We start from the raw sequence: 93,678 nt of genomic DNA, 5'->3' as shown, positions 1-93,678 counted from the left end.
GAGATATTCTTTTCCTGTAGTATCCCAAACCCGACAACCTGCACCCCGTTCTAAGGCTATGGGGAAACGGGCATATGTGTCCATGACTGACTCTTTGAAGCGATCGAAGTCATATTCACCAGTTTGTTGCAGATTGGATTCTACGACTAATGTAGGCTGAGAAACAGTGTCTAAGCTCATGGATGATTCCTTAATTGTGGGTGGTAGAATTCTAGGGACGTTATATGTAAGTCTCTATAAAATATTCAATTACCTACTTGTAAAATCTCTTCTAAAATCAACTTTTCAGCAGTAGAGTTACCTACACTCAGCTTTACTTTAGCGCGATCGCAGGCATTTAACTTACCATTCGGCTCGAACTGAAAATCTTGCTCCCGTACAAACCCTTGCGCTTGGAGTTTCTTCAGGGCAAACTGGGTTGCCCACTCTACCAAATCTAGTTCGGGTTCGAGATATTGAGGATGACGTAAAAGCCAGCGACAAGCATCAGGATCGGTATCGGCAAGCTGATAAAGTGCCGTAGCCAAGATCTCCTCGACACATTTAGGGCTAGGTAAAACGGTAAAAAAGTCTTTAAGCGAGCTAATTAGCGTGGGTGTTTGAGTTTTAAACACATCTACGGCTAATTCAACATGTGGCTTACAGGTACTATTAGATATACACATAATGGCTGCCTTCCACTTCACTCACCCATCGGCAGACAAGACAACACAGAGTGGTTGACAGTGCGTTGACAGTTTACCGTTGACCAGCGATCGGCGATCGATCCCCGATTAAGTTGTCTGACTTTAAATTTGAAGTTAAAAGAAAAATGTGAATAATTTGTGAACCGTAGTAGCGCTATTTCTGGCGATCGTATATAAACTTAAGGCGAGGGGCGAGAGAATTCGGAATTCGGAATTCGGAATTCACTGGTCACTGATAACTGCTCCCTCAACTCTCCAATCCCTATCCTTAACAAAACATGAACGAACAGTCCTATTCCTACGAGGCACTCCAAAACCAAAAAAAGTTTTATGATTCTCGGTTTCAAGCAGGTTATATGCAGGACTTTTCAGGATTATTTGAGTCCTGTAGATTTTATGCAATGCAAGATATATTGAAGCAAATAAAATCGAGCGGTTTCAATCCAGCATCGATTTTAGATTATGGTTGTGGCGAAGGACGATATCTCAATTTGTTAAAAGATTTCTTTCCTACATCTGCTCTCCACGGCTGTGATATATCAGACGAAGCATTAACAATTGCTAAAAATCTATATTCATCAGCTCAATATACTCCCATGAGTGATGAAACAGTTAATTTACCTGACAATTCTTTCGATCTCATCATCTCCATAGAAGTTCTAGAACATGTAGGTGATGTTGCTCAGTCTATGAGAGAGATCGGTCGATTACTCAAACCGCAAGGGATGACAATATTATCCACGCCTTGCGCCAATAAATTTTCTTTTGAATGGTGGCAAAATCGCTTGACGGGAGGCTTGCAGCCATCATTTGATGGTTATGGCAGATTTAAAACCGATGAACCAGGGCATCTACGCCGACTTTGCGATCGCCACCTGAAATCTCTATGCTCTGAGGTCGGGATAGATATTTATAAAATCTATCATCGCGCCCATTTATTTGAAACCCTTGCCCCTAAAGGTAGACTATTTAAGCGCATACCTCAAGCTTGCGTTGGTTTTGGCATGTTAGATTGGTATCTATTCAAAAACTTCCCCAACGGTTCAACGATGATTGCTTTAGGAAAGAAAAGATAGCGCTCTTGTTGACAGTTATCAGTGGTCATTGGTCATTGGTCATTGGTTGACGGTTGATTCTTTTCCCCCTCAGCTCCCTCAGCTCCCTCAGCTCCGCGACTCTCTCTTCCCCTCTCAGCTCTCTTCCGCTGCCTGGGGCTGAATTTGACAAACCACTTCATAAAGAGTAGTTGTAGGAGCGCGATCGAATAAAGGAGACATCTTTTTTAGTATGCTCCTGTAGTTTTCCTCATGCTCGTTAGCTTCCATCTCATCTACACTTTCCCAGAAAATCACAGAAACGCCTCGATCTGTCCCTGGTTCTTGCAGAAGATATGCACCTTTAAATCCATGTCTATAAGTTGAAACTGCCTGTTCGTAAATTCTTCTTGCTTCTTCAAACCTGCCCGGTTTGAATTCTCCAACTGTAACTTGAGTATATTGCCGTTTGAGAAAATCCTGAAAATCCATCGTTTATCACCTGAATAATTTATTGGTCATTTATCATTTGTCATTAGTAAGTAGTTTCTAACTTACGACTGATTAATTTGTCTGTTCTATCTTTTCTAATAACTTTTTTGCCATTTCAACTGATACAACGATCAGTTCTTGTTCTTGCTGTCCCTGACCACCTTCATCGCTAACTTTAGGGTAAATATGAGGATTGGCAAGCATCCCGGCTAGAATTTGGGAGGCAACTTGTTTGACTTCTTGTGGATTCACATCCATTTTGAATTTTGATAACTGTAGATTTAATCGTTAAAAATGATTTTATAGTCTTTTGCTCTCACAATTGATTAAAACTATAGATTTTGTTGCGAAACTGTGGCGATCGCAGCTTGGGGCTAGGAATGCAGCAAACGTTACGAGCTGTGTTAGATCCCCGATTACCGCACTCTACCCTCTGCTATTTTGCCATAGCGATTGAACCTAAATCTAAAATCTAAATCAAGCAGTTCTACTAAATTAAACCTTGAGCAACGAATAAAACTGCAAACAGGCTAGATACTAAGGCAAGAAATCTAAACACGGGGGCAACTTCTTCTATATGGCGATTTGGTTTGAGAAAGAAACTTTGTACGAAGCGCGATCGCTGTACTGAAATAGACACGAACAAAACAAACCAAAAGGGTAAACTTAAAGTAGAAACTGATAAATTTAGATAGGAATAATTAGCACAAATTAATAAGAAAATATTCCATAACACAAGCGCTGAAACGATAGCTTGCCAGTAAATAGGACTCCCGTTTCGACGAGGAAATTCCTCAACACGCGCTGCTGGTAAAAAACCAGCTTGTTTAATGTAATCAAAAAAGCTCTGAGTACTTTGAGTCAAAAAAACAATATTGGCAGGATATTCAGCAACGGTGTGTCTAATTCTAACTCCACCCCACGTTTTTTCTAAAGAAACAATTTGCTGCGGGTAAAATTTATAGTTAGCCAACAAAAAAACATTCAGTTTTAGTTGGTTATAATCTGCTGACAAATTCGCTAAAGGTTGAGGCAGTTTCATCTCCCCAACAGAAACACCTCCAATCAAATTTGCTGAATGCGGCATTTGAAATTTATCCTACTAATTGTTCAATTGACATGCGATTTCATGAATCTAGTTGTATTCTTCCCCTTCAAAACAGCAACTATATCAAGAGGTAGGTCAAGATAACACAAAGTTACATAAGCTATTCTTATAAATTGCTTTCATTTTTTAGCTACAGTCACTCTATGAGATCTCATGGCAAAGTCACAAGCCTCATTCTGCCTAGCAAGGGAGCAATCGATGCTCGGTTAAGAAGATGTTCAAATTCCTGCAAGAAATTGCAGCAAACAGAGCATGACGCAGGAATTGCGATTTTAATCGCTCTTATTGCCTGCAACCCTGCTCTATAATCTATGAAGATAGTGTAAAACTTGAATGAGTCTCGTTACAGTCCGCCAACCAAGCTAAATGAAACCGTGCAGCATATACAGACAACTATAACTGGATAACAGATTATTAGAAATAGATCGAGTTAACTTTACAAATTGTACAAATGCGATCGATTGAGCAACCAATAGTGGGCTGCCGTCCATAAAAATTTGGATCGAGAAATTTGGGTCAAAAACTTTCGGTCAACTACAATGTTAGGCAAGTTACTAGAGGGACGTTATCAAGTCATGCAAGTTCTGAGTGCAGGGGGTTTTTGTCAGACCTACCTCGCTCAAGACACCCATATTTCCAATCGCCCTACATGCGTAGTCAAGCATCTCAAACCTGCCAATAGTTCTCCTAATGCCCTACAAACGTTGAGATGGTTGTTTACAGGCGAAGCCCAAGCTTTAGAAAAACTAGGGTGTCACAATCAAATTCCTCGGCTGCTAGACCACTTTGAGGAAAACCAAGAATTTTATCTCATTCAAGAATTCGTACAAGGGCATACCTTAAGTGCAGAACTACAACCAGGTAAGCCTTGGAATGAAAGCCAAGTGTTTTACATGTTGCAAGAAGTACTGCAAATCTTGGAGTTTATTCACTCGCACGGCTTAATTCATCGCGATATCAAGCCGAATAACTTGCTCAGGCGCAAGCACGATCGCCGTCTGGTGCTAATTGATTTTGGCTCGGTCAAACAAGCATGGACGCAGGTTGTGACGCTGCAAGGGCAGAAGATCAATACGTTTTCCATTGGCTTACCAGCAACGATTACAATCGGCACTCCTGGCTACATGCCCACAGAACAAGAACGAGGCAAGCCTCGTCCTAACAGTGATATCTATGCTTTGGGGATGGTGGCAATTCAAGGTTTGACAGGCATTCATCCGACTCAGCTAGATACCGATCCAGATACCTGTGAAATTCTATGGCGACACTATCGTAAAATCAGCCCCGAACTAGCGCAAATTATAGATAACATGGTGCGCTACGGCTTTAAAGATCGCTACCAATCTGCAACAGAAGTCTTAGCAGCCCTAGAACCTCTAGCAAATCGGTATCAACCCGTACTGCATTATGGTTTTCACGAATTACATGGTACTCAGGCTCAGATACCCACAGTAGCGCAAGATTCGCACTCTTTACTGGGTGAAGAAGAGACTGTTTCTTATAGCTGGGGCGATCGCCCACAATTACAAATACCAAATACAACTGGCAAAGCTACAGCTGCGATTTCAGCCAAAAGATCGACTTCCTTACTCGATTTGGGAATTGGCGCGATCGCTTTAGCGACTTTACTCGTAGGTATCTATTTCGCCTCCCACTCTCCCACACCAGCCTTCAAACCAGAAAAGTATCCTGTATCAATTCCCTTAAAAAGTAAATAGCACGCGAAGTTAAAAGTTCGTAGGGGCGGGTTTAGCGAGAATCCCTCATCATGAACAAAGATCGTTTGCCAAAACCCGCCCGTACAAAAGTGAAAAATTCGTAGGGGCGGGTTTGGCGAGAATCCCTCATCATGAACAAAGATCGTTTGCCAAAACCCGCCCGTACAAAAGTGAAAAATTCGTAGGGGCGGGTTTAGCGAGAATCCCTCATCATGAACAAAGATCGTTTGCCAAAACCCGCCCGTACAAAAGTGAAAAATTCGTAGGGGCGAGTTTAGCGAGAATCCCTCATCATGAACGAAGATCGTTTGCCAAAACCCGCCCGTACAAAAGTCAAAAGTGAAAAATTTGGTGCTATGGGCTTTTGACGCTGTGACTGAGTGGTGATTTATTTGTGCTATGCTGCGCTACTCATTTTTCTCTGACAAGGTTAGTAGAAAAGCTAAGTTTTCCTCGGCTGTTAAAGCGTGGGGAGCATTTGCAGGCATGAAGACGAATACTCCTGGTTCTAGAACAATGTCTTGTCTTTCTAGAGTGAGAATTCCCTTGCCATCCAACACGTTGACGGTAGCGTTGCGAGTAGATGTATGTTCGGAAATTTCAGTTCCAGCCGCGAGACAAAACAGAGTGTATTGACAGCAACTATCTTTAACCAGCACTTTACTCAATACCCCAGCTTGGGGATATTCAATATTTGCGCGTAACTGCGTGGATGAAGATCGTAAGGGTAATAGGGTGGTACTCATGGGTTCATCGGTTAAAAGTTAAAAGTCAAAATGCTCAAAGCTATTGTTGATAGGTGTGAGCTTAAGAGCGAACAGCAGACAAAATAATGTAACCTAAGTCCTGGCGATACTTTTGGAAAACTTGGCGCATTGTTAAAACTCGTTGCCGAATTTGCGATCGCGTCAGTATATTCCACAAAATACAGATTGAATTGAAAATACCTTCGTCTGCAAGCATTTGCTGCGGTTTGAGCAATCCCATTTCTCCGGTTTGATGTTGCTGTACTGTTAATCCAGCCGCTTTACAAGCTGCAATCCAACTAGACTCTGATAAAGGGGTAGAATTGACTCGGATCGCTTGTGCTAAAGCGCGGTGAATCTCTGCTTCTCGATTTTGTGCTAACAGTTCGTGAGATAAAAACTTACCACCAGGCTTGAGGCGATCGCGAATTCCTGCTAAGATTTTTGCTTTTCCTGGCGGAGATTGCATGGTCAGGATCGCTTCTGCCAATACATAATCAAACTTTTCTGTCAAGCGATCGAGATGAAAGATATCGCCTTCAATAATTTCAACTCGATCGCTCAAACCTGCTGTGGCAACATTAGCACGAGCGAGAACCACAGAATCGGGATTTTTCTCAATTCCCACAACCCGCACGCCATAGCGCTGAGCAATTGCGATCGCGCTTAAACCAAAACTCGCTGCTAATTCTAAAACCGTTTCCCCAGGTTGAAAATTCGCCCATTGAAATAGTTGCTCTGTCGCCAAACGTCCGCCTGGACGGAGATATTTTTTGCCTGCTGCTGCTAAAACTTCATGTCCTGGGGCAGTTTCGTAGTTAAGGGTAGCGTGGGTCATACATTTGACCTCTAAGTTAATTCTTGGCTACCTTTACTGTGACAAAATAGCCTTGAGTTATCTATGAGCTAGCTCAGTTGTCAGGGAGTAGGGAGTAGCGACTTGCGACTTACCAACTACCAACTACCAATTACCATTCAACAATTAACTTCTTCAACTACTTGACGGAATGCTTCAACTATGGGTGATGCGTCTTCTCGTCGCCATGTAAAAGCATACTCCAATGTTGGTGCATCGTCGCCGATCGCCACAAATACCACTCCTGGATTTTTGACTTGCTGCATACTCGGTGCTAGAAGGCTAATTCCCAATTGTGCTGCTAGCAAGCCGATAAAAGTTTGTCCTGTAGTTCGGTGAACGATTTTGGGGGTAAATCCCGCTCGTTCGCAGCAATGGATAATATAGTCGTACAATACGGGTCCATCCTGTCGCTGGTGTAGTATCAGTGTTTCATCAGCAAGTTCCGACCAAGCGATCGCCTTTTGTAGTGATAGTGGATGTCCGCCTGGTAAGGCAAACATTAAGGATTCTCGATAAATAGGTAGTACTGTCAAAAATGGCGTGCGCAGGGGTGGATGCAGAAATCCTACATCGATTTTGGCAAGTCTTAGGGCTTCTACTTGGTTTTCCGTGCAGGCTTCCAGAATATCGAGTTCGATCTGGGGAAAGCGATCGCGAAATACAGAAAGGACTTTTGGCACAATTGTCTGTAAAGCCATTTCCGTAAATCCTATGCCCAATCTTCCCGATGCTTGGATAGCAGTTTGACGCACGGTACAAATTGCTTGCTCTGTCCGAAGCAAAACTGCTTGCGCTTCTGTTAAAAAGACTTTTCCCGCCGCTGTTAGTTGGACTTGGCGCGTGGTGCGATTGACAAGTTTAACTCCCAGTTCTGTTTCTAGTTGAGCGATCGCCCGCGATAGAGACGGTTGCGCCATGTGTAGCTGTTCGGCAGCGCGTCTGAAATTTAGGGTTTTTGCTAGGACGACAAAGCAACGCAACCATTCTATGTTCATAAAGCTAAGTTCATAACGCTAGGAGTAGCGATCGCTTATCTTTTTGCATCTCATTTACCGATTGATACTAATAGTGAATCAATCTTTAGGAATATTTGTATTAATTTTTACCAATTCTCAGGCTAGCATCAAAAAAAGTTGACGAATTGAGAATTTAAGTAAAATACGTCGATGAAAAGAAAAGTTTGGGCGATCGCTTGTATTATGCTTTTGGCGATCGGATTATTTACCAAAGCCGGAATCGCTCAAGAACGTTCCAATTCCGAGCAAACAACCACCTCAGCATTTACAGGTCAAATTTTTCCTAGCTATTTCCAATTTAAGGGGAGCTATCTTGCCGTGCTATCTGATGCCGATATGGTAGCTTCGGCTTACATAGATAATAGCTTGGGGGCGCGATCGCCTCAGATGAGAGACGAACTATCGCTGATTCCCCTTGCCAATGGTTTACGGGAGTTAAAACCAAGTCGCTTACCCGTATCTAATGCTGTCACGGCTTGGCCTTCAAATTTAGCTATTTCTCAAAATGGGCGCTTTGCCTACGTAACAGAAACCGATCGCTCACCGCCTCTAAGAGCAACACAGAGGACGCAACTACAGCCAGGACAGAATATCAATGCGATCGACCTTTCCAATCCTACCTCGCCTCGGATCGTGCAAACAGTACAAATACGAGGACGGACTCAGGCAGCAACATTATCCCCCGATGGTAGACTACTTGCCGTCAGCGTATCGCGCAACGAAAACGAGCATATTTACATTTATCAGATTCAAAGCAACGGGCAACTAAGTCAACCGTCTATTTTGAAATTTCCAGGTGCGACCGAAGCACCATTGCATATTGAATTTTCGCCCCGTGGCAACTTTTTGGCTGGAACCTTTGCCATGCAGAACGAAGCTCGATTTGCGCGATATCAAGTTACAGGTAACAACGTCAAGCTAGAAGCTTGGGGCGAACCGCTAATCACAGGTAAATTTCCTGCTGTCGGGCATTGGACTCCCGATGGCAGCCACTTCATTGTCACAAATTTGTATTGGTTTGGTGGAACTGCCGATCTCTATGTTGGCGTTGGTAATTCAACACTTGCAGTTATTGATTTTAACGATACAGCAGATCGAGCTGGGAAAGTCGCGCATACAATCGTTTCAACTGCCCCTGTAGGTGCTTCAGCAGAAGAATTTGCTATTAGTCCCGATGGGCGACGAGTTGTATCGCTGAATATGGAAAATTCGTTTTTACCACCTAAAGACCCGCGCTTAACTTACTACTCTTCACTAACGTTACTCGATTTCGATCGCCAAACTGGAATACTCACCCCTAGAGGCTCGTATCCGTTTGAAGGCATTTTACCTGAAGGAATTACCTTTGATGCTTCCGGTCAGTTTCTTGCCGTGGCAAATTTCGCTCACTTCAACCCACAGAGATCTGTAGAACAGACAACAATCGATTTCTGGCGCGTGGTGGACGGTATAGAACCCAAGTTAGTGCAACTAGATGTAAAAATCCCCGTAATGCGGGGCGCTCATGTTGTCAAATTAATTCCCTAAAAATGATAGAGGAGGAATTCCATGTCTATTTCTAAAAAGTGGACTCAACTGGGAATAACTACCGTCATCGTTCTCTTTTCAGCCGCAAGCGTTACTAAAGAAGTAGCAGCCCATCACGGCTTTACAGGAGAATACGATGCCAGCCGTCCGCTGTACGTACAAGGAACCGTGCGGCAAGTGCGCTGGCAATCTCCCCACAGTACTCTCATTGTAGAAATACCTAAAAATCTAGAAGTGCCACCCGAGTTTCGTCAGTTGTCAGCTAGCGAATTAGGGACAGATACTCAAAAACAGTTGACAGTTTCTCCTGAATTGTTAGGAACGCAGCAAAGGGTTGAATTTCCACCCGTAACTTCGATGGTTGCTCCTTTGCAAGACCGTTTGCAAGTGGGAAACTCAGTACAGTTAGTAGTGTTGCGTAATTGCGAGCCGCCAAATCAACTCAGGATACTTTTAGCACGTCTAACTGATGGCACGACAGTTGCACGAGCAAAAACCGCCAATCAAGTCAATGGATGTCGGAGTTGAGCCAGTGAATAGTTTGGAATGGCTGGAGTATTCTGCGATTGGCGAACTCGCACGACAGTTTTATCCTTGGTTGGAGGTGATACACATTCTCGGATTTTCCGTATTAGTTGGCTGTGTCACCATTTTCGATTTGCGATTGTTGGGTTACTATCGTCGCCTTTCTGTTGCTGATGGCGTAATCTACCTACTGCGGTTAGCACGGATGAGTTTTATTGTCGTAGTCGGTTCGGGATTACTACTGTTTGCCGCTCAAGCAACCTTATTGGCTGTAAACCCTGCATTTCGATTTAAGCTGCTACTACTTGCGATCGCTCTACTGAATGCAGCCATATTCCACTGGCAATTTTCTAGATCGCGTCAGATGAAACAATTAATTTTTGTAAAAGCGATCGCCATTATCTCTTTACTCGTTTGGACAGGAATTGTCATTTGCGGGCGCTTTATTGCATATACTTGAGCTTTTCAGGCAATTTAGTCAAACTGTTAATTCTTTTTGCTCAAGTTAAGTACAAATTCATGCTTGAGTAACAGTATTACTTTCCTGTATATTCTAAAAGCTAATCACTATGATGCATTTTCCACATCATAACTGTTTATTATTTATGACTAATTTTGTATAGATATTACTAACCACAAAATTTCTCAATCTATTACTCAGAGGCACAATGGATAAAAAAGCACAACATCAAAAAACTCAACCCGTGACAAATAACGCGATCGCCGATAGCAAAGATTTTAACTTCGATCTTTGGGCGAATGCGGTCAGAAAACAAATGCTTTCTGTACTACAAGAAAAAACACAACATTAACAGTTATCAGTGACCAGTGACCAACGCGGCAGCGGTTAGCAACCTAATCCCGAATTTTGCATTCGCGATTGCCAGTTGTCCGAGATGGGTTGCTGATGTTTTACGCTGGAAGGATGGGCGATGCTTTATATCTAATGCCCTTCTCGCATCGCGAATCATGATATGACACGATTTTTTCAATTTGAAGCTGACTTTGTAGACTCCCTGCGCTGTATTCCCATGCAGGTACGTTACAAGTTAGATACTTGTGGAATTAAACTGAAATTACCTGAATGGAACCAATTCAGTCAGGAAGATCGACAAGCACTAATCGATCGCCCCTGTACTACGCCAGCAGAAATTCAAGCATATCGTCAGTGGTTGCAAGACTTAGTTTTTCAATATACTGGTAAATCAGCTAGCGAACTACCAGTAGAAGACAACCCCGATTGGATGAATGCAGCAACCGTTCCTGCTAGTGTTGGGGAGAAAGCTGACGAATTTGGCGTGGCGCTTAGTTCAGAGCAATGGGCAAATTTACCACCCGTAGAAAGATTTGCGTTAATTAAACTCAGCCGTTCGAGCCACGAAAACCGAAATTTTCTACCCGCACTCAAAGAATTTCACCTGATCGATTAGAGTAAGCTCTGTATTGTTAACTAGTTAATAAAATAGCCGTTAATGGTCATTGGTCATCGATCGCCGATCGGTAGTATTTTCACGCACCACGCACCACGCACCACGCACCATGCACCACTAATAACTGTTAACTGTCTCTACCAGTTGACACGCCTGTACTCTTTCCCGCGAGACGATCTGCAATTCGTGGGGATAGCGGGGGCGCGGATCTTTCTCTAACCAAATGGGGGGAACCATAGTTAGATCGTAAGCCGCGATCGTATCAATTACGCCGGGACGAGACTTCAGTTCGACTACGAGTCCTGGCAAATATTCAAAAGCTTCTTCCCAATCGATTTGTGACACGGTTATAAGTAAAACTGTATTTATTGATACGATTTTACAATGACTTGGCGGATAAATAAATACGTCTGTAGCTAGAAATACATTTTTTTACATTTGTGGAGATGCGATCGCAATATCTCCTAACATAAGTCGCTGTTTTCAGTTACGTAGGGTACACAGTGCGTAGGGGCGCACAGCTAACTGTGCGCCCCTACGAATGTAATGCCAAGTATTTCCCGCAAAGGCGCTAAATCAGCTCTGCATCTTTGCGCCATATTGTCATCCTTTGCCAAACCCTTTACCACGACTGGTAGAAGGCAGACAAATGCAGTTTTGTAGTTGTTGAAGCAAAGCCTCTCGATCTAGATTTTGTCCGATCAGTACCAGTTGATTCTTTTTGGGTTTGCCGTTCCATTCCTCGTCTTCTAGAGTAAAGCGCTTACCGCAGAGGTGAAAAATATGGCGTTTTGGACTTTCCTCAAACCACATAATCCCCTTGGCGCGGAAGATATTTTCAGGAAGTTGGTTGTCTAGAAAATACTGAAACTTTCTAATTGCCAGTGGCTTATCGCTTTGGAAAGATATTGAGGTAAAACCATCGTTCTCTAAGTGATCGGAGTGATGATGGTGATGGTCGTGATGGTCGCAGTCTGAATGGTCGTGATGGTCGTGATGGTCGTGATGGTCGCAGTCTGAATGGTCGTGATGGTCGTGATGGTCGTGACCGGCGGGAGTATCGAAATACTTATCCGACTCGAACAGACCGACGCTAAGAATCAATGGGAGAGGAACTTGCGATCGCGTTGTCCGCAAAATTCTTGCCCCATCTTTAATATCCCGAATCTTGACTTCTAAAAGATCGAGATCTGCTTCCTCAACTAAATCCGCCTTGTTAAGAATGATGACATCTCCATAGGCAATTTGACTGTAAGCTGCTTGAGAGTTAAACAGATCCAAACTGTAATTTGCCGCATCTACGACCGTGACGATCGAATCTAGGCGTGTCATGTCGCGTAACTCCGTGCCTAGAAAAGTCAGCGCCACAGGGAGAGGATCGGCAACTCCTGTTGTTTCTACGACGAGATAATCAACTTTTTCTGGACGTTCCAACACTTTGTAAACGGCTTCCACCAAATCGTTATTAATCGTGCAGCAGATACAACCGTTACTCAACTCCACCATGTCTTCGCCTGTGGTGACGATCAACTCGTTATCAATCCCAATTTCGCCGAATTCATTCACTAAAACGGCTGTTTTGAGACCTTGCTGGTTAGTCAGGATGTGATTGAGCAGAGTTGTTTTACCGCTACCGAGAAAGCCTGTAATGATGGTGACTGGTAGCCCCTGTTTCGGTGCATCCATTGCGGGAGATTGGTCAGAACCTACTGCTGATTGCATAGCGCTGCTGATTTAAATCTTGAAAGTCTTATCTTACAATCTGCTAGGGCAAGAAGTATGACTTACACTCTTGCCCCATCTTTATTCATTATGTCGCGTTCGATGAATTCAGGAGGCGCTTAGCAAAATTCGCGATCGATCCACCGACTCAATCTCCGCTGGAAACCGATCGCCTCGAATGAGCGATCGCTTGAAGTGACGTAGCTGCGATCCAAAAAGGCAAGTCAAGCTTTAAGTTGAATAGTTAAACATCTTGACTATCGTAGTCATTGGCAAAAACAGTCGATTTGGACGATCTGGAAACGGAATAAAGTCATAATGTTCGTAAAAAGAACGAGCCTTTTCATCTTTGGCATCAACCACTACAGCCATTGAAGCGACACTATTTGCATGTGACTGGCTACGGTACAAGGCATCCATCAATAACTCTTCGCCTAATCCCTTGCCTCGGTAATTTTCATCAACTGCTAATCGTCCCAGCAAAGTTGCTGGTAAACTTGGATATCTCGGCAGCTTTTTAACTATCTGGGCTGGTAGTTCTCCTGCAATAATACTCGTTCCGCTCAACGTGTAATACCCAATAACGACATTAGAGGTTTTGTCAAACAAGACGTAAGGAATAGCAACATAATTACGAGCATCTTGTCCTGCCTGCTTCTGAAGATAACGATCTAGTTTTTCAACGCCGCAACAAAAAACCGCTCGGTTATGCTCTGAACCCAGCGGCTCTATTAAATAATCAAAATCCATTGAGCGATTTCACCTACAATTCCATTTTTTGCTTATAACGTCTAGCGGCAGCTCGTAGTTTATTGCTTGGCTCTGGGGGATTAAGCAGTGCTTCAACAAAAACTGCTCGATCGCGCGCGCTTAAAATCATCAGCTCCTGTTCCTGAATCGCCTGTTTTGCTGCCTCAGCTACACTGCTAATCACAAAATCTGTCAGCGATCGCCCTTGGAGATCGGCAGCTCGCTGAAACAACTCTTTTTGCTCTTTAGTAACGCGAGCCTCTAACCGTTCACCCTTAGCACGTTCTCTTATAGGCTTACGGCTTTTATTTGCCGTGTTATGCATAATAATTGTGTCCAAATACTGTCCAAATATGTCTAACTATGTTCAACTATACTAAGTATTGTACGGCAATTGATCGTACCTGTCAAAAAATGAGTTAGTTTGTTCTACGAAGAGATCGCAAGTTTGGGTCGATCTCTTCTCTTGAATGCAAGACCGATTGGTGTTTGTATAACAGGTAAGATGTCGTATCTCTACACTGATAACCGCTCGCTGATAACTGATAACTGACAATGCAATCTTCTGCTACACTGACGCTTTGCGAATCTTCCGAGCCAGCGGGAGCGCGAGAACAACCACGTTATTTTCTCTCTCATAACGAAGAAATTGTCATCGGGCGATCGCCTGATTGTCAAATTGCCCTCGATCCTAAGCGTTACACGACTGTTTCGCGCTATCATGCTAAGCTGCGTCAGCAAAAAAGCTCCGAGCCTGTCTGGGAAGTTTGCAACCTCAGCTCGACTAATGGCACGTATATTAACGGTAAGCAAATTGGCGAAGAATGGCGGAGGTTACAATCGGGCGATCGCATTACCCTCAGTTGGGAAGGTGCAGATTTTTTGTTTGAATGCCAAGCTTTGCCTGCGACTGTACTCGTCAAAGCTCCGACGAGCGCTCAAAAGCCACCAACAGAAGCTAATGCGAATCCAGTTGTTCCTGTAGCAGCAGCAGTTGAGTTTGAACTAATAGTTGCTACACCAGAACCACCGCAACCTGAAGCAGTACAGCCACCTACTCCTGAAATTGAGACAGCGGAGCCAGCACCACAGCTTAAAGTGGTGGAACAACCTGCGGCGATCGCTTCAAACCCCGAACCTGTATCTGCTATCATTTCTGCAAGTTCTGCGATTCCAGCACTACCCGACACTGGGAAAAGCTTATGGGAGCTTGATTTAAGTCCAATCATTCTGAAATTAACCGGACATTCAGATTTGGTACGTACAGTTGCGTTTAGCTCTGATTGTCAGATGCTAGCCAGTGGTAGTGCTGATAAAACAATCAAATTGTGGCAACTCAATACTGGGCAAGTTGTCAATACCTTTAACGGACATAAATCGGCGATTAATGCCGTTGCGTTTAGTCCTGACGGTCAAGTTCTTGCCAGTGGTAGCGCCGATAAGACAATCAAACTCTGGAACCTCAGCACGGCTGAAGAAATCTCTACTTTTGTCGGTCATGGTTCGGCTGTAAATAGCGTTGCGTTTAGCTCTGATTGTCAGATGCTAGTGAGTGGCAGCGCGGATAAAACCGTGAGACTATGGGATCTCGGCACGGGTGCAGAAATCCACAAACTGGAAGGATACAAATTAGGTGTGAATGCGGTTGCTATTAGCCCTGACGGTCAAATTATCGCTAGTGGCGGTGCAGATAAGATTGTTAAACTGTGGCATATCGATACGGGTGAAGAATCTGCTTTGCCAGCTTTGCGGGCTGCGGTCAACGCGATCGCCTTTAGTCCTGATGGTAAACTGCTAGCGATCGCGACTGAAGATAAATTACTCAAACTGTGGGATCTGAGTGTAGTAGAGGAAGTGTACGCTATCTGCGGCTATGCATGGCAAGTTGGGGCGATCGCGATTAGTCCGAACGGGCAATTCCTCGCTAGTGGCGATCGCGACAAGGCGATCGCGCTGTGGCAGTTATAGCAATTCTCGATTGCGTGCGCGATCTTTGTAGGGGGCGCACAGAGAAAGCGCCCCTACTTTATGGTAATTGTACTGCGTAATTAGAACAGTAAATATTTTTAGCAAAGCTTATGATTTCATAATACGTAAATCTGTCATAGTTATGTTTTAGAATTGCTTGTCTGATTGCGGATTATCTTAACCAACCAAATTTTTAACAAAAAGTAAATAAAAAATAGATAAAATCCGAAATCATCTACTTTTCAATTGAATGCATCTTTAACTCGCGAAATATCAAATCAATGCTAGGTCAATTATTAGATGGACGTTATCGAGTCCTGAAAGTCTTGGGTGCAGGCGGATTTAGCCAAACTTACATTGCTGAAGATACCCGTCGTCCTGGTAATCCTTGCTGTGTGGTCAAACATTTGAAGCCAGCAAACAACAATACCAACTTTTTAATCGCAGCTAGACGATTATTTGATAAAGAAGCCAAAATTTTAGAAAAACTAGGAATTCACGACCAAATTCCCAGATTACTAGCATATTTCGAGCAAGACCAAGAATTTTATTTGGTGCAAGAGTTAATCGAAGGACATTTGCTGAGTGCGGAGTTGTTCGGCGGTCGTCGCTGGCATGAAGATCGAGTAATCCAAATGCTCTTAGACGTGTTAGGGATTCTTAACTTCGTGCATCAGCAGGGAGCAATCCATCGCGATGTCAAACCAAATAACATAATTCGTCGCCAACAAGATAATAAATTAGTCCTCGTAGATTTTGGTATTGTTAAAGAGATTAACGTCCAACTGCTGACAGCTCAAAGCCAAGTTAGCGCCTCGATCGCCGTGGGTACTGTCGGATATATGCCACCGGAACAAGCGCGAGGTAGACCGCAATTCAATAGCGATATCTACGCGCTGGGAGTCATTGCAATTCAGGCACTCACCGGACTTACGACGCAAGATTTAAGAGAAAATTTTCAGGGAGAAATTGACTGGCAAGGTCAGGCACAAGTTAGCGATCGCCTCGCAGTAATTATCAATAAAATGGTACGCTACGACTTTAGAGAACGCTATCAGTCGGCATCTGAAGTTATAGAAGCATTGCGATCGCCATCCTCAATCAACGCTGGTTATGCAACTACAGAGTTAGACCAACGTTCTAGATACTCGCAGACGCAACCAGCAAGTCAATATGCCGTCTTACCAGAGACAGCTCCCAGCACTCAATTTTCCGCGCAGTCAATTCCTAGTACTCCAGTTAGCTTCACTCAGCCAGCGACGAACCAAAACGTCACGACAAATTCATCCAGCACTCAACCTAGCAAGCGATCGGGTGGTTTAGCTAATTTTGCTGCTAAACTCAAATCTCCTTTGGGAATGACTATGGGTGCTGCTGCTGTCGTTAGTGTCGCGGCTGCTTTCGGACTGATCGTGATGAATAAAGAAAGCATCAAATCTGGCTTGGCACAAGTTGAAGTGTTGAAAAAAGCAAAACAATACGAAGAATGCATCAAGCATGGCGCAACTATTAACATTCCTAGCAGCAATACCATTGAAGATAAACAAGCACAAACAAATTTAACGAAATCGGTTAATGAGTGTCGCATCGCTCAAGCTAAAGCTTTAGCAGAGGAATTCAAAATTGCTGAGGCGCTAGCGATCGTGTCTACAGTGCCAGCCGAGCAACCTTTGTTTGAAGAAGCTCAACTACTCACTAGTCAGTGGTCTAAGAGAATTTTTCAAGAAGCGAAAGACGCTTATGAAAGAGATGGTGATTTTGAAAAAGCTGTCTTATTAACCAGAGCAATTCCTCCAAAAAGCTCTATTTTTAAAGACGTAAGACAAACAGTCGCCACTTGGGAAAGAGAATCAAAAACGCATCAAGACTACTTAAAACTAGCAGAACAAGCACTCAGTCAAAGTCGATGGCAGGATGCAGTTAACACAGCTAAAAAAATTCCATCCAGCACGCTATTTTGGAATACAAAACGTAACGAAATTGTCGAGCAAGCTAATTCTCGACTGGCGCAAAAACCAAATCCAACAAGTCCATCTCCCGCTGCTGCTAAACCAGCTCAAGTCCTGCCTCAACAGCCACAGCCAGTTGTCAAAGCTGTAAATTCTCCTATACAGCAGAAGATTCCAGTATCTAGTAAAGCTGCTAAATCGACTCCTGAAGCATCAATCCCAGAGTTGAAACAAACTTCTACATTTGTCGAGCCACCTGCTTCAGATCCATGTCCCAACGGCGATCCAGCATTTGGATGCGTGGATGACAATAATAGCGCCGCCGAAGCAGTACCTGACAGTACGATCGAACAAGAACCAAACGGTAACAGCACAAGTGAGGATAATAGTCCAGGTTGGTAGTGTGTTTGTCTATTAGTCATTTGTTATTTGTCATTTGTGAGTGGTTGATTGTTTGTCACTCATAACTGGCAACTGACAACTGATAACTAATCACTTTGTACAGACGTTACATGTAATGTCTCTACACTGAATAACTGTACGGGCGGGTTTAGCAAATAGATTGACAACCAAAGCTCTAAATTTTTGGTCAAAACCCGCCCCTACGATAACTGATAACTGATAACTGATAACTGATAACTGACATCTTATGTCACCTAAACATGAAAAGCTACAAACACGAATTCAGGAAATTCAAAAATTTGTCAGCACTAACTTTGAGCGAGATCGAAAATTTAGAACGGTTTTTCAAGAATTAGAAAAAATTGCCGCTTGTCTCAAAACAGAAAAAATAAAATTACAAATTGTCAGCACTAACTCGATTGCAGCGCGATCGCTTCAAATTTATTTCGAGCGGCATAGGTTATCGCAATTTTATCAGGTTGGAGTCAGCTCTTTACCAAAGCAGATCGAACCCGTGCGATCGGCAGGAAGTGCCACACTAGTATTATCGACATCTAGCAACGAAAAAGTATACCCGCTTTCTACTACTGAAACAACTAGTATCGGACGTAATCCTGATAGCGAAATAGCGATTAATTCAAGTTTGTATAAAAAAGTTTCTTGGAATCACGCTCAAATTAGTCCTTGTGGAAATTTAGCTTGGGAAATTTGCGATCGCAACAGCACTAATGGGACTTATATTAATGGAGTTCGATTACAAGGATGCCAAAAATTACAGACAGGCGATCGCATTACTCTCGCCGCATCAGCAAGTTCGGCTTATCCAGAATTTGTGTTTGAGTACAGTTTAACGACTGAATATCCAGAATCTTTAGTAGAAATACTCGATTGCGATATTCTTTGTTTGGTGTGCGATCTCGCCACACTTAGAAACGCTTGGCAGGGATTAATAACGATCGCTAATACAGTACCGATCGCTAAGCGCGTCGTTATTGGTAGTATCCCGAGTTTAACTCAAGTTGAAGCCTGGCTGCGCACTCAAGATCTAAGTGATGTTTTTGAATTAGTAGTTCTATCTCTCAGTTCGTTCTCTCTCCAAACTCAAACCTCCGAAATTAATTCAGTAGCGCAACAGGAACTAGAAAAATTTTGTCAATCTTTAGAAACATTTATTAAAGGTAAGCCAGAAGATATTTTAGCTCAACGATTGACTGCACGAATTATAAAAGAACTTAGCGTCATCGAGCAAGTTCTCGATCGCGAAGCTGAGGCGATCGCCCAACAACTTCAGCAAGAAGAAGCTCGAATTAAATGTTTAGCAACTGACGATGTAAAAGAGCAGGCGAAGAAAGCTTTACGAAAAGCTAGCGATGACAAAGATAAGTTTTTTAAGCAAGTTAAGCTCGAACTCAATCAATCGAAAGCTGCTTTATTAGATACGTATAGTAAAAAAAGTATTACGTACAAAGTTGAAGAGTTTATCGAGCGACTAAAACCGCAAGTTTTGAAAAAAGGTGGATTTCAATATATTCAACTAAGAACAGAAAATCCAGTCACTGCGAATGGAAACGTCAACGCCGATCTGACATATTTTTGCAGCCATGAATTGAAAAAATGGGCAGATAAAGAATGGCAATTAGTGACTACAACTTATGGTGAAGGTGGATTAAATACCATAGTTGAAACTGTCTATAAAACACTCAATTTTTTACCATCGATAAACCTAGATAAATCTCTATTTTATTCCGATCGACGTATAGATATTCAAAAAAGCTTAATGAATTCGTTCATTGAAGCTCCTTATGAAGGTCGCTATCAGGGGGTTTCTCCATTAACATACGTCCTGAAGCAAATCCGAGCCAACATGATGCAATTTACTTTTCTAGTTGGCTTTGGTGCGATGTTTGTTGGTATAAGAGTCAGTGGTGGTGGCAAGCAAGTTATTTCCAGTATTACCCAACCTCTAAGAGAGAATCCTATCCTATTTGGTATTGTGATATTTTTATTAATTTGTTTGCTGACCTACACTTATCAGAAAGATACCACGCTTCAGCTAGAGGCGATCGCCGATAAGTTAAGAAAAGAATTATCCAATCACTATCAGTCTTTGAGTAAGAATTTAGTCGAGAAATTAGTTCTGGAAATTACGACAGTTTTAGAGACAGAAGAGAAGCGGTTGAAAGATGCTTTAGAAATTGCTAACGATAAATTTAATGCTTATATTATCGATATTGAAAAGAATCAGTTGTTACTTAAAAGTAATTTAGAACAGCAAAAAATCCAACTCAGAAATTTGGACAAAGAAAAAGTCGATCTGCAAAAGCTAAAAAGATTTTAGTCTTAATTCTAACAGGAGTTACGCGCTCGATCCTTCAACAGAGTTGAAAAGAGGTCTTTAGTTTCCCCCTTTGTAAGGGTGCAGGGGCGCACAGCCGTACGCCCCTACAAATGTCACGCACGCAATTGAGAATTGCGATAAATTTGTAGCAAAGCGATCGCCTAACTCTGAAAATAAGTCTTAGGATAGTTGGAACTGTTCTTAAAATCTCTCAAATATAGCTTAGCAACAGTTCAATTCCACAGATAAAAACAAAAGTTGATTGCTATGCCCAGAAAAAAAAGGCTTTTGTTTGCACTTTTATTCAGTACGGCATTACTCGTTAATCTCTGCTTTGGCTGGGGAAACGAGCTAGTCGCTCAACAGCCATATGCAGGTAAAAAGCTGGTGATGGTGACATCAGCCGACTATCCACCCTACGAATTTCGCGACACGACAAAAGGTAAAGGCGAAATCATCGGCTTTGATGTTGATATTGCAAAATACATCGCCAAAGAATTAGGCTTTGAGCTAGAAATTCGCGATACTGATTTTAGCGGTATTATTCCGGCTCTGCAATCTCGACGCGCTGATTTTGCGATGGCGGGAATGACACCCACCCCCGAACGCAGAAAGAATGTTGATTTTTCTGAGATTTATTACGAAGCTAAAAATACAATTATTGCCCAGAAAGGAAGTAATCTTACTAAAGCGGCAGACTTAGCAGGCAAGAAAGTCGGCGTTCAACTCGGTTCTCTGCAAGAAAAAGCAGCAAAGAAATTTAAAGGAGTAAATTTAGTTCCTTTAAACAGAATTGGCGAAATTATCCAAGAAGTCAAATCTGGTAGAATTCAAGCAGCAATTATTGAAGACACGATCGCTAAAGGTTTTGTTGTCAATAATCCAGATTTAGAATTTCATACTCTTGCTAATACAGAAGAAGCTGGATCTGCGATCGCTTTTCCCAAAGGCTCAAATTTAGTTGGCGATTTTAACCGCGTTCTCAAACAATTACAGGACAGCGGTGAAATAAAAAATCTGATTAATAAATGGTTTGGGAATAACGAACAACCAGCTACCAACACAGCAACATCGGGTTCGGGTAATATTTCTGCCAGTATTCCTTTCATTATTGAAGGCGTAGGAACTACACTACTTTTTAGTGCCTTGTCTGTCTTTTTCGGCTTTATTTGGGGAACGATTCTTTCACTGTTAAAAATTTCTACATTTAAGCCGTTGGTATGGCTTGCTAATGCCTATACCTCTATATTTCGTGGTACGCCCTTACTTCTACAAATTGCTCTAGTCTACTATGCTACACCACAACTCACGGGCTTTGATATTCCCGCTTTATTAGCAGGGGTCATCACCTTTACCCTCAACTCAGGAGCGTACATTTCTGAGACAATTCGCGGGGGTATTTTGGCAGTCGATAAGGGACAAAGGGAAGCAGCTTTGTCATTAGGAATTGCCTACCAGCCGATGATGTTAGATATTATTTTGCCTCAAGCAATCAAAAACATTTTACCAGCTTTGGTGAATGAAAGTATTACTTTACTTAAGGATTCGGCATTAGTTTCTACAATAGGCGTAGCCGATCTTTTGCGTCGCGCTCAAATCGTTGGAGCAGAAAAATATATCTATTTTGAACCGCTGCTGTTTGCGGGTTTAATTTACTACTTATTAGTCATGAGTTTGACTTGGGGGGGATATGTACTTGAAAGAAGATTACAGCGTAGTACTTGAGCGAGATGCTGCTGTTCACGTTGAAAATTTAGAGAAATCTTTTGGCAGTCTCAAAGTTTTGCAAGGGATTTCAACCCAAATTAGAAAAGGAGAAGTCGTTGCAGTTATTGGACCTTCTGGTTCGGGAAAATCTACATTCTTGCGATGTATAAACTTACTAGAAGTACCAACTGCGGGTAAAATTTATATTAATGGTACTGATATTACTTCCCGCCACACTGATATTATGAAAATTCGTCAAAATGTCGGTATGGTGTTTCAGCATTTCAATTTATTTCCACACATGACAGTATTAGATAATGTCACCTATGCTCCAATTAAGGTGAAGCAAGTCCCAAAAAATACTGCCCGTGAAGCAGGAATGGAACTGCTGGAGAAAGTTGGTTTGGCAGAAAAGGCAAAGGTATATCCATCAAAGTTATCTGGGGGACAAAAGCAACGAGTGGCGATCGCTCGTGCTTTGGCTATGAAACCAGAAGTTATGTTGTTTGATGAGCCAACTTCAGCCCTCGATCCAGAAATGGTGAAGGAGGTGTTGGAAGTTATGAAAGATCTTGCTAGAACTAAGATTACAATGGCGATCGTCACTCATGAAATGGGATTTGCGCGCGAAGTTGCCGATCGCATTTTGTTTTTAGATGGAGGACGTTTAGCGGAGGATGCGTCGCCTCAGCAGTTTTTTACTAATCCTCAGTGCGATCGCGCTAAGCAATTTTTGGAGAAGATATTGTAGTTGAGGAGACTTAGTTTTTTATCCTCTCTATATAGTTGGAGAAGGATATTTTTTTATGTCGCGCAAAGACGCGAAGACGCAAAGAAGGACACAAAGAGTTTTTAAGCTGTGTTTATGAAACATTATAATATATACTCAGGTAAAAAGTTCTGTCAAAATAGTTGATTTAATGAAAATATCAACGTTAATCTTAGCTGCGCTTGGATTAGGAATTGCTTTTGGGATCTTATTAATTTATGGCTTTCCAGACGCGATCGTATTTCTCGACTACTACCTACTTTCTCCCCTCGGCGAAGCTTTCTTACGTTTAATTCAATTTGTAGTTGTGCCGATCGTTTTCTCTTCGCTGATTCTTGGTTTAACTCGGATTCAAAATGCAACTCAAGTCGGTAGATACACGCTAAAACTAATTTCTAGTTATGCAGTTACCAGCGCGATCGCAGTTGGTTTAGGTATCTTGCTGGCGATTGTCTTGAAACCTGGAGTTGGAGTCACTGGCTTTCAAATTACAGAAACTACACAAATTGTCCAAAAGCAATCTTTGATTGATTGGTTAGTAAGTTTAATTCCGGTTAATCCTTTAGAAGCGTTAAGCACGGGAAATCTGCTACAAACGATTTTTTCTGCTGCTTTAATTGGTGTTGCTATTCAATTAGTCGGAGATAGAGCAACAAGCTTTGTTAGCTTAATAGAAAGTGTTTATTTTATTTTTGAGAAAATTCTATCTTTGATTTTATATACAGCTCCAATTGGAGTTTTTGCTTTAATTAGTTCGGCGATCGCTACGCAAGGATTAGAATTAATTGTTAAGCTCTTGGTGTATGTTATTGGCTTATGTATTGGTTCGATAATTATGATTGGCTTTTATGCTTTCGTTCTCTTCATCCTTAAAGCCAAGCCAGTACATTTTTTTCAAAGTTTTTTCCCAACTTTATCTTTAGCATTCGGTACGGCAAGTTCTAATGCAGCGCTACCAATTGCTTTACAAAATGCCCAAGAAAACTATGGAATGCGCGAAGATATTGCTAGTTTTGCTATTCCTTTAGGTACGGCTTTAAAACGCGATGGTTCGGCAATTTTACAAGGGTTTAACGCTCTATTTATCGCCCAACTCTATCAGATTCCACTGACTCCATCACTAATGCTGGCGATCGCCCTCAGTACTTTTCTGGTTTCATTTAGTACCGCAGGCGTACCAGGCGCGGGAATTATTATGATGACTACCGTACTCTCAGCCGCCGGACTACCAGTGGAAGGCGTAGCCCTCGTTGCAGGTGTCGATCGCTTAACTGACGGCTTGAAAACTGTTTTAAATGTCATTAGCAACACGGTTAACGCTGTCATCCTGAGTCACTGGGAAAGTACCTCTGTGGAACAAGCACCAAGCTTGAGCGAATAGAATTCACCTGCTGCTCATGAAATTCGCAGGAACGCAAGCTCTGAGCCGGAAAAAATCAGCTTAGTACATTTGTTTGCTTTTTTTCACCTTTTACTGTACTTTAGTTGTGTCAGAATAATGTATTGTGCGAATATATCGTACGCTTAATTTATCTTAATCAGGTACGCAAAATGCTTACCCTATAAGATGTATAGCTTTTTAGCATGAAAGGAAAAATGCGATTGCACTAAAGCTATTTGCCAAACGTGTAGTATATGTAATACATGGCGATCTAGCAATCCAATCGAGGTTGAGAAATTTATGCATTGGGAACTGTCATGAGACGAGCATCTCTGTCTCGATGGCAGCTGACAAATGACCGCTTGCGTAGGATATAACCATGTCATCTTACTTTTGACAGATAGGCATAATGTCTGAGTCAAGGGATAGTTGTAGGCTTCTCAATTGGCTCAGGACAAGTGCGATCGCCGAGCAACAGTCAATTACCTGCGACTGATTTTTATGATTTTCTCGATTTCCGATACCTTCATCAAACGCCCCGTCTTTGCGGCGGTGTGTTCGATTATTATTGCCCTGCTGGGAATTGCATTTATCCCCACATTACCAGTCGCGCAGTATCCTGAGATTGCTCCGCCGCAAGTCAGCGTCACTTCAAATTACGTCGGGGCAAATGCCTCAGTTGTTGAATCGACCGTTACCAATGTTTTAGAGCAAGAACTCAACGGTATCCAAGGCTTACGCTACATTAAATCTACCAGCGCTAACGATGGAACCAGTAGCATCAATCTGACATTTGAATTAGGGCGCAACCAAGACTTAGCAGCGGTAGACGTGCAAAATCGGGTATCGACGGTACTATCGCGGTTGCCTGGACCCGTGACGCAGACAGGCGTGCAAGTCACGAAAGCTAACAACAACTTTTTGCTAGCATTTGGAGTTTATTCCGATCGCGACGAAAACAAACAACAAGATATCTATGACGAAACTTATTTAAGCAACTATGCCGATCTCTACATTGCCGATGCGCTTAAACGGATTAAAGGAGTTGGTGGTGTAGAAATCTTTGGCGAACGCAAATATGCGATGCGTTTGTGGCTCGACCCCAATCGCCTCGCCAGCCGTAACTTAACTCCCCAAGATGCGATCGCGGCATTGCAACAGCAAAACCTGCAAGTAGGGGCAGGACAAATCGGACAACCACCGAATAAATCCGATCAACTGTACCAGTATGCCGTTAACGCCCAAGGCAGACTACAGAACGAGGAGGAATTTAACAACCTGGTTATTAGAACTGCTGAAGATGGCACGCTTATCAGACTGAGGGATATTGGTCGAGCGGAGTTGGGTGCAGAAAATTATAGTTCTATATTGCGGTTTACTGCGAGCGATCGCATCACGCACCGAGGTGTAGGCTTAGGCATCAATCAGCAATTTGGCAGTAACGCCCTCGATACAGCGGCGGCTGTGAAGCAGGAAATGGAGCGATTAAAAGAAACATTTCCGCCTGGATTGCACTATGAAATAGCTTTCGATACCACCACGTTTATCGAAGCTGGGACGGAAGAGGTGATCGTTTCATTGCTGCAAGCAGTGGGATTAGTTGTCATCATCGTTTATATCTTTTTGCAAAGTTGGCGATCGGCATTGGTGATTTCAATTGCCATGCCTGTAGCTTTAATCGGGACGTTTATCTTTGTCAAAATCTTCGGTTTCTCAATTAATACCCTAACTCTCTTTGGCTTAACTCTAGCAACTGGTCTAGTTGTAGACGATGCGGTGGTGATTGTCGAAGATATCACGCGCCGAATTCAGGATGATGGACTGCGACCCGTAGAAGCGGCGATCGCCTCGATGAATTCGCTGTTTAGTGCTGTCATTGCCACTTCTCTCGTCTTGATTACCGTATTCGTCCCAGTGGCGTTTTTTCCTGGGACAACCGGACAGTTGTACAGACAGTTTGCACTGACGATCGCCTTTTCGATTACCGTATCGACGTTCAACGCCGTGACGTTTACGCCGATGCTGTCTGCATTGTTACTCAGACGCAGACCACTGCCGAATAACTGGTTTTTTAACGGGATTAACTGGGCGATCGAGAAAACCCGAATAATTTACAGTCGTAGTATTTCTAAGCTCACTAGCGCTAAGGGAATTATTCTTGCCTTATTTGTAGTCGCATTAGGGTTTACTTATTGGCTCTACAATTTTATTCCCGCAGGCTTTATTCCCGATGAAGACCAAGGGGTGTTTATTACCGTCGTCCAAGCACCAGAGGGAGTGTCGCTCAACTACACCGAAAAAGTTTTAGAAAAAGCCGAGGCAATTCTCAAGGAAGTGCCAGAAGTGCAGCAGATCTTTGCTGTCGGTGGTTTTAGCTTCAGCGGTGCGACACCCAACAACGGCTTGATTTTTACCACTCTTAAACCGTGGGCAGAGAGACGAGGCGCAAACCAATCGTTACAAGCGATTATTGGCGGCTTCTTCCCCCAGCCTTCAGGTTTATTCCCGAAAATGTTGGGGATTCAGGAAGCTACTGTGATTCCTTTTAATTTTCCAGCGATCAACGGTGTAGGAAATTTTGGCGGTTTTGAGTTTCACCTACAAGACAGGGCGAATTTAGGGTTTGACGCGATAGGTGCAGCCTTGGGTCAATTTATGGGTCGCGCCAATACTTATCCATCTCCCGAACGACCGCAACTGACTGGCTTGCGTCCTAATTTCAGCGCTAATACACCGCAAATTTCCGTAGAAGTCGATCGCGACAAGGCTAACGCGCTTGGAGTTCCGGTGGAAGATATTTTCGACACCCTGCAAGCCTTTCTCGGTTCTACCTACGTGAATGACTTCAACCAGTTTAATCGAGCGTATCGAGTTTACGTGCAGGCTGATACAGAGTTTCGTTCCAACCCAGAGGATATTAAGAAGTTATACGTGCGTTCGCGTAATGTCCCTGAAGGAGCGCAAACGGGTGAAATGATCTCGCTAGGTAACTTAGTTACCGTGAAAGAAATTATCGCACCCTCAATTATCAACCACTACAATTTATCTCGCTCGGTGGAAATCAACGGTTCCCCTGCCCCAGGCGTGAGTTCGGGACAAGCGATTAAAGCAATGGAAGCAGTGGCAAAAGAAACACTACCAAGAGGATTTGGCTATGAGTGGTCTGGACTTTCTTTAGAAGAAGTCGAGTCTGGCGGACAGGCAATTTTTATCTTTGGTTTGGGCGTGGTCTTTGTGTTTTTAACACTGGCAGCCCAGTACGAAAGCTTTGTCGATCCGTTTATTATTCTGCTGACAGTACCATTAGCAATTCTTGGCGCTTTACTTGCCGTTCTGGTTCGAGGTGCTGCCAACGATATTTACACTCAAGTTGGATTTGTGATGCTAATTGGCATGGCAAGCAAAAACTCAATTCTGATTGTCGAGTTTGCCAACCAACTGCACGATGAGGGATTGAGTATCACCAAGTCAGCAGTTGAGGCGGCGAAAGAACGCTTGCGACCGATTTTGATGACAGCCTTCTCCACGGTTGCGGGTGGTATTCCGTTGATGATTGCTACGGGTCCCGGTGCGGCGGCGCGACAATCCTTGGGAACTGCAACTTTCGGCGGGATGTGCGTTGCGACTGTGTTGAGTCTATTCGTCATCCCCGTGCTATATATCATTATCAAGTCAATTGAAACTCGCTTCTCCAAAAAAGCGCCCGTCGATCGCAGTTTCTAGCTGTTAACTTTTATTAAGATAGTTAATAGACAGTGACCAGTTATCAGTTATCACACGAAAAATTCGTATGTTGTTGGTCACTGGTTACTGTCAAACTAGTCACTGATTTAACCGCGATCGCTATATGTCGTTATCAAATACCCAGCCTCACGCAACTCAAACCGTTACACAATCTCCTGCATGGCAAATTAAGCTGTTGTATGACAGTGAATGTCCCTTGTGTATGCGTGAGGTGAATTTTTTGCGCAAACGAGATGCTAATCGGGGATTAGTCGAGTTTGTAGACATTGCAGACGACAATTACAACCCCGCAGCCAACAGTGGAGTTGACTTTGAAACGGCAATGGGACGCATCCACGCTATTCTTCCTGACGGCACGATTGTCAAAAACGTAGAAGTTTTTCGCCGAGTTTATGAAATCTTGGGCATGGGTTGGGTCTATGCTGCAACTAAGTTACCTATAATTGGCGCGATCGCCAATCGCCTCTACGAAATTTGGGCTGACTGGCGGTTAGCGCTGACGGGACGACCGGATCTGAAAACAATCATTGCCCAACGCCAACAAAAGACTGAGTGCAATACCGAAGGGCGTTGTCAACTTTGACAAAGAGCAGGGAGCAGAGGGACAGAGGAGCGACTACCAACTACCAACTATCAATGACCAATGACCAATGACCAATAAAGCAACTTTTGGAGCCGGATGTTTTTGGGCAGTAGAAGCTGCTTTTCGCACCTGTAAAGGCGTTATTTCAACTTCTGTTGGTTACATGGGCGGACATTTCGAGCATCCAAGCTATTTGGACGTACTCTCTCGGATTACCGGACACGCTGAGGTGTGCCAAGTAGAGTACGATCCTGCGGTAGTCAGCTATGAGACGCTACTTGACTTATTCTGGAGTATCCACGATCCGACAAGTTTAAATCGGCAAGGTGCAGACAGAGGAGAACAATATCGCTCGGTCATTTTCTATCACACACCCGCACAAGAACAGATAGCTAGGCAGTCAAAAGAACAGTTAGAGCGATCGCGCAAGTACGATCGGGCGATCGTGACTCAAATTCAACCTGCTTCAACTTATTGGTTAGCAGAAGAATACCATCAACAATATTTGGAGAAAAAGTTTACTACAAATCACTGCTCTAAATAAGACATTCTATAAATATCTATACAAAATCTGTAATGGCGATCGGAAGGCTTGTAGTTAGTATTTAAGCGATCTGCTAGAAGATTTAATGGTTTTTTTACATCTTTTTCATCTATGCTGTCAAGCAGAAAATTGCAACGAATAAATACCGAAATTATCAGCTGACTTCTGAAGTGTTTTATACTTGTGTCATCTGGGTGGAAAACGACTATGAGTATTGTGTGTAGTAGAGGACACCAAGTTGCAGCAGGAGCAAGATTTTGTTCTCAGTGTGGTGAACTTTTACAAATAGTACAATCCCAGCCAGTAGGTGCAATTTCGCTCACAGAAAATGATGGTGAGCCATTGCAACCTGGAACTTGCCTGCACGAGCGCTACATCATCCAACGACAGCTAGGACAGGGAGGTTTCGGTAGAACCTACTTAGCAGAAGACATGGGGCGGTTTCGAGAAAAATTCGCGATCAAAGAGTTTATGCCTTCGATGAGGAACACTACCGCCCTCAAGAAAGCAGAAGAATTATTTCAACGAGAAGCAGCGATGCTGCACCAGCTCGAACATCCACAAATTCCTCGATTCTGGCAGATATTTCGGCAAGAAGGACGAATTTTTTTAGTATTAGATTATGTTGATGGACCAACATATAAGGATCTTCTTGAGCATCGCTTAGAGCAAGGTCAATGCTTTAGTGAAATAGAAATTTTAGAACTTTTACAAAACCTGCTACCAGTTCTTAGTTATCTTCACCGTCGCGGGGTAGTTCACCGAGATATCGCACCTGACAACATCATCCTTCGTAGAGAAGATAGTCTGCCTGTCTTAATTGATATGGGAGGGGTGAAACAGGTAGCAATTCAAATAGGTACGCAGCTAGAAGCAGAGCAAAATCTTCCTGGTTCTGCGATTACTTGTGTGGGTAAAATCGGTTATTGCCCAGAGGAACAGCTTTATTTTGGCATAGTAGCTCCCCACAGCGATTTGTATGCTCTAGCAATTACAATCCTCGTATTGATGACGGGGAAAAAACCTCAGCAGTTGCTCGATCCAGATACTCTACAGTGGTCTTGGGAGCAGGAGTTAAAGTTAAGTCCACTCCTGGCAAAAACTCTGAATCGAATGTTGGCACAAAAACCTGCCAATCGTTTTCAATCAGCAGATGAGATTTTACAGGTTTTAAACCCCATCTTGCCCGTTGCCTTTCCAAACGAACATTCAAGGCAGCTAGAAATCCCTCAGACTGCTCAGTCTGGATTTCCACAACCATCGAGAATCGCTCCTAAGACTTCCCAATCCCTGAATGGAGATCCGCAGAAACATCGTTTCTTGCAACAAAATTTTCTGAAACAAAACTGGCGAATCATTGCAAGTCCTGCTAAGTTTCTAGTTCCGGCACTTCTAGTCATTGCTGGGGGACTCACCTATTTTTTCTGGAAAAATTACCCGACCTTTCTACCACAGCCAGTACCAGCAGAACTTGCCGATACTTCTGGTTTGCAACTGCGAAATTCAATACAGGAGGTACAAAATGTGCCATCTGGTCTGTTTAACTATGGTGGCGCTCACACCTTTGCGGCGCTGACTGCTAGTGGCATGAACGATGCGATCGCCAAAGCTCACCCAGATTTTCACCTGCGCTACACTGAGCCTTTTAATGGCGAACCTGGTTCTGGTACGGGAATTAAAATGCTGATCGATGGTGAATTGAGCATTGCTCAGAGCGCTCGATCCCTTGAAGAAGGTGACTACAACAAGGCTAAAGTCCGTGGATTGTCTTTGGAACAAATACCAGTGGCTATTGACGGAGTGATCTTCTATACCCCTGTATCTCTACCTGTTACTGGGCTTTCCATAGACCAACTACAAGCAATCTTCAGAGGCAAGGTGACAAACTGGCAACAGGTAGGAGGACCAAACGTGCCAATTGTGCCTGTCGGACTCGATCCCAAAACTACTAGCGTACTTAAGTTACTACTAGGTGGCGAAGGCGAAGATGTCGGTTCTAACGTGCAAATTGTCCGCGATTACACCACAGCAATTCGTAAGGTTGCCGCAACACAGGGTGGAATTTCTTACGGTTCGGCTCCCATCTTTGCTAACCAGAAGTCAATCCGTCCCATTGCTTTAGCCAAAGCCAACACCAAACAATACGTGCAACCTTTGACAGAGAATAGAGAGGTTAATGCACCAGCGTTTATAGACGGCACATATCCAATGACTCGCCGCCTGTTTATCATGATCCGTCGCGATCGCTCAGTCGATGAAAAAGCTGGACTTGCCTATGTCAACATGGTGCTATCTAAAGAAGGTCAGGAGATCGTCAAGCAGGCTGGGTTCGTCCCAATTCGTTAAATTTATCGATCGTTCGTCATTCGTCATTAGTAAGAGAGTGTTGAGTGTCTAGTGACTAGATTCTTTTCTAGCCAGCAGCCACGAATCACTGATAACTGTTAACTGATAACTTTTATGACACAATTTACTTTAGTTATTGGCAATAAGAATTACTCTTCTTGGTCGCTACGTCCTTGGCTAGTTTTAACACAAATTGGTGTAGATTTTAACGAAATCAGAATTCCGCTCGACACACCACAATTTCGTCAAGAAATTTTTCGCTACAGCCCGACTGGAAAAGTGCCAGTATTGCAGCACGGAGATATTAAAATTTGGGAATCTTTAGCAATTTGCGAATATTTAATCGAACAATTTCCCGCTGCTAAATTATTACCAACTCAACTAGCTGCCCGTGCCTTAGCGCGATCGATTAGTGCCGAAATGCACGCCGGGTTTCAAAATTTGCGCCAAAATATGCCGATGAATTGCCGCAGTCATTTTCCTGGTAAAGGGATAAAACCAGGCGTACAAGAAGATATCGATCGCATCACCACAATTTGGCGCGAATGCCGCGAAAAATTTGGCAACAATAACGGCGATCTACTGTTCGGTCACTTTACAATTGCCGATGCCATGTTCGCCCCAGTCGTCTCCAGATTTATTACTTACGGAGTCAAATTAGATCCGATTTGCCAAGACTATGCCGAAGCAATTCGGCATCTTCCTGCCATGCAAGCCTGGATAACTGCGGCACAAGTCGAACCAGAACATTTAGAAAAATACGATAATCAGTGATGAGTAGTGCGTGGTGCGTGACCAATTACCAATTACCAATTACCAATTACCAAATCTATTGTCCAATCGCAGGTTGAATCGATAATTTGTATCTTAACTCTGACTGTGCTTTTCCTTTGTATCCACCTTTGACTGGTGCTGCACTTTGAGGAATGGCACTAGCAGCTACAGCAATGTGACCGTCAGCCACAGCTAATCCGTGTGTAGGGTCGAAACCCCGCCAGCCTGCGCCTGGTAAGAACACCTCAGCCCAAGCGTGGAGATGGCGATCGTTTGCATCGGGATCGCCCTCTTGGTAGCCGCTGACAAAACGTGCTGCTAAACCCACAGCACGACAAACTTCCATAAATAAAATTGCCGAATCGCGACAAGAACCAGATTTTTCTGTCCAAGTAATACTAGGAGGTAAAGGTGCGCCTGTCTCGCGAATAACTTGCTGGCAATTTTGATAAATTCGTTCGTTGAGTGCTGTTAAAAATCCTATCGTTTCCCCATTTTGGGTGTGATGAATTTCTTGTGCCAGTTGAATGGCAATTGGATCTATTCCTGCTGTATTCCAATATCCTTGTAGATATGGTTGGAGTTGCGATCGCAATGAATTTGGATAATCAATTGGTAGTTTATGCGCCCACGGTTCTAACAGAAAATTAAACGGATTGGTGCAGTGAGTTTCTACTTGCGATCGCGTTTGAATTTCTAATAATTCTGTAGTTTGCGAACCAAACCAAACTTTTATTGCCGCATTGCCATCCAAATCGATTATTTGAGACTGACTTACGGGAGTTGGCAATATCTCCAGTTCAAAGTTCTGCAAAGTTTGCCATCCATCCGACCGAGGACGCAAGCGAATTGTGTGCGGCTCTAAAGTTATTGGTTTGCTGTAGGTGTAGATTGTTTTGTGTACGATTTGATATTGCATTAAGGCGGTGAGTCGTGAGTCTTAAATGGGAACATGAGGAGCGATTCTTATCGAAGATTTGAAAGTTGAGCAGGCTCGTCTATCTTTAACAAAGCCTACCGCAAACGCCCCGATCGCAAAATACTAAAAATCAGCCACAATCCCAACAAACTTGCCACTGCAAATAGGACGCTACTGAGCCACGATAGCTGTGCTGTCTGGGCTTTGGAAGAAATAATCGCTGCGCCCATAATTAACGAACCAACTAATACGCTAAACGAGAGGCGGTTAGCAGAGTCATCAAGGGTACGACGTATGCTATCTAATCCCCGCACCGATAAATTCCATTGCAACGTCTCTGAGGTCACGCGGTCTAATAACAGTTCGATCTGGCGGGGGGATTGCAGCGAAAGACTTTTGATATCGAGGGCTGTTCGTAATAAAGATTCTACAGGGCGATTGCCTAATAACTGGCGACGAAACAAGTCTGTTAACAAAGGTTTGACTTCATCGAGAAAATTAATTTCTGGATTAAATTGCCGCGCTAACCCTTCTAAATTGGCAAGGGTTTTTGCATACAAACCCATATTACTCGGCAAGCGGATTTTATTGTTACGAGCAACTTGCAACAATTCGTAAATAATTTGACTGAAATTGATTTGAGACAGATCTAAGTTATAGTACTTCCGTAACATGCGATCGTAATCGTTTTCCAATCGCGATAGAATTACGGGCTGAGCTGAATCTGACAATTGCAACGTCAACTGACTACATCGTTGAGCGTCAATATCGACAATTGCCAACAACATTTCTACTAAAATTTGCTGGGTACGAGGATCTAGCTTGCCTACCATACCGCAATCTAACAGCGCAACACGCCCATCTTTGAGATAGAAAATGTTGCCGGGATGCGGGTCGGCATGGAAGAATCCATCAATATAAAGCTGCTGGAAAAAAGCCCGAAATAGCAAAGTTGTAATTTCTTGTCGTTTGGTTTCTGGAGATACACCATTATTTTCAGCAAAGCTTGCCGCTAATAAAGGGACTCCATCCAACCATTCCATCACCAACAATTTTTCTGTGGTCAAATCCCAGAAAATTTCTGCTATGACTAATTGCTGAGGATCGAACCACCGACTAGCTGACAAATTGCGCCGTAACTGTTCGGCAAAGTGCGCTTCTCTCGTGAAGTCTAGTTCTGCCTCTAATGCAGCTGTGAATTCATTTGCTAAAGATTTGATTTCATAATTCTGACCGAACTCACTCCGCGCCACTAAATCGGCGACTCCTTGAATTAAGGAAATATCTTGAGCAACGATCGCATCAATCCCGGGACGCTGCACTTTGATAGCGACTTCTCGACCATCTGTCAACGTAGCACGATGAATTTGACCGATCGATCCAGCGGCAACAGCTTGAAAGTTAATTTTACTGAAAGTTTCTTCTAAAGGTTTTTTAAGCTGTTTGCGAATCGCAACTTCAATTTCTGCCCAAGGCACGGGTGGAACATCATCCTGTAGGGTTGACAGCTCATCAATATAAGAAGCAGGTAATAGATCGGGGCGGGTAGACATAAGCTGCCCGAATTTAACATAAACGGGTCCCAAATCTACTAAGATTTTGCGTAATACGGCTGGTGTCGGTAACTGAGGCTCGTCTGTTTTACCCCCAGTTAGCAGCCGTCGCATATAGTCCCAGCCGTTACGGAACAGAATTTCGGCAATTTCTCGTTGACGAGAAGTATTTTGAGTTAGGAACACAGTTTAGGTAGTTGGTAATGGGTAATGGGTAATGGGTAACTAGTTGTTGGTTATTGGTGAGTGGCTTGTGGCTGGTGACTAGTGGCTAGATTCTTTTCTAGTCGCTAGCTACTAGTCACTGCTTGTGCGCTCGTGCGCTCCCTCATAACGGTATGCAGCAAGGAATCACAATGCAGCGGAAGCCAGCAGCAGTTTTTTGAGATTTGAGGATTTGACTGGCACGGGAACAAGCCTGAAATCGTTGAATTGAGAATTTTATGGCTGACAATAAACTCCGATTAGTCAGCATATGTTTGACATCACTAGAGCAAGATTGGCTCCCATACAAAATTCTGTGCGGGCAATCGAAGCCTTTACGAGGAGAAATAGATCTCTGATAAAACTCAATCGAGTTTAACGCTACTGTTCTGGCGGCTGCATCCCACTGGCTTGTCAGCATAACTATTCATCTCGCTACCAACAGTCAACTTCTATCCTAAATAGCAACTTAACTCATCTGCCACAAGGAGAGTGGTCAGTTGTTAGGGAGCAGGGACGAGCTGGGAGCAGGGAGCAGAGATCGAAGGAGAGAGTAGCAACCAATGACCAATGACCAATGACTAATGACCTTTTTACAATAAATGACTAAATTTAGGATTATCCTGCAATAATTTCAAAACTTGTTTGATTTCTTGGGTGCGGTCTTTTTTGACGATGAGGGTGACGTTACGATCGCGCACGATGACGACATCTTCTAAGCCAATAGTCACAACTACATCTTCGTCGTTTTCAGCATAAACTAAGCTGCCTGCGGTATCTAGTCCGACATGATGACCGACTTCGACGTTGGGGGTTTCTCCTTGGAGCAAACGGGCGATCGCATTCCAATCGCCTAAATCGTCCCAACCAAAGTCGGCTGGTAGCACGTAGGCAAGTTTGGTTTTCTCCATCAGAGCATAATCGATGCTAATTTTGGGCAACTGGGAGTAAGCCGCTCTGCCTTGCTGTTTGAGGGGGATGAGGATGTCTGGAGCGTGGGTATGCATTTCTTTGAGTACCACCCCGGCTCGAAAGATAAACATGCCGCTATTCCAGCAAAACCGCCCCGTGGAGAGAAATTCTTCGGCTGTATGTAGGTCTGGTTTTTCGGTAAAGCGGTTGACGCGATAGACAGGTAAGTTACCATAAATTCCAGTCCGATCGCCTTGCTCGATATAACCGTAGCCAGTTGCCGGGTAACTAGGTTTGACTCCTAGTGTGGCGATCGCATCTGTGGTGGCAGCTAATTGAGCAGCAGCATGTAGAGTGTGTTGAAACCCTGGCAAATCTCCAATCCAAGGATCGGCAGGGAAAAAACCTACAACAGCATCTTCCCCGTAGCGTTGCGCTATTTCCAGCGTACTCCAAGCCACAGCCGGGGCTGTATCTCGTCCCTCTGGTTCTGCCAAAATGTTTTGGGCTGGCATCTGGGGGAGTTGTGCGGCTACTCCGTCGGCGAGCTGGCTTGATGTCACCACCCAGAGATTTTCCCAACTACCTGCCAGGGGTAAGAGGCGATCGGCTGTCGCTTGCAGTAAACTTTTACCGCTACCATCTAAACTTAAAAACTGCTTGGGGCGATGCCTGCGGCTGAGGGGCCAAAAACGTTCGCCTTTGCCTCCAGCCAAAATCACAGGGATGAGAGAACCATTCATAAGCGTTCGCGTCAAAAATTGTTAAATCTGCTTTCGAGTTTACTTTGCTTTTGCTAAAGGCAATCGTAACTTATTGGATTACTATTTCTGTAGGGTTTGGCTTGGGGGAATAAGTTGTTGTGATTGGTGTACTAAAACGAGTCGATCGGCGGTTGAAACGACAACTGCAAGAAGTGGAGGTGAGGCGATCGCTGTCTGTCACTCGCCAGAATTTCTTGTCTTTTCGCCGTTGGTTGTGGTTTCAGATGACAAGAAACCGTCTCCTATTTTGGATTGGCGTGGCTAATTTGTCGATCTTGCTAGGGGCAATGGTGGCGCTGCTATTACCAATTTGGGGCAGTCGCACTTCTTCTGACTTGCTATCTAGAGACTCTCCGCAACCGCGTAGTACTTTCCTCCGCAATGGCTTGCCCTACAATCTCTCCCGTCCGGTAAATATTCTCATTTTAGGGATCGAACCTCCTCCTAGCACCATCGGGCATCATCCTATCTCTGCGTCGGCAACTGGGACTAGCGATACAATGCTGTTAATCCGCTTCAACCCCGCTCGCCCAGCCATCAGGGTACTTTCAATTCCTAAAGACAGTCAAGTTGTCTTACCCAAGATCGGTCTAGATAAAATTTCTCGCGCTTATGCCTTGGGGGGCGCACCTTTAACAGCGCGGGTTGTCAGCCGCACGTTAAATAATGTCCCGATCGATCGCTATCTCAGCATTAACGCAGATGCTTTGCGGCAATTAGTAGATCGGATGGGAGGGATTGAGGTATTTGTTCCCGAACGCATGGCATACCAAGACCGGACGCAACGGTTGCAGATCGATCTAGAACAAGGCTGGCAAACTTTAAGTGGGGAACAAGCAGAACAGTTTGCTCGTTTCCGCGCCTCAAACCAGGGAGATCTCGATCGCGTCCAGCGCCAGCAGATGTTGATTGCAGCTTTGCGCGATCGCCTCACTAGTCCGGCAATTCTCCCCCAACTGCCGGAAATAACCAAAATTATGCAAACTGCGGTGGAAACCAATCTCAGTCCAGAAGAACTGCGGGCGATCGTGCATTTTAGCGTTCAAATGAAGCCAGAACACTGGCAAATGCTCCTGTTACCAGGAGATCTCAGCCCTTATAGTCAAGACCCCAGCAGCTATTGGCTCTATACTTCAGGTCAAGACCAGATTATGAGTCAGTACTTCGGTACTTCTACGATTGGGGCTGCACCCAAACCCAAACCGCTGACAAGCCTAAAAATTGCCGTGCAAAATGCTTCGGGCAAACCCCAATTGAGTCAAAAAGTCGTCCGCTATCTCAAGCAAAAAGGCTTTACCAACGTCTATGCTGTCTCCGATTGGTCGGATATTCAGCGCCAGACAAATATCATTGCTCAAAAAGGCGATACCGAAGCAGCAACTAAAATTCAGCAAATCTTAGGTGTCGGCAATATTGAAGCCGCCGCGATCGGCGATTTGGATTCTTCGCTCACAATCCGTGTTGGTAAAGACTGGCGGTGAGAAAAATTCAAAAGTCAAAAGTCAGAAGTCAAAATTTGCCTCTCGCCACTTTCGATCTCGCACCACACCGCACCGCAACACACACAACGCAACTACCAACTACCAACTACCAACTACAAATTATTAAATGTCTTACCCATCTCTTGAATTAAATCTGTAACTACGGCAATCAGCGTGTCTGGGTCGATGGGTTTAGGTAAATGACGTTGAAAGCCAGCCGCGATCGCTTGAGTCCGATCCTCAAGTCTGGCAAATCCTGTCATCGCGATCGCCGGAATCTGCCGTTGTGCTGTTGTTTTCGTTCTGAGCTGACGGATCAACGCATATCCATCTTCTCCCGGCATTCCTATGTCACTGACTAGCAAATCTGGCTGGAAAGCTTCTAGGGCTTGCAAAGCTGCTTGTACTGAGCCAGCAGTATACGTCTTTGCACCGCTCGTTTGCAAAATCACTGCAATCACTTCACAGCTATCTGGTTCGTCATCAACGACCAACACGCGCAAGTTGTTAAGTGGTAATGGAGTGAGGGATGAGGGGTGAGGGGAAGAAGAGAGCTGAGGAGGCTGAGGAGGCTGAGGGAGAAACATTGCTTTGGCTTCTTCCTTGTCCGACTTCCGATTCCCCAGTCCGGGCGCACTGCTGTGCGCCCCTACCGATTCCCGACTTTCCATCCCCATCAAAGGCAATAATACTGTAAACGTGGCTCCCTGTCCTTCTCCCAGACTCTCGACAGCTACCGAACCGCCGTGCATTTCCACTAGATAGCGCACGATCGCCAAGCCAAGTCCCAGCCCCTTGTAGTTGCGGGTAGTCGAAGCGTCCGCTTGCCGAAATAACTCGAATACATGGGGTAAAAACTCAGGCTCGATACCTTTACCAGTGTCGCTAACTCTAATTTGAGCATAGGAGTGGTGTGTGGTGTGTGGTAGTTGGTTGTCGCTCCTAGTCTCCTCTGCTTCCTCTGCCCCTCTGCTCCTCTGCTCCTCTGCTCCCTGCTCCCTGCTCCCTTCCAGTGACAAGCGCACTTCAACCCGCCCACCAAATGGGGTGAATTTAATCGCATTTGTGAGTAAATTCCAGACAACTTGTTGTAACCGATTGGGATCGCCATAAACGAATCCTCGATCGCGATCGAGGAAGATCTGCAAATCGATTGATTTGGCTTGAGCGCTCAACTCAACTGTTTCGATCGCGGCTTGAATTGGGGTGGCTAAATTGAGTGGAATAAACTGTAACTTCAATTTACCCTGAACGATGCGAGACACGTCGAGCAGGTCTTCAATCAATTGAGTTTGTACTTGAGCGTTGCGCAAGATCGTACTAATTGCCCGCTGTAGTGTCGTTTCATCTCGTCGTCCCGATTCGAGAATCGTCGCCCAACCTAAAATTGCATTCAATGGCGATCGCAACTCATGCGAAAGCATTGCTAAAAACTCGTCTTTAATGCGGTTGGCAGATTCAGCAGCATTACGGGCAATTTGTTCTAACTCGAATAGCCGCGCTTGTTCTTGTTCGAGTTTTTTGCGTTGCGTGATCTCCCAGGCAATGCCAAACAATCCTACTGGGTTTCCCGAGCGATCGTAAATTGCCCGCCCTTTATCTAAAACCCATGCAATCGATCCATCTGGTTTGAGAATGCGAAATTCGCAGCTATAGGTTCCCGTTTTCAACGCAGTTTGAATCTCAGTTTGAAATAGCTCTCGATCGTCGGGATGAACGAGATCCAACACTTGCTCAAATGTCCCCACGATCTCGCCGTCACCAATTTCCGATATGTTACCCGCATTCTCCAAACGGCGAACTTCTCCGGTTTGCAGGTTCCAAGTATAGGCAGTGAGATCGGCTGCTTCAAGCGCAAATCGTAAATTCGCTTCTGTAAGCTGCATTTGTTCGATCGCTTTGGCGCGTTCCTGCCGCAGGTTTTGCTTTTCTACAGCTTCCCGCACGGCGATCGCGAGGCGATAGGGTTTTCCCTTACGGACGTAATCTGTCGCTCCCCGCTTCATGGCAGTCACGGCAACTTCTTCTGTACCGCTATCCGTAAATAAAATCACTGGACAATCGGGATACTTGGCTTTTACAGCATCTAAAATAGCTAGTCCATCGCTCCAATGCAATTGATGATCTGTGATGACGAGATCGAATCCGCCTGCTGCTAAAGCGCATTCAAACTCAGCTGCATCGATCGCCGTTTGAATTTCTATTTCAGCAAACTCGCGTTGAAGTTCGCGACTTTCGAGCTTGCGATCGCTGGGATTATCGTCTATCAACAGAATACGTAACATTCGATTTTTTATTTTTTTCCTTTAAAATTTTTAGTAATATGGCATTATCCAAATCTTATTAAAAGAAGATTAATTTAAGGTAAGTCGTTAAGAAAGTTTTAGCAATCGATTGTCCGCAACAAAATATACAATCTTCAGCAATTGGTATTGCTCTTTTGATAATTCCGCTTGCATTATATCGCAAGAAAATAATAATATCGATTTATGATTAAAAAACTGAAAAATAACTAAAAAACTAGCAATAACTCGTCTGTATACTACTGCAATGCAATTATGGGATACGGCACGGTAAGAAAGCTAGAATCGGTTTAAATTGACTTAAAATCACTCGCCAAAATCGTTTGAACTAGAAAATATGCCGATGGCATTTCATCAAGTTTTGACCTCAGAAAAATTGTTCGATCGCGTTGCTAAGCGGTTCGATCCGCGTCAAAGCTTGAGAGCGCGGCTAGGCTTAACAATATGTAGTCTTGCGCTAGTCATGGCAGTCATGGCTAGTATTACGGTCAGTGCTACGGCGAGCGATCGCGTCAAAACTGATGCTGGCATCGCGTTAGAGCAGTTAGCATACCAAGTCTCTGACAAACTCGATCGCGGCATGTTTGAGCGATATCGCGAGATCCAAAACCTGACCGAGCTAGATTTACTCAGCAATCCCAATTCTCCTCGATCTCAAAAGCGATCGCTGCTCGACAGGCTACAAAGCACCTATCCCACTTATAGCTGGATTGGTTTGACAGATGCCACAGGTAAAGTTCTCGTCAGTACGGGTAAGCTGTTAGAAAATCTCAGCGTCGCACAACGACCGTGGTTTCAAAACGCCCGCACTCAAGCAGCGGTGGGCGACGTTCACGAAGCCATGCTCTTAGCCAAGCTGCTACCAAATCCAACCAACGAACCCCTACGATTTATCGACATCTCAGCTCCCGTGACTGACTCGGCGGGTCAGTATACAGGTGTGCTAGGCGCTCATCTCAGTTGGACGTGGGCAAAAGAAATTCGAGACTCTTTACTGCAACCGCTACAAAATTGATCGCAGGTGGAAGTTTTCATCTTTAGTGCCTCTGGCAAAGTGCTACTCGCGCCCATCGAGCTGCAAGAAAGAATTCCCTCGCTGCCTAGTCTACAGACATTGCAACAGCAAGGCAACGGCTACGCGCTCGAAACCTGGTCGGACGGCGATCTCTACCTCACGGGTTTTGCCCGTAGTACGGGGTATCGAAATTACCCTGGACTTGGTTGGACGGTTGTGGTGAGGCAACAAGCCGATCTCGCACTTGCACCCGTACGGACATTACAACGCCAGATTTTTACTCAAGATCTGACATTAGGGATATTATTTGCCATTGCTGGGTGGTTTCTTATGCGTCGCCTCACCTATCCCTTACTCGCGATCGCAACAGCAGCAGATCGTCTGCGTCAAGGGAACGCAAATACGGAACTCCCTTTAATTACCAGCGGCGACGAGATCGGGCGACTATCTCGTTCGTTAAAGCATCTCGTCCGCACTTTATTCGAGCAACAGCAGCAACTCAATCTCAGTAACGAACAATTGCAAATTCAATTAATAGAACGCCAACGCGCCGCCGCCGAAATCCAGCAACTCAACGCCACCTTAGAACAAAAAGTAAGCGATCGCACGGCACAACTTCAGGAGATCAATCAAGAATTAGAAGCTTTTGCTTATTCGGTTTCCCACGATTTACGCGCACCACTACGGACGATCCGAGGATTTGCCCAAGCATTGCAAGAAGACTATAGCGATCGCCTTGATGATTCGGGTAACGAATACCTTCGGTCAATTACCGCAGACGCAGTGCAGATGGATCGGCTGATTGCCGAGTTACTAGCCTACAGCCAGTTGACTCGCACGAAAATTACCTTACAACCCGTCGCATTGATGGCAACGATCGAATCTGCCTGCAAACAATTAGAAATAGATTTCCAAGAAAAGCAGGCAGAAATTAGAGTTGCAACACCTTTACCGCTCGTTTTGGCACACAGCCCGACCTTAACCCAAGCGATCGCCAATTTGCTCAGTAATGCCCTCAAGTTTATCAAACCAGAAAGCCATCCGCAGGTTGAAATCAAATCCCAGCTCATCCGATACCACCAACAGCAGTGGGCGCGTCTGTGGATTATCGATAACGGCATCGGAATTGCATCAAGCGATACCGAACGGATCTTCCGCATTTTCGAGCGCCTGCACGGAATTGAAACTTATCCAGGTACGGGCATCGGCTTAGCGATCGTGCGTAAAAGCATCGAACGCATGGGCGGCTGTGTCGGCGTAGAATCGCAACTAGGGCAAGGAAGTCGATTTTGGATTGAATTACCTCTTTATGAGGGAGCAGGGAGCAGGGAGCAGGGAGCAGTGACCAACTAGCAACTACCAACTACCAACTACCAACTACCAACTACCAACAACTAACACCCAAAACAATAAATCTTCTGGGTTTCTAGTCGATCGAAGATGGCAGAAGGCGAGGTATCAGTACCAATATTGTGTCGGTTTAGTTGGACTTGCAAACCCGTGAGCGGATCGTGACCGGGAGCAACGAGAAATTCTAGTCGCTGGACGTAGGGTAAGGTCGATATGCTATCGAGAATTTGCGCGATCGCTTTTAGATAGGGATGATTTGGTTGCTGATACCAATCTGGTGTAGCTAGTTCGGGTTGATCTAAACCAACGTGAAATGTTAGGGAAGGTTGACCGAACAGTGCCACAGCCAACGGTCGTGCCTCTTCCTGCAATAACAAATCGTGCGTCCTGACAATGTGTCGTAGTTTTTCTAACCGTTCGTAACGTTGCGTGACGGATAAAGATTCTTCTTGCCAGTGAATTGCCACAGCAACTAAGTATGTTTGTAAGAGCATATGCCCTAGCTTGCTGGCTTTGGTGGCAAGGTAGTTAGAGTTGTAATCGTTGGCTTCAATCAGCAACGGCACGCGATCGACGACTTCTAAACCGTATCCCTTCAATCCAGCAATTTTGCGGGGATTGTTGGTAATTAACCGAATTTGTTTCACGCCCAAATCGTTGAGAATTTGCGCCCCTACCCCGTAGTTACGCAAGTCGGCAGGAAAGCCGAGGCGTTCGTTTGCTTCTACAGTGTCCAGTCCCATGTCTTGCAGGGAATACGCTTTCAGTTTGTTAATTAAGCCAATGCCTCTACCTTCTTGACGCAGGTAAACGACGACTCCCGCACCCGCATGTTCGATCGTTTTCAAAGCTGCTTGTAGTTGCATCCGACAATCGCAGCGCAGCGAACCTAAAGCATCACCCGTGAGACATTCAGAATGCATCCGCACCATCACGGGGCGATCGCGAAATTGAGCCGGATCGCCTTTAACAATTGCTACGTGTTCGGAGTTATCTACGCTGTTGCGATAAGCATAGATCTGAAATTCACCGAAGGAAGTCGGTAATTGAGCAATAGTCTCGCGAGTCACAAATCGCTCGTTTTGCAAGCGATAGCTAATCAGATCGGCAATACTAATAATTTTCAGTTGGTGATGTTTGGCGTATTCCATCAACTGATTCAACCGTGCCATTGAACCATTGGGGTTTTGAATTTCACAGATCACCCCCGCCGGATACAGCCCTGCTAATTGAGCTAAATCGATCGCTGCCTCTGTATGTCCGGCGCGTTTGAGGACTCCACCCGTCCTGGCGCGGATGGGAAAAATATGACCGGGACGGCGCAGATCTGAGGGTTTCGTGGCGGGGTTAATCGCTACTTGAATCGTGCGGGCGCGATCCTCAGCAGAAATACCCGTTGTCACGCCTAAATGTGTCGCAGCATCGATACTTACTGTAAAAGCAGTTTGGTTGCTGTCGGTGTTATTGGTTACCATCAACGGTAAATCGAGTTCGTCCAAGCGCTCGCCCGTCATTGCCAAACAGATTAATCCCCGCGCCTCCACTGCCATGAAATTGATCGTGTCTGGGGTCGCAAACTGAGCGGCACAAATGAGGTCGCCCTCATTCTCGCGATTTTCGTCATCCACTACAACAATAGAGCGTCCAGCTTTAAGGTCGGCGAGAGCGGCATCGATCGAGTCAAACACAAAAGATTGATTAGAAGCGTTCTGAGGCTGCACAAAAATACATCACAAACAAAATCTATCTCTGATTTTAGCCGCTTTAACTGGACTAGGGATAAAAGGAGATCTAAGCATTTTCAATTAAATGAGATCCGCGATTTGTAGGAACGCATAGCCGTGCGCCCTTACTCACGTAGCTATTATTTCACCCCGACTCGCCGATTCCAGGCTCGATATCCCAAAGCAAAGATACCTAAAATTGTGCCAACAGCAATCGAAGGTTCCGGTACGGCAACAGTAGATCGATTTTCCTTGACTTCTACTAAGGTTAAGTTTGTCACGCGATCGAAAGTACGAGAAAAGAGACCTTCAGTTGAAGCTGATGCAGATTCTCGATCGCTACCAAAATTTGTCGTCAAACTAATATTACTCAGATTTAATTGAGTCCCATCACTGGAATTAAAATTGAGAAAATCGTTGTTTCCAGAAGTCACATTTCCTGAAATTGTAAATGAGTCTAGAAGCGTCCAACTATCTACATTACTAGTATCATATAGGGCAAAAGAAACCGTACCGTCAGCGATCGCAGTTTCAGTTTGCGGATTGTCTATGGATGTTGTTAAGTTTAAATCGGCATCGAAATTAAAAGAAAAAGTTTCGCCACTATTGACGCTAAAGTTACCTAAAACTCCAGCAAAACTGTCTGCCGTACCAGAGTAGTTGTTGCCAGTACCATCAGCACTACTAAACGTTGAATTGAAAGCAGTTGGTGGTTCCGTAACAAAACTTGCTACTGCATCTGTACTAGCATTCACATTACCATCTGTGGCAAAAGTACTCGTGAAAGTATCAGTAATTACCTCGCTCTCGAAGGGGTTATGACTAAACTTATCGAGCGTAACTGTAGATTCAGAACTAGCAAAAGTGGCAGCAATACTAGGGATTGTCCCTAAAACAATTAATGGTATGGCTAATGGCAAGGCTGGTGCGAGCGATCGCACAATTCTTGAATTCAGTTTTAGTTTTGGCACGAAAATCCTCCTCACATCAATCTCACTCAAAAGGCTAGTTTTATATCCAGAGCTATTTTTCTTGCTGACAGCACACCAGTACCGATGGTTCCGTTACTGGCAGTAGTGACAGCAAACTCTATGTAATTTAGCTATTGGCAGTATAAATTATTTCGTGAAACTTACGTAATTCAATCTTGCGAATTGAGGTTTAAGGAAAATTTAATAATCGTGTCATATTGATGTCACATTTATCCATCAGACTTCATGCTACTGACCAACCTTTGCCATGCTGCATAGATAGTTAACAAAAACAGCTTGACAAAAACAGCGTTACGAGCGTCAACGGTCAACAATTAAACGTTAACTCTTGAGATAGGAGTCTCGATTGTGCAAACCTCTGATTCCCAAGTTTCCGTTTCAAACCGAGAAGAATTGCAGACTCCGCCGCCGTCACCCCGCTCCCAGAAACGGTGGTGGCTGCTACTCATGCTTCTAGTCGGAGCTGGAGGAGTTGGACTGGGGCGGGGATTAACTCCTGCCAGCCAAGCCACTGCACCAGTGGCAGCAAAACCGCAACCACCGCGTCCCATCGAGACGATCGCCTTAACTTCAGGCACGGCAACTCGTAGTACTAGTATGTTAGGACAAGTTGAAGCGAGTGAAAACGCCACAATTCGCACCAGAACATCGGGAGTCGTGCAACAAGTGTTAGTCCAACCAGGCGATCGCATCACCCCTGGTATGGTTTTAGCCATCCTTGACGATACAGATCAGCGTTTAGCTGTAGCCGAAGCGAGAGCAAGACTGGCTCAAGCTCGGAGCGAATTAGCACGCTTAGAAGTCGGTACGAGGCAGGAAATTATCGCCCAAAGACAAGCCGAAGTCCGAGCAGCCCAAGCGCGAGAACAGGAAGCTCAAGACAATTCAGAACGAACCAGAAGTCTAGTTAATACTGGCGCACTCTCGCGCCGGGAGTTAGTCGAAGCAGAGTCGCGAACGGATGCTGCTAGAGGGGAACGAATGCAAGCCCAAGCAGAGTTAGCAGAAGCCACCGCTGGTCCCACTCGTGAAGAAATTGACGCGCAACGAGCTAATGTAGCCGCCGCCGAATCTGCATTAAACCAAGCGGAATTAGCTTTGCAACGCACACGCATCAGGGCAGTATCGAGCGGTGTCATCCAGACACGGCAAGTCAGCAGTGGCGACTTAGTAGAAAGCGGTGACGAGATTGCTACTAAGGTCAATGGCACTCAGTTAGACGTATTTCTAGAAGTACCAGAGTCACTCAGCGGTAGCGTGAGAGCGGGTATGCCCGTCGAATTAACTGCTAGGGCGCTACCCAACTGGCGCGATCGCACTACCTTAACGGGTATCGTACCATCTGCCGATACCGCTTCTCGACGGCAGCGAGTGCGGGTGAGGCTGTCAAATCCCCCCGCCAACCTCTTGCCAGGAATGGCAGTACAGGCACAGTTACAGTTACCTAGCGATACCCCTAGCTTTGTCGTCCCGCGCGATGCATTGACTCGGCGGGAAAATCGCTGGCTGGTATTTACTGTTGCTGATGGCAAAGCCAGACAACTAGAAGTCGAACTCGTAGCAGACATGGGCGAAAAAATGGCGATCGCCAACCCACAACTGAGCCAAGGACAAGCGATCGTCGTACGGGGTGGAGATGGATTAAAAGATGGGGCGGTTGTAAGTCGTAAGTCGTAAGTCGTAATTACCATGAACTTGATTGAAACAGCCGTCCGCTGGCGGCACGGTACTTTCGTGTTGTTTTGCCTGCTTGCCGTATTTGGCATCTTTTCACTACTGAGTTTGCCTTTAGAACTGCAACCAGGAGGCGATCGCCCTGAAATTACTATTACCACTTCCTATCCTGGTGCGGCTCCCACAGAGGTAGAAGATCTCGTCACTCGTCCGATTGAAGAACGGATGGAGGAAGTCTTGGGGGTACAGGAAATTACCAGCAGTTCTCGTCCTGGAACCAGTGCTATTACGCTTGAGTTTACTTGGAACAGCGATGTGAACGAGCGGATGGTGGATGTGTTGAATAAGTTACAACAAGTAGAAGAACTCCCCGCAGAAGTTGAAGAGTCTGATGTGGAGATGGTCGGAGGTAACAACTCGCCAATGATGTGGGTTGTCCTGACTCCAAGACAGGGGTTTCAAGGTAATCCCGATCGCTACCGCGACTTAGCAGAAGAAGTTATCGTACCGAGATTGCGCCGAGTTGAAGGCGTAGGGCAGTTTCTCATTCCTGGGGGTAGGGAACGAGAAGTTGAGGTGAGGGTTGACCCCAAAGCTTTATTCGATCGCAATCTGACCATAGGCGATGTCGTGCGCGTGTTGCGGGAAAACAATCGCGATATTCGTGGTGGTCCCCTAACGTTAGGTAGACGAGAATACCGCGTGCGGACTCTCAGCCGATCGCAAGATATCGAGCAAATTGCTGGATTTGTGCTGCGGCGCGACCAGTCGGGTACAGTCTACATGCGGGATGTGGCAACCGTACAAATGGGGCGCAAACCTCTAGAGAGTGCTTTAGTTTTTAACAATACTCCTGCCGTGGCAATTGGGATTATCCGGCGCGTTGGGGCAAACGTACCGGAGACATCTAGGGGAGTGAGGGCAACTCTATCAGAGTTGGAAGCCCAGTTCGATCGCCAAGGAGAAGGTATTCGCTTTGTCTACAACTACGATGAGAATGACTACATCGGGCAGTCGATCGCCTTGGTACAAGGGAACTTAGTTAGTGGAGCGCTGCTAGCAACAGCCGTATTAATTCTATTTTTGGGTTCGATGCGGACAGTAGCAGTCATTGCCCTCACTATTCCCACCACCTTAATTACAGTATTCATTGTCATGGCATTTTTGGGGCGATCGCTCAACATTATCAGTTTGGCGGGGTTGGCGTTTGCCGTGGGAATGGTGGTAGACAACGCGATCGTCGTCATTGAGAATGTCTTTACCCACATGCAGCGAGAAAAAGGAGCAGTTCGCGCCGCGATCGACGGGACTCAAGAGGTTTGGAGCGCAATGTTAGGTTCTACCCTCACTAACGTTGTAGTTTTCGTTCCCCTAGTCATGGTACAGGGGGAAGCCGGACAGTTATTTGCAGATATGGCGATCGCCCTTTCTTGTGCTTCCCTATTTTCTCTATTTGCTGCATTAACTTTAGTACCGATGCTCTCTGGTTTGTTTCTCAAACAGCACGAAGCAATGCAAATGCTGGGAGGCGGGAGTCGGGGACAAGGGGGACAAGGGGGACAAGGGAGAATAATTGCCAACAACCAACAACCAACAACCAACAACCATCTTCCGTCAACCATCCTCCAAAAAATAGAGCAAGCTGTTTTTCGTACTTCTGCTGTCTTTCGCTTATTTCAAAGTAAATTAGAATCATTTCTAGCATCTACCGTACTTTGGTCGTTGGGTGCAGGTCGCGTTGGACGTAGGCTAATTCTTGTCTCTATTCCCGTCATTCTGCTATTTACAAGTATTTTTTTACTACCCCCTGCCGATTATCTGCCTGAAGGCAATCGCAACTTAGTTTTTTGGGTGGCAGAACCATTACCAGGAACCAGCATTCCCGAAGCTATTCGTCTATCTCAACCCGCGAGAGATTTCTTGAGCCAACAACCAGAAGTCGATCGCGTCATGTTTATCGAACGTCCTGGTAGGCGAGGAATTGCGGCAATTCTTAAACCCGAATTTGCCACTACCAACGGACTTGCGAATATGGTCGATCGAATGCGACAGCAGAGTAATAACTTTCCTGGCTATCGCTTTCTGATTCCCACGCGCTTATCGATCTTCCAAGACCCAGGTAAGGAGTTTGAAATTCAGATTGTGGGTGCAGATTTGCAGCAGTTGAGCCAGTTGGAAACGCAGATAACCGAACAACTGCGGGCATTTCCAGGCGTGCGTAACGTCCGGTCTGATTATGTATTTGGTGCAGGGGAACTTCAAGTAATCCCTAACCGCGAACGTTTAGCTGAAGTTGGGTTGTCGGAAGCAGAAGTAGGGGCAATGGTGGAAGCGGCGTTAGGTGGTCGAATCGCTTCTGATTTTATCGATGGTAAAGAAGAATTGGATGTTTCGGTGGAGTTGCAAAATCTTTTTGTCGAAACTCCAGAACAATTGCGCCAACTGCCTTTGTATACCAGTCGCGGACAGCAAGTACAGCTAGCAGATGTCGCCGAGGTGCGGGAGACAACCGGACCCGATGTCATTAACCACGTCAACCTAGAGCGATCGATTACCCTGACAACTTCCCTCGAAGCTACAGCACCTTTAGGAACATTAGTCAACCAAACAGAAACTCAAGTTTTAGCTCCACTTAGGGCAAATCTTCCCGCCGGATATCGCTTAGATTTATCTGGATCTGCCGATCGCTTGGCTGAAACCTTGTCTCAATTATCCTCTGCCTTTATCCTGTCCGTCTTAATTATTTACTTGCTATTGGTAGCGCTGTATCGCTCTTTTCTCTACCCAGTTGTCATTATGGCAACAGTACCGATGGGTATGAGTGGCGGGTTATTGAGTCTGGCGATCGCCAACCGAATTCCCGGTCTTATTATTCCCTTGGATATGATTACGGCGCTGGGATTTATCATTTTGACTGGGGTAGTGGTAAACAACGCGATCCTCTTAGTAGACCGCGCTTTACAACTCCAAGCGGAAGGCGAAGACTACGATAAGTCTCTTTACAATGCAACACGCGATCGCCTCCGGGCTATTTTCATGTCAGCTGGCACGAGCGTACTAGGAATGTTACCTTTAGCAGTCGTCCCAGGACAAGGAGCTGAATTATATCAAGGTTTGGGCATCGTCCTTACTGGTGGCTTAGCTTTCTCAACCATCCTCACTCCCACAGTAGTTCCCGCCATCATGGGACTGCTACGCGATCTGTCTGGACGCAAACAGCCATCAGTTGTCAGTTATCAGTTATCAGAAACCGTAGGGGCGGGTTTAGCAAAAGATTCACGCCTAGAGCCATAAATCTACATCCAAAACCTGCCCGTACAGGAATCAGGAATAATTGTGAATTGAATTGTCTCCCTTGTCCCCACCTCTACCCTGACTTAGCATCGGGAATCGTAATATCAATCGGAATGACTTCTGAAGCGATCGCGCTCAGTGGTGGTTGAATTGCAGTACCATTTCCAACAACTAAAGTGACGAGTTTTTCTGGCTGGAGGTATTTTTTGGCAACTCGTTGGACATCAACCGCAGTCGTGGCTTGTACGCCGCGTTGGTAGCGAAACAAGAAATCAGCTGGATAACCGAAATATTCGTATCGCATCAAGCGAGACAGAGTTTGGCTGGGTTGTTCAAAATTGAAGACAAACGAATTCAATACCGACTCTTTAGCGCGTTGCAACTCATCTGGTTGAACTATGTCAGTTTGGATTTTTTCAATTTCGGTACGAATCGCACGCAAAAAAGGGACAGTCGCAGCCGAACGAGTTTGTCCCCCCGCTACAAACAACCCAGGATAATCAAAGCGGGGACTCCAGACACCATAGACAGAATAAGCCAAACCCTGACGCGATCGCACGGAGTTAAATAACCGTCCGCCAAATCCGTTTAAAACTTGATTCATCACGTCTAAAGCTGGATAATCGGGACTATTAAACCGTCCGCCTAAATGCCCGACTTGGACGTAGCTTTGAGTTAATTGGGGGCGATCGACAAAATATAATCCGCCCAACTTAGACTGAGGGGCTTTTGGAACTTGGGGTTGGGACAGATTTGGTTGAGATTTCCAATTGCCGAAATATTTTTGAATCAGCGATCGCATGTTCTGCGAGTCGAAATCTCCGACAATGCCCAAAATCAGATTATTAGGATGAAAATATTGACGGTAAAAATTAACTAAATCTTGACGGGAAATATTATCTAAAGTTGCATATTCCACCGTTCGCGCATAAGGGCTATCACTGCCATAAACTAACTTTTGAAACTCCCGCCCGACAATTCCATTCGGATCGTCATTCCGACGGGCGATTCCACCTCTAACTTGAGTTTTTGCCAAATCTAGCTTTTCTTGGGCAAATATTGGTTGTTGTAAAATTTCTGCAAATAGCCCAAACACCATTTCCAAGTCTTCGCTCAAGGCGCTAAAACTAGCAGAACCAGAAGCATCATTAATTCCAACTTCTACCGCTGCTGCTCGTTGTTCCAATAACTGATTTAACTCATCTGCGGAATGTTTTTGCGTTCCGCCAGTTCGTAATAAAACTCCAGTTAAATTTGCCAATCCTACTTTATCTGCTGGTTCCCAGCGATCGCCCGTCCGAATTATTGCCGTTCCTCCCACTAAAGGTAAATCTCGATCCGGCATCAAATACACCACCATACCATTCGGCATTTCGTAGCGATCGTATTTGGGGATTTGTACTTGTTTGAGGGGGGGAAATTCTAATTCTGTATAGTGCTTGGCTCTAGCTGCTAAAGCTGAGGGATGGTAGACAAGTACGAATAAAATCGCTATGACTATTAAACCAATTCTGTAAAAGTTACGGATAAGGTGCTTGTCCGAGATCATACAATTTAAAATTTCGCGATCGCACAGATTGTAGGGGCGCACAGCTGTGCGCCCCTACGATGATACGTTATTTAATCTAACAGGACAGGCAAGATGCCCATCATACAGCAGCCATACTGCCTCATCTGAAATTACACCAAAGAGCGATCGGTGAGGATTTCGTAACCGCTTTCTGTGACTAACACAGTATGCTCGAACTGAGCAGAAAGAGCATTATCTACCGTTACAGCCGTCCAGCGATCGGCAAGAATGCGCGTAAATCTCGATCCGGCATTCAAAATTGGCTCAATTGCTAGCGTCATTCCAGCACGGAGTTTAACGTTAGGCATTTCCCGAGTACGAAAGTTGAAAACCGAGGGTTCTTCGTGTAAGTTACGACCAACACCATGTCCGGTAAAGTCTTCGACGATTGTAAAACCATTTGCCTCTACGTGGTCTTGGATCGCCCCTGCAATATCCATCAGATAATTTCCAGCCTTAACTTGCTCGATCCCTTTATACAGAGATTCTTCGGCAATGCGGATCAATTTAGTTGCTGTCGGACTAACTTCACCAATGGCGATCGTAATGCAGGAATCGCCGTGGAAACCTTGATGGAAAGCGCCTGTATCGACTTTTAAGACATCCCCCGTCTTCAAAACTTTTTTTGGATTGGGAATTCCATGTACGACTTCATTGTTAACGCTGGCACAAATAGAAGCAGGAAAACCGTGATAACCCTTAAAGCTAGGAGTTGCATCCATTTCGCGGATGCGCTTTTCAGCATAGGCATCGAGATCGGCAGTCGTCATCCCAGGCTGCACCATCTCAGAAATCTCTTTTAATACCGTTGCCACAATCTTAGCTGACTGCCGCATGATTTCGATTTCACGGGGAGATTTGATTTCAACACCCCGCCGTTGCTTTTTTTGGCGCTGAGATTGAGCTGGTTGTTGAGGGAGAAGATTACTGAGAATATTCATGGAGTTTTATGGGAACAGATGGGGTGACTGTGGAAAAAACCGATCTAGGTCTGATGCGATCGCGCTTGTCTATAAATTTGTTATCTGAATTTGTTATCCAGGCTAACGATTCAAACACCTTCTCTATTTTAATTTACAGTCCTTCACTTTGAGCCGATTGTGGTTTTACTTATGCGGCGATCGCGATATTCCCCTTCATTCCTGCTTCTGTATGTCCGGGAATCGGACAGCGCAAAGCGTATTTACCCGATTTCAAAGGTACAAATACCCATTCTGCCTTTGCTCCTGGTTTGAGTTCTAATTCATGGATCGCCCCTTTAATCTCTACATTGCCAGCTTCTACTTTTTGCGTCCAAATACCATCAGCAAAATCTTTTGCCGTGAAATAGTGTTTCTGCGGACTGGGATTGGTCAGTACGAGTTTGTAACGTTTAAAGGCAGATAATTCTAAAGAATCTGGCACAAACTTCAGCTCGTTACTAGCAGTCCCCAAGCTGACGGAAATTTCTGTCGCTGGCTGACGCAACAAATCTACAGATGGGGCTGTACTCGTCGCCGCTTGAGCTAAATTTGGCATAGCAACTACAGTACAGAGGATCAGCCCCGCCACAAGAAAGAATTTTTTAAAATAGCGCATCATAAAATCTCTCTGTGATGGTAAACGTCTAACTCGTTAAGGGCGGGAGTCGGGAGTCAAGAAGGGTGAGGAGCGAGGAGTGAGGAGTTAGGAAAATTCGGAATTCGGAATTTGGCAAAGCGCAGCAGTTTATCCCTTGGCCCCCTTGTCCCCCTTGGCCCCCTTGTCCCCCTTGTCCCCCTTGTCCCCTCACTCCTCACTTCCCTTGTGCTGTAGCACTACCAGGACCAGCGGTAACGATCGCCAGCTTATCTGGTTGCAACAATTCTTTTGCTGCCAGATTGACTTTTTCTAAAGTGACAGCTTGAATTTTTTGTGGGAAGTCGCGTAATTCTGCTTCACCCAGCCCGAAAACAGCATTCATTAAGATCGTACTAGCAAGAGTGTCAGGACTAGCAAGGGAAACAGTATAACTACTGGTAAGAGAGCGCTTAGCTGCCTCTACTTCCTCTGCTTTTACGCCTTGAGTTTGAATTTGTTGCAACAATTTGCGGGCGCTGGCGATCGCTTTTTGAGCATCAGTTGGGTCGGTTTGCATTCTAATTGCGAATGGTCCGGCGTGTCTGCCAGCTTGAAATGCACTGTAAATACCATATGTCAACCCTTGGCGATCGCGAATTTCCGTGCCTAAGCGACTAGAAAGCGTATCGCCACCCAAAATTTGATTCAATACCAAAGAGGTATAGTAGCGCGGGTCTTTGCGGTCAATTCCCCGATATCCCAAAATCGTAATCGATTGCGTTTTCCCTGGCATAATCGGGTTAAACTGCTTGACCTTCGCTGGTAGAGATACGGCTGGATAGGCGATCGTTGGCGGTTTACCCGTTCCTTGCCACTTGGCTAATTGTTGCGTCAACAGCGATCGCACCGCTTTTGGATCGAAGTCTCCTAATAAAGTCAAGATAGTTTGGTCGGGACGGTAATGAGTTTGATAAAATTCCACCACTTGCTGACGGTCAATACTCTGTAAACTTTCCTTAGTCGGGAAGGTATGGAAAGGATGATTCGCGGGATAAATTGTCTGTTGAAACTTCCGTTGCGCCACCCGTGCGGGATTATCCAAGTCTAGCTTGAGTTGAGTCAGGGAGCGTTGGCGCGATAGCTCTAATTCGCGATCGGGGAATGTGGCATTTTGCACCACATCTGCCATCGTTTGAATCACTATAGGTAGATCTGTTTTTAAGCTATAACCGCCAATTTCTACTCCTTCACGATTCGCAGAAAAACCCAGACTCGCCCCTCTATCTTCTAGCGTCTTGGCAAGTTGCAAAGCATCCTTACTCTTCGTCCCATTCATTAGGTTGTCTGCGGTCATGCTTGCCAAACCACTCGACTGATTTGGATCGAATTCCGTCCCTGCCTTGATATGACCGCTCAAGGTTACAGTTGGGGTGCTAGAGTCGGGTAGAAGCAACACCTGCAAGCCATTATCTAAAGTAAATTCTTCTGGTAGCCGCCGCGCTTTCGGTGTAGCCGCAACATCTACTGGTGGTAAGTATTTAGCCACTTCTGCCGGATCGACAGGGGAACCTAAGTTAAAGCTTTCCGCAGTTTGACCAGTTCCCGCCCCAGCACCACCAGGTTGTCCGGCGATTTGGGTAGGTTCAAACTTGCCAACGGTGCGTTTCTCGGTAGCTAAGTAAGTATTTGCTACCTGCTTCACATCATCAGTCGTAACCTTCTCCAAAGCGGCTAGGTAGCGATCGATATAGCGATAATCGCCAGCCGTAGTTTGGCTATAACCCAGTTGTGTTGCTTGGGAACTGATATCGCGATTGCTCAGAATTATCGTTGCTTTGAGTTGAGCTTTGGCGCGGTCGAGTTCTTCGGGCGTGACTCCTTTATTCCGCAAATCCGCGATCGCCTGTTCTTGTACCGTAGCAATTTTGTCTAACTGTTGCCCTGGAGCTGCTGTCGCCGAAAGTTCGTACCAACCTCCTACCATCATGTTCGCCGTGCCACCGCCTGCCGCACTCGCTAAACCCGATTCCACCAAAACTTGATACAATCGAGAACTCCGCCCTTCTGTCAAGATATAATCCATTGCATCCAGTGCGGGGACATCGGGGTGATTCGCATCCGGCAAGGAATACACGACTTGCAACGTCGCCGCCGCCCCTGGTTCCTTGAGAACGATCGGCTTATTGTTAGGACGAGCAACCGACTCCTGTAGGGGCGCACGGCTGTGCGCCTCTACAACTCCCGACTCCTGTACGGGCGGGTTTAGAAACCCGCCCGTACGGTCTCCCGTTCCCTTCACTCTATCCGGTACTTTGCCAAAAACCTCTTTTACCGCTTTTAACGTTGGTGCAGTGTCAAAATCTCCTACTACAATCAATGTAGCGTTGTCGGGGCTGTAAAACCTGTTGTAATAATCTCTGACTTTTTCCGCAGTAAACTTTTCCACGTCAGCTTTCGTACCACCTACAGGCAAACCATATGGAGAGTTAGGAAACGCCGCACGCCTCACGGCGCGATCGAGGCGATAAGTAGGACTATTCTCATAACCCTGTAGCTCAGAGATGACAACTCGCTTTTCACTTGCTAGTTGCTCGTCATTAATTAGCGCATTCTGCATTCGGTCTGCTTCAAGTTCCAGCAGCGCCTTCAATTTATTTCGTTCTACCGTGCCAAAATATGCTGTTTGGTCGAAGCTAGTAAAAGCATTGGACTCGCTGCCCAAAGCACTAAACAGGCGACCAAATTGAATTGGACGGGTTGTCGTACCTTTAAACAGCATATGCTCCAATTGATGCGCGATACCGTTTACCCCTGGAGCTTCATTGCGCGAGCCGACTTTGTACCATACCTGGACGCTCACGACTGGTGCAGTATGGACTTCTTTAGTCAAAACCGTTAAACCGTTTTCCAGTGTTGTTTTACGGACATCTTCCGTGACAGATAAAGGCGATCGCGGTACTGTAGCAGCAGGACGCTGAGAGTCAGCAGCAGCCGGAAAACTCAGCGTTACCCCATTAGCCAAGAACAGCACTCCACTCAGACAAAGAGTGAATGGAATCACAAATAGCCGATGACGGCGTAAATAAGTAAAAATTCGCATGAATTGTTTCGATTGACAGTCAGTGGTTGCTAAGTTCAGTAGTCTTATTGACTCTACTGTAGTCCGCCGATCGCGACTTGGGGATTAGCATTTATTTACTTAGGCATCGACTTTTGTTTAATTTTTTTTATCTCGCTCTCTCTACGATCGCCTTTCATCCAACACTCACTTATTCAATCTCCATTCGCCCAAGACTCAAATAAGTGAGTTGAGAATCTTAGATATTCATCAACTCATCTAGTTGTGTACGTAGTCTGCGTAATACTGACGAGATCGCCCACAATCATGAATCAATTCGCAATTCAATATTCGCCCCATAATTCATATATTCTTAAAATAATTCAAATACAATTTTCACCGTTACTTTACAATTTACTCTAGTCATTCTCTGTAGTTATACGCAATAATTTTTAAGTAGTTAAAACGCTAAAAACTGGTTTAAAAAATACAAAACTTAATCTAGGTGAGTTATACTAGCTTTATCCTGAATAATAATCTTAAAAATTACCACAATAAATTTGTTTAAATAATAGATAGAAAGCTTTAATCTCCTGTTATAAATGCGTCCGCAAGCCTGATACTTTGCAGCATTCTCGAACACAGATTACATGCATTAGCCTTGTGCTGAATAGATAGATACAATTGCTGCATAGTATTTAATAATTTAACAGATACTTTTCAATTCTACTTGTATTTTATGGAAAACAAACTGCCCAAATCTATATGATTTTATACTTTGTTGTCTTGTACGAGCTGTATCTCAGTAATTTTACGGTTAAAAATGGAAGTATAAAAAATAACATTAATCAATTTTATGTCTGCCAGAAAATACTAGTTGACAATCTTAAGAAATAATGAAATTATCGAATCATAACGAGTTTAAATCTTTGCTATAAGGATTTCTAAACTCAGCTAACTCAAACAACATAAATAGATCTAAAAAAGTGACTCTTGGTTACTTGAGTATCTACATTATGTATTGAGTCAAAACCTCATTAATCTATGTCAAAACTATCTGCTGTCCTTCATCTCTTATCGATACATATTCAGTAATTTTAGAAGGCTATATGCATAGCTTTTCATCTGAGTTCAACCTATGTTGATAGCAGTGCATGAGTCACCTTCAGTTCGAGGTTTTGTCAAACATAGGTAAAAAGTATGGCGAAAAAATTTATTTTTTACAGCTAAAAGCTGTAAAAATAGTTGCTTTTACTCAACTCAGTAAAGTTAAAAACGCTCAAGCCACTTTTTTAGCTCTGGTATAGTTCTTGCACCTCAGCTATCTCAGGCTAGTGCTGTGCTGCAAGCTATGTTATTTCTCTTGACTTAACTCATTCACAAATTACTCAGGACTATTCATGGTAACTATTATCAAGCGCTCGACCCCCATTTTAGAAAGGCAAGCTCGCCGCGAATCAAATGCGCGAACATACGCTCGAAACTTGGGTTTAGCACTATCAGAAGCTAAGGGCATTTACGTTAAAGACGTAGATGGCAAAACATACATCGACTGCTTAGCTTGCGCGGGTGCATTACCTCTAGGACACAACCACCCAGCCGTCAAGCAAGCAATTTACGACGCACTCAATAACGATCTGCCCATGCAGACATTGGATCTGATCACGCCAATTAAGGATGAGTTTGTTTCCGAGTTATTCGAGTCCTTGCCAGCAGAATTTAGCAAAAATGCCAAAATTCAATTCTGCGGTCCTTCTGGTTCCGATGCCGTTGAAGCTGCACTCAAGTTAGTCAAGACGGCAACAGGTAGACGGGCAGTTGGTGCTTTTCGCGGTGGCTACCACGGCATGACTCACGGTTCTTTGGCACTGATGGGAAGTTTAGGTCCCAAAATGCAAGTTCCAGGGTTAATGCCAGATGTTCATTTCTTCCCCTACCCCTATCATCATCGCTATCCTATCGGTACGGGCGACTGCGAGCAAGATTCTCAACAGTGTAGCCAATACCTAGAGACAACCTTGGGCGATCCAGAGGGTGGCATTCTCCCCCTAGCTGGTTTAGTCATGGAAATCGTTCAAGGTGAAGGGGGTGTAATTCCAGCACCGGACGCTTGGGTGCGCGAGGTACGCAGAATTACGCGAGAACGAAACATTCCCTTAATTGCGGATGAAGTTCAAACTGGTCTAGGTAGAACAGGGACGCTCTACGCCTTTGAACGTTCTGGAATCATACCTGATGTCATCGTTTTATCCAAGGCAGTTGGGGGTAGTTTACCGCTAGCAGTCATTCTTTACAAAGATGAATTAGATGTTTGGCAACCAGGCGCACACGCAGGCACTTTTCGAGGAAATCAACTTGCAATGGCGACTGGACTCGCCACCATTCGCTACATCCGTGAAAATCAACTCGCTAGCTATGTTGAGCAAATGGGGATGCATTTTCAGATGCAGTTATGGCAAATCCAAGCCGAATTTTCCCACTTGATTGCCGACGTGCGGGGACGGGGGCTAATGGTGGGAGTAGAACTATCCGCACAAGTCAGACACCTGGGTCGCCAACTTCAAGCTGAGTGTCTCGATCGCGGTTTAATTATCGAACTAGGTGGTCGCAATTCCAGCGTCGTGCGCTTTCTACCACCTCTGATTATCGAAGCACCACAGATTGATGATGTCTGTCAAATTTTCCGAGATGCAGTTGCAGCTGTTGCCCAGGAGAACATCTAATCAAAAATGGACTTACAGCATTTTCTCAACCACAATCCTGAAAGCTTAGCCCAATACGCTCAGACTGTACAGCAAACTCAGAAGTTAATTCAGGACTGTCTGAGCCAGCAGGAACGAGTCTTCAGTGGCTTATCTCCCGCAACTCTCAGCGAGTTTCTCACTCAAAAGATTCTGCCAGAGCAAGGAATCCCGACTCAGCAAGTTTTACAAGAAGCTGTAGAGGCGATCTTCAGCCATTCGATCGCCGTGCATCATCCCGATTGCGTGGCTCACTTGCACTGCCCAGTTCTAATTCCCTCTCTAGCAGCAGAAATGCTGATCTCGGCATTTAATCAGTCGATGGACTCTTGGGATCAAAGTGGTGCAGCAACGCTGCTAGAGCAGAATTTGATTGACTTTATGTGTCAGTTGTATGGTTACGATACCAACTCTGACGGTACGCTTACTAGTGGCGGTACTCAGTCAAATTTTATGGCGTTGATGCTAGCGCGGGATTACGCTCTACAGCAGCGTGGATTTCAGAGTCAACTGCACGGATTGCCAAACTTAGCAGGACGATTTCGGATTCTTTGTTCGGAGGTAGCACACTTTAGCATCCAACAATCGGCAGCAATTTTAGGCTTGGGTATGGATGCAGTCGTGCGCGTCAAAGTTGACAAGAACTATCGCCTCTGCTCGCAACATTTAGTGCAGTGCTTGGAAGATATCGATCGTCAAGATTTGATTCCAATTTGCATCGTCGCAACAGCTGGGACGACAGATTTCGGTAGCATCGACCCGATCGCCGAAATGACTGCGATCGCCCGCGAACACAACACCTGGTTGCACGTCGATGCTGCTTATGGTGGAGCATTAATGCTCAGCGATCGGCATCGCCAGAAGTTAGCTGGCATTCACCAAGCAGATTCCATCACGATCGATTTTCACAAACTATTCTATCAACCGATTCCCTGTAGTCTGTTCTTACTCAAAGATAAATCTCGCTTTGAATTAATGCGGCTGAATGTTGCTTACCTAAATCCAGAACATAACGAAGACGAAGGTATTCCCGATTTAGTGACAAAATCAATTCAGACTACTCGTCGGTTTGATGCAGTCAAACCATATATTGCCTTTCGCTCTCTTGGACGAGAATTCTTTGCTGGCGTTGTCGATCGAGGTATTGAAATCACCCAGCAAATTGCAGCACACATCGAGCAAGATCCGCAGCTAGAACTAGCAGTTAGCCCTGCAATGAGTACTGTTGTCTTTCGATATCGCTCCACCAATGCTGTAAATTTGGGCATCAAACAAGCCTTATTACAGACAGGTAAAGCCGTCATCGGTCAGACCGAAATCCAAGGCAAGGCATATCTAAAATTTACCCTGATCAATCCCCTAGTCACCTTCGATCGCACTGTTGCCCTCGTCGAAAAAATCAAACGGCTAGGAACCATGCTCAGCGAATCGCCCAATTTCATGCAACCCGTAAAAGAAGCGATCGGGAGTCGGTAGGGGCGCTTTCTCGCTCGCGCCCGTATGGGGGAGTCGGAATTAACTTACTCTCGCCTCTTGCCTCTTGCTAATCCTGTTGGGGCGGGTTTACCCGAAATCTCTATTAGTAACAAAGCTTCTTGGTAAACGCCCCTACAACTCACTACTCAATACTCACTAAATTATGTTAAAACCAACACCCGTATATCCTAGAGTCGCAGCATTGTGTAAATCTCGGAAATGGCAGTCCTGGGAAGGTTACATCATGGCAGATACTTACAACTTCTCGGTCATGCCTGAATATTTGGCAATTCGTAATACGGCTGCTTTATTTGATTTCTTTCCGCTGTACGTCTATCTCATTCGCGGCGCAGATGCAGCTTTGTTACTAGATCGCTTGATTACGCGCAATATTAATAAGTGCAAAATCGGGCAAGTCATGTATACAGCTCTGTGCGATGCTGAGGGTAAGTTGCTCGACGATGGCACAGTTTATCGTTTTGATGAAACTACGTTTCAGTTGACGACCAATACACCCACTTTGGATTGGGTGCAGGCAAATGCTACAGGCTTGCAAGTTGAGATTCAAGATAAAACCCTGACGACTAACACCTTACCCTTACAAGGTCCAAAATCCCGCACTATCTTGAATCAAGTTGCTGCTACTAACTTAGATGGGCTAAAGTATTTTAATTTCGTCGAGACAAAAGTGCGCGATATCCCCGTAGTCATTTCTCGTACGGGCTATACAGGCGATCTCGGTTACGAAGTCTGGTCAGAAGCGAAAGATGCGATCGCCCTGTGGGATATTTTGATGGAAGCAGGTGGCTCGGAAGGTATTCAGCCTGCTGGTTTCTATGCACTGGACTTGGCAAGGATTGAAGCTGGTTTAATTTGGTACGAATACGATTACATTCCCTCTCGTCAAGCTCAAACCGACGCAGAAAAAGTGTCTCCCCTAGAAGTCAGCTTGGCTTGGACTGTAGACTTTAGCAAGGCAAGTTTTATCGGTCGGGAAGCACTGCTGAAGGAAAAGGAACAAGGGGTACAGCGACAGTTGGTAGGATTGGAGTTAGATCGCCAATTTCTCCATCAAACTTACGGCGAACAATCTTTATTTCTACAAGATTTACGGACTCCTTGGCGAACGAAGTTCCCAGTCCGCGTAGGAGAACAAACAATCGGTCAGGTAACGAGCGGCTGTTGGTCGCCCGCAGGTCAAAATTACATTGCGATCGCCTGTGTATCGTCCAACTATGCCCAAGCAACAACTTCTCTCTCCTCCAAAATGACTGTGGAAATTCACGGGCAAACCATCCCCGTCAGCATTAAATCTCTTCCCTTCTACGATCCAGACCACAAACGCAGCACTGTAACTAACGTTCCTACTCCGGCGCTAGCTTAAGGTTTAGACCGATTACAGTTTAGGTAAAGTCCGAATAAATTCTAAGGGTAAGCCATCAGTATCGGCGATAAATGCGACTTCATAAACGCGATCGCCGATTTGTTGTTGCGTGGGTTCTAACAAAACTTTTAAGGGTTGATATTGTTCTGGTTGTGTTTCAGCAGCTTGGGCAAATCGATCCTTTACAGAAGTTAACCAACTTGGTAAATCGATAGCAGTCTCGGTCAAATCGAACGATAGATGGTAATAACCCACGTAATGCTCGTCACCAAACGCATCTGGGGCGGGACGCGGCTGGGGAATTTGAATTAATTCGATCCGCCCTCCTAATCCTTCCATCCAGCAAGCCAGAGTGTAGCCCGTGGTAAAGCGATCGCACACAGTGAATCCTAACTGCTCGTAAAAGGCGATCGCTTTGTGAATATTTGCAGTCCGAATTGAGGCGTGGTGCATAATTTTTGTCATTTGTCATTTGTCATCTGTCATTAGTTTTTTGCTGGCTCACAAATGACTAATGACCAATGACCAACGACCATTACTCAAATAACCGAAAGTAGGGATAGCGAACGGGGACTCCTGGTTCTTTCTCTAGATCGAAATTAATGACTTCCCAGCAGGGTTCATCTACAGGATCGGGGCTAAATTCTACGGGTAAGCCGTAAAGTCTGGGTTTGGTTTGGTCGGACTGCCCTTTCCAGGGGGTACTGCGCTCCAAGTAACCGCTAATTAAGTCTTGATAGCGGCGAGCGATAATCACCCGCGTGGCGCGATAACCCTGTGTATAAAGTCTATCCAAAGCTTCGTGAATTTCAAACCTAATACCGTCTGGGTGGGTATGTTGTCTGTACCACTCGTTATTCCAACGCCGCCAGTGACGACCCGACTGGAGATGAATTAATTCACCAGTTTTAGGATCGGCTTCAAAAGCCCCATGACGCGGACATAAATAAGTATCCGTCAACGTTAGCGCCGGGATCGGTTGGCGACAGTGGGGACACGGAATTTCTGGACCAAATATTGGGTACTGCAAGCCTGGATTGATCATGAGGCGTAAACCAGAATACTGACTTGTCTACCACTGCCGTTGGTTCGATTCTGTTTTTGCGACCAACTAGAGCTTTTTAGACCCACCACCGCCTCCTAAAGACTATCACATTGCGATTTTTTGTATAGAATAGCTACACCATTATAGATTTGGAATCTTAAGGTTTTAAGCTAAACGATGATTCTTAATCATCATATAGAACATTCTATCGTGTCTGCCCAATCCTACTGGTCAATTCCCGATCTTTCCCCGGCTGCCTTTGTTGCAGCTAATGCTGTCGTCATGGGCGCTGTCAAGCTGGCAAAAGGTGCGAGTATTTGGTACGGAGCCGTGGTGCGCGGCGATGTCGAAAGGATTGAAATTGGTGAATGTACTAATATTCAAGATGGCGCTATCTTACACGGCGATCCTGGGAAACCGACTGTTTTGGAAGATTATGTTACGGTAGGACATCGGGCGGTCGTGCATTCAGCTTACGTCGAGCGGGGCAGTTTAATCGGTATTGGCGCAGTAATTTTAGATGGTGTTAGAGTCGGAGCGGGAAGCATTGTGGGAGCGGGAGCAGTTGTGAGTAAAGATGTACCACCGCGATCGCTTGTTGTCGGAGTACCTGCCAAAGTTTTACGGGAAGTCTCCCAAACCGAAGCCGCAGAATTGATCGAACACGCTCGTCGCTACGAAAAACTCGCCCTCGTCCATGCAGGGAAGGGAACCGATCTAGGATTTTATCGGGAGCAGGGAGAATAAGAGAGTTTTGTGTAGGGTACGTTATTGAACGCACCCTACTAAAAAGGACTAGTCAATTTGTCGTTTTCGGCTAACAATTAAAGATGAGAAAATTTCAAAAATCTTTAAACTCTATTTAAGAGAGGAAGACATATGGACATCGATCTGCGCGTTGCTTTTGTTCTGCTACCAGTAATCGCTGCTGCTAGCTGGGCGCTATTTAACATTGCTCCTGCTGCAATCAGACAAATTCAAGGCTTTTTCAACAAAGAAGCTTAATCTGAGGGACTGGGGCTTAGAAAGCGTAGTAGGGTGCGTTATTGAACGCACCCTACTTCTCGCTACGCAACCCGCTTGCGAAGAGACTCAGCCCGTCGTTTTGCCGTGCTGTTTTTTGGCTCTGACTCTAATACTTGCTCGTAAGCTTGTAGTGCTTGAGTAGTCAAGTTCTTTCGTTCGTAGGCGTGACCGACGTTGTTGAGCGCTGTAGTATAGCTTGGATATAATCTCAAGGCTTCTTTGTAGTTGCGAATTGCCAAGTCGTATTGGTCTTGAGCAAAATAAGCATAACCCAAGCCGTTGTAGATGAGAGCTAGATTTTCTGGGTTTTGCTCTTCTTGCTCTACTGCTTTGAGCGCTTTTTGAAAATTGGCGATCGCCTGGGTGTAAAGTTTTTTATCTAAATAAATTCCACCCAACTCGTAATATTCTTCGGCTGTGCCTTGAGCTTGAGACAATTTTTTTTGCAGTTGTGCCAGAGTACCTTCAACGCGGCGCGTTTTAAAGACTTGGCGAAAGATAGCAAGTGCCGTTCCGCCCAGCAGGACTAACAAGATTAGCAGATAGACAGCTGCTAGATTTTTATCCATTGGCTGTAAAAACTCAAATGAAAATAGTGTTTCTATCTTAATTATCCTGCGACTGTGGTGGAGTTATTGCAATTTTGGTTGAATTAAACTTGTTTGAAATAAATGCGATCGCCTCAGACTCAGCCTCAGTGAATAGAATTCTTAGCCACAGGGACTTTCAGATAGATAAGAGTTCAGCGAATCAGTGAGGGAAGAAAACTAACAATTCCAGGAAAGACGATAATCGCCAATAAAACGAGCAGTTGCAGGAGGATAAACGGAACCACACCGCGATAAATATCTCCGGTGGTGACTTCGCGAGGAGCAACACCCCGTAGATAGAACAGAGCAAAGCCGAAAGGCGGAGTCAGAAAAGATGTTTGTAAGTTAGCTCCCAATACCACACCATACCAAACGAGATTCAAGCCCAATTTCTGCGCTACGGGGACAAATAGAGGCACGACTATAAAGGCAATCTCGAAGAAATCGATAAAAAAGCCGAGGATAAACACCACCAGCATACTGACGAACAAAAAGCCAACTTCGCCGCCAGGTAGATTAGTAAGAACGTCAAACATGAAGCGATCGCCATTCAAGCCGCGAAATACCAAACTAAAAGCGGTCGAGCCAATCAAAATGAAAATTACCATGCTGGTAATTCGCAGGGTAACATCGCAAACTTGCCAAAGCGATCGCCAACTTAACCGACGATTAAATCCGGCTAGTACAACTGCGCCCAAGCATCCTACTGCACCTGCTTCTGTGGGTGTGGCAATGCCAAAGAAGATACTGCCCAACACTAATAAAATCAACAGCAAGGGCGGAATCATCACCTGCACAACTCGTTTACCCAAATTTTTTCCTGCTGCTGCCCTGACATCTTCCGGTAAAGCTGGGGCTACTTCTGGCTTGAGAAACGCTACAACTACAACGTGTATGGCAAATGCTCCTGCCATCATCAAACCAGGAATGACGGAACCGATGAATAGATCTCCAACGGAAACGCCCAACTGATCGCCTAATACGACTAACACTACGCTAGGAGGAATAATCTGTCCTAACGTCCCAGAAGCAGCAATCACGCCAGTAGCTAATCGTTTATCGTAACCGTACCGCAGCATGATTGGGAGGGAAATTAGACCCATTGCTACCACAGTTGCAGCGACGACACCCGTTGTTGCCGCTAGCAGCGCCCCAACAGCTACGACTGCTAAAGCTAAACCTCCACGCAATCGCCCCAAGAGAATTCCCATTGTTTCCAGCAGATTCTCAGCGATACCGGACTTTTCCAGCATCGAACCCAGAAAGATGAAATAGGGGATTGCCAGCAGCGTATAGTTAGCCATGATGCCAAAAATCCGCTGGGGCATGGCTGTAAGAAAAATCGGGTCGAATACACCCAAACTAATGCCTAGCAAGCCAAATAAAATTGCGACTCCACCTAAAGCAAATGCAACTGGGTAGCCGAAAGAAAGCAGTACCAGCGCCCCTGCAAACATCAAGGGACCCAACCACTCATAGTCCAGTTCCAGTGTTATCACTCTGTTCCTCCTGCTGCATTTGATTGGTAATAATTGCTAAGTTTTTGATGGCTTCAGAAATCCCTTGAAAAATCAGTAACACCAAACTCACGATAATCATCGTTTTGATTGGGTAGCGGAGTAATCCACCAGGATCGGGAGAAGTTTCGCCAATTCTCCAAGAGACAAGAATGGTGTCCCAAGAAACAACCAGCACGATGATGCAAAAAGGAATCAGAAATAATATTGTGCCTAAGAGATCGGTTAAGGCTCTGAGTTTGGGCGACCAATTACGATGGAAAATATCTACTCGGACGTGATCGTTATATTTGAGGGTGTAGGCAGCACCCAAAAGAAATACCAGGTCGAATAAATACCATTGAGCTTCAATTAAAGCGTTAGAACTCAAGTTTTGTCCTACTGCCCGTCCTATGTAGCGACCGACGACGTTCCAAACTCCGACGAGTACCATGAACAGGACGAAGCCAGCCGTGAAGCGTCCGATCCATTCGTTCATCGTGTCGATGATTTTTGATATGCGTAGTAGGCTTTGCAAGGTGTTTTCCCTCTCCAAAGCGATAGATGTAGCATTCTATCAATAAGCCGCGCACATAAATTAGTAGAGACGTTACATGTAACGTCTCTACATCAATCGGAATTCTCGAACTCTCGAATTTATTTATTGGGCTGAGGAGTTACCCGTAAATATGGCTTAACTTCCTGAATTCCTTTGGGAAATTTTTGCTTCGCCTCTTCAGTTGACATAGAAGGTACGACAATCACATCATCTCCATCTTTCCAGTTCACTGGAGTAGCAACGCTGTAATTATCAGTTAATTGCAGAGAATCGATCACCCGCAAGATTTCTTCAAAGTTACGACCAGTGCTAGGTGGGTAAGTTATAGTCAAGCGCAATTTTTTGTCGGGGTCAATCACAAAGACCGAACGAACCGTAACTTTAGCGTTGGCGTTCGGGTGGATCATGCCATACAAATCAGAAACTTTTTTATCGGGATCTGCCAAAATCGGATAGTCAACCGTTGTGGATTGAGTTTCATTGATATCGCCAATCCAACCTTTGTGAGATTCAGCATCATCAACGCTCAAAGCAATCACTTTTACATTCCGCTTATCAAATTCAGGCTTCAGTTTTGAGACTTCGCCTAATTCTGTGGTGCAAACAGGGGTATAGTCAGCAGGGTGAGAGAAAAGCACTACCCAGCTATCTCCAGCCCATTCGTAAAAATCGATCTCCCCATATGAAGAGGACTGGGTAAAGTTAGGTACTGTATCGCCAAGTTGAAGCGCCATTTTTATCTTCCTGTCGTCAAAATGTCATAGTTCGCCTACTATATAGATCCTGCCATAAAACCCCTGTTTTCCGATAGGAGTTTGCCTGTTTTAAAGAAAAATTTATGATGGGGGTGAGGCGAGAGGTAAGTTTTTCTCTATTTCCTGCTCCCTGCTCCCTACTTCCTGCTCCCTGATTAGCAAGCAAAGCTTAGTTTACGACAGCGAGATCGCTTCGGAGAAGCTTTTTTATATTACAAGATGTGTAGAGATGCGATAAACAGTTATGCCTGCAATTGAAACTGCTTGACTGCGACTGAGGTGTTTTACTGAGAGAGATTTAGAAGATTATGCTCGAATTTTTGCCGATCCAGAATTTACCCGTTACTCTCCCAAAGGGAGCGTAACGCTGGAGCAAGTAAGGGCAGCAGCTCAAGCAGTCTATAACTATTTTACCTACCATTGGCAGCAACACGGGTTTGGCGTTTGGGCAGTTTGCGATCGCATCAATAATAAATTAATCGGGCAGTGCGGACTCAACTGCTTGCCAGATAGCCATGAAGTAGAAGTCCTATACCGTCTTGATCGGGCATACTGGAATCAAGGGCTAGCAACTGAAGCAACAAAAGCTAGTTTGAGGTACGGGTTTGAGCAAGTGCAATTAGGCAAGATTGTAGCGCTGACATTAACACACCATCTAGCTTCCCGGCGCGTGATGGAGAAAACTAGATTGCACTAGACGAAAAATGCCCAGATTCACGGACTAAATGTAGTGTATTATACATTACGCCGAGTAGAATATCAGTCAGATGATTCTATGTATGTTTTGTTGGTTTAAGTATCTTGGAGACTGCCAGTTACAGTCGCAGAGACAATACTTAATCGTTACTCGTTAAAATTAAATGAGTAAGAATGTAATAAAAATTAACGACAACGGAATTTTTTGTTAGAGTACAAAAACAAGCATTAGCGCTGCAAATCGAAACATTTTAAACATTTTAAGGGAACGCTCTATGTCACACACAATTGTTACTGAAGTTTGCGAAGGTGTTGCGGATTGCGTTGATGCCTGTCCTGTAGCGTGTATTCATCCAGGTCCAGGGAAAAATATTCAGGGAACAGAATGGTACTGGATCGACTTTACGACATGCATAGACTGCGGCATCTGCATTCAAGTTTGTCCTGTGGAAGGGGCGATTGTCCCAGAAGAAAGACCAGACTTGCAGAAAACTCCTTAGCCAGCAGAGGGCAGATGTAAATGGTAGCGATCGCACTTGCTGAGTCATAATCTGGGATAAGCTAAATGCTAATTGCTGAGAGCCAACCTTGAGGTATGTACAGTTCTGCTCCTCTGTTAGAAGTTGAAGATGTTTGGGCTGGTTACGTCAAAGACCTAGATATTCTCCAGGGTGTAAATTTTCGGATTTTCCCTGGAGAAATCGTAGCTGTGATTGGTCCGAATGGTGCGGGAAAATCTACTCTAGCTAAAACGATTTTTGGATTACTCAGCCCCCATCGAGGCAAAGTTACGTTTAAAAATCGGAGTATCAGCGGTTTGAAGTCAAATCAAATCGTGCAGATGGGAATGTGTTATGTACCGCAAATTTCTAACGTCTTCGCCTCTTTGAGCGTAGAAGAAAATTTAGAAATGGGAGCGTACATTCGCAAAACTGCATTAGCTCCTTTAAAAGATAGAATTTATGGTACTTTCCCAGTTCTAGCCACCCGCAGACGGCAAAAAGCTGGAACTCTCTCTGGGGGAGAACGTCAAATGCTGGCGATGGGTAAAGCTTTGATGCTAGAACCGAGTTTATTATTACTTGACGAACCGAGTGCTGCCCTGTCTCCCGTATTGGTATCGAGTGTCTTTGAACAGATTCAACAAATTAACGAAGGTGGAACGGCGATTGTGTTAGTGGAACAGAACGCTCGTAGAGCCTTGGCAATGGCACATCGGGGTTATGTATTAGATACGGGACGCGATCGCTTTTCCGGTCCTGGGAATGAGTTGCTCAATGACCCGAAAGTAGCAGAATTATATCTCGGTGCGGGTAGAGTTCATTGAAAAATAAAAATAAAAGTCAGCAAGAGATTAATTTAATTTACGGATTAAAATGAGGCAAGTTTTTCCAATTGTTGCTGGCTTCATGCTTGCTTTCGACTCGCAATTTGCTGTGGCTGGTTCGCTGGATCGAGAACTCGGCATTGTTGTAGCGAAAGAAAATTTAGTCTGTCTCATCACGTCCGTGACAAGTCTAAATATTGGTAGTCAAGTTAATCTCGTACTTCTATCTGTTCCGCAGAAAGTAGTTAGTGGAACGGTTGTATCAGTGAGCGATCGCCAGTGTATTGAGATATCAAAACCACACAATGTCTCTGGAAAATATTATCGGCTATCGCTACTGAATAATCGCTCTCATCTGAGCGTACCTACAATTGGTGTTTTGAACTCAAGTCAGCAACTACGTAGAGTTGGGTTAAAAGTGGTAGGCGATTTAGATGGCGATGGTATAGAAGAATCGTTTCGTTCTTGTGCGAGTTTTGAAGGTCTTCATCTCACCGTTTGGTCTGGTCAAGCGTTGACTGGAACTAGAAAATGGCATAGTTATTATTATCTTGGCTTTGATAGTGAGCCGACCTGTACAAAATCCGAAATATAAAGATAACCAGGATACTTAAAAATTAACGCTGATAAAAGCTTGACTCATTCTCACAAATGCAAATTGCTTACTTAATGCTCATTAACTCAAAATATGAGCTTATTTGTCGCAATTTGAGACTTTCTCAGCATCAATTGAATTCTTTGTAATTTAACCCGTTATTAATTTTATTTTAACTTGACTTAATGTTGGCTTCTATACACGCAATAAAAAATCAATCGATATATTTTTGTTGTATAGTTGCACCATCAGAAAAATGTATAGATTCAAAAACATTAAGAGTAGAGTACTTAAGTATTTTAGTCTCAGCTTGCTAGTAGCAGCTCTCGCGATCGCGCCTTCTCCCTTCAACGGCTCGCGTGACTTTCCGATCGCAGAAACAACCGCTCAAGCTCAAAATCCGCTCCGACCTGAAAATAGCTCAACTCAATTTGTCATAGCTCAGGCTCCTGCTGCTAAACCAGAACCAGCCGCAGCCGAGGAAAAAGAAGAGTTGATAGACTTCTTCGCAATGGGTATGGGTGCGTTAGCAGGTTTAGTGCTGTTTATTTATGGCGTTACCCGCCTTTCAGAAGGGCTAGAGGACATGGGTACGGAACGAATGAGGGGTTTTTTGAGTAAATGCACCACAAACCGCTTTGCAGGTGTAGTTACGGGAGCTGTGGCCACCACGCTACTCGAATCTTCCTCCGTCACAATTATCATGACGATCGCGATGGTGAGTGCGGGAGTCTTGACTTTTGTACAATCATTGGGCGTGGTTTTAGGGGCAAATATCGGCACTGCGGTAGGAGCGCAAATTATCTCTTTGGATATCGAACAATACGTTCCTATGCTGATGTTTGCGGGGTTGCTGCTACTATTTTTAGGGAAAACAAAGACTTGGAAAAACCTTGGAATTGTACTGCTAGGATTTGGTTTGATGTTTTATGGATTAGAAGCGATCGATGAAGCGATGAAACCTTTCCGCACCTACGAACCCTTCATCGATTTGATGGAAACCTTGGGTAATAATCCGATTTTAGGTGCTGCTGTTGGCGCACTGTTTACTGTGATTATTCAGTCTTCTTCCGCTACCGTAGCGATCGTGATTACCTTAGCAAGTTCCGGTTTAATTTCCCTACCGGCGGGAGTTGCCATTATGCTAGGTGCAGAAGTCGGGACTTGCGCTGATACGTTAATTGCGACAATCGGGCGCGGTCGTCCGGCATTACGCACGGGAGTGTTTCATTTCGGATTCAATTTAGTGAGTGCCATTTTAGGAATTATTTTTGCGCCCTTGTTAGTACAACTCGTTCTTTCATTTTCTGGTAGTGCGGGTGTCGGTCGTCAAGTGGCTAACGCGCAGATTCTTTTCAATGGAATTGGTGTGTTGGTAATGGTGATATTTTTACCTGCGATCGCCCGAATTTTGCAAAGACTTATTCCCGATACTGGTAATAACATAAAACTGCAACCAGAAGTACAAGCAGCAAGATAATGGGTAAGTCGTAAGTCGTAAGTCAGAAGTTAGTATTCTATCTCTTGCTTCTTACCTAACTTACCAGTCATCAATTACCACTCGCTAAACAACTTTAAATTAGGAAAAAAAATAATGTTACAGCAATCTAAACTGGCATCTGTAGGTGTCATAAGTTTAATGTTGGGACTAGTTGGTTGTACGAATAATCAAACATCTGATACGGCTGTGGATTTTCCCCAAGCTTTGAATGTGGTAGAAAGAACTACAACTACCAAGAAATTATCAGGTAGCGTGGTTGTAGATGGTTCGAGTACGGTATTTCCCATCTCTCAAGCAATGGCAGCAGCTTTTACAAAGAACAATCCAGATGTAAAAGTCAATGTAGGGGTATCGGGTACTGGTGGTGGTTTTAAAAAGTTCTGTGCTGGAGAAACAGATATTACTGGCGCTTCTCGCCCTATCAAGACTCAAGAAATGGAGTTGTGTCGGCAAAATAAGATTGAATATACAGAATTGCCGATCGCCTTTGATGGTTTAGCGGTCGTAGTTAGCTCCCAAAACAATTTTGTCAGTTGCCTTAAAACAGGAGAATTAAAACAAATGTGGGAACCTGCGGCTCAGGGTAAAACTACGAATTGGAATCAAGTTCGGGATAGTTTTCCAGACCGACCGTTACAGCTTTACGGTCCCGACGTTGCATCTGGAACTTTTGACTATTTTACCTTAGCAATCGTTGGAAAAGAAGGTAGAAGCCGTACCGACTATAAACCAAGTGCTAACGATGATGCTTTAGTACAAGGAGTTGCTACTAATCCTAATGCTCTTGGTTATTTTGGTTATGCCTACTACTTGAAAAATCGGGATAAGCTGAAATTAGTAGCGATTGATAGTGGTTCTGGCTGCATTCAACCTAGCCCCGAAACAATCGCAAATAGCAGTTATCAACCCCTCTCGCGTCCTATATTTATATATGTCAAAAAAGTAGCGGCAGCGCGTCCAGAAGTTAATGCTTTTACTAACTTCTATCTCAGTCCCGATAATGCCAATTTAGTCTTACAAGTGGGCGACGTGCCGCTACCTAATATCACCCTCAGAGCCGCAGCGAGCCGTTTTAATCGGGGAATGACGGGGACAAATTTTGGTGGTAGAGGTGCGATAATCGGTGTAGCCCAAGAGGGTTTGTAGGTCAGTCAACGCAGTATGCAAGATACGTGTCTCATACCAACGCCGCCCTATAGCGCCTTAATTTTTGACTGTGACGGCACTCTAGCGCATACTATCCCCACTCATATTCAAGCGTGGTTAGCAACGCTGCGTCCTCTGGGTGTCGATCTCAGCCAGGAATGGCTTTACGATCGCCGAGGTATGTCATCGCTGGAATTAATCGAAACCGTAAATCATACTTTTGGATATGCATTAGACGCTAATACTGTCAATCCCGCGCGGAAAAAATATTTCTTAGACCTACTACATCAAGTGGTAGAAATTGAAGCAGTAGCAGATGTTGCCCGCAGTCTTTATGGGAAAGTTCCCCTAGCAGTAGCTTCAGGCGGCGATATTCGCGTGGTAGAACCTACCCTAAAGGCGATCGGGTTATATTCTTTATTTGACGCGATCGTGACTGTTAACGATGTAGAACGGGGTAAGCCCGCACCCGATATTTTCTTACTAGCTGCCGATCGCATGGGCGTTACTCCTACAGATTGTATTGTTTATGAAGATAGCGATGCAGGTTTAGAAGCTGCCCACCGTGCGGGAATGCGGGCGATCGACGTGCGGGAACTGTGGCTGATAGCAGAAGCGGAGATAGGAGTTACAGATAGTCAAGAGGCAGGAATGTAAAGATTTGTCACAATAAAAACAGTATCCGTCACCAGCTATTCAAATTCATGACTGCCTCACCTCTAACTGCATCTAGCACATTTCAACCCGTAAAAACGTGGACTTGGCAGGGATTTTCGATTTGCTATCAACAACAAGGCGAGACTGGTATTCCTGTCATTCTGGTACATGGCTTTGGCGCTTCTTGGTGGCACTGGCGCAAAAATATTCCCGATCTGGCGCAGACTTGTAGGGTGTATGCTATCGATCTCATCGGTTTTGGTGGTTCTGCTAAACCAACTCCAGGGGAATTACAGCCAGGGAAACAAATCCCGTATTCGTTTGAAACTTGGGGACAACAAATTGCTGATTTTTGCCGCGAAGTCGTGGGAACGCCAGCAGTTTTCATTGGTAATTCTGTCGGTTGTATTGCAGCAATGCAAACAGCAGTATACGCCCCCGATCTAGTCGTAGGTGTGGCAATGCTCAATTGTTCCTTGCGTTTGCTTCACGATCGCAAGCGCAGCGGCTTACCTTGGCATCGACGCTTCGGCGCACCACTAATTCAGAAATTATTAGCAGTTAAACCAGTTGGTAAATTTTTCTTTCAACAACTTGCCAAACCGAAAACAGTTAAAAAAATCTTACTCCAAGCTTACGCTCATCCTGAAGCAGTCACAGATGAGTTAGTAGACCTTTTGATGGCTCCAGCAAAAGATGCTGGGGCTGTAGCAGTCTTTGTTGCTTTCACAGCCTATTCTCAAGGACCGCTACCAGAAGATTTGTTGCCCCAGCTATCTTGTCCGACAATTTTTTTGTGGGGAACAGCAGACCCTTGGGAACCAGTAGAGTTGGGGCAAGAACTAGCGAATTACCCCCAAGTACAGAAGTTCATTCCCTTAGAGGGAATCGGGCATTGTCCCCAAGACGAAGCACCAGAATTGGTGAACCCGATATTACAGGAGTGGATTGTGGAATTGGGGAGTCGGGAGAGTGGCTAGTGGCTGGTGACTAGTGGTTGGAGAATTTTAGATTTTGGATTTTTTCTCTGCTCCCTTGTCTTGCTTGTCCTCCTTGTCCCCCTTGTCCTATCCTACTCCCTACTCTCTGCTCCCTGCTCCCTACTTTGTTCCAGCCAATCCTTACCAACTTGGATGGTAATGTCAGAGCCAAGGTTGCCCGTGCTTTCAACGCGGACTTCGCCTACGTTTAAGAGGTCGCGGATTGTTGTCGCGCTCTCAGTATCGCCTTGCTGGGCGACAACGTGAGTTTTATCTAAAGGCTCAGACCACGATTTTGTCACGTACACGTTGCGATAGCCTGCACCAGCAAGAGATTTAACCAAAGAGCGGACAGCGCGATCGCTACCCGTGCTATTAGAAATTGCAATTCTCAATCGCGCCGGATCGAAGTCAACTGGCTCGGATTCAGAAAGAGGGGCATCGAAATGCTGCGTTGCCATTTTGGCAATGCGATCGCTGTCTGGCAACCAGTAGCTAGCTTTATACTCTCCTGCATTACTAAATCGTCCAGGCAACATCAACATTTGCATGTTAGAACGATTAGTTTGTACGCCAAAATTCGCCAGTGCTACCAATTCATCCATCGATAAGTTCGTATCGAGGTGCGATTGAATCACAGAGAGAATTTGCGGCATCCGAGTCAGTGTATTCGGCGACAAGGTTTGTTCCGTTAACGCCCGCATGACGAGTTGCTGGCGTTGAATGCGTCCGATATCACCGTTTTCGTCGTGACGATAGCGCAGTAGCTGGAGAGTCTTGTTGCCGTCAAGATGCTGCTTGCCAGCTTTGAGATTAATGTATAAATGCTGGCTATCATCTTGATATTTCATATCTTTGGGAACGTAAACAGTTACGCCACCCAAAGCATCGATCAGCTTTTCCACTCCTTGGACGTTGATCCGAATGTAGCGATCGATCGGCACTCCATCAAGTAATTCGCTAATAGATTTAGCACTACCTGCTGGACCACCAACGAGATTAGCTTCATTGATTTTCGCTATGCCTCGACCTTCTATCTTGGTGCGGGTATCTCTGGGAATAGAAAGGGCAGCGATTTTTTTGGTCGCAGGGTCAAATCGCAGCAAAAGGATAGTGTCTGTCAAGCCGTCGAAAGAGTTGACTAACGCATGATATCCTTGCTTTTTAATGTCGGCAGCAGGGGTATTAACGTCTGTGGTGAGAACTTTGACACCTAGAACTAAAATATTAACTGGTCGGGTCAGCTCCGAAAGTTTAAAACCAGCCCGCGTTAAGCGATCGCCATGAGTACCGAAAATTGCTTGCTCCTCTGGGCTAAGCTGACTTTGCATCAGCGGCTTGGTTGACATAGTATAGGCTAAGAGCGCCCCTGCTGTGGCTGACAACACAGCGACACCACTCATGATTACCCAGAACCACAGCCAACGCCCAGTCCTACTCATAGCACTACTGCGCCTAAAATTTTTGGAGTTACTTGTAGAATTGGATTTTGAGCCTGATATTCTTTGCACTGATACAACTTCCTCACACTTAACACTAGTCAGCAAAAATAGTTAATAAGTTTTTAACATGATAATGGACAAAGGCACAGCTATATGCTGCGCTTTCTCAATTGGCATATTCTCTGCACGGGTAACGCTGGCTACTGAAACAGTAAATTTCATGGCTTTACGATCGAATTAGAGAATATTGCCTGGAGTCTACTGCAAATCCTACAAAGTCGTCATCTGGCTTATTACGGAATTCCAGCCAGAGAGTCGTACTTTCTACCGCTGGCGTTGTCTTTGAACCTCAGCGTTCATCGAGCGTCCGATCTGCAAGTGCCGAAAATCCTGGTAGACGCGCTGACTTTCCAGCAGTCAATCGCAGCATTAACCACACACTGACTAAAAAATACCCAGATGTCAGTAAACTATTTAACATCAATAGGCGAAAATTTAAAAATTCTGAGGCTTCTGCTCCAGCACCCAACAGGAAATATGCCAGCAACCAGCTTAGTGCTAGAGTGATAGATAAACGGCTGACGGCGAGTTTTTCTTTGTGGTAATTGGTAATTGGTAATTGGTAATTGCTCCCCTGCTCCTCTGCCCCTCTGCTCCCTCTGCCCCTCTGCTTTCTTCCCCTGCTCCCTGCTCGTCCCTGCTCCCTGCTCTCTCATGACGATATAAAGTCCACAGTGAAGGAAAAAAGCCCACAACGGGGATGAGGTGAAAAAACAAATGCAGGCGATCGCGATTTAAATGCTCTGAGACTGTAAGCTTTTTCATATGATGTAATCGAATCCGAGCTTGGGGGGATGAGTTATGACAGCGGAGTTAGGGATAATAGGCTGCAAGGGACATTTGATTTAGTTCGCTCCCGCAACTGAGAAAATGCAGAAACGCATTATTATAGGTTGGTGGCAAGCAATGTCACCTTTGACGCGACTTCTGGCGATCGCGCTATTGGCTCCACTACTCGTACTCAATGCTTGGGCAATCTCCTCCATCGTTGATTACTTCCACTCGCTGATCGTTATTTTAGTCGGTGCTTCTTTACTAGCATTTTTGTTGAACTATCCGGTAGGCTGGATGGAGCAGCAAGGCGCAAGGCGAGAACAAGTTGCTATTTTAGTCTTTTTGTTGGCTTTATCGATTTTACTGGCGCTAGGTGTCACCCTCGTGCCTCTAGTGATTAGTCAGGCGCAGCAGCTCGTAACTCGTTTGCCAGAATGGATAGACTCAGGGCGCTATCAGTTGGTGTTGTTAAATGATTGGGCTGAGGCTCAGGGTTATCCAATTAATCTCGATGCCTTAGTAATACAAATCAACGATCGCGTTAAGGGACAATTACAAGCGATCGCCGTCCAAGCACTCAACCTAGCTGTAGTGACAGTGACAAGCCTGCTAGATTTTTTGCTGGGCATGGTTTTGACATTTTATTTGTTACAGCATGGGGACGAACTCTGGCAAAGCTTAATCGCTTGGCTACCAACACCCATTCGCCAGCCTTTTTCCCAAACTATCCGGTTGAGCTTTCAAAATTACTTCATCGGACAGTTAATTTTCGGTATTTGTATGGGTTCTGCCCTGACTGCCATTTTCTTATGGCTGAAAGTACCGTTTGGTTTGCTGTTTGGAATCACGATCGGGATTATGGCTTTAGTTCCCTTCGGCGGTACGGTGGGAATTATTTTGACTACTTTATTAGTAGCGCTGCAAGATTTCTGGCTAGGTACTAGAGTCTTGGTAGCATCTGTCATCATTCAGCAGATCTTAGATAACATCGTTGCTCCCCGTATTCTTGGTAGCGTCACTGGTTTAAATCCGGTATGGGTACTGATTTCCGTCTTAACAGGCGCTAGAGTTGGCGGTTTGCTAGGCGTAATCGTTGCCGTACCTACAGCAGTCGTGATCAAGACAGCCTTAAGTGCCGTGCGATCGCCCCAACTGACTGAAACGAGTTCTACCACTGCAACAGCCATGACAACAACTGAGAATCTTGCAGGGAGCAGGGACGAGCTGGGAGCTGGGAGCAGGGAACAAGTAGTGAGTAGTGAGTAGTGAGTAACGACCGTATAATTCCGAATTCCGAAGTCAAGCAGGCGGATGACGAGGTTTCCTCGTCATTGAAGCCGCGTCGAATTCCGAATTCTCTTGCTCCTTGGCGATCGCCCCTAGCACGGGCGCTGCACCTCAATCGTAGTTTGCCCTATGCCCGTTATCTTCAACTGGCGACTGTCCGGATTAATGGTCGTCCTGCTAATCGTACAGTGGTATTCCGGGGATTTTTGGAGAATAGCGATCGCCTCAAGTTTGTCAGCGATACTCGCAGTGAAAAATTTGCCCAAATTGAAGCTCAACCTTGGGCAGAGGCTTGCTGGTATTTCCCCAAAACCCGCGAACAATTTCGGATTACTGGGACGCTAAAGGCGATCGCCTCTGACTGTCCCGATCCAGAATTACAGCAAGCCTGTATAGTCAGCTGGCAAGAGTTAAGCGACTCTGCACGGCTGCAATTTGCTTGGGCGCATCCAGAGCTGAGAGCCGCTGATGATGCCTTCAAGCCTCCAGCACCGTCCGCAGAAGTGCCATTACCGCACTTTTGTTTGCTGCTTTTGGAACCAGTTCAGGTAGATCGCTTAGAATTGCGCGGCGACCCTCAAAACCGCACGATTTATACTTGGTTAGAGGGCGATCGCGCTTGGTCTACTCAAGCCGTCAATCCTTAAATCCCCGCACCATCTAAAAACTGCTGGATCGCTTTATCCCTCATCTGACAGCTAGCAGCAGCGGGAAGAGACATAACTACAGAATCTTGGTGTGCTTGCTGCTGTTGTACTTTTTCTAGCTGTTGTTCTAACGCTTCAATTCTGTCAACGAGAGCGCGAATGACCTCTGCTTCTGAGTCAGGTAAGCTACCGTGTTCTAACGGATCGACTCTAGCTCCAGAACGGTAGATAATTCGACCTGGTACGCCAACAACCGTGCAATTAGAAGGTACATCGCGTAAAACAACAGAACCCGCTCCAATTCTGACGTTACTGCCAAGTTCGATATTACCGAGGACTTTTGCCCCCGCACCCACCACGACATTATTTCCCACAGTCGGGTGACGCTTGCCGCTTTCTTTCCCCGTACCGCCCAGAGTCACGCCTTGGTAGAGCAGAACGTCATCACCGACGATCGCGGTTTCGCCAATCACTACCCCCATACCGTGGTCGATAAAAAAACCCTTGCCAATTGTCGCGCCAGGGTGAATCTCAATCCCAGTCAAAAATCGGGCGATCGCGGAAATAAACCTTGGAATGAAAGGAAGACGCAGTTTGTAGAGTTGATGCGCTACTCGATGGAAGACAATTGCCTGTAACCCAGGGTAACATAACAGTACTTCTAGCCAGTTACGGGCAGCAGGGTCGCGGTCAAAAATAATCTTGAAGTCAGCAGCTATGGTAGATAGCACGGGTCAATGCCTAGCCAGGACAAAATTTTTACTTCTTTTATCTTATCTCTCACCGTGCGATCGATAAAGTTTATTCGCGTTCTTTACAGTGTAGAAATCTCGACCTATTTTTTCCTAACTTCTCTACCTGGTTCCCAATCGTGCCTCCACTCCTATTGATTACCTTGCTACTGTTGACAGCATCGATGGTGACTAACATATTTGTCCTGACTCCTATAGAGTTAATCAGACATGCGAATATACCGAATTGGTTGATTTTGGGTGGGCTGTTCTTACTATTCCTTTGGTGTTTTGGGGAAGAGTGAGATGAAAGTTCTCTATATTATTTACCACGCATGAATGTCTGTGTTTCGCACGGCTTTATGGCTTGATAGTTTTCGAGCGCTTCCCCTGCACCGACTGAGCCATTGCGCGTAAATCTTGCTCCCAGTCTGGCTGAGTCATGAGTAAAGCTTCCGCCGCCTCGCTATCTGTAGGCTTCGAGAAGAAGTAACCTTGTCCGTACTCGGATTTGAGCGCTTGCAGTTGATACATTTGAGTCTTTGTTTCTACACCTTCGGCAACAACATTCATACCCAAATTCCAAGCCAAAGCAACTATAGTCCGAATAATTTCGATTTTCTCCGGTTCGCAATCGACGTTATTCACAAACGAGCGATCGATCTTCAAAGTATCGATTGGTAGCCGATGCAGATAGCTTAACGAAGAATAACCCGTACCGAAATCATCAATAGAAAATTGAATGCCCATCGCTCTGAGCTGACAAATAACGGCAGCAGCAGCTTCGGCATTTTCTACCAGCACGCTTTCTGTAATTTCCAACTTCAAACTCGTCGGAGCTAACCCAGTCTCCTGTAAAATCCGATCTACCTTCTCAATCAGATTTGACTGAGTAAACTGTTTGCCAGAAACGTTGACGCTGATAGTTAAAGGCGGCTCCGTAGGAAAGCGCTCTTGCCAATGCCGCGTTTGGTGGCAAGCTTGTTGTAAAACCCACCAGCCGATCGCGCAAATCAATCCCGTTTCTTCTGCTACCGGAATAAACTTGATGGGTGGAATCATACCACTTGTCGGATGTTGCCAGCGGACTAAAGCCTCAAAACCTGTAGTTTTGCCAGTTTTGAGCGAGACAATCGGCTGATAGAAGACTCGTAATTCTTGCCGTTCCAGTGCCTTGCGCAGATCGATTTCAATTTGCAATCTTGCCATAGCAAGATTGTGCATCGATGAGTCAAAAATCTCCATCCGCGTACCAAGAGTTTTGGCGCGATGCATTGCTGTATCGGCATCTCTGAGTAAATCTTCTGGATCTTCGTAGTCCAGCCTACTCAAGGCAATCCCGATGCTAGCGGAAGCAAACACCTCATGTTCCCCCAAGTAAAAAGGCAAAGCTATCCGTTGTTGAATGCGTTCGGCAATTTGGAGCGCCTCTTGCTCGTTTCCTATAGCTTCTAGCAGTAAAGTAAATTCGTCTCCCCCCAAGCGAGCGATTGTATCCCCAGGACGCACGCAGGTTTGTAACCGACTGGCGATCGCCTTTAACATCCGATCGCCGAAGCCATGACCTAAACTATCGTTAATGACCTTAAACCGATCTAAATCGAGAAATAGCACCGCAAACAAATAATCTTCTTGGTGTTTTTGTTTGTCAATTGCCCGTCGCAAGCGCTCCATTAGTAAAATTCGATTTGGTAGCCCTGTTTGTTCGTCGTGATAAGCTTGATATCGCAATTGCACTTCTGCTTGCTTGCGCTCGGTGATATCAGTTTGAGAGCCTGCTATGCGGTAGGGTTTACCTTCAGCATCGCGCCAAGCTAATCCTTGAAACAATAACCAGCGATCGCTACCATCTGCTAATGTAATACGATACTCGCTCTCAAACTGAGGCGTTCGTTCTGCCAAATGTTCGCCCAGCGCTGTTTGTACGGTATTAAGATCGGCGGGGTGGATGCGTTGAAAAAACTCTGCGGCACTCGTTTGGGAGTTTTCCGCTGCTAAATCCATCAACAGTTGCGATCGCTTAGATAAATAGATGCGATCGGTGTTTAAATTCCAGTCCCATAGACCATCTCGCGCCGCTTGCGCTGCCAGAGCATATCTTTGTTCGTCCTGCAACGATCTTTGGGTAGCTCGCCGTTCTTCTTCAATCCCAATAGCTGCGGCAATAATATCGATGATTTTGCGATCGATCTCGCTGGGCATGTATTCGATCGTGTACCAGGCAGACAAACAACCAACAACTTGTTGCTGGCATTTGACGACTTTACCAATATATGTTTTGATGTTATGCGCCTGAATACTAGGCTCAGATTGAGCGTATTTTGTTGTGAGTAGGTCTGATAATACCCAAATTTCATCGCTATTTTGTTGAATGAGATCGTGACAAATTCGTCCCTCGGTTCGATTTACTCGCTCAAATTCGGATGGCGTTTGCCACTGTCCTACTGCACGAAGCCGCCCATTATCTAGAAAACTATATAATGTGCAACTTGCTCCCAATAATTCCCCTAACAATGAGGTTAATTGGTTAATATTTTCGCTTGGATCGGTACAAAAACTTAATAAACATCGATTGATTTTCGTTAATTTTGCTTCTATCTCCTTTTCCTTATTTATAACAATCTCAGCTTGACGAGCGCTATCATCTCGCTCGCTCTGTTCTACTGTTTGCGATCGCTCTAACGATTTCAAACTCGAACGATAAATGAGCCTAACCGAGACAATTGCAGCCGCGATACTAGCAATAGTGGAAACTGCAATCTGGCGATCGGCTACTGCAATTGCTGCTACAAGACTTTGAGCATGTTTAGCTAGCTGCTGCTCCATAGAACTGCTATGCGCCTCTACAGCAATGTGGCGATCGCCGCTTGAAACCAAAGATTGAGTTTTTGAATTTATGGCGATCGCAATGCATCCAATCAATCCTCCCCAGATAAACGTATAAATAAAGACGGAATATAATCTTTGACGAATATTCATTAACTACCTTACAAAAATTTTTCAATCCTAAAATGGCTTTAAAATAAATCAGGCGATGAGGTATTTTCAATATTGACAATTACATATCCAAAAAATATCAGAAAAATACTAAAAAACTACTTTTAATCGTGACAAAAAAAATGTTTATCCTCAAGGGAAATCATAATGACTTTTGTAGAGCGATCGCGACAATGGTAGTCTAGTATTACCAAATTCTACCTAAGTAAATTCAACGAATTTTTCAGTAAAAACATAGATGCAAAGGGAAAAATTACCGATTTTTACATAGTGTAGTGCGTGAAAATAAGTCGCAAGTAATTCCCCCTGCTCCTAGCTCGTCCCAGCTCCCAGCTCCCTATTCACCGACAACTGACAACCAGTCACCAGTCCCTTTTCTGACTTCTACTTGGTAAAATTGAAATAATGTCACAATTTGCAAATTAGCCGACCGTAGCGAGTAGATTCACATGGCTTCTGAAATCGCAGTTGAAAAGAAAAAGTTAAAAAACCCTCCCTTAGATATCCGCTATTTAGGCGATCGCGCTCTGCGTCAACCTGCAAAACGCATCAGCAAAGTCGATGTAGAAGTTCGCCAGTTGGCGCGAGAAATGCTACAGAGTATGTATAGCGCTGACGGCATCGGTTTGGCTGCGCCACAAGTAGCTGTATCCAAGCAAATCATCGTCATTGACTGCGAACCAGACAATGCCGCTAACCCACCCTTGATCTTGATCAATCCTACGATCAAACGTACCAGCAGCGATATCTGCGTGGCAGAAGAAGGTTGCTTGAGTATCCCAGGCATTTATTTGAACGTGACGCGCCCCCAAGCCGTAGAAATTGCTTATAAGGATGAATACGGGCATCCGCGATCGCTGCAAGCTACAGACTTACTGGCTCGCTGTATTCAACACGAAATCGACCACCTCAACGGAATTGTTTTCGTCGATCGCGTCGAAAACAGGCTAGCTTTAACCCAAGAACTGGCAAAGCATGGCTTCTCCATGAGTGCAGTCAAACCTGTTGCTTGAGGAGATTTACCATGAATGCAATGACACCCAAAAGCGGCTTATTTCTTGGCGGCTGTTGTATTACGGCGATCGCAGCAGTTGGTTCCGTGTTCGAGCTAGCTTCCGGTCAACCCGATTTAGGTAACTTGAATACAGCGGTAATTCTTGCTGTAAGTATTCCAGCCACAGTCCTCTTGTTTATTGCTGCCGTGCGGAATGCAAACAGCGAGTGAATTCAGAGGAGATAGAAGAAGACAGGAAGTACTGGCATTCGTTTGGAAGATTCAATCGGTACAAGTCCTTAAATTTGTCTAGTAATTGCAGGACTAAAGTATAGAATGATTGTCTTGAGAACAAGAGCAAGACTGCAAACAGCCTCGATTCCAAATATATGAATGTCTAGTTGTCAGATTCTCTCCCGTCTCTTGCCTCCTGTCTCTCATCTCCTCTCATTACCGATACTATATGACCGAACAACATCTTGCTGAAGGATGGTTGCGGCTATTACCGAATGCAGGAGAAGCTGGACTGACACGCAGTTACAGCCTTTCACCCGAGCGAGAAATGGCACTCGGGCGCGATCCTGCCTGCGATATCGTACTGGAATCGGAGCAGTATGGTATGGTTTCTCGCCATCATGCCACTTTCTACCCCCTACCTCAAAATCGGTGGCAGGTGTGTGACATGAACAGTAGTAACGGTACTTTTATCAACGGACAGCGCTTGCAAGGCTGTCGGGAACTCGTTCCAGGCGATCGCATCACGTTGGGCGAAGGTCGCGAAGCGTTTGCGAAGCATGGTCGAAGAGCATACCGCCTTCGGCATCGCGGCGCAGAATTCATTTTTGAATCTCATTCTCCTCACCCATCCAGTCTCATCCCGCCACCTGTATCGCATCTGACTGAAGCGGAAGTCAATTTTTCCCACTTATTTCCGATTATCTCTACGGCTAAAGACTTAACCCGCAAGGCTTATTTAATTCCAGGTATTTTCACAGTTATATTTGTCGTATTAATGTTTGCTACTGTCGGTCAACCAAAAGCGATTCGCTTCAATCAACTCTTGGTTGCCACCTACTTGAGTAGCGCTGCCTATTATTTTATCTATCGGCTTTGTGGAAAAATTAAACCTTGGTGGCTCCCAATTCTTGCTGCCACGGCTACAGCACTCATTCTATTTAGCCCTATCTTACCGCTATTTATCTTTATCTTCCGTCGCATCTTACCAGGAAATTTACCTAACTCTCTTATAGCGCTTAGCTTTCCCGAATTATTCTTGCGGATGTTCGTCGGAGCTGGCTTAATGGAAGAGTTTCTGAAAGCTTTACCCGTCCTGGGGGCATATGCTTTAGGGCGACGACTTGCTTCTCCTTGGCGTGAATGGATTGGGGTCTGGGAACCTTTAGACGGCATTCTACTAGGAACTGCCTCAGCTGTAGGCTTTACCTTGGTCGAAACGTTGTGGCAATACGTGCCAGAAATTGCTCAAAACGTGGCGATGTCAGCCGGACAAGCTGCTGGTCAAATTGTGGGATTGCAATTACTGATTCCGCGTATCATTGGTGCAGTTGCTGGACATATGGCAGATAGCGGATATTTTGGTTATTTCATTGGTTTAAGCGTACTCAAACCGCGTCAACGTTGGCAGATCTTGACTGTGGGATATGTCAGTGCAGCCGCACTTCATGCTTTATGGAACTCTACCGCTGCTTTTAGCGGCTTGCTCCTAGTCGTGGTAGGTATTCTATCGTATGCGTTTTTAACAGCAGCGATTCTCAAAGCTAGAATGCTCTCACCAACGCGATCGCAAAACTTTGCCACTCGCTTTTTGGAAAAGACACCTAGAAGACCAGATTAAGAAAATTTTGAATTTTAGATTGAGTTAATTGCTCTCTAAGATCTCGCCCCTCACTCCTCGCCCCGCTCAGCTTGCAATTGAGATATAGCGTAGCGAGCGATCGCCAAACTGATTTGAGCGCGTTCGATATCAGAGCGCACTTCCCAGTCTTGACCGTAACGATTTAGCGTGGATTCGATCGCGGTAGTCGATGGCTCAATGCTACTGCGCATACTGTAGGCATATGGGCGAGCGAGAATTAACAGATCGTCTTCCGAACAATTCGGTAATAATTCTTGTACGCACTGTACCAATTGTTGCGCCATAGATTTTTGTGTCGCTAACATGTCAGTTGCTTTATGAGCGATCGCCTGTAACCAAGCTGTCGGCATGTAAGCTGCAAATCGCTGTTGCAAAGTTATCTGAAGAGACTGCTCGTCTGTGGCGCTAGCAGACACAGTTGTTGGCTTAGTATTCTCCCATAACTGTTCCACGCTAGCGAGGAAACCTGGCGCATGGGCAGAGAGTTCCTCTTCCCACCAGTCCTCTTGCTGTAATTGCTGTTCTTGTTCGAGAAAGAATGCTTCTGCTGCTTCTTCAGCAGGGTTCCAGGGATAAGTTGCTGCTTCAGAGGCAAGTAGTGTTTCTAATAACTCTAATTCAGTCAACAACCGATGCCGTTCGTTAATTTCAGAAGACTTGAATTCGTTTGTCATTGTACAATTCATCATGGGTGTCTGCAAAAACGCTGTATGAGTAGCTACACCACCTGAACAGCCATTTCCGCAACTACATAAATTATGCAAATAAGATTGGGGATCGCAGTATCTCTGCTACAATTTTGCAGTATTTAATTGCAGTTTTTGCATAAAGCATCTTGCTTTTTCCCTCTCTTTACTGCATGAAGTGCGGATTAATTCCAGCTTGAGACGACAGAGGGTATTCTCATAAATCGGCGAGCGGGCAACCCGTTGCTACGTAGAGCTGCGTCACTTGAAGAAATTCAACAATTAGCTGGTACATTTACTTTTCTCCATAAAAAATTTACTTTGGTCTTAGTTATATGGCAGCAGTTCTCAAGACAGAGCTTTACGCAAAAATATATCAATTTTTTCTTCTTTCTGCCCTCTGCCTTCTGTCTTCCTTCGCTCAGCTTCAATCTTCAACAATAAATTCGTAGGTTTGACCCTTATGGCTGCCGAATTTTAACTTCATTCCCGATTTTAGCGGGACTTCCTCACGATATACATTGTGCCAGCGATCGCTACTGGGTAGATTTGACAGCAAAGTCCCGAAACGAGAATTATCTCGTAAGAAAAAAGTCGTATCGCCGCGATCTTGACGGCAATAGATTTCTGCGTGTCTTTGGCTGACCCAGCCTTCTTGAACTACAATATCATTCTCTGCCAGACGACCTACCCTTACTAATCTCGTACCTAAATGCCAGACTTGCTCTGGAGCAGAAGTAGAACGCAGTTGCGCCCGTACTGGTGGGTATACTGTACCCGCGACCGTATCTTCTGGTAGCTGAGTAATTTCATCGCGAGCGGGTGCGCCAAGCAACTCCCCATCAAACTCTGGATGCATGTAGAGGATGGGTAGCGTCCAAGCATGAGAAATATATTTATAAACAGCTAGTAGTTGCTGTCTGGCGATCGCCGCCGCACGATCGATCGGCGAACCTGCTGCTAACGCCTGGGTAAAAACTTGAATAAAACTTAAAGCTTCTTCATCGGCAATTTCATCTCGCATTCCCAGTACTGCTGGTACGCCGTGATGAATCAAGACTTCTGCTAAACTGCTACGCGGTAAAGGTTGTCCGTTATCAAACGCGGGTTGCGCTCCCCAACAGGCATTAATCGCGCACAGTTTGACTTGAGAACGTGCTAGTACATGGGCTAACTCCGTACCGTCAATCGCCACCCCAGGACGTAAAAATAACAATCCTCCATTTGGAGCGCTCAAACCATGACCGGAATAAAAGAAAATATTGTAAGCCTGAGTTTCTAACTGCGAAATTAATTCTTTAGGAGTAGGTTGTAACAATGTGTCTACCCGACAGGGAACCGTTGCCAAATTTCTCCTTTCAATTGGCTTGAGTTGTTGGAAGCTTCTCAGAGTTTGTTCGAGAATTTTTGCTTCTGTTTCCAACTGCAAGCTTCCGGCTTCGGTGTCTTGTCCCAAAACCAGCAAAACATTTAAACCCTGACTGGGTGGTAGCGAAATCAGGGAACCAACATCGTTAGTCGTGCGACTGAAAAAGACTTGTGGCGCTTGCAGTGGCGAAGGTAGGGAGATAGCTGGTTTTCCAGCCTGAGGCTGCATAATTTCCCAAGGCAAGGCGATGAGATCCGGCTCTCGAATATCTATTCTTAGCCGTAATGGTTTTCCTTGTCCGATCGCAATCCCTTGGCTCTTCTCCAGACTCATTTGTACTTGTCCCTGAAAAATCCACTGCCAAAGGTTGATGCATAAATGTTGCATCAGACGACCCCCTTGTCCGTTGGTTTTTCCGCCAGGATAGGCAACGATTTCTGGGACTAAATCCAAGGTCTGAGAAATTATCTCTGGAGAAATTGGTGGTGATGAGCGAGGCGCAAACATTGCCTGCCAAGCTTGCCAAGCCTGCATCAATCTAGGGGACAAAACACAATCATGTTTCACATATCCACCAGGGTAAGGGGCTTGCACTACCCAAACGGCAAAGTTATCTTTACCAGCATTGGCAAGACGTTCGATTGCTAAACTCAAGCAGGGAATGTCAGACTGGGACATCAATAACCACGATCGCTATCAAATACTCGCAAATATGCAACTGTCTTAGTTTAATAGTTTATTTAACTGGGAGCTAGAGGCTGAGGTGATAAGGGTGTGGGGCAAGTCACAAGTCACAAGTCACACCTTTTCTTCACCGATCGCTTTGTATAGACGTTATATGTAACGTCTCCTCTACTCTCTTACCGATTGCCTTGTCCTCCTGACTCCTGATTTCCACCGTCTGTCTGTGTTGGCAATGCCTGAGATGTAGAACAAGGATTGTTCCCTCCTGAAAATTCCTTAAATCGTCGATCGAGTTCGGTATTTGCAATCCAAGCATGGTCTCCTGGTTTTAATATCCGGCGATCGCCAGTTGAAGATGTAGAAGTACGGGAAAATTCAGGGTTTGAGCAGACTTGCAGCTGCGTCCAAGTCTCTCGCTGCTGGGAGGGCAGTTTTGATTCGTTTAGAACTTTGACGATACTGCCCTGGGGCAAAGTAAAATCGGGTGCATTCAGTTGGGGTGGCTCGGGAGAAGAGCTGGTCGCTCCTGCTTGGCGCTGGAGGGGGGTTTCCTGCTGAGCCTCATATACTCTTTCAGGCGATCGCGCAACATTTGTAGTATCGTTACTGTCACTATTTGCTGCTGGGTTTCGCTCTCGCCAGTTGTGATTGTAAGCTAGCCAAAGTCCTGCTGCCGCACTTAAGAGCAAACCGATTCCCAACACTATTGGGAGCAACCACGATCGCGATTGTTGCGGTGGTGGGAATGGTGAGAGTAACTGCGTATTGGCGATCGGGACGTAGTTCTCGATCGCATCTTCCGTTGGTGGTTCTGAGAGAGTTACGGCAACTGAAGATGAGCTGACCGCACCATTACTCGTTTTGTCTAACGACTGACTGTAACCAAGCGGAGTTTCTGGTTCCTGCACCTTTACCTGACAATGTACTAAAGCAACGGTAATATTATCGTGTCCGTTAAGGTTGTTACCAAGTTCTACAAGCTGCTTAGTTGCTGTAGCAACATCCATATTCCCATCTAAAATTGGCAAGATTTCTGTTTGCCAGCACCGATCGACTAAATCGTAATCGCTCAAGCCATCAGAACACAAGAGGAATACGCAGTCTTCATCCAACACAAACCGCTGTACCGTGGGATGTACCGATGCACTCATGCCGATCGCTTGGACGAGAGAACCAGCCGAGGGTTGTTGTAGTGCTTCTCGATAGACAGCATAACCCAACCGTACTTCACGGGCAGCTACGTCATCGTCTAGGGTTATTTGATGGCAACCCGTGCGCGTCACCCAGTAGGCGCGGCTATCACCAACGTGAGCAATATATATTTCATGTTGATGTCCTACTGCCATCACCAAGGTTGTCCCCATTCGCTGTCTTCCTTGACGATGCTCTTTGTCGTTACGGCTACTGATACATTCGTTTGTCTTGCGCGTAAACTGTTCTAGAGTATGAGTGAGGGTATTCGGGTCTAAACTTGCTTCATCTAGCGGCAGCTGTTGTACCTGGTGCTGTAGCGTTTCGATCGCTAGGCTGGAAGCAACGTTACCTCCTTCGTGTCCGCCAATCCCATCACAGACAATTGCGATCGCTTTTGCTTCTGGTGGTTTAGCAAGTGTGGTGCCGCTGACTGGATAGCAGGCATCTTCATTTCGCTGACGGCTAGGACCAGTATCGGTGCAAGTACTAATCTTGAAACTCCGACTGGGGGCAATGTCTCTATTCGTAATGTTTTGCCCTAATTCCAACAATCCTCGATCCAGACACGCTAGCAATTGCTCCGAGTTGACGATTTCTCCTTGTTGCAACTCTTGGCTTAATTGTTCTATAAATCCAGTCACGCTTGGTCGAGCCTCTTTAGCAAGCTGCGACCAAGATTGACCGAGTTGCGCTAGTGTGGGACGTTCGGCATCATCCAATTGCAATTGCAACAGCCTTAATAACGATCCTTCTACTCGTAAAAACTGAGGGACGAGCAAGCTAGAGGCTACGCCTTCGCTATATAGGGGTTGCCACAGTTGAGCGATTTGCCATAACCAATTGAGCTGGCGTAAGCTAGAAACGGACTGCCAAACAGCAGTCATCTGAGGCATTAGCTGTCCTGCTGTTAACACACCATCGGGATAAATCGGTGCTTGTTCCAACAGCAAAATTTCTTTTTCAGGTGTTTCGCGATCGAGCGATATTAATCCGTATACCTGCGGAACTTGGAGACGATACGCGACCAGTCTCAAATAAGGTCTAATTTCATTAGAAATATCTAAATAAGGAGAGTCTAGCAGTAAATCAGGTTGAGTATCTAAAACAATTCGCTCGGCTTTGAGGTAAAAGCGCTCCGCGATCGATGTTCCGATCTCGTGGAGTTCTGTGCCTTGCCCGACAACCCACAAGTAACGTTTAATTAAGGATGTACCGCAGCGCTGACAAAACTTGTCGCCTTCAGAGTTGGCAGCCTTACACAGATCGTTTGGACATTGGATCGTTACCTCATTATTTTGCATAGCTGGCGCACCGATTAGCCATATTAAACCAATTTAAAACAGCAGACGTAAGAGACGATTAAACTGCTCATTCATGTTTATATCTCTATATTTAGCTTCCCGCACGGCAATTGCGCTTCTGTTCTTATATTTTTGCAAGATCTGGATGCAGTTGTTACCTCACTTCCACCCAGATGATTTGAGCATTAACTTTAACAAGCTTTGACTATCGATTGCAAACATGAATTTTGAATAAATTGTGATTTAATCGCTTGGCGCAAGCAGCTAAATCTGCTACAGTCCTACCCACTATTGTAGTCTCTCGCATTCAGCCGAGTCTGATTCGCGATCTATCTACTACTTTAGCGATTTCAATCCGATTGTTTAGCTTCGTATGCCCTGTGTTTAGAGCCGAGGCGAGCAATTTGCAGACCTAGCGTTTTGTAGGTAAGTATTTCCTACTTACGAAGGAGGCGATCGCGAACCAATATTCTTAAATTTTAAATAGTGAATTGGTCATTCGTTTTTAAGAGATTACAACAATTATGGATAACAACCAAGAAAAAGAAACGCATCGTGCAGTTAATCCTGGTGATGTTATCGCTGATGACAAGCAATCAGTTGAAGAGAAAAAGCAACAACTTGCTGTAGATTCCCCAGATATCACTGGCGACCATATTCAAGTTCCTACCTATTTTGCTGTAGAAGAACCAGATGGCGAAGAAAAAGCTTTACACCATGTCAAAGACGCAGAAGAAATTTCTGATGTCATTCGCCAGTCAAGAGTTGACGAAAACGGCGAACGCACTTGGCGGTAACTCCCGTACTCGCTGTATTTCGCTTTAGAATGAAGGTCTTTGTGAGATGAAAAGCAGTCGCACTTGAGCGCGAAATAGTTATTTAAAAAAGGGGCGCATTGTGATGCGTCCTTTTAATTATCTATTCCTTACTCCTCTATCGATTATCTTCCACAGCAACTTGTGGTAGTCCCATACTGTAGTTGATCGCCCGACTATTCAAGTTGTAACTAATCCGACCGCTTTGTAGCAGCGATCGAATCAAGTGTTCCAAATCCGAGCCAATGCGGCGTAGATTGTAATCGGTCAAATCCGCGCCACTGTGAGACTCCACCAGTTCGTCAAATTTGCCGTATACCGTTTGTAATGCATCTTCATTCCAAGTTAATTCATTATCGGGGTCAACATCTAGCGTCAACACCTGATTGCTAGGAACGAGTTCGCCATCTTCATTAACTTCCGCAGAGAAAATCCGAACGTGGCGGGTTGTGGACTTAAGTAGCTGCTCTTCCATAAGTAGGGATTCTAACTTGACTTTATGGTATTGAGTTTATTCTATAGGAGTTGGTTGACAGTTGTTGGTCACAAGTCACAAGTCACAAGTCGCAAGGTCGCTGATAACCAATCGCTGACTACCGAGCAGCAATCATTCCAGTCTGACGAGCATAAGCAAAAATACCACCAGCATCAATTACAGGTTTAATCTCTCCTAGAGACTTTAGAGAATAGATGTGGTCTAGCGTATGATTGATGATTTGGTTTTTGTCAAAGTCAACCGTGACTTCTTGTCCAGTCACGAAGCGATCGCACAGTCGCTCGCCAGACTCCCAAGGATATAATTCGCCTGTAGAAACACAATTACGGAAGAATATTCGCGCGTAAGATTGAGCGATGACTGCTTTCACTCCAGCAGCGCCAAGAGCGATTGGTGCATGTTCGCGAGACGACCCGCACCCAAAGTTTTCTCCAGCGATAATAATTGGATAGCGTGTTTTCATTTCATCGGCAGCAATAAACTTGCCGTAGCGATCTGGTAAGCCAATCATGGCGTAACTACCAAGCTTCTCATACTCATCCGGCTTGGAAGGAACTAGCGTTAAATATTCTGCGGGAATGATCTGATCGGTATCGATATTATCATCAACTACAAAAATTAAACCGCGAACGCAAGTACTCATTAACAGCAGTCTCCAAAGGCTTATACCATGATATTTTACTTATCCTATCGCTGGAAGAGACGAGAGAAAGCCGATCGAGAGTACGGAGAATTTACCATGACTCACGACTCGCTTCGCCGGAAGACAAATTTTTCACAAGTTATCCTGCCCTATGCTACTGAGACAAACTTCAACTACCGAAACGAGCTATAGTACTTATTTATACTAAACTAACTGAGTGACAGAGAAAGTCCAGAATTGACATGGAATGGTTTCAGGTAAAGACTTTTTCCAGGAAACGCCAGCAATATTACTAATACTACTGTATCTAACTTTGTAAAAATTAAAACTAAATTTTATCCGTAGCGAAGGCAAAATACAAAAAACTATTGAAAGCCTTACAAATTCCTTACACAAACTTTACTGTAATTAATCTTAAAGGTTGAATAATAGTAGTTGTCTCTTAAATCGACTCCTAAATTTTCATCATATAACCTGGGCTGGCACGCGCCGTTTACTGTATCTATGAACGTATAACGAGATCGGTAAATGCAAATACGACATTCTTTACAAAACTACTATCTGCTACTAGCTGGAGCGCGATACAAGCACTTTTTGCCTAGCAGGAGGTTTGGTAAAAAATACCACAGGAGGGAGACAAGAGCCAAGCACCGAGCATCAGTGGATGGGGAAAGCTACTAGCAATAACTGCTTGGAGATGCTTTCATCAGCATCAGCTAGAGTCTCAACTAAATGTTTGGTAAAGCTAGCGATGCTGAGAGCGATGTATTTCAGACAACTCTGCTAGCAACTGCACACCCAATTAGAATTTGTTTAAAGCAATGAATCCTGACGCAGCATCACATCCAAATCGACAGCTAGAAGTTGGTGTTTTCGAGTGTGAAATTCATTTGAAATTTCGACTGATTGAAGAAAATTGTGTTTTGAACGATCGCGAAAAATTATTAGAACTTTTGATTGACGCATTTACAGCGGGTGCAGATGAATATTTAGAGCCTTTGCACTCCTGCGTGAAAACCAAAGAGATTTCTGAGCTAGAAGCCTCTCCCCACATGCGTCGTCAACTGATGCGACTGCGCAATTCTTCTAACCTCACATAGGCTCGATCTGCTAGAGAGATTGAGTGGAGCGAATACTGGTAGTGATACGGAAGTAGTGGTGAGGTATAACCCCTGCCCCGTCAGCATCCTGTATAATATTAGCTAATGCAAATAATCCTCACATAATCGCCCAGTAAT

The 93,678-nt window shown here is 45.0% G+C and carries 80 protein-coding genes and 2 pseudogenes; 44 read left to right on the top strand and 38 right to left on the bottom strand.

Going from position 1 to position 93,678, the window contains the following annotated elements; all coding sequences use genetic code 11:
- Positions 1–180: pseudogene (locus H6G17_RS22535) on the bottom strand (aspartate aminotransferase family protein); the annotation flags it as partial.
- A 65-nt stretch (positions 181–245) separates the two neighbouring features.
- Positions 246–665, bottom strand: a complete 420-nt coding sequence (locus H6G17_RS22530) for a hypothetical protein (protein ID WP_192160848.1) — start codon at positions 663–665, stop codon at positions 246–248.
- 299 nt (positions 666–964) lie between these two features.
- Here H6G17_RS22530 and H6G17_RS22525 point away from each other — a divergent pair, with 299 nt between their 5' ends.
- Positions 965–1,762 (top strand): class I SAM-dependent methyltransferase, encoded by a 798-nt coding sequence (locus H6G17_RS22525; RefSeq protein ID WP_192160847.1) that lies wholly within the window; start codon positions 965–967, stop codon positions 1,760–1,762.
- Positions 1,763–1,876: 114 nt separating this feature from the next.
- Here the strand turns inward: H6G17_RS22525 and H6G17_RS22520 are convergent, their stop codons facing one another.
- The 3 genes from H6G17_RS22520 to H6G17_RS22510 form a co-directional block, all read right to left on the bottom strand.
- Positions 1,877–2,212 (bottom strand): antibiotic biosynthesis monooxygenase, encoded by a 336-nt coding sequence (locus tag H6G17_RS22520; RefSeq protein WP_192160846.1) that lies wholly within the window; start codon positions 2,210–2,212, stop codon positions 1,877–1,879.
- Between the two features lie 72 nt (positions 2,213–2,284).
- Positions 2,285–2,470 (bottom strand): hypothetical protein, encoded by a 186-nt coding sequence (locus tag H6G17_RS22515; protein ID WP_192160845.1) that lies wholly within the window; start codon positions 2,468–2,470, stop codon positions 2,285–2,287.
- Between the two features lie 232 nt (positions 2,471–2,702).
- Complete coding sequence (locus H6G17_RS22510) at positions 2,703–3,299, bottom strand: hypothetical protein (protein WP_192160844.1); 597 nt, start codon at positions 3,297–3,299, stop codon at positions 2,703–2,705.
- A 560-nt stretch (positions 3,300–3,859) separates the two neighbouring features.
- On the opposite strand from H6G17_RS22510, the gene H6G17_RS22505 reads away from it, so the two are divergent.
- Positions 3,860–5,038, top strand: a complete 1,179-nt coding sequence (locus H6G17_RS22505; RefSeq protein WP_192160843.1) for a serine/threonine-protein kinase — start codon at positions 3,860–3,862, stop codon at positions 5,036–5,038.
- Positions 5,039–5,445: 407 nt separating this feature from the next.
- On the opposite strand, the gene H6G17_RS22500 is transcribed toward H6G17_RS22505, so the two are convergent.
- The 3 genes from H6G17_RS22500 to H6G17_RS22490 all read right to left on the bottom strand — a co-directional run bounded on the left by H6G17_RS22500 (position 5,446) and on the right by H6G17_RS22490 (position 7,638).
- Complete coding sequence (locus H6G17_RS22500; RefSeq protein ID WP_192160842.1) at positions 5,446–5,784, bottom strand: cupin domain-containing protein; 339 nt, start codon at positions 5,782–5,784, stop codon at positions 5,446–5,448.
- A 61-nt stretch (positions 5,785–5,845) separates the two neighbouring features.
- Positions 5,846–6,622 carry a class I SAM-dependent methyltransferase gene (locus H6G17_RS22495; RefSeq protein WP_192160841.1) on the bottom strand — a complete coding sequence of 259 codons (777 nt, stop codon included), beginning with the start codon at positions 6,620–6,622 and terminating at the stop codon, positions 5,846–5,848.
- Between the two features lie 137 nt (positions 6,623–6,759).
- On the bottom strand, positions 6,760–7,638 hold the full coding sequence (locus tag H6G17_RS22490; RefSeq protein WP_192160840.1) for a LysR family transcriptional regulator: 879 nt from the start codon (positions 7,636–7,638) through the stop codon (positions 6,760–6,762).
- A gap of 171 nt (positions 7,639–7,809) precedes the next feature.
- Here H6G17_RS22490 and H6G17_RS22485 point away from each other — a divergent pair, with 171 nt between their 5' ends.
- The 5 genes from H6G17_RS22485 to H6G17_RS22465 all read left to right on the top strand — a co-directional run bounded on the left by H6G17_RS22485 (position 7,810) and on the right by H6G17_RS22465 (position 11,141).
- Entirely contained in the window at positions 7,810–9,186 is a 1,377-nt protein-coding gene (locus H6G17_RS22485; RefSeq protein WP_192160839.1) for a beta-propeller fold lactonase family protein, read from the top strand.
- 21 nt (positions 9,187–9,207) lie between these two features.
- Positions 9,208–9,714 carry a DUF6152 family protein gene (locus H6G17_RS22480; protein WP_192160838.1) on the top strand — a complete coding sequence of 169 codons (507 nt, stop codon included), beginning with the start codon at positions 9,208–9,210 and terminating at the stop codon, positions 9,712–9,714.
- Positions 9,656–10,171, top strand: a complete 516-nt coding sequence (locus H6G17_RS22475) for a DUF6644 family protein (protein ID WP_199316924.1) — start codon at positions 9,656–9,658, stop codon at positions 10,169–10,171. The genes H6G17_RS22480 and H6G17_RS22475 overlap by 59 nt, the downstream gene beginning before the upstream one ends.
- Positions 10,172–10,379: 208 nt before the next feature.
- Positions 10,380–10,523 carry a hypothetical protein gene (locus H6G17_RS22470; protein WP_158265984.1) on the top strand — a complete coding sequence of 48 codons (144 nt, stop codon included), beginning with the start codon at positions 10,380–10,382 and terminating at the stop codon, positions 10,521–10,523.
- A gap of 162 nt (positions 10,524–10,685) precedes the next feature.
- Positions 10,686–11,141 (top strand): nitrate reductase associated protein, encoded by a 456-nt coding sequence (locus H6G17_RS22465; protein ID WP_192160837.1) that lies wholly within the window; start codon positions 10,686–10,688, stop codon positions 11,139–11,141.
- Between the two features lie 117 nt (positions 11,142–11,258).
- On the opposite strand, the gene H6G17_RS22460 is transcribed toward H6G17_RS22465, so the two are convergent.
- From H6G17_RS22460 to H6G17_RS22445, 4 genes are all read right to left on the bottom strand, one after another.
- Positions 11,259–11,486 (bottom strand): hypothetical protein, encoded by a 228-nt coding sequence (locus tag H6G17_RS22460; protein WP_192160836.1) that lies wholly within the window; start codon positions 11,484–11,486, stop codon positions 11,259–11,261.
- A 258-nt stretch (positions 11,487–11,744) separates the two neighbouring features.
- The gene (locus H6G17_RS22455; protein WP_192160835.1) at positions 11,745–12,863 is read right to left on the bottom strand and encodes a GTP-binding protein; all 1,119 of its coding nucleotides are present in this window, start codon (positions 12,861–12,863) and stop codon (positions 11,745–11,747) included.
- A 231-nt stretch (positions 12,864–13,094) separates the two neighbouring features.
- Entirely contained in the window at positions 13,095–13,613 is a 519-nt protein-coding gene (locus H6G17_RS22450) for a GNAT family N-acetyltransferase (protein ID WP_192160834.1), read from the bottom strand.
- Positions 13,614–13,626: 13 nt separating this feature from the next.
- Positions 13,627–13,938 carry a DUF1778 domain-containing protein gene (locus H6G17_RS22445; protein WP_192160833.1) on the bottom strand — a complete coding sequence of 104 codons (312 nt, stop codon included), beginning with the start codon at positions 13,936–13,938 and terminating at the stop codon, positions 13,627–13,629.
- A gap of 230 nt (positions 13,939–14,168) precedes the next feature.
- On the opposite strand from H6G17_RS22445, the gene H6G17_RS22440 reads away from it, so the two are divergent.
- The 11 genes from H6G17_RS22440 to H6G17_RS22390 all read left to right on the top strand — a co-directional run bounded on the left by H6G17_RS22440 (position 14,169) and on the right by H6G17_RS22390 (position 32,118).
- Positions 14,169–15,581: an FHA domain-containing protein gene (locus H6G17_RS22440; protein ID WP_192160832.1), complete on the top strand. Its 1,413-nt coding sequence runs from the start codon at positions 14,169–14,171 to the stop codon at positions 15,579–15,581.
- A gap of 281 nt (positions 15,582–15,862) precedes the next feature.
- On the top strand, positions 15,863–17,932 hold the full coding sequence (locus H6G17_RS22435; RefSeq protein ID WP_192160831.1) for a serine/threonine-protein kinase: 2,070 nt from the start codon (positions 15,863–15,865) through the stop codon (positions 17,930–17,932).
- A 247-nt stretch (positions 17,933–18,179) separates the two neighbouring features.
- Positions 18,180–20,270, top strand: a complete 2,091-nt coding sequence (locus tag H6G17_RS22430) for an FHA domain-containing protein (RefSeq protein WP_192160830.1) — start codon at positions 18,180–18,182, stop codon at positions 20,268–20,270.
- A 267-nt stretch (positions 20,271–20,537) separates the two neighbouring features.
- The gene (locus H6G17_RS22425) at positions 20,538–21,995 is read left to right on the top strand and encodes an ABC transporter substrate-binding protein/permease (protein WP_192160829.1); all 1,458 of its coding nucleotides are present in this window, start codon (positions 20,538–20,540) and stop codon (positions 21,993–21,995) included.
- A complete protein-coding gene (locus tag H6G17_RS22420; RefSeq protein ID WP_192160828.1) occupies positions 21,961–22,728 on the top strand; it encodes an amino acid ABC transporter ATP-binding protein in 768 nt (255 codons plus the stop codon). The genes H6G17_RS22425 and H6G17_RS22420 overlap by 35 nt, the downstream gene beginning before the upstream one ends.
- 169 nt (positions 22,729–22,897) lie before the next feature.
- Complete coding sequence (locus H6G17_RS22415; RefSeq protein ID WP_192160827.1) at positions 22,898–24,127, top strand: dicarboxylate/amino acid:cation symporter; 1,230 nt, start codon at positions 22,898–22,900, stop codon at positions 24,125–24,127.
- A gap of 501 nt (positions 24,128–24,628) precedes the next feature.
- On the top strand, positions 24,629–27,850 hold the full coding sequence (locus H6G17_RS22410; protein WP_192160855.1) for an efflux RND transporter permease subunit: 3,222 nt from the start codon (positions 24,629–24,631) through the stop codon (positions 27,848–27,850).
- A 124-nt stretch (positions 27,851–27,974) separates the two neighbouring features.
- Complete coding sequence (locus H6G17_RS22405) at positions 27,975–28,454, top strand: DUF393 domain-containing protein (RefSeq protein WP_192160826.1); 480 nt, start codon at positions 27,975–27,977, stop codon at positions 28,452–28,454.
- A gap of 67 nt (positions 28,455–28,521) precedes the next feature.
- A complete protein-coding gene (gene msrA / locus H6G17_RS22400) occupies positions 28,522–28,998 on the top strand; it encodes a peptide-methionine (S)-S-oxide reductase MsrA (RefSeq protein ID WP_192160825.1) in 477 nt (158 codons plus the stop codon).
- A 207-nt stretch (positions 28,999–29,205) separates the two neighbouring features.
- On the top strand, positions 29,206–31,344 hold the full coding sequence (locus tag H6G17_RS22395; protein WP_192160824.1) for a serine/threonine-protein kinase: 2,139 nt from the start codon (positions 29,206–29,208) through the stop codon (positions 31,342–31,344).
- Positions 31,345–31,458: 114 nt separating this feature from the next.
- Positions 31,459–32,118: a glutathione S-transferase family protein gene (locus H6G17_RS22390; RefSeq protein WP_192160823.1), complete on the top strand. Its 660-nt coding sequence runs from the start codon at positions 31,459–31,461 to the stop codon at positions 32,116–32,118.
- A gap of 55 nt (positions 32,119–32,173) precedes the next feature.
- Here H6G17_RS22390 and H6G17_RS22385 read toward each other — a convergent pair whose 3' ends face one another.
- The 4 genes from H6G17_RS22385 to H6G17_RS22370 all read right to left on the bottom strand — a co-directional run bounded on the left by H6G17_RS22385 (position 32,174) and on the right by H6G17_RS22370 (position 36,449).
- Positions 32,174–33,037, bottom strand: a complete 864-nt coding sequence (locus H6G17_RS22385; RefSeq protein ID WP_192160822.1) for a transglutaminase family protein — start codon at positions 33,035–33,037, stop codon at positions 32,174–32,176.
- 95 nt (positions 33,038–33,132) lie between these two features.
- Complete coding sequence (locus H6G17_RS22380; RefSeq protein WP_192160821.1) at positions 33,133–34,776, bottom strand: AarF/UbiB family protein; 1,644 nt, start codon at positions 34,774–34,776, stop codon at positions 33,133–33,135.
- 142 nt (positions 34,777–34,918) lie between these two features.
- The gene (yidD, locus tag H6G17_RS22375) at positions 34,919–35,215 is read right to left on the bottom strand and encodes a membrane protein insertion efficiency factor YidD (RefSeq protein WP_192160820.1); all 297 of its coding nucleotides are present in this window, start codon (positions 35,213–35,215) and stop codon (positions 34,919–34,921) included.
- Positions 35,216–35,387: 172 nt separating this feature from the next.
- The gene (locus H6G17_RS22370; protein ID WP_192160819.1) at positions 35,388–36,449 is read right to left on the bottom strand and encodes a mannose-1-phosphate guanylyltransferase; all 1,062 of its coding nucleotides are present in this window, start codon (positions 36,447–36,449) and stop codon (positions 35,388–35,390) included.
- Between the two features lie 119 nt (positions 36,450–36,568).
- Here H6G17_RS22370 and H6G17_RS22365 point away from each other — a divergent pair, with 119 nt between their 5' ends.
- Positions 36,569–37,951 (top strand): LCP family protein, encoded by a 1,383-nt coding sequence (locus H6G17_RS22365; RefSeq protein ID WP_192160818.1) that lies wholly within the window; start codon positions 36,569–36,571, stop codon positions 37,949–37,951.
- A 113-nt stretch (positions 37,952–38,064) separates the two neighbouring features.
- Here the strand turns inward: H6G17_RS22365 and H6G17_RS22360 are convergent, their stop codons facing one another.
- Complete coding sequence (locus tag H6G17_RS22360) at positions 38,065–40,236, bottom strand: response regulator (protein ID WP_192160817.1); 2,172 nt, start codon at positions 40,234–40,236, stop codon at positions 38,065–38,067.
- Positions 40,237–40,591: 355 nt separating this feature from the next.
- On the opposite strand from H6G17_RS22360, the gene H6G17_RS22355 reads away from it, so the two are divergent.
- Positions 40,592–41,269 (top strand): hypothetical protein, encoded by a 678-nt coding sequence (locus H6G17_RS22355; protein WP_192160816.1) that lies wholly within the window; start codon positions 40,592–40,594, stop codon positions 41,267–41,269.
- Between the two features lie 6 nt (positions 41,270–41,275).
- Positions 41,276–42,622 carry an ATP-binding protein gene (locus H6G17_RS22350; RefSeq protein ID WP_199316923.1) on the top strand — a complete coding sequence of 449 codons (1,347 nt, stop codon included), beginning with the start codon at positions 41,276–41,278 and terminating at the stop codon, positions 42,620–42,622.
- A gap of 41 nt (positions 42,623–42,663) precedes the next feature.
- Here H6G17_RS22350 and ribBA read toward each other — a convergent pair whose 3' ends face one another.
- The gene (ribBA, locus tag H6G17_RS22345) at positions 42,664–44,340 is read right to left on the bottom strand and encodes a bifunctional 3,4-dihydroxy-2-butanone-4-phosphate synthase/GTP cyclohydrolase II (protein WP_192160815.1); all 1,677 of its coding nucleotides are present in this window, start codon (positions 44,338–44,340) and stop codon (positions 42,664–42,666) included.
- Positions 44,341–44,483: 143 nt separating this feature from the next.
- Complete coding sequence (locus tag H6G17_RS22340) at positions 44,484–45,314, bottom strand: PEP-CTERM sorting domain-containing protein (protein ID WP_192160814.1); 831 nt, start codon at positions 45,312–45,314, stop codon at positions 44,484–44,486.
- Between the two features lie 369 nt (positions 45,315–45,683).
- Between H6G17_RS22340 and H6G17_RS22335 the strand changes: the two genes are divergently transcribed.
- Complete coding sequence (locus H6G17_RS22335; RefSeq protein ID WP_192160813.1) at positions 45,684–47,012, top strand: efflux RND transporter periplasmic adaptor subunit; 1,329 nt, start codon at positions 45,684–45,686, stop codon at positions 47,010–47,012.
- 12 nt (positions 47,013–47,024) lie between these two features.
- Complete coding sequence (locus H6G17_RS22330; RefSeq protein ID WP_192160812.1) at positions 47,025–50,303, top strand: efflux RND transporter permease subunit; 3,279 nt, start codon at positions 47,025–47,027, stop codon at positions 50,301–50,303.
- A 73-nt stretch (positions 50,304–50,376) separates the two neighbouring features.
- On the opposite strand, the gene H6G17_RS22325 is transcribed toward H6G17_RS22330, so the two are convergent.
- The 4 genes from H6G17_RS22325 to H6G17_RS33550 form a co-directional block, all read right to left on the bottom strand.
- Positions 50,377–51,852, bottom strand: a complete 1,476-nt coding sequence (locus H6G17_RS22325) for a pitrilysin family protein (RefSeq protein WP_192160853.1) — start codon at positions 51,850–51,852, stop codon at positions 50,377–50,379.
- A gap of 131 nt (positions 51,853–51,983) precedes the next feature.
- Positions 51,984–52,814, bottom strand: a complete 831-nt coding sequence (map, locus tag H6G17_RS22320; RefSeq protein ID WP_192160811.1) for a type I methionyl aminopeptidase — start codon at positions 52,812–52,814, stop codon at positions 51,984–51,986.
- A 169-nt stretch (positions 52,815–52,983) separates the two neighbouring features.
- The gene (locus H6G17_RS22315; RefSeq protein ID WP_342669349.1) at positions 52,984–53,391 is read right to left on the bottom strand and encodes a plastocyanin/azurin family copper-binding protein; all 408 of its coding nucleotides are present in this window, start codon (positions 53,389–53,391) and stop codon (positions 52,984–52,986) included.
- A gap of 256 nt (positions 53,392–53,647) precedes the next feature.
- Positions 53,648–56,512 (bottom strand): insulinase family protein, encoded by a 2,865-nt coding sequence (locus H6G17_RS33550; protein ID WP_192160809.1) that lies wholly within the window; start codon positions 56,510–56,512, stop codon positions 53,648–53,650.
- Between the two features lie 1,358 nt (positions 56,513–57,870).
- Between H6G17_RS33550 and H6G17_RS22305 the strand changes: the two genes are divergently transcribed.
- The 3 genes from H6G17_RS22305 (at position 57,871) to H6G17_RS22295 (ending at position 62,071) form a co-directional block, all read left to right on the top strand.
- Positions 57,871–59,193, top strand: a complete 1,323-nt coding sequence (locus H6G17_RS22305; protein WP_192160808.1) for a diaminobutyrate--2-oxoglutarate transaminase — start codon at positions 57,871–57,873, stop codon at positions 59,191–59,193.
- A 6-nt stretch (positions 59,194–59,199) separates the two neighbouring features.
- Positions 59,200–60,687: an aspartate aminotransferase family protein gene (locus H6G17_RS22300; protein WP_192160807.1), complete on the top strand. Its 1,488-nt coding sequence runs from the start codon at positions 59,200–59,202 to the stop codon at positions 60,685–60,687.
- Positions 60,688–60,850: 163 nt separating this feature from the next.
- Positions 60,851–62,071, top strand: a complete 1,221-nt coding sequence (locus H6G17_RS22295) for an aminomethyltransferase family protein (protein ID WP_192160806.1) — start codon at positions 60,851–60,853, stop codon at positions 62,069–62,071.
- 12 nt (positions 62,072–62,083) lie between these two features.
- On the opposite strand, the gene H6G17_RS22290 is transcribed toward H6G17_RS22295, so the two are convergent.
- Both H6G17_RS22290 and H6G17_RS22285 read right to left on the bottom strand, forming a co-directional pair.
- Entirely contained in the window at positions 62,084–62,524 is a 441-nt protein-coding gene (locus H6G17_RS22290; RefSeq protein ID WP_192160852.1) for a VOC family protein, read from the bottom strand.
- A gap of 82 nt (positions 62,525–62,606) precedes the next feature.
- Positions 62,607–63,116, bottom strand: coding sequence for a TIGR02652 family protein (locus tag H6G17_RS22285; RefSeq protein WP_192160805.1), 510 nt, complete (start codon positions 63,114–63,116; stop codon positions 62,607–62,609).
- Between the two features lie 210 nt (positions 63,117–63,326).
- On the opposite strand from H6G17_RS22285, the gene H6G17_RS22280 reads away from it, so the two are divergent.
- Both H6G17_RS22280 and H6G17_RS22275 read left to right on the top strand, forming a co-directional pair.
- Complete coding sequence (locus H6G17_RS22280) at positions 63,327–63,863, top strand: gamma carbonic anhydrase family protein (protein ID WP_192160851.1); 537 nt, start codon at positions 63,327–63,329, stop codon at positions 63,861–63,863.
- Between the two features lie 132 nt (positions 63,864–63,995).
- A complete protein-coding gene (locus tag H6G17_RS22275) occupies positions 63,996–64,121 on the top strand; it encodes a photosystem II protein Y (protein WP_015156407.1) in 126 nt (41 codons plus the stop codon).
- A gap of 62 nt (positions 64,122–64,183) precedes the next feature.
- On the opposite strand, the gene H6G17_RS22270 is transcribed toward H6G17_RS22275, so the two are convergent.
- From H6G17_RS22270 to H6G17_RS22255, 4 genes are all read right to left on the bottom strand, one after another.
- The gene (locus H6G17_RS22270) at positions 64,184–64,711 is read right to left on the bottom strand and encodes a tetratricopeptide repeat protein (RefSeq protein WP_192160804.1); all 528 of its coding nucleotides are present in this window, start codon (positions 64,709–64,711) and stop codon (positions 64,184–64,186) included.
- 173 nt (positions 64,712–64,884) lie between these two features.
- A complete protein-coding gene (locus H6G17_RS22265; protein WP_192160850.1) occupies positions 64,885–66,222 on the bottom strand; it encodes a TRAP transporter large permease subunit in 1,338 nt (445 codons plus the stop codon).
- Positions 66,206–66,766, bottom strand: a complete 561-nt coding sequence (locus H6G17_RS22260) for a TRAP transporter small permease subunit (RefSeq protein ID WP_192160803.1) — start codon at positions 66,764–66,766, stop codon at positions 66,206–66,208. Before H6G17_RS22260 ends, H6G17_RS22265 begins: the two co-directional genes overlap by 17 nt.
- Positions 66,767–66,885: 119 nt before the next feature.
- A complete protein-coding gene (locus H6G17_RS22255; RefSeq protein ID WP_192160802.1) occupies positions 66,886–67,521 on the bottom strand; it encodes a peroxiredoxin in 636 nt (211 codons plus the stop codon).
- A gap of 289 nt (positions 67,522–67,810) precedes the next feature.
- Here H6G17_RS22255 and H6G17_RS34770 point away from each other — a divergent pair, with 289 nt between their 5' ends.
- From H6G17_RS34770 to H6G17_RS22215, 8 genes are all read left to right on the top strand, one after another.
- Positions 67,811–68,239, top strand: coding sequence for a GNAT family N-acetyltransferase (locus H6G17_RS34770; RefSeq protein ID WP_199316925.1), 429 nt, complete (start codon positions 67,811–67,813; stop codon positions 68,237–68,239).
- A 274-nt stretch (positions 68,240–68,513) separates the two neighbouring features.
- On the top strand, positions 68,514–68,738 hold the full coding sequence (locus H6G17_RS22245) for a ferredoxin family protein (RefSeq protein WP_015156413.1): 225 nt from the start codon (positions 68,514–68,516) through the stop codon (positions 68,736–68,738).
- A 95-nt stretch (positions 68,739–68,833) separates the two neighbouring features.
- The gene (locus H6G17_RS22240; protein ID WP_192160801.1) at positions 68,834–69,565 is read left to right on the top strand and encodes an ABC transporter ATP-binding protein; all 732 of its coding nucleotides are present in this window, start codon (positions 68,834–68,836) and stop codon (positions 69,563–69,565) included.
- A gap of 49 nt (positions 69,566–69,614) precedes the next feature.
- Positions 69,615–70,160 carry a hypothetical protein gene (locus H6G17_RS22235; protein WP_192160800.1) on the top strand — a complete coding sequence of 182 codons (546 nt, stop codon included), beginning with the start codon at positions 69,615–69,617 and terminating at the stop codon, positions 70,158–70,160.
- Positions 70,161–70,470: 310 nt separating this feature from the next.
- Positions 70,471–71,640: a Na/Pi symporter gene (locus H6G17_RS22230; RefSeq protein ID WP_242038539.1), complete on the top strand. Its 1,170-nt coding sequence runs from the start codon at positions 70,471–70,473 to the stop codon at positions 71,638–71,640.
- Between the two features lie 114 nt (positions 71,641–71,754).
- The gene (locus H6G17_RS22225) at positions 71,755–72,807 is read left to right on the top strand and encodes a PstS family phosphate ABC transporter substrate-binding protein (protein WP_192160798.1); all 1,053 of its coding nucleotides are present in this window, start codon (positions 71,755–71,757) and stop codon (positions 72,805–72,807) included.
- Between the two features lie 15 nt (positions 72,808–72,822).
- Positions 72,823–73,464, top strand: coding sequence for an HAD family phosphatase (locus H6G17_RS22220; protein ID WP_192160797.1), 642 nt, complete (start codon positions 72,823–72,825; stop codon positions 73,462–73,464).
- Positions 73,465–73,511: 47 nt separating this feature from the next.
- Positions 73,512–74,444 carry an alpha/beta fold hydrolase gene (locus tag H6G17_RS22215; protein ID WP_192160796.1) on the top strand — a complete coding sequence of 311 codons (933 nt, stop codon included), beginning with the start codon at positions 73,512–73,514 and terminating at the stop codon, positions 74,442–74,444.
- A 92-nt stretch (positions 74,445–74,536) separates the two neighbouring features.
- Here the strand turns inward: H6G17_RS22215 and H6G17_RS22210 are convergent, their stop codons facing one another.
- Both H6G17_RS22210 and H6G17_RS34765 read right to left on the bottom strand, forming a co-directional pair.
- Entirely contained in the window at positions 74,537–75,886 is a 1,350-nt protein-coding gene (locus H6G17_RS22210; RefSeq protein ID WP_199316921.1) for an LCP family protein, read from the bottom strand.
- A gap of 349 nt (positions 75,887–76,235) precedes the next feature.
- Positions 76,236–76,711 (bottom strand): annotated as a pseudogene (locus H6G17_RS34765) (hypothetical protein).
- 105 nt (positions 76,712–76,816) lie between these two features.
- Here H6G17_RS34765 and H6G17_RS22200 point away from each other — a divergent pair.
- Positions 76,817–77,986, top strand: a complete 1,170-nt coding sequence (locus H6G17_RS22200; protein ID WP_192160794.1) for an AI-2E family transporter — start codon at positions 76,817–76,819, stop codon at positions 77,984–77,986.
- Between the two features lie 65 nt (positions 77,987–78,051).
- Positions 78,052–78,654 carry an Npun_F5749 family FMN-dependent PPOX-type flavoprotein gene (locus H6G17_RS22195; RefSeq protein WP_192160849.1) on the top strand — a complete coding sequence of 201 codons (603 nt, stop codon included), beginning with the start codon at positions 78,052–78,054 and terminating at the stop codon, positions 78,652–78,654.
- Here H6G17_RS22195 and cysE read toward each other — a convergent pair.
- Both cysE and H6G17_RS22185 read right to left on the bottom strand, forming a co-directional pair.
- On the bottom strand, positions 78,651–79,385 hold the full coding sequence (gene cysE, locus H6G17_RS22190) for a serine O-acetyltransferase (RefSeq protein ID WP_192160793.1): 735 nt from the start codon (positions 79,383–79,385) through the stop codon (positions 78,651–78,653). The genes H6G17_RS22195 and cysE overlap by 4 nt on opposite strands.
- Positions 79,386–79,745: 360 nt before the next feature.
- Positions 79,746–82,364, bottom strand: a complete 2,619-nt coding sequence (locus H6G17_RS22185) for a GGDEF domain-containing phosphodiesterase (RefSeq protein WP_192160792.1) — start codon at positions 82,362–82,364, stop codon at positions 79,746–79,748.
- Between the two features lie 467 nt (positions 82,365–82,831).
- Here H6G17_RS22185 and def point away from each other — a divergent pair, with 467 nt between their 5' ends.
- The 3 genes from def (at position 82,832) to H6G17_RS22170 (ending at position 85,231) form a co-directional block, all read left to right on the top strand.
- On the top strand, positions 82,832–83,395 hold the full coding sequence (def, locus tag H6G17_RS22180; protein WP_039713862.1) for a peptide deformylase: 564 nt from the start codon (positions 82,832–82,834) through the stop codon (positions 83,393–83,395).
- An 11-nt stretch (positions 83,396–83,406) separates the two neighbouring features.
- Entirely contained in the window at positions 83,407–83,607 is a 201-nt protein-coding gene (locus H6G17_RS22175) for a hypothetical protein (protein WP_015156427.1), read from the top strand.
- A 232-nt stretch (positions 83,608–83,839) separates the two neighbouring features.
- The gene (locus H6G17_RS22170) at positions 83,840–85,231 is read left to right on the top strand and encodes a PrsW family glutamic-type intramembrane protease (RefSeq protein WP_192160791.1); all 1,392 of its coding nucleotides are present in this window, start codon (positions 83,840–83,842) and stop codon (positions 85,229–85,231) included.
- Positions 85,232–85,281: 50 nt separating this feature from the next.
- Here H6G17_RS22170 and H6G17_RS22165 read toward each other — a convergent pair whose 3' ends face one another.
- From H6G17_RS22165 to H6G17_RS22155, 3 genes are all read right to left on the bottom strand, one after another.
- Positions 85,282–85,926, bottom strand: coding sequence for a hypothetical protein (locus tag H6G17_RS22165; protein ID WP_192160790.1), 645 nt, complete (start codon positions 85,924–85,926; stop codon positions 85,282–85,284).
- 439 nt (positions 85,927–86,365) lie between these two features.
- Positions 86,366–87,985, bottom strand: a complete 1,620-nt coding sequence (locus H6G17_RS22160; protein WP_192160789.1) for a CHAT domain-containing protein — start codon at positions 87,983–87,985, stop codon at positions 86,366–86,368.
- Positions 87,986–88,167: 182 nt separating this feature from the next.
- Positions 88,168–90,486, bottom strand: coding sequence for a protein phosphatase 2C domain-containing protein (locus tag H6G17_RS22155; protein WP_192160788.1), 2,319 nt, complete (start codon positions 90,484–90,486; stop codon positions 88,168–88,170).
- 524 nt (positions 90,487–91,010) lie between these two features.
- On the opposite strand from H6G17_RS22155, the gene H6G17_RS22150 reads away from it, so the two are divergent.
- On the top strand, positions 91,011–91,283 hold the full coding sequence (locus H6G17_RS22150) for a hypothetical protein (RefSeq protein ID WP_192160787.1): 273 nt from the start codon (positions 91,011–91,013) through the stop codon (positions 91,281–91,283).
- 136 nt (positions 91,284–91,419) lie between these two features.
- Here H6G17_RS22150 and H6G17_RS22145 read toward each other — a convergent pair whose 3' ends face one another.
- Both H6G17_RS22145 and H6G17_RS22140 read right to left on the bottom strand, forming a co-directional pair.
- Positions 91,420–91,776, bottom strand: coding sequence for an NAD(P)H-quinone oxidoreductase subunit M (locus H6G17_RS22145; RefSeq protein ID WP_015156433.1), 357 nt, complete (start codon positions 91,774–91,776; stop codon positions 91,420–91,422).
- Between the two features lie 118 nt (positions 91,777–91,894).
- Complete coding sequence (locus H6G17_RS22140) at positions 91,895–92,440, bottom strand: 3-isopropylmalate dehydratase (RefSeq protein ID WP_192160786.1); 546 nt, start codon at positions 92,438–92,440, stop codon at positions 91,895–91,897.
- 27 nt (positions 92,441–92,467) lie between these two features.
- Here H6G17_RS22140 and H6G17_RS22135 point away from each other — a divergent pair, with 27 nt between their 5' ends.
- Both H6G17_RS22135 and H6G17_RS22130 read left to right on the top strand, forming a co-directional pair.
- A complete protein-coding gene (locus H6G17_RS22135; protein WP_192160785.1) occupies positions 92,468–92,632 on the top strand; it encodes a hypothetical protein in 165 nt (54 codons plus the stop codon).
- A 629-nt stretch (positions 92,633–93,261) separates the two neighbouring features.
- On the top strand, positions 93,262–93,540 hold the full coding sequence (locus H6G17_RS22130; protein WP_039713858.1) for an Npun_R1517 family heterocyst differentiation transcriptional regulator: 279 nt from the start codon (positions 93,262–93,264) through the stop codon (positions 93,538–93,540).
- The last annotated feature ends 138 nt before the right edge of the window (positions 93,541–93,678 follow it).

It is taken from the genome of Chroococcidiopsis sp. [FACHB-1243], assembly GCF_014696895.1.
Classification (GTDB): domain Bacteria; phylum Cyanobacteriota; class Cyanobacteriia; order Cyanobacteriales; family Chroococcidiopsidaceae; genus Chroococcidiopsis.
Note: the sequence above shows the minus strand (reverse complement) of the source record. Positions and strands in the feature narration are given on the sequence as shown.

Excerpts from the sequence above, each read along its gene's own strand:
- H6G17_RS22530 (WP_192160848.1), bottom strand. The coding sequence starts at position 665 with ATGTGTATATCTAATAGTACCTGTAAGCCACATGTTGAATTAGCCGTA.
- H6G17_RS22525 (WP_192160847.1), top strand. The coding sequence starts at position 965 with ATGAACGAACAGTCCTATTCCTACGAGGCACTCCAAAACCAAAAAAAG.
- H6G17_RS22520 (WP_192160846.1), bottom strand. The coding sequence starts at position 2,212 with ATGGATTTTCAGGATTTTCTCAAACGGCAATATACTCAAGTTACAGTT.
- H6G17_RS22515 (WP_192160845.1), bottom strand. The coding sequence starts at position 2,470 with ATGGATGTGAATCCACAAGAAGTCAAACAAGTTGCCTCCCAAATTCTA.
- H6G17_RS22510 (WP_192160844.1), bottom strand. The coding sequence starts at position 3,299 with ATGCCGCATTCAGCAAATTTGATTGGAGGTGTTTCTGTTGGGGAGATG.
- H6G17_RS22505 (WP_192160843.1), top strand. The coding sequence starts at position 3,860 with ATGTTAGGCAAGTTACTAGAGGGACGTTATCAAGTCATGCAAGTTCTG.
- H6G17_RS22500 (WP_192160842.1), bottom strand. The coding sequence starts at position 5,784 with ATGAGTACCACCCTATTACCCTTACGATCTTCATCCACGCAGTTACGC.
- H6G17_RS22495 (WP_192160841.1), bottom strand. The coding sequence starts at position 6,622 with ATGACCCACGCTACCCTTAACTACGAAACTGCCCCAGGACATGAAGTT.
- H6G17_RS22490 (WP_192160840.1), bottom strand. The coding sequence starts at position 7,638 with ATGAACATAGAATGGTTGCGTTGCTTTGTCGTCCTAGCAAAAACCCTA.
- H6G17_RS22485 (WP_192160839.1), top strand. The coding sequence starts at position 7,810 with ATGAAAAGAAAAGTTTGGGCGATCGCTTGTATTATGCTTTTGGCGATC.
- H6G17_RS22480 (WP_192160838.1), top strand. The coding sequence starts at position 9,208 with ATGTCTATTTCTAAAAAGTGGACTCAACTGGGAATAACTACCGTCATC.
- H6G17_RS22475 (WP_199316924.1), top strand. The coding sequence starts at position 9,656 with ATGGCACGACAGTTGCACGAGCAAAAACCGCCAATCAAGTCAATGGAT.
- H6G17_RS22470 (WP_158265984.1), top strand. The coding sequence starts at position 10,380 with ATGGATAAAAAAGCACAACATCAAAAAACTCAACCCGTGACAAATAAC.
- H6G17_RS22465 (WP_192160837.1), top strand. The coding sequence starts at position 10,686 with ATGACACGATTTTTTCAATTTGAAGCTGACTTTGTAGACTCCCTGCGC.
- H6G17_RS22455 (WP_192160835.1), bottom strand. The coding sequence starts at position 12,863 with ATGCAATCAGCAGTAGGTTCTGACCAATCTCCCGCAATGGATGCACCG.
- H6G17_RS22450 (WP_192160834.1), bottom strand. The coding sequence starts at position 13,613 with ATGGATTTTGATTATTTAATAGAGCCGCTGGGTTCAGAGCATAACCGA.
- H6G17_RS22445 (WP_192160833.1), bottom strand. The coding sequence starts at position 13,938 with ATGCATAACACGGCAAATAAAAGCCGTAAGCCTATAAGAGAACGTGCT.
- H6G17_RS22440 (WP_192160832.1), top strand. The coding sequence starts at position 14,169 with ATGCAATCTTCTGCTACACTGACGCTTTGCGAATCTTCCGAGCCAGCG.
- H6G17_RS22435 (WP_192160831.1), top strand. The coding sequence starts at position 15,863 with ATGCTAGGTCAATTATTAGATGGACGTTATCGAGTCCTGAAAGTCTTG.
- H6G17_RS22430 (WP_192160830.1), top strand. The coding sequence starts at position 18,180 with ATGTCACCTAAACATGAAAAGCTACAAACACGAATTCAGGAAATTCAA.
- H6G17_RS22425 (WP_192160829.1), top strand. The coding sequence starts at position 20,538 with ATGCCCAGAAAAAAAAGGCTTTTGTTTGCACTTTTATTCAGTACGGCA.
- H6G17_RS22420 (WP_192160828.1), top strand. The coding sequence starts at position 21,961 with ATGTACTTGAAAGAAGATTACAGCGTAGTACTTGAGCGAGATGCTGCT.
- H6G17_RS22415 (WP_192160827.1), top strand. The coding sequence starts at position 22,898 with ATGAAAATATCAACGTTAATCTTAGCTGCGCTTGGATTAGGAATTGCT.
- H6G17_RS22410 (WP_192160855.1), top strand. The coding sequence starts at position 24,629 with ATGATTTTCTCGATTTCCGATACCTTCATCAAACGCCCCGTCTTTGCG.
- H6G17_RS22405 (WP_192160826.1), top strand. The coding sequence starts at position 27,975 with ATGTCGTTATCAAATACCCAGCCTCACGCAACTCAAACCGTTACACAA.
- msrA (WP_192160825.1), top strand. The coding sequence starts at position 28,522 with ATGACCAATAAAGCAACTTTTGGAGCCGGATGTTTTTGGGCAGTAGAA.
- H6G17_RS22395 (WP_192160824.1), top strand. The coding sequence starts at position 29,206 with ATGAGTATTGTGTGTAGTAGAGGACACCAAGTTGCAGCAGGAGCAAGA.
- H6G17_RS22390 (WP_192160823.1), top strand. The coding sequence starts at position 31,459 with ATGACACAATTTACTTTAGTTATTGGCAATAAGAATTACTCTTCTTGG.
- H6G17_RS22385 (WP_192160822.1), bottom strand. The coding sequence starts at position 33,037 with ATGCAATATCAAATCGTACACAAAACAATCTACACCTACAGCAAACCA.
- yidD (WP_192160820.1), bottom strand. The coding sequence starts at position 35,215 with ATGCTGACAAGCCAGTGGGATGCAGCCGCCAGAACAGTAGCGTTAAAC.
- H6G17_RS22370 (WP_192160819.1), bottom strand. The coding sequence starts at position 36,449 with ATGAATGGTTCTCTCATCCCTGTGATTTTGGCTGGAGGCAAAGGCGAA.
- H6G17_RS22360 (WP_192160817.1), bottom strand. The coding sequence starts at position 40,236 with ATGTTACGTATTCTGTTGATAGACGATAATCCCAGCGATCGCAAGCTC.
- H6G17_RS22355 (WP_192160816.1), top strand. The coding sequence starts at position 40,592 with ATGCCGATGGCATTTCATCAAGTTTTGACCTCAGAAAAATTGTTCGAT.
- H6G17_RS22330 (WP_192160812.1), top strand. The coding sequence starts at position 47,025 with ATGAACTTGATTGAAACAGCCGTCCGCTGGCGGCACGGTACTTTCGTG.
- H6G17_RS22325 (WP_192160853.1), bottom strand. The coding sequence starts at position 51,852 with ATGATCTCGGACAAGCACCTTATCCGTAACTTTTACAGAATTGGTTTA.
- map (WP_192160811.1), bottom strand. The coding sequence starts at position 52,814 with ATGAATATTCTCAGTAATCTTCTCCCTCAACAACCAGCTCAATCTCAG.
- H6G17_RS22315 (WP_342669349.1), bottom strand. The coding sequence starts at position 53,391 with ATGCCAAATTTAGCTCAAGCGGCGACGAGTACAGCCCCATCTGTAGAT.
- H6G17_RS33550 (WP_192160809.1), bottom strand. The coding sequence starts at position 56,512 with ATGCGAATTTTTACTTATTTACGCCGTCATCGGCTATTTGTGATTCCA.
- H6G17_RS22305 (WP_192160808.1), top strand. The coding sequence starts at position 57,871 with ATGGTAACTATTATCAAGCGCTCGACCCCCATTTTAGAAAGGCAAGCT.
- H6G17_RS22300 (WP_192160807.1), top strand. The coding sequence starts at position 59,200 with ATGGACTTACAGCATTTTCTCAACCACAATCCTGAAAGCTTAGCCCAA.
- H6G17_RS22295 (WP_192160806.1), top strand. The coding sequence starts at position 60,851 with ATGTTAAAACCAACACCCGTATATCCTAGAGTCGCAGCATTGTGTAAA.
- H6G17_RS22290 (WP_192160852.1), bottom strand. The coding sequence starts at position 62,524 with ATGCACCACGCCTCAATTCGGACTGCAAATATTCACAAAGCGATCGCC.
- H6G17_RS22285 (WP_192160805.1), bottom strand. The coding sequence starts at position 63,116 with ATGATCAATCCAGGCTTGCAGTACCCAATATTTGGTCCAGAAATTCCG.
- H6G17_RS22275 (WP_015156407.1), top strand. The coding sequence starts at position 63,996 with ATGGACATCGATCTGCGCGTTGCTTTTGTTCTGCTACCAGTAATCGCT.
- H6G17_RS22270 (WP_192160804.1), bottom strand. The coding sequence starts at position 64,711 with ATGGATAAAAATCTAGCAGCTGTCTATCTGCTAATCTTGTTAGTCCTG.
- H6G17_RS22255 (WP_192160802.1), bottom strand. The coding sequence starts at position 67,521 with ATGGCGCTTCAACTTGGCGATACAGTACCTAACTTTACCCAGTCCTCT.
- H6G17_RS22245 (WP_015156413.1), top strand. The coding sequence starts at position 68,514 with ATGTCACACACAATTGTTACTGAAGTTTGCGAAGGTGTTGCGGATTGC.
- H6G17_RS22240 (WP_192160801.1), top strand. The coding sequence starts at position 68,834 with ATGTACAGTTCTGCTCCTCTGTTAGAAGTTGAAGATGTTTGGGCTGGT.
- H6G17_RS22235 (WP_192160800.1), top strand. The coding sequence starts at position 69,615 with ATGAGGCAAGTTTTTCCAATTGTTGCTGGCTTCATGCTTGCTTTCGAC.
- H6G17_RS22225 (WP_192160798.1), top strand. The coding sequence starts at position 71,755 with ATGTTACAGCAATCTAAACTGGCATCTGTAGGTGTCATAAGTTTAATG.
- H6G17_RS22220 (WP_192160797.1), top strand. The coding sequence starts at position 72,823 with ATGCAAGATACGTGTCTCATACCAACGCCGCCCTATAGCGCCTTAATT.
- H6G17_RS22215 (WP_192160796.1), top strand. The coding sequence starts at position 73,512 with ATGACTGCCTCACCTCTAACTGCATCTAGCACATTTCAACCCGTAAAA.
- H6G17_RS22210 (WP_199316921.1), bottom strand. The coding sequence starts at position 75,886 with ATGAGTAGGACTGGGCGTTGGCTGTGGTTCTGGGTAATCATGAGTGGT.
- H6G17_RS22200 (WP_192160794.1), top strand. The coding sequence starts at position 76,817 with ATGCAGAAACGCATTATTATAGGTTGGTGGCAAGCAATGTCACCTTTG.
- H6G17_RS22185 (WP_192160792.1), bottom strand. The coding sequence starts at position 82,364 with ATGAATATTCGTCAAAGATTATATTCCGTCTTTATTTATACGTTTATC.
- def (WP_039713862.1), top strand. The coding sequence starts at position 82,832 with ATGGCTTCTGAAATCGCAGTTGAAAAGAAAAAGTTAAAAAACCCTCCC.
- H6G17_RS22175 (WP_015156427.1), top strand. The coding sequence starts at position 83,407 with ATGAATGCAATGACACCCAAAAGCGGCTTATTTCTTGGCGGCTGTTGT.
- H6G17_RS22170 (WP_192160791.1), top strand. The coding sequence starts at position 83,840 with ATGACCGAACAACATCTTGCTGAAGGATGGTTGCGGCTATTACCGAAT.
- H6G17_RS22165 (WP_192160790.1), bottom strand. The coding sequence starts at position 85,926 with ATGACAAACGAATTCAAGTCTTCTGAAATTAACGAACGGCATCGGTTG.
- H6G17_RS22160 (WP_192160789.1), bottom strand. The coding sequence starts at position 87,985 with ATGTCCCAGTCTGACATTCCCTGCTTGAGTTTAGCAATCGAACGTCTT.
- H6G17_RS22155 (WP_192160788.1), bottom strand. The coding sequence starts at position 90,486 with ATGCAAAATAATGAGGTAACGATCCAATGTCCAAACGATCTGTGTAAG.
- H6G17_RS22150 (WP_192160787.1), top strand. The coding sequence starts at position 91,011 with ATGGATAACAACCAAGAAAAAGAAACGCATCGTGCAGTTAATCCTGGT.
- H6G17_RS22145 (WP_015156433.1), bottom strand. The coding sequence starts at position 91,776 with ATGGAAGAGCAGCTACTTAAGTCCACAACCCGCCACGTTCGGATTTTC.
- H6G17_RS22140 (WP_192160786.1), bottom strand. The coding sequence starts at position 92,440 with ATGAGTACTTGCGTTCGCGGTTTAATTTTTGTAGTTGATGATAATATC.
- H6G17_RS22135 (WP_192160785.1), top strand. The coding sequence starts at position 92,468 with ATGATATTTTACTTATCCTATCGCTGGAAGAGACGAGAGAAAGCCGAT.
- H6G17_RS22130 (WP_039713858.1), top strand. The coding sequence starts at position 93,262 with ATGAATCCTGACGCAGCATCACATCCAAATCGACAGCTAGAAGTTGGT.